The following is a 111,353-nucleotide window of genomic DNA, read 5'->3' as shown; positions in this document are numbered from 1 at the left end:
CTTGCCGTTGGAGACCGTCAGGTTGACGACGGAACCCTTCGTCAGCTGCGTGCTGCTGCCCGGGTCGCTGCTCATCACGGTGCCCTCGGGCACGTCGCTCGAGTAGTCGCTGTTGATCGCTCCGACCGCGAACCCGGCGTCCTTCAGGGCCTGTTCCGCCGCGTCCTGCGTCTGGTTGGCGACGTCCGGGACGGCGACCTGCTCCGGTCCCAGGGAGACGACGACGCGGATGCTCTGCTTGCGGGCGACGTTCGTGCCCTCCCCGGGCTCGGTGCGGATGACCGTGTCCTTGGCGACGTCGTCGGAGTTCTCGCCGACCTCGACGGCGCTGAGGTCTCGCTTCTCGAGTTCGGTCCGCGCCGAGTCCCACGTGGCGCCGACGACGTTCGGTACGGACACCGACGACGACACCGGTGCCTTGCCGGGCTGCAGGTTCGCGACGAAGAACACCACGCCCGCGATGACGGCGGCGGTGAGGATGATGCCGAGCCAGATCCAGGCGACCGGAGGGCGGTTCTGCGTGCGCTGGGGTCGGTGGTCAGCGGCGTCGTCGTCGAGCTCGCGGAACGCCACGGCAGGGTTCGAGGTCGTGCGGGGGTTCACGCCGAAGAGCATCGTGGACGCGTCGTGTGCCGCGTTCTGCTGGAGCGTGCGCGTGGACACCGGGACCTTGCCGGCGGCGGCCTGCTGCAGGTCGGTCCGGAAGTCCGCGGCGGTCTGGAACCGACGGGTGCGGTCCTTCACCAGGGCGTGCAGCGTCACCGCGTCGAGCGCCGGGGACACCTCGGGCACGAGCGTGGAGGGCGCGACCGGCTGCTCGCTCACGTGCTGGTAGGCCACGGCCACCGGGGAGTCGCCGACGAAGGGCGGGCGGCCGGTGAGCAGCTCGAAGAGCAGCACGCCGGTCGAGTACAGGTCGGTCCGGGCGTCGACGGTCTCACCGCGGGCCTGCTCCGGCGAGAAGTACGAGGCCGTCCCGAGGATCGAGGTCGTCTGCGCGACCGTCGCGGACGTGTCGGTGATGGCACGGGCGATGCCGAAGTCCATCACCTTGACCTGGCCGCTGTGCGTCACCATGACGTTCGCGGGCTTGATGTCGCGGTGCACCACGCCGGCGCGGTGCGAGTACTCCAGGGCGGTGAGGATCCCCTCGGTGATGCGGACCGCCTCGGCCGGGTCGAGCGGGCCGTCGTCGAGCACGTCGGAGAGTGCGCGACCGTCGACGTGCTCCATGACGATGTAGGGCACCTGGACCTGGGCGCCGGAGGGCTCGGTGACCGTCTCCTCGCCCGCGTCGTAGACGCGCACGATCGTCGGGTGCGCCATGCGGGCCGCCGCCTGGGCCTCCTGCCGGAAGCGGATCCGGAAGGTCGGGTCCGTGGCGAGGCTCGGCTTGAGGAGCTTCACCGCCACCTTGCGACCGAGTCGCGTGTCGGTGCCCACGTGCACCGTCGCCATGCCCCCACGACCGATGACGTCACCGATCTCGTAGCGGTCGGCGAGGAGCGTGATCCCCGCGGTCACACCTTCTGGCACGTACTCCTCCGAATGTTCGTCCGGGCAAGTGTACGGCAGGGGTCCCTGCCCGAACGCTGACGACGGGGGCTGCCGACGAACCGTTACACAACGGTGTCGACAGCCCCCGTTCGGGTGACGATCAGTTGGCGTCCTGCGGGCCCGTCGGGGTCGGGGTCGGGGTGCCCGAGGGCGTCGGGTCCTCGGCCTGTTCCCACGTCGCCGTCGCGGCGTCCGAGGACTCGGAGGCAGCGAGCGAGCCGCACGTGACCGTGTAGGTGAAGGACACCTCGTCGTTCACGGCGTCCGCCTGGATGGTGACGGCCGTCGAGCTGGTGTCCCCGGAGGTGGCTCCCGAGGCGTCCTTGCCGCCCGTGACCGTCCACGTGTACTTCGACACGTCGTAGCCGTCGGGGCACGTCGCGCCCGACCAACTGAAGGTGACCTGGCCGGACTCGGACACCGTCCCCGCGGTCGGGGTGTTCGGCTTGTTGGCCGTCGGCGGCGTCGTGTACTGGGTGAGCGTGACGAGGGTGCCCTCGACGACGCTGCCGGTCGGGGTGAGGTCCGCGACGGTGCCGGCCTGCTCCGCCGTCGGCGCGGGGCTGCCGTCCTGCACGGTGACCTCGAAGCCGCGGCTCTGGAGCTCGTTCCGGACCTCGTCGGCGCTGCGGCCGACGTAGTCGCTCTTGTTCAGGAACACCCGTGCCGTGGTCGGTGTCGGTGTCGGCGTCGACCTGGTCGGCGCGGCCGAGGCCGACGTCGGTGCGGGGTCCGGGTCGTCGGAGCCGCCGAGCGCGAAGGCCGCGATGACCCCACCGATGACGAGCACCGCGAGGACCCCGACGAGCCACCAGATCCAGGCGCGCTTCTTGGTCGGCTCCTCGTCCTCCGGCGCTGCCGGTGACCGCGGCGTGCCGGGAGGGCCGGCGACGGCTCCGGCCTGCGTGCCGATGAGCGCGGTCGCCGCGTCGTTGCCCGGACGCTGCGGCGGGTTGAACGCGACGGTGCCCGCGCCGCCGACTGCAGGCACGGCGACGGTCGCTGCGGCGACGTCCCCGCGCCGCAGCGCCTGGGACGCGCGGGCCAGGTTCGCCGCGGTCGCCGGACGGTCCGCCGGCTTCTTGGCGATGCAGGACAGCACGAGTGCCGAGACCGGCTCGGGCACGTCACCGGGCAGCGCGGGCGGCTGCTCGTTGATGTGCGCCATCGCGATCGCGACCTGGGACTCGCCGGTGAACGGACGACGCCCGGCCAGGCACTCGTACGCGACGATGCCGAGCGAATAGATGTCGGTCGACGGCGATGCCGGGTGGCCGCTCGCCTGCTCCGGGGACAGGTACTGGACGGTGCCCATCACCTGGCCCGTCGCGGTGAGCGGGACCTGGTCGGCGATGCGCGCGATGCCGAAGTCGGTGATCTTCACACGGCCGTCGGGCGTGATGAGCAGGTTCCCGGGCTTGATGTCACGGTGCACCAGGCCGACGGCGTGGGCGGCCTGCAGGGCGTTCGCCGTCTGGGCGACGATGTCGAGCACCTTGTCGACCGGCAGCGTGTGCTCCCGCTCGATCATGGTGGACAGGGCCTCGCCCGGGACGAGTTCCATCACCAGGTAGGCGCTGCCGTCCTCCTCGCCGTAGTCGAAGACGTTGGCGATCCCCTCGTGGTTGACGAGGGCAGCGTGGCGCGCCTCTGCGCGGAAGCGCTCGAGGAAGCCCGGGTCGCCGAGGTACTCGTCCTTGAGGATCTTGAGTGCGACGGTCCGGCCGATGACGAGGTCGGTCGCCTGCCACACCTCACCCATGCCGCCGATCGCGACCCGCGAGGAGAGCTGGTACCGCCCACCGAAGGTGAGTCCGCTGGTGGGTCTCATTTGTTCAGCACCGCCTCCATGACCTTCTTCGCGACCGGGGCCGCGACCGTGTTGCCGACGCCGGACTGCCCGAGTCCGCCGCCGTTCCCGACGACGACCGCGACGGCCACCTCCGGGTTCTTCGCCGGGGCGAACCCCGTGAACCACAGCGTGTACGGATCACCCGTACCGCCTTCCGCCGTACCCGTCTTGCCGGCGACGTCGACTCCGTCGATCTTGGCATTGGTGCCGGTCCCGCCGCTCACGACGCTCTGCATCGCCTCGGTCAGGTCGGCGGCCTCGGAGCCGGACAGCGGGTCGCTGTACTGCTTCGGCGAGAACGACTCGACGGTCTTCAGGTCGCTCGTGGTGATCGAGTCGACGAGCGAGGGCTGCATGACCTTGCCGCCGTTCGCGATGCCGGCCGACACCATCGCCATCTGCAGCGGCGAGACGCGCACGCTGGCCTGCCCGAACGCGCTCAGCATGAGCTGGGCGGTCGAGTCGACGTCGGGGTACTGGCTGGCGGTGGCGCGCATCGGGACCTCGATCGCGTCACCGAAGCCGTACTCGTCCGCGACGGACTTGATCGTGTCGTACCCGAGCTTCTGGCCGAGCTCGGCGAACGGGATGTTGCACGAGAACTGGATCGCCGTCCGGAGCTTCACCGTGTCGCCACCGCCGCAGGAGCCGCCCTCGGCGTTGTTGATGTACGAGCTGGTGCCCGGCAGCTGCAGGCGCGACGGGTTCGGGAACTCGGAGTCGAGTGAGTACTTGCCGTCCTTGAGCGCGGCGGAGGCCACGACGAGCTTGAAGACCGATCCCGGCGTGTACAGGTCACCGCCGATCGCCCGGTTCTGCAGCGGGGTCGGGGTCTGCTGCAGCAGGGCGTCGTACTGCTGCTTGACCTGCGCGGTGTCGTGCGAGGTCAGGGCGTTCGGGTCGTACGCCGGCTTCGACACCATCGCCAGGATCTTGCCCGTGCTGGGCTGGATCGCGACGACCGCACCGCTGTTCTCGCCGAGTGCGTCGTACGCGGCCTGCTGCACGTCCGGGTCGATGGTGAGGTTGACGTTGTCGCCCTGGACGTCCTGACCGGTGAGGATCGCGTTGAGGTTCTGGAAGAACGACGCGTCGGAGTTGCCGGAGAGCACGGCGTTCTCGGCGCTCTCGATGCCCGTGTTGCCCTGGCCGATCGTGAAGTAGCCGGTCACGGCGGAGTACAGCGCACCGTTCGTGTACTTGCGCTGGTACTGGTACTGGTCGTCCGAGGGGGTCGACTCGGCGATCGGGCTGCCGTCGACCAGGATCGCGCCGCGCTTGGTCGAGTAGCTGTCCAGGATCGTGCGGGAGTTCCGCGAGTCGGCACGCAGGGTGTCGGCGGCGAAGAACTGGATCGAGGTCGTCGACACGAAGAGCGCGACGAACATGAGCACGATGACGGTCGAGACGCCGCGGAGCTGTCGGTTCACCGGGTGCGCTCCTTCCTGGTCGTCGCACCGCGTCCGGAACGGCCACGGGCGGCGGGGACCGCGCCCTGCTGGACGCGCTGTTCTGCGGGGATCGAGTCGGTCAGTCGCAGCAGCATCGCCGCGATGATCCAGTTCGCGATGAGCGACGAGCCACCCGCGGCCATGAAGGGTGTGGTCAGACCGGTCACCGGGATGATCCGGGTGATGCCGCCGACGACGACGAACACCTGCAGGGCGATGATGAAGCCGAAGCCGACACCGAGCAGCTTGCCGAAGTCGTCCTGCGCCATGAAGGCCACGCGGAGGCCCCGCGACGCCAGCACGATGAACAGGGCGAGGATCGCGAAGACGCCGATCAGCCCGAGTTCCTCGCCGAGCGACGCGACGATGTAGTCCGCGTTGGCGACGGGCGTGATGTACGGGCGGCCCTGACCGAGGCCGGTACCGGTGATCCCGCCGTTCGCGAAGCCGAACAGGCCCTGGACGAGCTGGTAGCTGCCCTGGGTCTGTCGGTCGAAGATCGCCTGGTCGAACGGGTCGAGCCACTGCTCGAAGCGACCCCGCACGTAGACCAGGACCGACTGCGCGACGAGGGCACCGCCGACGAACAGCCCGAGCCCGATGACGACCCAGCCGAGCCGGGCGGTCGCGACGTAGATCATCACGAGGAACAGGCCGAAGTAGAGCAGCGCCGTGCCGAGGTCGCGCTGGAACACCAGGACGGCCATGGCCGACGCCCACATCACCAGGATCGGGCCGAGGTCACGGGCGCGCGGGAACGTCATGCCGGCGAACTTCTTGCCGACGATCGACAGCGAGTCCCGGGCGGTGACGAGGTACCCGGCGAAGAACAGCGCCATCGTGATCTTCGCGAGCTCACCGGGCTGGAACGAGAACGGGCCGACGCGGATCCACACGCGGGCGCCCCCGACGTTCTCCCCGATGCCGGGGAGCATCGGGAGGAGCAGCAGCGCGATCGTCGCGAACATGAAGATGTAGCGGTAGCGCTGCAGGAAGCGGTGGTTGCGGACCGCGACGACGGTGATCGTCGCCAGGACCATCGCGAGCATCGTCCAGACGATCTGCTTGACGCCGATCGCGTCCCAGCCGGTCAGGCCGTTGTGCACGTCGATGCGGTAGATCTCGGCGATGCCGATGCCGTTGAGCACCAGGGCGATGGGCAGCACGAACGGGTCCGCGTGCTTCGCGACGACGCGGAGCACCACGTGCATGACGAGCGCGAGGCCGAGGATCCCGCCGCCGACCCAGAGCACACCGGTGTCGAAGATGCGGCCCTTCGTGCCGAGCTGGACGAGCACCATCGCGCCGGCGCAGATGCCGCACGCGATGACGAGCAGCACGAGCTCGAGGTTCCGGGCCCGGGCCGGCTCCCGCAGCTTGATGGTGATCGCCTGCGTGAAGGACTGCGCGGTCGCGGTGCTCATCGGCCGTCCCCCGGGCTCTCGGACGGCGAGGCGCTGCCGGACGGCGAGGCGCTGCCCGACGGTGACCCCGACCGGGTCGGGGTGGGCGACGGCGACGAGTCCGCATCGCCGCCCGTGCCGGCCTGGTCCTGGCCGGTCTCGGCGGCCTTCCGCAGCCGGTCCACGATGTCGCGCGCGTCGGAGAGCGAGGTCGCGTTGATCGTCGACCGCACGTTCTCGCGCGTGTAGTCCGGGAGCGACGTGACCGAGATGTCGGTGTCCTCGTAGACGTCCGACAGCGCGATCGGCCCGATCGACTGCTGCACGCCCTGGTAGATGGCGACCGTGCCGCGGTCGGTGCCGACGTAGTAGTGCGCCTGGGTGATCCGCCAGCCCAGGAACACCGCCCCCACGAGGGCCGCGACGGCGACGACGAGCGCGATCGACCAGGCCACGCGGCGTCGGATGCGACGACGGCGGTCCTCGGCGATGAGCTCGGCGAAGTACTGGTCGGACTCGGGCTCGAAGTGGGAGTCCTCCGGCACGGCGCTCACCTTGAGCGGGTGGAGCAGGATCGTGGGGAGGCGGATCGGCTTGCGACCGGTCGACGCCTCGAAGGTCAGGGGTGCCGCGGCGGAACCGACCGTGGTGGCGGCGGCGTCGTCGTCCTCGGGTTCCGTGTCGGTGACGTCCATCACGACGACGGTCACGTTGTCCGGGGCACCGTGGTCGAGCGTCTCCTTGACCAGGCGCTGCGTCACCTGGTTCGCGTCCATGGTCGACGCGAGCGCGTGCCGGATCCGCTCCTCGGCCAGGTACGACGACAGACCGTCCGAGCAGAGCAGCCAGCGGTCGCCGGTCTGGATGTCCATGACGGCGGTGTCGACCTCGGGGGCGGCGTCGACGTCGCCGAGCACGCGCATGAGCACCGAGCGCCGGGGGTGGACGGCGGCTTCCTCCGGCGTGATGCGACCGCTGTCGACGAGGCGCTGCACGAAGGTGTGGTCTGAGGTGATCTGCTGCAGCTCGCCGTCGCGCAGGCGGTAGATGCGGGAGTCGCCGATGTGCGCGATGGCGATCTGCTCGCCGACCCGGATGAGTGCGGACACCGTGGTGCCCATGCCGGTGAGTTCCTGGTGCTCGAACACCGTCTCGGTGATGAGCTGGTTCGCGGCGATGAGCGCGGACTGCAGGGCGAACTCGGCGTCGTGCGCGGACGGGAACTCGCGGTCGACCTCGCGGATGCGGCGGATGGCGATCGCGGACGCGACGTCGCCGCCGGCGTGGCCGCCCATGCCGTCCGCAACGGCGAAGAGGTGCGTGCCGGCGTAGCCGGAGTCCTGGTTGTTGGCGCGGATGCGCCCCACGTGGGACACAGCGGCGCTCAGCGTGCGAGCCGTCATGTCCCGGTTACCGCCGCAGCTCGAACGTCGTCGTCCCGATCGTGATCGGCGTCCGTTCCGCGATGGTCACGGGGCCGGTCACCTTCTGACCATTGACGAACGTGCCGTTCGTGGACTCGAGGTCGGACAGGACCCAGCCCTCGCCGCGGAGGTCGAGGCGGGCGTGGTTGGTCGACGTGTAGTCGTCGCGGATGACGACGTTCGACTCGCTGGAGCGTCCGATGGTGATCGGACCGCCGCCGAGGGGCATCTCCATGCCCTCGCGGGAGCCCTCGGTGATGACGAGGCGCGTCGCGACGCCGCTCGGCGGTGCGGAGCCGGACTGCTGCTGTGTCGGGCCCGAGGGTTGGCCGATCAGCTCCGTGAACGCGCCGGGCGCTGCGGCGGCAGGAGCTGCGGCGGCGGGCACGGTCGGCGTCGTCGGTGCGGACGCCCCGGCCTTCGGGTCGGTCGGGATGGTGCGGACGCGTTGGCCGAACAGGTCGCTCCGCAGGGCGAAGACGATGACGAACACGAACAGCCACAGCACCGCGAGGAAGGCGAAGCGCAGGACGAGCAGGGTCAGGCCCGTGGTCATCGCGCACCTCCGTCGTTCTCCGGGATCACCCGGAACACCATACGGGTACGACCGATCTCGATGGTGGAGTCCGGCTCGACGATGGCCTGCTGGAAGCGTTCGCCGTTCAGCTTCGACCCGTTCGTGGACCCGAGGTCGTTGGCCTGCGCGTGCTTGCCGTCCCAGATGATCTCGACGTGCTTCCGACTCGTCCCGGTGTCGGCGACGGTGATGTCCGCGTCGGTGCCGCGCCCGATCACGGTGCGGCCGCGGTGCAGCCGGTGGCGCTGCGACCCGATGTCGAGCACAGCGACCCACGCCACGTCACGCTGCACCGTCGACGAGTCGACCTGCAGGATGCCGGTGGACAGCGTGCCGTCCTGCTGCAGCGTGATCGAGACCGGTCCGGAGAAGGAGTAGTTCTGTGCCACCGCGTGCTGCTGCACCATCTGCGACAGCTCGTCGATGAGCGGGCGCCCGATGTCGTTCATCCGCGTGTGGTCCGGCGGCGCGAGGCGCACCGTGAACTCGTTCGGGACGAGGATCCGCTCGCGGGAGACCACGGCGGCCTTCGTGTCGAGCTCCCGCCGCAGCGCGCTGGAGATCTCGACGGGCTGCACGCCGGAGCGGAAGGTCTTCGCGAAGGTGCCGTTGACGGCGCGCTCCAACCCTCGCTCGAAGCTGTCCAAGAGGCCCATGTGTCTCCGTGTTCGTCGGTCAGGGACCACTGCATGGTAGTGGGTGGCGCTCGTGCCCGTCTGTGCGTGGTCACGGGCACCCTCCGTCGCGTGCTAGTGTTGCCGGGCTGGCGCGAGTGGCGGAATTGGTAGACGCGCACGGTTCAGGTCCGTGTGCTGGAAACGGCGTGGGGGTTCAAGTCCCCCCTCGCGCACCAGGTGAGGAACGGCCCCCGGAGGAATCCGGGGGCCGTTCCGCGTTCCGGTGCCGATGCTCCCCACGACCGGCCTGGAGGCTCGTCCCACCTCCGTCCGTCGGCCGCGGCCGCGCAAGGATCGGGTCCGCCTCGGCGCGCCGACCGGGTCGGCCCACGACCCCGTGGCGACCGCCGGGTGCCCGTTCTGGGGGTTGCCCCTCCGCTGCCGCTCTCCGCACACTGATCGGCGTCGTACCGGGTCGTGCCGGTGCGCCTGCTCCTGGAGGACCCATGCGGACGTCGTCCGTGACCGCTGCCGTGGTCGCACTCGGGACCGCGCTCGTCGCGGTCGTCACCACCAGCGTCGGGGTCGCCCCCGCGCACGCCGCGTCGTCGTGCCGCGGTGACCGGATCACGGTCGCCGAGCTGTCCGGTGGCTGCGTCGTCGCGTCCGGCTCGGTCGTGCTCCCCGACGGTCGCGTCTTCGCGGTGCCCGACGCCGGCACGACGGTGACCGCGCTGCCCGTGGCGACGACGACCGGTGGCGATCCCGGGGACGCCTCGGTGACGAACACCGGCGCGGCAGGCATCGCCGTGGCGGTCGACGGGCGCTGGTCCGGCGCCCCTGCTGCCGTCCGGCGGGTGCTCGCACTGCGTGAGGGCCGCGTCGCCGCCGGGCACGACGCCGGTGCGGGTGCGGCCACGACCGGCACCGGATCGGACGCCTCGAGCTGCACGGACCGGTCGTACACGCTCCTGGCGTACCGCTGGACGAGGGACGTCCGGTGGTGGTCGAACCCGACGGGAGCGAAGGCGGCGGACCGCGTGGCGATCCGTGCGGGTGCGACGGCGTGGAGCGGACGGCTCGGGACCTGCGGGCGCTCGATCACGTCGAGTGCCGCGAACACCTGGGTCAGCACGACGGCGAGGACCCCCGCGGTCTCGAGCACCGGGGGCTGCGGCGACCCCGACCGTCGGAGCGTCACCGGCTGGGGCTCCCTGCCCGCGGGCACGCTCGCGACCACGTGCGTGTGGTCGCAGGACGGCGTCGCGGTCGAGGCGGACCAGCGCTACTCGACCCGGTACGCGTGGTCGTCGACGGCGACGTGCTCCGGGAACCGGTACGACCTGCGCGGCGTCGCGACGCACGAGTGGGGGCACGCGTACGGCCTCGGGCACACCGCAGCCTCGTCGGCCCTCGTCATGAAGCCCGCGGCCGCGCCGTGCGACGTCGCCCAGCGCAGCCTCGGGCTCGGGGACGCCCTGGGCATCGACGCCCGGTACTGACCATCGCCACCGGTGCCCGGCGCCGGCGCACACCGGCCACCGCCGCCGCCCGACGCGCAGGTCGCAGGACCCTGCACTCTCTAGGATCGACCGCATGACGAGCACGATGCCGGGCTTCGGCTCCGCGCGGATCACCCAGATCGGGTTGCGCGACCGCGTGTACGACCGGGTGCTCGAGGTGCTCATGGGGCACGACGTCGAGCCCGGGATGCGCCTGTCGATCGACGGTCTCGCCCGGACGCTCGGCGTCTCCCCGACCCCGGTGCGCGAGGCCCTCGTGCAGCTCGAGCGGACCGGCCTGGTCACGCGCGAGGCCAACAAGGGGTACCGCGTCGCGCCGCCGCTCGCCGGCGACCAGCTCGAGGCGCTGTTCGACGCGCGGCTCATCGTCGAGAGCGGGGCGGTCGAGCTCGCGGCACGCGGGGACGTGGCCGTGCTGCGGGAGCGGCTCGCTGCGGCGCTCGCCGAGCAGGAGGCCGTGGCCGCCGAGGTCGCCCGGGTCGGTGCCCGCCGTGCGTCCGAGGAGCTGATGGCCCGGTTCTTCCGCTCCGACTGGCGGTTCCACCAGCTCGTGTTCGACGCGACGAGGAACCCCTTCCTCGAGGAGATGTCGGCGATCATCACGACGCGGGTGCACCGCATGCGGCAGATCGTCGAGGGCGGGGACGACGACACCGAGCGGGCGGTCGCCGAGCACCGTGCGGTCCTCGATGCCCTCGCCGTGGACGCGCCCACCGCCGTGGCGGCGATGCGGCACCACATCGACGCGGTGCGGGTGCGCTCCCGGGCCGACGCGTCACACTCCGCCTGACGGATCGGGGTTGCGCTCTCGCTCAGCGTGGGTATCTTTCCTATAGGAAAGAGGTTCAAGGATGAACCACGTGATGCAAGGGAGCACTCCGTGAGCACACCGCAGGACTGGGTCGAGCAGGACTGGGACCCGGACAGCTGGACCGACCGGACGTGGCCGATCGCCGTCTGCCTGCACGGCTTCGACCGGGTCACGCGGGACGGCACCGCCTTCCACGACGCCCCCGTCGAGGTGTGGGACGACGTGTTCGCGCAGATCGCCGCAGCGGGCTTCTCGCTCGCCGAGCTGGCCGACAGCCACGTCCGCCCCGCGGACCTCGAACGGTACCGGCGCGACGAGCTCTTCGCGGTCGCGGCGGCCCACGGCGTGGGGATCCCGTCGGTGCACCTGCAGCGTCGGAGCGTGATCCAGCCCGGGCACGAGGAGGAGAACCTCGCCTACGCCCACCGCACGATCGACGCGGCGGCCGAGTGGGGCATGCAGGTGTTCTCGACCGGACTGCACCAGCCGTTCTCGGAGGCCCAGCAGCGCGCGCTCTGGTTCTGGACGGCTCCCGGGCCGAAGGACCCCGAGGACCCCGACGTGTGGGACGCGGCCGTCCGACGCCTCCGCGAACTCGGGGAGCACGCGGCGAGCGTCGGCCTGCCGATGGCCCTCGAACTGTACGAGGACACCTACCTCGGCACCGCGGACAGCGCGGTCCGGCTCGTCGAGGAGATCGGGCTCGACACCGTCGGTCTCAACGCCGACGTGGCGAACCTCGTCCGCCTGCACCGTCCGGTCGAGGACTGGCGGGAGCTCTTCGCGAAGACGATGCCCCACACGAACTACCTGCACGTGAAGAACTACACGCGCGACGAGGCGGGCGACGGCAGCTGGGCGACGAGTGCGCCGAGCACGATGGAGACCGGGCTCATCAACTACCGCCAGGTCCTCCGGGACGCGGTCGCCGACGGCTTCCGCGGGATCGTCATGACCGAGCAGTACGGCGGGGACAGCCTCGGCGTCTGCGCCATCAACCAGCAGTACATCCGGTCGGTGCTCGCCACGACGAGCATCGGCACGAAGCACGGAGGAGCAGTCCGATGAGCACCCTCGACATCGCCGTCGTCGGGTCCGGGTACATGGGCGGCGGGATCGCCCAGGTCCTCGCCCTCGCCGGTCACACCGTCCGCATCGCCGACGTCTCGGCCGAGATCGCGCAGCAGAACCTCGAGCGGCTGATCCGCGAGACGGGCCAGTTCGTCGCCGACGGCCTGTTCCCGGAGGACGCCGTCGAGCGGGTCACCGCGCACCTCAGTGCCGCCGAGTCGATCGAGGCCGCCGTCGCGGACGCCGACTTCATCGAGGAGGCGGTCCCCGAGAAGCTCGCGATCAAGCACGAGACCCTGCGTCGGATCAGCGCCGCCGCCCGACCCGACGCCGTCATCGGCTCGAACACGTCGACGATCCTCATCGAGAGCCTCGCCGAGGCCGTCACCGGTCCGGAGCGCTTCCTCGGCGTGCACTTCTCGAACCCGGCGCCGTTCATCCCCGGTGTCGAGCTCATCCCGCACCCCACCACCGGCGAGCACGCGGTCACCGTCGGCGAAGCAGTCGTCGCGGCGACCGGCAAGCAGTCTGCACGGGTGCAGGACTCGACGGGGTTCGTGCTGAACCGCCTGCAGTACGCCCTGTTCGAGGAAGCATCGAAGATCGCGGACGAGGGCATCGCCAGCCCCGACGACATCGACACGATCGTCCGGACGACCTTCGGGTTCCGCCTGCCCTTCTTCGGCCCGTTCGCGATCGCGGACATGGCGGGACTCGACGTCTACGCGTTCTGCTTCGAGTCGCTGCAGACCCGCTGGCCCGAGCGCTTCGCCACCCCGCCGACGCTGCAGCAGCACGTCGACGCCGGCGAGCTCGGCACGAAGACCGGATCGGGCTACCTCGACGTGCCCGCCGACCGCACGCCGGAGCTCGTCGCCTACCGGAACAGGGCCTACGTCGCCATGCAGGAGCTCCTCGACGAGCTCGGCCCGGCCCCGATCCACTGAAGGAGCACGCGATGCGCAACGAGCAGCAGACCGTCGTCCTCACCGGCGCGGCGTCCCCGCGCGGCATCGGCCGTGCGACCGCCCATCACCTGGCCGAGCAGGGCTGGAACGTGGGGATCGTCGACCTCGACCAGGCCGCGAGCGAGGCCGTCGCCGCCGAACTCCGCGAGCAGCACGGCGTGCAGGCCGTCGGCGCGGGCGCGGACGTCGCTGACGAGGCCGCCGTCCGGGCCGCCTTCGACACCATCGAGGCCGGGCTCCCGCCGATCGCGGCACTCGTGAACCTCGCGGGTGTCTCGTCGGCGCACGCCTACCTCGACCTGCCCGAGGGGGAGTGGCACCGGGTGCTGAGCATCAACCTCGACGGGGTGCACTTCGCCGGTCTCCGGGCAGCCGAGTCGATGGTGCGGAACGGGTACGGCCGCATCGTCAACCTGTCGTCGGTCTCCGCGCAGCGCGGCGGCGGGACGTTCAGCAAGACGCCGTACTCGGTCGCGAAGGCGGGCGTGATCGGCCTCACCCGCGGGATGGCCCGGGAGCTCGGGCAGCACGGCGTGACGGTGAACGCCATCGCGCCCGGCCCGATCGACACCGACATCATGGGCGGCACCCTCTCCGAGGAGCGCAAGGCCGAGATGGCTGCCGACGGTGTCCTGCCGCGCATCGGCACGCCGCGGGACGTCGCCGCCGCGGTCGCCTACCTCGTCAGCGCCGACGCCGGGTTCGTGACGGGTCAGACCCTGAACGTCGACGGCGGCCTCTACATGCACTGAACCCGACGGCACGCACCGGAGCCGACGGCTCCGACCACCAGAACGACCACTCATGATCGCGAAGGAGCGATTCGTGTCCGCAAGCAGCCCCGCCCTGGGGTCCACCCACGACCCGGCACTGAGGTCCGCGATCGCCAAGGCGACCAAGCACCTCATGCCGATGCTGGTCATCCTGTACTTCGTCGCCTTCCTCGACCGCACCAACGTCGGCTTCGCCGAGGAGGCCCTGAGCGTCGACCGGAACATCTCCGACGCGGCCTTCGCCCTCGGCGCCGGCATCTTCTTCGTCGGCTACGCGATCTTCGAGATCCCGTCCAACCTGCTGCTCAAGCGCTTCGGGGCGCGCTTCTGGCTCGCCCGGATCGCCGTCACGTGGGGCATCGTCGCCGCACTGTTCTCGTTCACGACGAACGACACGATGTTCATCGTCCTGCGCTTCCTGCTCGGTGTGACCGAGGCGGGGCTGTTCCCGGGCGTGATCATGTACCTGTCCGAGTGGTTCCCGAACAAGGTCCGCGTGCGGATGTTCGCGATCTTCTACCTCGCGCAGCCGTTCTCGCAGATGATCGGCGCACCGCTGTCCGGCGGGCTCATCAGCGTCGGTGACCAGGTCACGCCGTTCCACGGCTGGCAGGTCATGTTCTTCGGCGAGGGCATCCTCGCGGTGCTGGCCGGCGTCGCGGCGCTGTTCTTCCTGACGAACAGCCCGCAGCAGGCGAAGTGGCTGGAACCGGGGGAGAAGCAGTCGCTCACCGCGGCGATGGCCCGTGAGGACACCGCCCGCAACGAGGACGGCCCGAAGGGCATCTGGAAGGCGATGGCGAGCGGCCGCGTCTGGTACTTCACGATCATCTACTTCTGCCTGCAGGTCGCCGTGTACGGCACGACGTTCTACCTGCCGCAGCAGGTGTCGTCACTGCTCGGGCAGGACGTCGGCTGGCAGGTCGGCCTCGTCGCGGCGATCCCGTGGCTCGTCGGCCTGGTCGCCTGCTACCTCGTCGGGTCGAAGGCCGACACCGTGGGTCGTCGCCGCCGCTGGGGGACGATGTTCTACATCACGACCGGTCTGTCGATCCTCGGGTCGGCGTGGGCGGGTGCGAACGGCCAGCCGGTCCTCGGCATCCTGTTCATCACCCTCGCCGTCGCGAGCTTCCTGGCGGTCGGCCCGATCACCTGGGCCTACCCGACGGCGTTCCTCACCGGTGCGGCGGCGGCCGCGGGCATCGGCCTGATCAACTCGCTCGGCAACCTCGGCGGCTTCGTCGCCCCGATCATGCGCACTGCGATCAACGAGGCCGTGCCGACCGACAGCGGGGCGTTCGGCATTGTGTCGCTCGGCGTCCTGGCGTTCGTCGCCGCCGTGATGATCTCCTGCACCAGGTTCTTCCGCGGCGCGAAGGCCGACGAGCTGCTCGACACCTCGCACGTGGCCACCACCTCGACGAAGGGGACGACGCGATGACCCGGTTGTACAACGACCCGGCAGCCTTCGCCGACGAGGCCACCGACGGCTTCGTCGCGGCGAACGAGCGGTGGGTCCGCAGGGTGCACGGCGGTGTCGCCCGCGCGACCACCAGTCCGGACGGCACGGTCGCCGTCGTGATCGGCGGTGGTTCGGGCCACTACCCGGCGTTCGGCGGTCTCGTCGGGCACGGGCTGGCCGCCGGCGCGGCGATGGGGAACCTGTTCGCCAGCCCGTCCGCGCAGCAGGTCGCCGCGGTCTGCCGTGCCGCCGAGCACGGTGGCGGCGTGCTGCTCAGCTACGGCAACTACGCCGGCGACGTGCTGAACTTCGACGCCGCGGCCCGCACGCTCGAGGACGAGGGCATCCCCGTCCGCACGGTCCGGGTGACCGACGACGTCGTGTCCGCCCCCGCCGGTGCCGAGGCCGACCGGCGCGGCATCGCGGGCGACCTCTGCGTGTTCAAGGTCGCCGGGGCCGCGGCCGAGCAGGGGCGCCCGCTCGACGACGTCACCGCCGTGGCGGCCCGCGCGAACGACCGGACCCGGAGCTTCGGCGTCGCGTTCTCGGGCTGCTCGCTGCCCGGTGCCGAGGAGCCCCTGTTCGAGGTGCCCGAGGGACGGATGGCGATCGGCATGGGCATCCACGGTGAACGCGGCATCGACGAGACCGACGTGCCGAGCGCCGACGGTCTGGCGGCGCTGCTCGTCGAACGGCTGCTCGACGAGGTGCCCGCGGGCGTCACGGTCGAGGGCGCCCGGGTGGTCCCGGTGCTCAACGGGCTCGGCAGCGTGAAGTACGAGGAGCTCTTCGTCGTATACGGCTCGGTGCAGCGACGGCTCCGGGACGCCGGTGTCGCGATCGTGGAGCCGGAGGTGGGCGAGCTGGTCACGAGCTTCGACATGGCCGGGGTCTCGCTGACGCTGTTCTGGCTCGACGACGAGCTCGAGGAGCTGTGGTCGGCACCCGCGGACACGCCCGCCTTCCGCAAGGGCGGGGCGGTCCCGCAGGAGCGGGTGGCCGAGGACGTGGTCGCCGCCGACGAGGAGGGCATCGTGATCGGTCCGGCGAGCGACGACTCGCGTGCCGCGGCCGGTCGGATCGCAGCGGGCATCAGCGCCGTGCGCGCGGTGCTCGACGACCACGCGGACGAACTGGGCCGCATCGACCAGGTCGCTGGGGACGGCGACCACGGCATCGGGATGCAGCGCGGCTCGCACGCGGCGGACACCGCCGCCGCGGACGCGCTCGCCCGGGGTGCGGGGGCGGCGACGCTCCTGCGGGTGGCGGGTGACGCCTGGTCCGACCGGGCAGGCGGGACGTCCGGTGCGATCTGGGGTGCCGCCCTGGAGGCGCTGGGTCGCGTCGTCGGGGACGACGCGCGTCCGACGTCGGCGACGGTCGCGGACGCGGTGCGGGCCGCCACCGAGGCGGTGCTGGCCTTCGGGGCCGTGCCCGGCGACAAGACGATGGTGGACGCCCTCGTCCCCTTCGACGAGGAACTGCGGCGCCGGCTCGAGGCCGGCGATGCCCTGGGCGCCGCGTGGCGGACGGCGGTGGACGCCGCCCGCCGGGCAGCGGACGCGAGCGCGGACCTGCTGCCGCGGAAGGGCCGCGCGCGGACGCACGCGGAACAGGCCGTCGGGACCCCCGACCCGGGCGCGGTGTCCTTCGCGCTCGTCGTCGAGACCCTGGCGGCGACGATCGACGAGGAAGGAACGGGAGCATGACGCTACGACTGGTGGTGGGCTCGGACGACGCGGGCTTCGACTACAAGGAGGTCATCAAGCGGGACCTCGAGGCCGACGACCGCGTGGCCAGCGTGGTCGACGTGGGCGTGGACGCGGAGGGCCACACGGCGTACCCGCACGTCGCCGTCGAGGCCGCCCGGATGGTCGCGGACGGCGAGGCCGACCGGGCGATCCTGGTCTGCGGCACCGGGCTCGGCGTCGCGATCAGCGCGAACAAGGTGCCCGGAATCCGGGCCGTCACGGCGCACGACTCGTTCAGCGTCGAGCGGTCGGTGCTGTCGAACGACGCCCAGGTGCTCTGCATGGGCCAGCGGGTCGTCGGCATCGAGGTCGCCCGGCGCATGGCGAAGGAGTGGCTCGGGTACACGTTCGACCCGTCGAGCGCGAGCGCGGAGAAGGTCGCCGCGATCTGCGAGTACGACGGCTCAGCGCCCGTCGGCACCGACGCCCCCGAGGACGGGACGGACCCGGGCGCATGACGATCGTCGGGGTGTCGCTGAAGATGTACTTCTCGCACGCGCAGACGCTCTCGTGGGCGAGCGCGGTGGCGGACATCGCCCGGCGGCACCCCGCGGTCGCCGCCGGCGCGGTGGAGCTCTTCGTCGCGCCGACCTTCCCCGCGCTCGTCCCGGTGCGCGAGCTGCTCGCCGGGTCGGGCATCCGGCTCGCCGCGCAGGACCTGTCGGCGTCGGACGAGGGCGCGTCCACCGGCGAGGTGTCCGGCGCCGAGCTCCGCGAGATCGGCGTCGACCTCGTCGAGATCGGGCACGCCGAGCGGCGCTCCCGGTTCCACGAGACGGACGAGGTCGTCGCGCGCAAGGTGCACGCGGCCTTCCGGCACCACCTCGAACCGCTGGTGTGCGTCGGCGAAGCTGTCCGCGCCTCCCGTGCGGAGGCCGTGGCGGAGGTCACCGGGCAGCTCGACCGGGCGCTGGCGGCGGCCGCGGAGGCCGGGACGACCGGACGGGTCACCGTGGCGTACGAGCCCGTGTGGGCGATCGGCGCCGCCGAGCCGGCGCCGCACGAGCACGTCGTCGGGGTCCTCGAGGGGATCGAGCAGTCCCTGGCGGCCCGGCCGGCGTTCGCCGGGTCGCGGGTGGTCTACGGCGGCAGCGCCGGACCGGGGCTGCTCACCCGGGGACGCGGACGGATCGGCGGAGTGTTCCTCGGGCGCTTCGCGCACGAACCCGCGGCGGTCGGTGCGGTGCTCGACGAGGCGGCGGCCCTGGCCTCCTGACCGGGTCGCCGGTCACCCCTCCCGGGCGCCCGCCAGGCCGTGGTCGTGCGCGTAGACCACGAGCTGCACCCGGTCGCGGAGCTCGAGCTTGCCGAGGATGCTCGAGATCTGCGACTTGACGGTCGACTCGGTGACGAACTCCTTCGCCGCGATCTCGGCGTTCGAGAGCCCTCGGGACGCCCACCCGAAGACGATGCGCTCCCGGTCCGTCAGGGTCTGGAACGCCTCGGGCTGGGGAGCAGGGGCACGGTCGACGTCGGCGCCGAACAGCTGCGACAGGTCGTTCGGGGCGATCACCGAGCTGCCCTCGTGCACGGCCCGCACCGCGGCGAACAGGAACGGCGGTGTCGTGTCCTTGAGCAGGAACCCGCTCGCACCGAGCCGGATCGCGGTGGCGGCAGCGGGGTCGAGGCCGAACGTCGTGAGCACCACCACGCGGGGGAGCGGCCCCGGGACGGCGCCGGAGAACAGCTGGCGCACCGTCTCGACGCCGTCCATCCCGGCCATGCGCATGTCGAGCAGGACGACGTCGGGCCGCAGCTCCCGGACGCGGTCGAGGGCCTCGGCGCCGTCCGAGGCCTCGCCCACCACCTGCATGTCGGGCTGCGCGTCGAGCACCACGCGCAGGCCCGCCCGGAAGAGCGCCTGGTCGTCGGTGAGCAGGATGCGGATCGGGTCGGTCATCGGCTCGTCCCCCCTCGGACGTCGAACGGGATGCGGGCGCGCGCGACGAACACGGCGTCCAGCACGGCGGCGTCGAACGACCCGCCGATCGTGGTCAGTCGGGTCTGCATGCCGGTCAGGCCCCGGCCGGAGCCACGGGTCGACGAGACCATCGGCTGCTCGGCGGTCGCGGTCGGCTGTCCTGCGGTCGCGGTCGCGCGGACGGGGACGGCGCCGGTGGCCGCCGCGGCGAGTTCCTCGAGCCCGAGTCCGGGACCGACCGGCAGCGCGTCCGACGGGACGGCGTTCTCCACCTCGAGCACGAGGTCGGCGGACCGCCAGGTCTCCCGGACCTCGACGGCACCGCCCGGCGCCCCGTGCCGGAGGGCGTTCGTGAGCATCTCCTGCAGGACCCGGCGGGCAGCCGTGCCGTGCACCGCGCCGAGCGGTCGGGCGACACCGCGCACGGCGTGCTCGACGTCCACCCCGGCGTCGCGGATGCCGCGGACGATCTCCTCGAAGGACGTCGGGTCGCTCGCGGTGTCCGACCCGTCGATGTGCCCGAGGACCTGTCGCACCTCGACCAGGGAGCTCCGGGCGGTGCTGGCGATGGTGGCGCTGACCTCGCGGATCCGCGCCTCGTCGTCGAGGAAGGGCACCGAGTCCGCCTGCGCGATGATGACCGCGAGCGAGTGGCCGACGACGTCGTGCACGTCGCGGGCGATGTCCGCACGGATGCGTTCCGCCTCGGCCTCGTCGACCGCGCGCGTGGCCACGGCCTCGGCACGGTTGGCCACCGCCTCCGCCCGACTGGCGGCGGCCTCGGCGTCGGCGCGCCGGACGGCCTCGGCGTTCTGCGACCGGATCGCCCGACCGGCGAGACCAGCCGCCCAGAAGGAGAGCAGGACGAGTGCCGGGGCGGCCAGGACGAGGACGACCTGGTCACGCGGCCCGTTCAGCAGCAGTGCGTAGCGGTAACCGGTCGTGGAGAGGTACATCGACGCCGAAGCCCCGGCGACCACGGCGAGCAGACCGGCCAGCACGGCCTCGAACCGCGTCCCGACGACGGCGACGGTGCCGATGACGACGGCGATGGCGAGGTCGACCAACGACGGTCGCTCGCCGCCGGCCACCTGCACCGCGCCCAGAGCGACGGTCGCGGTCATCGCCGCGCTCGGCGAGAGGCGGCGGACGGCGATGGCGACGGTGGCGATCGCGACCGCGAGGGGGCTGGCGTGCTCGAGCTCGACGTCGATCGGGGCGGCGGACACCAGCGCGGCGAGGCCCGCCCAGAGGAGGTCGACGACGACCGACCGGGTCCGCATCGGCCGGAGGAACGTGCGCCGGTCCGTCACGGCTCGATCATCGCACGACGCGGGCTCACGGCACGGGGGACATCGCGACGAGGGCCACCGCGGTGACGACGATGATCGCCGCGCAGGTGGCGAGGGTGGCGATCACGTGCTTGGTCGAGCTCTCCATGCCACCGAGCCTGTCGGTCGACCAGGTCGTCGGGCATCGTGCGGAGGGACGAACGGGGTCGTCCTGCAGGACGAACCCGTCAGATCGTCAGTTGTCCCAGCACGCGGTGCCCGATCGACACCGACTCCCCGCTGACGACCGAGCGCGGGGACGACAGGAACGCGACGAGGTCGGCGATCTGCTGCGGGCTGGACTCGCCACCGGCCCCGGGCTGCACCGTCCTGGCGGGATCGTCCGTCACCGCACCGGGGTTCACCACGTTCACGGTGACCCCCGTGCCGACGGACTGGTCGGCCAGGTTCCCCGCGATGATGCTCGTTGCCGCGTTCCGGAGCGAGGTCGTGACGTTGCCGGACAGGTAGGCGTTCTGCCCGCTCACCACCACCACGCGGCCGAAGCCCGCCTCGCGCTGCACGGGCAGCACGGCGTTCGCGACCCGGAGGAAGCCCAGTGCCTTGCCGTCGATCGCCGCGGCGACCTGATCGGGGTCCGACGCACGCTCCGGGTCGAGGGTCCCGGCCGCGGGCGCGGCGGTGACGACGAGGACGTCGATGCGTCCGTGCTGGTCGAGGACGCGGGCGACCCCGGCGTCCACCGACTCCTGCGACGCGGTGTCCATCGCCACGGCGTCGTCCCCGTCGGCGTTCCGCGACGCGACGACGACCCGGGCGCCCTCGCGACGCAGGGTCTCGGCGACGACGGAGCCGATGTACCCCCGTCCGCCGACGACGAGGGCGACACGGCCGGTGAGTTCGAGGTCCATGCGCCACACGCTAGGCCGATCACCCGCGCTCGGACCGGGGGCAGCGGGACGTCGTCCGCGCGATCCGGCCAACGGACCCGCGCGATCCGTCCACCCCGAACGCCCGCCCAGTCATCCGAGCGGAGCGTCGGCCACGACGACGGACCCCGCCGCGCCGCCGTGCACCACGACGACGTGACGACCATCGAGACAGGAGAACGAGTTGTACTTCCACAAGCAGGAGCTCCAGTTCAAGGCCACCCCGGACAAGCCCGACGCGGTGTACGCGCGCAAGCTGCAGGAGGTGCTCGGCGGTCAGTACGGCGAGATCTCCGTCGCCCTGCAGTACCAGTTCCAGGCGTGGAACATGCACATCCCGGGCAAGTACCGCGACATGGTGTTCGGCATCGGGGCCGAGGAGATGGGCCACGTCGAGATGCTCGCGACGATGATCGCGCAGCTGCTCGAGAAGAGCCCGCTCGGCATCACCGAGGACGCGCTGCAGGACGACCCGACCGTGGCCGCGATCGTCGGCGGGACCGACGTGCAGCACGCCATCGTCGCGGGTGCAGGCGCCCGTCCGGTCGACAGCAACGGCAACCCCTGGCAGGGTTCCTACATCACCGCGTCGGGCAACCTGCTCGCGGACTTCACGGCCAACGAGAACGCCGAGATGCAGGGCCGTGTCCAGGCTGCCCGGCTCTACCACATGACCGACGACCACGGCGTGCGGGACCTGCTCTCGTTCCTCATCGCCCGCGACACCATGCACCAGAACATGTGGGCGACCGCCGCGGCCGAGCTCCGCGAGCAGGGCGTCGAGGGCTTCCCGGTGCCGAGCAACTTCCCGCAGTCGAAGGAGCACACCGAGTTCAGCTACCAGTACCTCAACTTCTCGGACGGCAAGGAGGCCGGCGACGGCCCCTGGGCGAGCGGCCCGTCGTTCGACGGCAAGGGCGAGTACTCCTACCACGACGGCCCCACGTCGTCGGTGCCGATGCCGCCGCCCACGCACCCGGACGTGCGGTTCTACGGCACGACGGAGCTGCCGAACGTCGTCGAGAAGACCGCGGGGCTCGTGCAGGACAAGCTCAACAAGGAGTGACGGTCCGCCGGTCGCGCGGCCTCACCACCCGACGCGGCCGGGAGACGGACGGGAGGCCCGGTGCCAGCTGGCACCGGGCCTCCCGTGCGTCACGTGGTCACGCCGTCACGACTCCACGCCCACCGTCGCCAGCGCGGCGGTGTCGTCGTCGCGCGGTGCGCGCGGTGGCTCGAAGATGCCGGACCAGAGGCGCGTCGCGCTCCAGAGTGCGATGAGCGCGACCGTGCCGGCAACCGCGGCGAGCCAGGGGAGGAGCGGGACCTGTGCCCACGCGCCGGGCGCGACCAGCCAGGTGAGGAAGTTCCCCGCCGTGCTGCCGGCCGCGCCGAGGAGCACGGCCACCCGACGGTCCAGGCTCGTCGCGACCAGCGCTCCCGTCACGACCGCGACGGCGAGGAAGGCGTTGATGATCGTCGTCACCGCACGCCCCCGGACTACTCGGCGGAACCGCTGCCGACCGCGAGCTGCTGCGCCCCGCCACCGGTGGTGACGTCGATCTTCCGGGGCTTCGCGGACTCCTTGACCGGGATCGTGACGCTCAGTACGCCGTTGTCGTAGGCGGCACTGATGCGCGCGGTGTCGAGGTGGTCACCGAGCGTCAGCTGCCGGACGAACGTGCCCGGCTGGCGCTCACGGGTGAGCCACTGCGAGCCCTCCGGGGCACCGAGCGTGCGCTCCGCGCGGATGGTGAGCACCGAGCCGTCGACGTCGACGTCGACCGAACCCGGGTCGATGCCCGGCAGGTCGACGTCGAGGACGTAGTGGTCGCCGGTCCGGTACAGGTCCATCGGCATCGAGCGGGGAGCACCGGCGCCGGCACCGAGCAGGGAGCCGGCGAGTCGGTCGAGCTCGCGGAACGGGTCGAACTGCATCGTCATCGAGATCAACTCCTTCGTCCTTGTTGAGTCCCTTCGACTCAACTGCAGAACGTTCTAGCACTCTCGCCTCAGGAGTGCCAAGAGAGCGCTCGGAGTCCGCTGAGAAGGTCGGCTGGTGACGCTCAGCGGTCGCCGCGGTGCGTGATCTCGTGGTGCAGGTGCTCGAGGGCAGGCAGCGCGGCGCTGAGTGCTGCGCGGTCCTCGGGCGGGAGTCGGTCGAGCGCCTCGACGAGCACGGCGGTCGACGCCTCGTCGTAGGCGGCGAGCCGTTCCTCGGCCAGGGGGGTCAGGCGGAGCTCGGTCCGGCGTCCGTCACCCGCTGCCAGTCGTCGCTCGACGAGCCCGGCGGTCTCCATCGCCGACACGAGGTTGCTCACCGTCGAGCGAGCGAGTCCGAGCCGACCGGCGAGGGCCGAGGGCGTGGTCGTGGTCCCCGTCAGGGCCCGCATCACCTCGACCTGGGCGTCGGGCAGGTCCGGCAGGTCGGCGACCTCGCGCGACGTCCGGAGGAGGGCGCGCCGGAACGGGCCGATGCGGTCGCTCAGCCTGCGCGCGACCTGCGTCGTGCCGCCCGGTCCGTCCGTACCCTGCACACACGGCAACCTAGCAGCGAGGTTTGTTTGCAACAAAACCAGTTCGGGAGCAAACTCGACGCATGACCACGCAGACCTCCGTCGAGCACCCCGAACCGCCCCAGGACCTCACCGGCATCGTCGGCCACCGGTTCGTCTACACGTACGCCAACGGCTGGCAGTACGAGATGTACGTCAAGAACGCGACGACCATCGACTACCGCATCCACACCGGCCACGTCGGCGGTCGCTGGGTGAAGGACCAGACCGTCGACCTCGTCGCCCTCGCCCCCGGCGTCTACAAGGTGTCCTGGAACGAGCCGACCGGCACCAGCGTCGTCGTCAACGTCGTTCCGGAGCAGCGCGTCCTGCACGGCACGATCTTCTTCCCGCGCTGGATCGAGCTCGACGGGCAGAAGACCGTGCTGTTCCAGAACGACCACCTGGACGACATGCAGCGCTTCCGCGACGAGGGTCCGACCTACCCGATCTACGTCGTGCCGGAGTTCGCGCACATCACGCTGTTCGAGCACGTCGGCGCGGACGACGAGACCGTGATCGACACCGCTCCCGGTGACCTGCCGGCCGGCTGGGCGGACCGGACGAACTGATGTCCGTCGTGCCGCTGCGGGGCGCCGATCCCCGCACCACCCCGACCACGCTCGACCACCACGGTCGGACGGTCCGCGGATGGCAGTGGGAGCCGCAGGACGGTGCGGCCGCGGATGCGCCCGTCGTGCTGCTCGTGCACGGCTTCAGCGACAGTGCGCTCGGCGGGCACCAGCTCTTCGTGCAGACCGCACGACACCTGGTCGCCCGAGGCGCGGTCGTCCGCAGTCACGACCGACTCGGACAGGGCGCCAGTGACGGGGAGTTCGCGGACATCACCATCCGTGACGAGGTGGAGCAGGTCGTCACGATGATCCGCGCCGCCGACCGTGGGCAGGGCGTGCACGTCGTCGCGCACAGTCTGGGGGCCGTCGAGTCGGCGCTCGCCGCGGCGCAGGAGCCCTCGCTCGTCCGGACGCTCACGCTGTGGTCACCCGCCGGCGTCGTCGTGGACGACATCACGGAGCACGACGTGATCCAGGGGCAGCCGCTCGCCCCGGTGCGCGAGCACGGATGGTTCGACTTCGGCGGGATGCCCCTCGGTGGCGCGTTCATCGCCGACGTGCAGGACGACCTCGACGTGTACGGGCCGGTGTCGGGCTACGGCGGACCGGCCGACGTGGTGCACGGCAGCGAGGACGCGATCGTGCCGGTGTCGTACGGTCGCCGGTACGCCGACCTCCTGCCGGGTGCGCGACTCACGGTCGTCGACGGTGCGGACCACGGCTGGTCCTCGGTGCCCTTCCGCGAGCGGCTCCTGGCGCTGCTGGACGAGCGGCTCGGCCTGCGCTGACGCCACCGTCCCGCACGACGCAACGTCGGCGGCAACTCGCAGCGGTACAGCGCTGCGAGCGACCGCCGACGTTGCGTTCCGCGACCCGGGCCGGGCCGGGCCGGGCGGACGGAGCCGGTCCGGGGTCAGCTCACCTGACCGGAACGGGCTCCCGACCACAGGTCGACGTCGAGCACGCCGACCGAGTGCTCGTCGATGCGGCGCAGCTCGTCGTCCGTGAAGGACAGGTTGCCGAGCGCCGCGACGTTCTGCTCGAGCTGCTCGACGCGCGACGCCCCGATGACGAGCGAGGTCACCCGCTCGTCGCGCAGTGCCCACGCGAGTGCGAGCTGCGCGAGGCTCTGCCCGCGGTCGGACGCGATGTCGTTCAACGCCCGCAGGTGTCCGACGACCTCGTCCGTCAGGGACCCGGCGTCGAGGGACTTCCCGGCGGCGGCGCGCGAGTCCTCCGGCACGCCGTCGAGGTACCGCCCGGTGAGCAGGCCCTGCGCGAGCGCGGTGAAGCCGATCACACCGAAGCCCAGGTCGCCCGCGGCGTCGAGCAGGCCCTCGTCCTCGATCCAGCGGTTGAGCATCGAGTACGAGGGCTGGTGGATGAGGAGCGGCGTGCCCAGGTCGCGGAGGATCTCGGCGGCCTGTCGGGAGCGCTCGGCGTCGTAGGACGAGATCCCGACGTAGAGCGCCTTGCCCTGCTGGACCGCGGTGTGGAGTGCGCCCATGGTCTCCTCGAGCGGGGTCGAGGCGTCGAGGCGGTGCGAGTAGAAGACGTCGACGTAGTCCAGGCCCATCCGCTCGAGCGACTGGTCGAGCGAGGCGAGCACGTACTTCCGCGAGCCGCCGCCCTGCCCGTACGGCCCGGGCCACATGTCCCAGCCCGCCTTCGTCGAGATCACCATCTCGTCGCGGTAGGGACGGAAGTCCTCCCGCATGAGCCGGCCGAAGTTCACCTCGGCGGCGCCGTAGGGCGGGCCGTAGTTGTTCGCGAGGTCGTGGTGCGTGATGCCGAGGTCGAACGCCCGGCGGCTGATCGCCCGCTGCGTCTCGAAGGGCTTGTCGTCGCCGAAGTTGTGCCAGTAGCCCAGCGAGAGCAGTGGCAGGTCGAGGCCGGAGCGGCCGGTCCGGCGGTAGGGCATGGAGTCGTAGCGGTCGTCCGCGGCGATGTAGGACATGGGACCCATCCTGGCCCCGCCCGGTCGAGTGCCGCGCGAACCGTACAGAACGCGAAAGGTTCGTTGCACTGATCGTTCGCGTCGTGAAACAGTTCACTCGTCCGACCAGGACGGCAACGACGCAGGAAGGCGGGATCAGTCATGCACAGCACGTACTCCGGGATGCCGCGCACCACACGGATGTCCGCGACCCACACACGGGTCGGCCTGACCGACCCCGCCGTGATCGACGCCTGGGTGTCCCGGCGCATCCAGGACCCGTCGCTCCTGTCGACGCGCAGCGAACCGTCGTACGCTGACTTCTTCACGGCGCCCACCGCGTAGCCACCCGCTCCGACCGGATCCGCCCGACAGAGAGACCCCACCAGCCGATGCCCCTGACCGTCGTCCGCCGTGAGCACGTCCACCTCTACGCCAGGGAGCCGCGGTCGAAGGCCGCGAAGGTCGCCGTCGACGCGCTCCTGCGTCTGCAGCACGTCGAGGAGCAGCAGCTGGAGCAGGCCCGCACCGAGAGCGGCCTGACGAAGAACGAGTTCCTGACGGTGCGGTACATGCTGCAGGCGCACCGGGACGGTCGGGCGATGGGCCCGAAGGACCTCGCCGTCATGCTCAACGTCTCGAACGCGTCGGTCACGAAGATCGTCGACGGGCTCGCGGCGAAGGGCGACATCGTCCGCGTCCCGCACCCCACCGACCGACGGGCGCAGGTGCTCGAGCCGACGGTGCAGGCCGCCGAGAAGATCGACTCGTCGTACGCCCGGTTCCACGAGGCCGTGGTCGGCGTGATGGACCACCTGTCGAGCGAGGACAACGAGGTGCTCGCGCGCTGCCTGTCGCAGATCACCGACGCCCTCGCCGTCGGGACCCCGACACCCGTCGACGAGTACACGGTCGACCCCGACGGCGCTGCGGAGCCGAACGACTCCTAGCGGCGACCGCAGGGTGGCGCGAAAACCTTCCAGCGGTAAGTTGGGGGGATGACGCACGAGGTCGACGACGACGGCGCGACCCCGCCCCGACGCGGCGGGTACCGCAAGGGCGCCGAACGCCGTGCGCAGATCCTCGACGAGATGATCCGCATGGTCGCGGCGCAGGGCGTCGACGCGTCGTCGCTCCGCTCGGTCGCCGACGCGCTCGGGATCACCCACGCGGCGCTCCGGCACTACTTCCCGAGCCGCGACGAACTGCTGCTCGCCGTCTACCGCGAGCACGAGGTGCGTGAGCAGGACGCCCCGGACCGCCTGCGGTCCGCGATCGGCGACATGCGCGAGAGCGCGTCGCGGAACCGCGCGGTCCCCGGGCTCGTGCAGCTCTACACGACGCTCGCGGCCGACGCCGTGCAGGAGGGGCACCCCGCCACGCGCGACTTCATGCGCGAGCGCTTCACCCGGCTCCGCGCCGACCTCGCCGAGCTGATCGCCGCGGACCAGGCCGCCGGACGGATCCGGGCCGACCTGGACCCGGTCGACCTCGCCAGCCTCGGCATCGCCGCGTCCGACGGCCTGCAGGTGCAGTGGCTGCTCGACCCGGAGGCGGTCGACGGTGAGCGGGTGCTCCGCCTGCTCGAGTCGATCATCCCCGCAACCGAGGACTGACGCCGGTCCCGGCGACGCGACCACGGCTCCGTCTCGACGCGTGGCGGACGGGAGGCGCGGCGCGGTGCCGCCACGAGCCTCCCGTCCGCCGCCCGGTCGCGACTACGGCGTCGACGCGCCGTTCGCGATGTTCGCGGTGACCGCGTCGATGTACGCGGCGCGCTCCGCACGCGTCTGGGGGCGACCCGGCACACCGGGCCGTTCCTCCCACGGGCGCGGGCCGGACTCGTGCCGGTACGCGACGCCGAGCGCGTCGAGCCGGGTGAGGTGGTGCGTCAACCGCTGCCGGAACTCCTCGACGTCGCGAGGGCGGGCGACGTCCGCCGACCAGAGCGCCTCGGACAGGGCGACCACGCGCGGGAACAGCTGGTAGTCGAGTCGGCCGACGGTGTCGACGTGCTCGGTCCACATGTTCGCCTGCCCACCGATGACGTGTGCCCGCTCCGCCTCGGTGAGCTCCGCGGGCACCGGGTCGAAGGCGTACACGTCGTCGACGGTGAGCACGATCGACACCGGGATCGGCTCGTTCGGCAGGTCGCTCTGCCGGTAGTCGAGGTAGACCTGGTCGTCCGGTGTCGAGATGACGTCGTGCCCACGCCGTGCGGCGGTGATCGCACCCTGCAACCCGCGCCACGAGACGACGGTCGCCGACGGGGACAGCGTGCCGCCCTCGAGGATCTCGTCCCACCCGAACGCCCGGCGTCCGTGCGACTCGAGGTGCGCCGCGAGCTGCCCGACGATCCAGGCCTGCAGCTGCTCCTCGTCCGCGAGGCCGAGCTCCCGGATGCGCTCCTGGGTGCGGGGATCGTCCTCCCACTGGTCCTTCGGGCACTCGTCGCCGCCGAGGCCGATGTACTCGGAGGGGAAGAGCGCGACGACCTCGTCGAGCACGTCCGTGAAGAACCGCACCGTGCTGTCCTCGGCGTTCATCACGTCGTGCGCGATGCCCCACTCGGTCCACACGTCGAGCTGCCGCTCCGGGTGCACGCCGAGCTCCGGGTACGCGGCCAGCGCGGCGCGGACGTGTCCGGGGGTCTCGATCTCCGGCACGACCGTGACGAACCGGTCGGCCGCGTAGGCCACGATCTCGCGGATGTCGTCCTGGGTGTAGGAGCCGCCGTGCGGGCGTCCGTCCTTCCCCGCGACCCGGAGGGTGCCGTCCGCGTCCGGCACGTGTGCGCCGACCTGCGACTCGGTGCGCCACGACCCGACCTCGGTGAGCCGCGGGTACTTCGTGATCTCGATGCGCCAGCCCTGGTCCTCGGTCAGGTGGAAGTGCAGGCGGTTGAGCCGGTGCACGGCGAGCTGGTCGACGAGGCGCAGGACCTCGGCCTTCGTGCGGAAGTGCCGGGCGACGTCGAGCATCACGCCGCGCCAGGCGAAGGCCGGGGCGTCCTCGACGACCGTCACCGGGAGCGTCCACCCCTCGGTCCGCACCTGGCCGCGGCGGAACACGTCGGCGGGGAGCAGCTGGAGGAGTGCCTGGACGCCGTAGAAGACGCCGGCGGGGCCACCGCCGGTGACGACGACGCCCTCGGTGGTGACCTCCAGCCGGAAGGCCTCCGAGCGGTCACCGCCGGGGCCCTCCGGCAGGTCACTCGGATCGGCGGCGATCCGGAGGGCGACCAGGGGGACGTCGGTCGCGCCGGCGGCGCCGAACAGGGGGAGACGGGTGGAGGCGCGCAGGACCTGCTGCAGGTACTGCGCGACCGGCTCGGCCGCGGGGTCGGCGGTGACGCGGGTCCGCTCGTCGAGGGTGAACGAGCCGGCGCCGTCGACGCGGGAGCGGGGGCGGGGGATGAGCATGCGGTGCTGTCCTTCCGGGGTGGTCGGGGACGGATCGGGATGGTCAGAGGCGGAACGGGTTCGTGCGGGTGACGGCGAGCAGGTACCAGGCCGTCGCACCGGTGTGCAGGCTCGAGTGGTAGAGGTCGCCGAACCCGGTGTCGAGTCCGTCGGACGACGCCGAGACGATGCCCTTCCCGTCGCCGTTCGCCTGCGTGCGCTGCGCGAGCTGGACGCTGTCGAGGACAGAGGCGGACCGGGTGCGGTCCGTTCGCGTGCCCCGCGCCTCCAGGGCGAGCGCCAGCTGACCGGACCCCTCGAACCAGACCTTGCTGACGTCCGTGTCCGAGAAGGACGGGCCGGTGTACGGACCGTCGTGGGCGATGAGGTGGTCGAGCACCCAGGTGACCGATGCGGAGTACCGGCGATCGAGCGTGGCGAGGTACGCCCAGACCTGCACGTCCTCGGGGATCGGCGTGCGGTTGATCGTCGTGCCGTCCGGGTCGGTGCCGGTCCAGAGGTGCCCGTCGGTCCGGTCCTGCATCGCGCGGACGAAGGTCTCCGCCAGGGTCGCTCGTCGGGACCAGGTGCGGTCGCCGGTGAGCCGGGCGAGCTGGGTGAAGAACGCCGTCACGTCGATGTTGTGCTCGGTCGACTTGTAGGTGATCGGCTGGTCGTCGGCGTTCCGTCCGCCCGTGTACCCGGCGGGCTGCCGTACGTCGTCGCGGGCGTTCGTCTCGATCCAGGCGCCGAGCCGGAGCGCCCCGTCGAGGAACCGACGTTCCCGGGTGACCACGAACAGGCGGCAGAACGCCATGCCGACCCACGACTGGTTCCCCGTGTAGGCGGCGGGGGAACCGATGTCGATCGGACGCGGGGGCGTCGCGACGGGGAAGGTGTCGGGTTGGTACGAGGCCCGGGTCCGACCGTCGCCGATCGGGTCCGCAGCCTGCAGCGCCAGCAGGGTGTCCCCGAGCACCGTGGCCCGCTGGACGTCGCGGTGCCGGCCCCGGCCGAGCCAGGCCAGCACCATGAGGGCATCGTCGTAGGCGAACGACGACACGAACTCGGTGGGCAGCGACGCGAAGTACCCACCGAAGTAGCTGCGGGGGAGGCGGAGCTCCGTGCCGGAGCCGTACTCGTCCATGCGGAGGTCGAGGTACTCGTAGGCGAGGTCGCGGGAACGGCCGCGCGACACCGGACCGGCCGGGGGTCGAGCACCCCCGCGCGGTACGGCCGGCGGCGTCGCGGCGGCGATGCCCGGGGCGCCGAGCGTGACCGCGGCGGACGCGACGGTCGCCGCGGCGCCGAGCACGATCCCTCGGCGCGTCAGCGTGCCGCTCGCTCGGGGGCTGTCGTGGTCGGAGGGACGGGATCTTCCGGTCATGGCGTGCTCACTTCCGCTGCGTCGGGACGCGATCGGTGGGTTCGAGGCTTCGGTGGTGCGGGCGGCCGGTCGACCGCGGTCAGGCGGTCGAGACGGCTGGCTCGACCGCGGTCAGGCGGTCGAGACGGCCGGCGCGGGTGCGAGGAACGCGGCCCCGAGTGCGGCGAGCGGACGGTCGACGGGGGCGATGTGGACCCTGGACGACAGGTCGAGCGAGGCGGCGAAGGGGGACGTGCGCGCGGCGCCGTCGAAGCCGGCGCGCACGAGGGCGAGCAGGCGTTCGCCGAGGGTGGCGAGCCCACCGCCGACGACGACCGACTCGACGTCGGCCGTGACGACGAGGATGCGCACGGCCGATGCGAGGCCCGAGACGAAGCGGTCGCGGACGGCGACGGCAGCGGGATCACCCGCGTCGGCCGAGTCGAAGAGGGCCGTCGCTGCGGAGCTGCCGTGGCCCGGCCACGCGACTGCCAGGGCGGACCCCGATGCGAGGGTCTCGAGGCAGCCGCGCTGACCGCACACGCAGGGCTGCCCGTCCGGCACGACCGGGATGTGCCCGACCTCGCCGGCGTTGCCCCGTGCTCCGCGCCACAGGCGCCGGTCGACGACGAGTCCGGCGGCGAGTCCCGTCCCGATGTTCAGGTACGCGTGCGGCCCGTCGAGCTGCATCGCCTGCGCGGCACCGAGCGCGGCGACGTTCACGTCGTTCTCGACCTGGACCGCCGCGCCCGTCGCAGCGGCCACCAGCGGACCGAGTGCGACCTCCGAGAGCCCGAGGTTGACAGCGTGTCGCACCCAGCCGGTCTCGTGGTCGACCAGACCGGGGACACCGATGCCGATCGTGTCCGCGGTCGAGCGCGTCCGGACCTCGAGCGATCGGACGACGGCGAGCGTCTCGGACACCACCGCGTCGGGCCCGAAGCCGGTCGGGACCCGGACCCGATCGACCACGTCGCCCGCCGGTGAGACGGCGACGGCGTCGATCTTCGTCCCGCCGATGTCGAGGCCGATCCTCATGGTGCTCCCGTCCTGGGGGTGCGCGGCCTCGTCAGCGAGGACGCGGCGTCAAGGCTGCGCATGCGGGTTAGTAAACACGCCTAACTCGACGCTGGCAAGAGCGTGTCGAGCAGTGTTTCCGCGAGATCACGGGGCTGTTACGGCTCTAGATCGGTGCTTGACATCGGATTAGGAACGGTCCTTTACTAAGGCAACCACTCGGAGGGAGGAACCCCATTGGCGAACGACACGGATGCTCCGGCACCCTTCGCGGCGCAGGTACGGCGTCAACGGAGCAAGGCCCTGCCGCAGCACAGCCGGGCGCTCAACCGCTCCCTGATCCTGCAGACGCTCTTCACCGACGGCGCGATGAGCCGAGCGGACCTCTCCCGGCACTCGGGGCTCACCCGGCCGACCGTCTCCGGTCTGGTCGCCGAACTCGAGGCCGATGCCCTCGTCACCGAACTCGGGCCCCGCGAGGACCTGCGCGTCGGGAAGCCCGCGACCCTGATCAACCTGAACGTCGACGCCTTCCACATCGTCGTCGTGGACCTCTCCGTCCCCGACCACTTCGTCGGGGCGGTCACGAACCTGCGTGGCGACGTCGTCGACAGCGCGAAGATCGAGGTCGACGGTGCCGTCGGGGACCAGGCCCTCAACCGCATCATCCGACTCGTCGAGCGCCTGGCGGCGACGACGTCGTGTCGCCTGCTCGGGATCGCCGTCGGGTGCCCCGGCGTCATCGACGAGACGGGCACGGTCCTCGACTCGGTCGCACTCGGGGGCGGCTTGCCCCTGCAGCGGCAGCTCGCCGAGCACTTCCGGCTCCCGGTGCACGTCCTCAACGACGCGAACGTCGCGGCGCTCGGCGTCCACGCCTTCGAGGTCGACCCGACCCGGGACGTGCTCGTCGTCGCGCTCGAGCACGGCGTGGGGACGGGGATGGTGCTCGGCGGACGACTCGTGCTCGGTGAGCGCTACGCGGCAGGTGAGATCGGCCACCTGACGATCGACGAGGACGGCGAGCCGTGCCCCTGCGGGCGCCGTGGGTGCCTCGAGGTGATCATCGGGGCCGACCACCTGGCTCGGCGGCTCGACGCTGCCCCCGTCGCCGACCGTGCCGGCCTCCTCCGGTCTGCGGGGGACACCCTCGGCCGGGTGCTCGCTCCGATCGTCAGTGCTGTGAACATCACCGAGATCGTCGTCACCGGGCCCGCCGACCTCGTCGAGGGTCCCCTCGTGCAAGCCGTGCACGACACCGTCTCGGCCCGCACGCTCGCGAGCGTGGGTGACGACCTCGCCGTGACGGCCACGTCCACCAACAGCGACCTGATCCTCCGGGGCGGGGCAGCGTTCCTGCTCGCCGCGGAGCTCGGGGTCAGCTGATCCGACACAGCAGAACGACCACCAAGGAGAAGCAATGCGTACGAAGAAGTTCGCGGCAGCAGCTGCCGTGGCCCTGACCGTCGCCCTCGGGGTGACCGCGTGCTCCAGCGCCGGCAACACCGGTGCTGGTGGCAGCGGTGGCACCAAGGAGATCGGGGACGTCAAGGGGGACGGCAAGACGCTGACCGTGTGGGCGATGACCGGGGACTACTCCGACAAGACCATCGCCGCGATCAACGACCAGTTCGAGAAGGAGACCGGCGCGAAGGTCAAGGTGCAGATCCAGCAGTGGGACGGCATCACGACCAAGGTCTCGACCGCGCTGGCCACGAACACGCCGCCGGACGTCCTCGACCTCGGCAACACGCAGGTCGCGAGCTACGCAGCGAACGGCGCGTTGCTGGACCTCACCCCGTACGAGTCGGACCTGGCACAGGGGCAGACCTGGCTCGACGGCCTGTCCGACCCGGCCACGGTGGAGGGCTCGCTCTACGGCGTCCCCGGTTTCGCCGGCGCCCGATCGGTCATCTACAACAAGCAGATGTGGAAGGACGCCGGCATCACGGAGGTCCCGACCACCTACGAGGAACTGACGGCCGACCTCGACAAGGTCAAGGCAGCGAACACCGCGAAGGACTTCTCCGCCTTCTACATGCCCGGTCAGTACTGGTACGCCGGGATGCAGTTCGTCTGGGACGCGGGCGGTGACATCGCGACCGAGGACGGCGGGACGTGGAAGGCCGGGTTCGGCGACGCGAAGGCGCAGCAGGGCCTCGAGGACTTCCGGGCGTTCGCGAACGCGTACTCGACGAAGGCCTCGGCCACCCTCAACACCGACAGCCCGGACATGAACCAGGTCTTCGCGGACGGCAAGACATCGGCCATCCTCAGCACCAGCGGCACGCTCGGCCTCATCGAGCAGGCGAACCCGGAGATGACGGCGGACACGATGGGCACCTTCCCGTTCCCGGGGAAGTCCGGGAAGACACAGCCGGTCATGCTCGGTGGATCGGACTGGGGCATCGCAGCGAAGTCCGGCAACACCGACCTGGCGCTCAAGTGGGTCGAGATCGCGTCGAGCCCGGACGTCCAGAGCAAGTACGTCTACGGCGACAACGGCTGGATCCCGAACAGCACCGAGGGCATCAAGGCCGCCGACTCCAGCCTGAGCGAGATCAACAAGGCCTTCTTCACCGCGGCGTTGAACTCGAAGGCGACCCCGGCCAACGCCCGGTGGGCCGACCTCGAGGGTGACCAGAGCATCAACACCCTGTTCTCGAGCATCGTCTCCGGTTCGAAGACGCCGGAGGAAGCCGCGGCGACCTTCGACAAGGCCGCCGACGACGTCCTGAACAAGCAGTAGGACGACCCACCAGGACGGTGCGGGTGCCGTCGTCACGCGACGGCTCCCGCACCGCCCGCCCCGACCGGAAAGGCCAGACGTGACCGTCTCAGCCACCCGCCCGAGCACGGAGCGCCGCAGCCGCCCCGACCGCTCGCCCGGGGATCGTCCCGGCGGCGCTCCGCAGCGCCGGGCAACCCGCTCGTTCGCCCCCCTCTGGCTCCTGACCCCAGCAGGGCTCGTGCTCGTCTTCGTGACGGTCGCCCCCATCGTCTTCCTGGTCTTCACGTCGTTCACCGACTACGACCAGCGATCGCTCTTCACCGGTGCGTACGACGCCGTCGGGCTGGCGCAGTACGGGCAGATCCTCTCCGACCCGGCCTTCTGGGCATCGCTCGTCCGCACCGTGCTGTTCACGGCGGCGATGGTCCTCGGGAGCATCCTGATCGGCGCGGGCGTCTCGCACCTGATGACCCGGCTGGGCGTGGTGCTCCGCTACGCCGTCACGATCGTCCTGATCTGTGCGTGGGGCATGCCGAACGTGGCGTCCTCGCTCGTGTGGAACTGGCTCTTCCAGCCGGGCTACGGGGTCGTGAACTGGGCGCTCACGCAGCTCCGGGTCTTCGGTGACATGACCGACACCGACTGGGGCAACAGCGCCGGCCTGGCGTACACGTCCATCTGGATGCTCGTCGTCTGGCAGGCGGTGCCCTTCATCGCGCTCACCCTGTACGCCGCCGAGACGCAGATCCCGATCGAGGTGAAGGAGGCCGTCCGGCTCGACGGCGGCTCCGAGTGGACGGTGTACCGCGTCGTCACGATCGAGTACCTCCGACCGACCCTGCTCCTCGTCACGATGCTCTCGATCATCTGGGACTTCAACGTCTTCAACCAGATCTGGCTCGTCTCGCAGGGCGGTCCGGACGGTGCGACGTCCACCCTCGGTGTCTTCACCTACGTCACCGCATTCGTCGGGCACGACATCGGGACCGGCTCGGCGGTCGCCGTGATCGCGGCGCTGATCCTCATGGCGCTCAGTGCCCTCTACATCCGGAACCTCGTCCGATCGGGAGAAGAGCTGTGACCACCGCGATGCCGACGGGCGTCCCCGTCCGAGCCGACGTCCCCGCAGCCGTCCCCACCCCCGAGGGCGTCGCGGCGACGAGACGCATCCGCCGTCGCCGGCGCCCCGTGCGCTGGATCAGCAGCTCCATCGCGATCGTGTTCTGCGTCGTCTGGATCTTCCCGGTCTACTGGATGATCAACACGGCCTTCAAGCCCCGCTCCGAGGCCCTGACCAGCACCCCGCTCTTCGCTCCGGCTCACCCCACGCTCGACAACTTCGTGACGGCCTTCACCCGAGCGGACTTCCTGGTCTACCTGGGCAACTCGACCATCGTCGTGGCAGGGGCCGTCGTGCTCTCGCTGGCCCTGGGCATCCTGGCGTCGGCGGCACTCTCGCGGTTCCGGTTCCGTGGCCGTCGCACGATCCTCGTCGCGATCCTGCTCGTCCAGATGCTGCCGGGGACCGCACTGCTCATCCCACAGTTCCTCATCTTCAACCAGGTCGGCCTCACCGGTACCTACGCGGGGCTGATCCTGGCCTACGTGGCTGCGGTGCTGCCGTTCTCGATCTGGGTCATGCGCGGCTTCTTCCTCGCGATCCCGATGGAGGTCGAGGAGGCAGCGCGCATCGACGGTGCCAGTACGTGGCAGGTCCTGACGAAGGTGCTCTTCCCCCTGGTGATGCCGGGCATGATCGCGACGAGCGTCTTCGCGTTCATCGCCGCGTGGAACGACTACATCGTCGCGTACACGTTCATGCAGGACCAGGCGCACTACACGCTGCCCGTGTGGCTCGCGTCGTTCACCACCCAGACGACCGGCACCGACTTCACCGGTCAGATGGCCGCGTCCGTGCTGTTCTCGCTGCCGGTCGTGGTGTTCTTCATGATCATCCAGCGCAACCTGGTCTCGGGGATGTCGGCGGGAGCGGTGAAGGGCTGACTCGACGGACGGGAGGCACGGTGCGGGCCCGCACCGTGCCTCCCGTCCGTGCGCGTCAGGTGCGCGGCGCCGGGTCGGGTTCCCCGAGCAGCCGGGTCGTCCAGTCGGCGAGGGCCGCGACCGCCGACCGCGAGACCGCCGCTCCCGGCACCATGCTCGTGAAGCCGTGGAACGCACCCGGCCACACGTGCAGCTCGGCGTCGACCCCGGCGGCCCACAGCGCGCTCGCGAACGCCACGGTCTCGTCGCGGAAGACCTCGGCGCTGCCGCAGTCGACGTAGGTGCGGGGGAGTCCGGACAGGTCCTCGGCGCGCGCCGGTGCCGCGTACGGGGAGACGTCGTCGGTGCCCCGGCGCTCGCCGAGGTACGCGCCCCAGCTGAAGTGCATCGCCTGGCGGTCGGCCACGCCGACGCCGTCGATCTGCCGGGTCGACACGGAGGCGTCGCGGTCGTCGAGCATCGGGGAGACCAGGACCTGCGCGAGGACCTCGGGGTCGCTGCGGTCCCGGGCAAGGAGGACGGTCCCCGCGGCGAGGCCCCCGCCGGCGCTCTGGCCGGCGACGACGATGCGCGCCCGGTCGATGCCGAGCTCGTCGGCGTGCTCCGCGACCCAGACGAGTCCGGCGTAGCAGTCCTCGACCGGGGTCGGGTCGGGGTGCTCCGGAGCGAGACGGTAGTCCACGCTGACCAGCACGACGTCGTGGTCGAGCAGCCAGTCGTCGTACGAGTCGAGGTTGCCGAGGTGGTGGCCCATCACCATGCCCCCGCCGTGGATCGTGTAGACGCCCGTGGTCGGACCGGTCCGGCCGGCGCGCTGGATGACCGCGAGGTCGATCGGGTCACCGCCGTGTCCGGGGACGGTGATGCGCCGCCGCTCGAGCCCGCGGGCGCGCAGGCGGTCGTCGAGCTCCTGCTCGGTGATCTCGAGCGCACGCATGCGGGGGAGGGCTGCGGCGTCGATCGTGAAGGGACCGCGAGCCTCGAGTGCGGTGAGGAAGACGCCGAGTTCGGGGTCGAAGGGCGGGCGGGGCGAGGTGGTGTCAGGCACGGGAGGGCTCCTGGTGGTGGTCGGCGGAAGTGGACGAGGAAGAGGAAGAGGACGTGGACGGCATCGGCGGGGTCGGGGTCGGCGTCGGTTCCGGCGTGCCCGCGCCGCGTCGCGCGCGGAGCACCCCGACGGCGACGAACAGCGCCGCGACCACGGTGATCACGGCCCCGGCGACCTGCAGCGCACCGACGACGGCGGCAGCGTGCGCTGCCGTGGTCCGGGCGACGGTCACGCTGCCGGGGACGAGCGCGGCGAGCACCGTCCCGGTCGCGGCGATCCCCACCGCCGTGGCGAGTTCGCTCGCGGTGTCGACGAGTGCCGCCCCGATCGACGTGCGGTCCGTCGGGAGCCCGGACAGGACACTCGCGCCGGCGACCGCTCCGACGACACGCATCCCGGCCGCGACGAGCACGAGGGCGACCGCGACGGCCGGGTACCCGGTGCGCCCGGACAAGGTGAACACGGCGAGCCCGACGACGACGGCCGTGGCGCTCGTCCACGCGGCCCGATCGAGCCCGACCCGCCGGACGAAGGGCCCGACGAAGCGGCCGCTCGCGAGGAGCACCACGACCTGGGGCAGGGTGCCGAGCGCGGCGAGGGCCGGCGGCCACCCCCACGCAGCCTGCAGCTGCAGGGTCACCGCGTAGGACAGCCCGGCGGTGGCGAGCCCGGCGGCGGCCTTGTACGCCAGACCGCTCGCGACGAGGGGCCGTGCCACCAGGGTGAGGTCGAGCAGCGGGTGCGGGGCCGTCCGCTCCCGCACGACGAAGCCCGCGACGGCGGCGACGGTGGCGGTCGCCGCGGCCCAGGTCGGCCAGCCGGTGGTGGACACGGCGAGCGTCGGGGTCACCAGGACGCCGACGACGGCGGCCGTGCCGAGCACGGCGCCGACGAGGTCGAGCGGGTGCCGGTGCAGGTCCGCCGGCCGATCGGCCACGATCCCGGAGCGGATGCCGACGAGCGCGACGAGGGCGATCGGTACGTTCGCCACCAGGAGCACCTGCCACGGCGCCACCGCGAGCACGAACCCGCCGATCGTCGGGCCGACCGCCAGCCCGACGAGCCCGGCGGTCGACACCACGGTCAGCGCCCGGACGCGCAGGTCGTCGGCGGAGAAGAGCCGGAAGGTCAGGGCCATCGAGCCGGGCGTGGTCATCGCGGCGGCGAGGCCCGTGAGGACCCGGACGACGACGAGCTGCTCCACGCTGGTCACCAGGACGGTCGCGGCGCTCGCCGCGGCGAGCAGCACCAGCCCGACGAGCATCGTGCGGCGGCGGCCGAACCGGTCGGCGACCGCCCCGAACAGGAGCATGAGCCCGCCGAACGCGACCGAGTACGCGCTCGAGACCCACTGGAGCGAGGCAGTGGACGCGGCGAGGTCCCGACCGATCGTCGGCAGGGCGACGGTGAGGACCGAGTTGTCGAGCATCTCGAACAGGAACACGGCGGACAGCCCGGACAGGGCGATCCACGTGTCACGGAGACGGGCGGGTGGGGTGTGTGCAGACACGGGTGCACTCCTTCGATGAAGAAGTGGCGACTCCCGTGAGACGCGTGCACGCTCCCGGCCGGTGAGCGGCGCGGGATTTTTCCCTCTGCGAGGAACAGTAGCCGATCGGCGGCACGTGCAGAAGAGCGGCTGGGGACCTGCCGAGCGTGATGACTTCCGCGCCCTGCTACAAAAGCAGAACCCCGGCCGTCTGATCTGGCCGATGAGGGCCTACAGGGACGGTTCCGGGGTGTTGACATCGATCTTACGTCAGTGGGGGGATCTTGAGCAACGAGACGTGGGACTCCGTCGAGCACCACATCGGTCGCGAGCGGTTGCAGCACTACCTCGCCGCCGCGTCCGGCGACACGTCCGTCGCGAGAGCGTTGTACGACTGGAACGTCGAGGCATCGTCTGCGTTCTGGGGCTCCTTGGGGCACCTCGAAGTCGCCCTGCGCAACACCGTCGATGCGCGGATGACCGCTCGGCACGAGCGACTCGGGCGCGAAGGCCACTGGATCTTCGACGACCAGTACGAGTTCGGCCGGCGCGAGCCGCCGGCTGCGCACCAGTACCCCTACGTGGACGTCGTCAGGGCGAAGCGCCGCGTCATGAAGAACGGGAAGCCGGTGACGCCAGGGCAGTTGATCTCAGAGGTCTCGTTCGGGTTCTGGCACCAGATGGTCTCCCGGGCGCAGATGCGGTTCTGGCCCGACGTCGCAACGGGGTTCCCCGGCGCTCCCGATCGAGCGCAGACGACCGTTCGTGCACCGGTCAGCCGCCTCCGCGACCTCCGGAACCGCATCGGCCACCACCACCGCATCTGGAACCAGGACCTCCGAGGACGGTACGACGACGTCCTGTTGGTCACCGGGTACATCGATCCGGTGCTCAGTGCCTGGGTCGATGCTCGGTCAGCAGTCCCCGCGGTCCTGCGTCGTCGTCCCCAGCTCTCCTGACGCCGTCCGGGTCGATCCCGCCACCACCGGGTGTACGCAGGACCCATGAGCCGTCCCCGCAGCCCCTTCCGTGGCCTCCGCGCCCTCGTCACCGGCGCCAGTGGGGGGATCGGCGAGGCGGTCGCCCTCGGGCTCGCCGCAGCCGGCGCCGACGTCGTGCTGGTCGCCCGGTCCGAGGGCCGGCTCGACGCGCTCGCCGAGCGCATCCGCCGCGACCACGGCGTGACGGCGACGGTGCTCCCCGCGGACCTCGCCACGGCGGACGGCGTCGACGGGGTCGTCGCACGTCTCGGGGGCACCCGGGTGGACATCCTCGTCGCGAACGCCGGCGTCGGCGACCACGGGCCGTTCGCCGCCTCGACGGACGAGCGGCTCCGGACCCAGGTCGACCTCAACTGCACCGCGGTCGTCCGCCTCGTCCACGCGTTCCTGCCCGGCATGCTGGAGCGTCGGATCGGCGGGGTGATGACCGTCGCGTCGACGGCCGCGTTCCAGCCGACGCCGCAGATGGCCGTCTACGGCGCGACGAAGGCGTTCGTGCTGTCGTTCACCGAGGCGGTCTGGCAGGAGAACCGGGGGAGCGGGGTGCGGTTCCTCGCCCTCTGCCCCGGCCCCACCGCGACGGGCTTCTTCGACGAGGCCGCCCGGGGATCGGGGTCGGCGGGCGTCATGGAACGCGGTCGGCAGTCGGCGGAGCAGGTCGCGGCCGTGGGGCTCCGGGCGTTCGCGCGGCAGGGCGGTCCGACGGTGGTGTCCGGCCTCGGCAACGCCGTGACGGCGAACGCCCACCGGTTCGTCCCGCGCGGACTGATGGCACGGATGTCGGCGCTCGTCACGGGCGGTGAGTGACCGTCCGGGCCGGCTGGTCACCGGGAGGGGCTGCTCACCCGTAGCCCTCGCTGTACAGCCGCCACCCGTCGGCGGTGTGGCGGAAGCAGAACTGCCACCCCTCGAGCGTCCCGGGGTCGTCGCCGTTCATGTTCGTCTGCTTGACGTCCACCGGGATGCACTGCACCGCGACCCCGCCGTTCTCGTCCGCGGGCCGTCGCTCGACGGTGCCGACGTTCCGGTGGGCGAGCAGGTCCGGGTGCTCGTCGAACCAGGACGTCGGCTGCCGCTGCCCGCACCACGCCTGGTCGGGTGACGACGGCGCGTGCGCAGCCGTGAGGGCTTCGGTCACCGCGCAGTCGTGGGCCTCGGCGGCGCGGAGGTAGACGCGGAGGACCTGCTCCGACGAGGCGCTCGCCGGAGGGAGGCGTCGCGCGGTCTCGGCAGCGTGCTCGAGGTGCACGCCGATGCCGACCCCCGTGGCGACGACGGCCAGCGCGGCAGCGGACACGAGGACCGGCAGGACCCGTCGTCGTGGCGCTCGGTCGTGCGTCGTGTCCGTGGCGCCTCCTTCGACAGCGGTCGGATCCCCCTTGCTCGACCCTGACACGACAGCGCTCCCATCGGCATCCCCCTGCGGGACGAAGCCGACCGGCCGGTCGGCCGATCGGCTCGTCGTGTCACCCACGAGCGGGCAGGACACGCCGCTCGTCCTCCGCCCGGAGGGCGGAGGACGTCGGTGTGCGGCTCCGGACGTGACGGATCTGGCCCGCTCGGTGGGCCGGACGCACCCACGACGCGGACGGACGGGAGGCGCGGTGCCAGCTGGCACCGCGCCTCCCGTCCGTCACGTGGCTGGCTAGGCGTTCGCGCCCTCCGCCAGCACCGCAGCAGCCGGGTCGAAGTCCTCCGGCAGCGGCTCCGGCTTCGTGATGCGCGAGGTGATGTCGACGGGCTGGCCGGACTCGGCGGCGTCCCGGATGCCGAGCATGACGTCGAGCGCGTGGGACGCGACGGCACCGGAGGCGCGCTCCGGGCGGCCCTCGGCGATCGCACGTGCCATCTCGACGACGCCCGTGCCGCGACCCCAGGTCGAGCCCTTGTGCTCGAGGGTCGTCGGTTCGTCCTTGCCGAGCGTCCACAGCGTGCTGTCACCGTCGAAGACGTTCGGGTCCGGCAGCACGATCGTGCCCTCGGAGCCGTTGATCTCGACGAAGCCGTTGCGGGGCAGGGCGTGCTGGAACGACAGCGTCGTCTGCGCGGACTGCCCGTCGGCGAACGAGATGAGCGCGGCGTGGTGCGTGGGCACCTCGACCGCGAACTCGGTGCCGGCGCGGGGGCCCGAGCCGATCACGCGGGTCTCACGGGACTTCGACGACACGGCCTGCACGCGCGAGGCCGAGCCGAACGCGTGGAGCAGGGTCGTCACGTAGTACGGGCCGATGTCGAACAGCGGACCGGCGCCCTCGGCGTAGAGGAACTCGGGGTCCGGGTGCCACTGGTCCGGGCCGGGCACGTGGAACATCGTCGTCGCGGTGAGCGGCGTGCCGATGTCACCGCGGGCGATGGCACGGATCGCGGTCTGGATGCCGGCACCGAGCACGGTGTCGGGGGCGGTCGCGTACCGCACGCCGGCGGCCGATGCGGCGGCCAGGAGGGCCTGAGCGTCCTCGGCGGTGGTGGCGACCGGCTTCTCGCTCCAGGTGTGCTTGCCGGCGGCGATGATCTGCTGGCCGACCTTCGCGTGCTCGGCCGGGATCGTGATGTTGACGACGATCGAGATGTCGTCGCGGGCGAGGAGCTCCTCGACCGTGCCCGACGACGGCACGCCGTACTTCTCGGCCTGCGATGCCGCGCGCTCGAGGATGAGGTCGGCGACCATCAGGACCTCGACGTCGGCGAACTGCGTCAGGTTGGTCAGGTACTGGTCCGAGATGTTGCCGGCACCGATGATGCCGACTCCGACGCGGCTCACTTGTCGTTGCCCTTCAGCCACTCGAGCGACTCGGCGATGCCCTGGAAGACGTCGCCCGAGTACGCGTCGAACTCGACGACGCGGATGGCCTGCGGTGCGGCGGCGAGGATGCCCCGCACGTCGACGTCGCCCTGGCCGGCCGGGGTCTGGTTCTCGAAGGCGCGCTGCAGTGCCTCCGGCACGACGAGGGCGCTCTCGGACGAGGGCAGCGCGGTGAGGATGTCACCGTCGACCTTGCCGTCCTTGACGTGGATGGCGACGACGCGGTCGCCGAGCGACTGCAGGACGGCCGGGGCGTCGGCGCCACCGACGGTGGCCCAGAAGGTGTCGACCTCGAGGACGGTCTCCGGCGAGAGCTGCGACACGAAGAGCTCGTAGACGGTCTTGCCGTCGACCTTGTTCGTGAACTCCCACTGGTGGTTGTGGTACCCGAACTTCAGGCCGCGCGCGGTGGCCTCGGCGGTGAGCTCGTTGACGCGCTCGGCGATCTTCGCGACGTCGTCGGCGGTCTGCCAGCGGTCGGTCGGGATGAACGGGTCGATGACGGTCTGGATGCCGAGGCGCTCCGCGGCGTCCCAGATCGGCGCGGTGTCCTCGGCGTCGATCACGGCGACGTGGCCGGACGGAGCCTTCAGGCCCGTGGCGGCGAAGGCCTTCTCGAGGTCGGCGGCGCGCTCGACGAACGCGTACGGCTCGACGTTCTCGTAGCCGATCTCGCGCACCCGGGCGATGGCCTTGTCGAGGTCTTCGGCGATGGCGTCGCGCAGCGAGTACAGCTGCACAGAGGTGGTGGGCATGGCAGAGGGCTCCTTCGGTCCTGTCAGGTTGTCGGGGCCCGTCGAGGATCGATGCTCCCCGGCGAGATCGAGACCGACGCTACCCCAAAAACCACCCGCTGTGTAGTTTTTGTCGCGCGTCGTCGGTGGCGCACTCGCGCGCCGCCTGGACGACACGTGTCGATCACCCCTCGGGAGATGTATGCTCGCCGACGGAAAACCTTGCAGTACAAGGTTTCCGATCGACTCAAGGAGGCGTCATGAGCACACCCGAACCCGGCAGCCCCGCACTGCTGGACCCGGAAGCGGGCATCACCCAGCCCGTCAGCACCGTCAAGGTGGGGATCGGCTACCAGGTCGCCCTGTTCCTCGGACAGTTCGGCCTGTTCGTGGCGCTCATGGCCCCGGTCTACGTCAGCATGCAGATCAAGGCACAGGCCCTGGTCGGCGACGACGCGGCGAACGTCATCGGCTCCGTGCTGCCGATCGGCGCGTTCGGTGCGCTCATCATGAACCCGCTGGCCGGCGCGCTGTCCGACCGGACCCGCACGCGCTGGGGCCGCCGACGCCCGTGGCTGCTCGGCGGTGTCGTCGTCTTCGCGATCGCGCTCGCCTGGATCGCCTACGCGCCCGACGTCCTCAACCTGACGCTCGGCTGGCTGCTCGCGCAGCTCGCCGCGAACGCCACGCTCGCCACCCTGCTCGCGAGCTTCGCCGACAACGTGCCGCAGCTCCAACGCGGCCGGGCGTCGAGCATCATCGCCCTGGCGCAGAACACCGCAGTGCTCGCCGGCACCTACCTGTCGGTGTTCTTCGTCGCGAACCTGCCGGTGCTGTTCATCGCTCCCGGCATCCTGGCGATCGTCCTGGTCGTCGTGTACGCCCTGGTCGCCCGTGACGACCTGCCCACCTACAAGCTCAAGCCGTTCACCTGGATCAACCTCATCTCGTCGTTCTGGACGAACCCGATCAAGAACCCCGACTTCGCGTTCGCGTGGTGGTCGCGCTTCCTGATCATCCTGGCGACGTTCATGTTCACGACCTACCGCCTGCTCTACATGCAGGAGCACCTCGGGATCGCGGACCTGAAGGAGGCCACCGAGGCCGTCGCGTTCGGCGTGCTCCTCTACACGCTCGCGCTGCTCGTCAGCGCGGCACTCTCCGGCTGGGCGTCGGACCGGATCGGCCGCCGCAAGGTCTTCGTCGGCGGATCGACGGCGCTGTTCGCGGTCGGCCTGGTGATCCTCGCCCACGCCGACACCGTGACGGGCTTCTACGTCGCCGAGGTCGTCATGGGCTTCGCCTACGGCATCTACTCGGCCATCGACACGGCCCTGGTCGTGGACGTCCTGCCGAACGCCGACCGCCCGGGCAAGGACCTCGGTGTGATCAACATCGCGAACGCGCTGCCGCAGTCGCTCGCACCCGCGATCTCGCTCTTCTTCCTGAAGATCGGCAGCAGCCACCCGGACAACTACGAGCTCATGTGCTGGGCCGCCGGCATCGTCGCCCTGCTCGGTGCGCTGGTGGTCATCCCGATCAAGCGGGTCCGCTGACGCCCGTCGCACCGACGGACTGGCGCGCCCCGCTCAGCGGCAACGCGAAGCGTTGTGCGGTGCGCGCCGACCGAGCCTGCGAGGGAGGACGGTGCCAGCTGGCACCGCGCCTCCAGTCCGTTCGTCTGGCGTCCGCCGTCGGTCCGCAGGTCGCGTCGTTACCGTGGGTCGGTGCGCTCCACCGACACCCGTTCCTTCGACTCCCCGGCCGGCACGATCGAGGCGGTCGTCGACGGCGACGTGACCCGCGCCCTCGGGATCCCCTACGCCCAGGCCGAGCGCTTCGCGCCGCCGTCGCCGCAACCGCCGTTCAGCGGGCCGTTCCGCGCGGACACCCCGGCGCCCGTCCCACCGCAGCCGAGCGCGCAGTTCGTCGACCAGCTCCTGCCGTCGATGGACCACCTGCAGGTCGACGAGCACTGCCAGCGACTCAGCATCACGGTGCCCTCGGACGTCCGACCCGACGAGCTCCTGCCCGTGGTGGTCTGGGTGCACGGCGGGTCCTACGTGCTCGGCGGCGGTGACCTGCCGATCCACGACGCCCACGACCTGGTGACCGAGCAGCGCGTGGTCGTCGTCACGGTGACCTACCGGCTCGGGGTGCTCGGGTTCCTCGGTGACGGCGAGACGGTGCCGGCCAACCTCGGACTGCTCGACCTGGTCGAGGCGTTCCGGTGGGTGCAGCGGAACATCGCGGCGTTCGGCGGGGACCCCGACTCCGTCACCGCGTCCGGGCAGTCCGCCGGAGCCGACGCGATCGCGCACCTCATGATCAGCGAGGGCGCCCGCGGCCTGTTCCGCCGCGCGATCGTGCAGAGCGCGCCGCTCGGGCTCTCGCGCGGGCGGGCGCGGATGAACCGGGCGATGGTCCGGGCCGTCGGGGCGGTCGCGGCGGACACGTCGCTCGACGAGGTCCTCGAGCGGCAGGCCCTCGCGACGAAGGCCGGCGGCCGGTACGGCCTGGCCGGCGGCATGCCGTTCGGCACGCAGTACGGGTTCGCACCGTTGCCCGCCGAGCGCGACGCCGACCGGGCCTGGCGGTCGGTCGCACCGGAGGTCGACGTGCTCATCGGGTCCGGCTCGGACGAGGCGGGAATGTACGTGCCGCTCGTCCCGGGGCTCCGGACGGCCGCGCGGTCCCGCCTGGTGCGACCCCTGCTGCGCTGGCTGCTCGTGCGGCCCCTGTCCGAGGTGATCTACGGCCGCGATGCGCGGCGCTTCGCCGATCGTCACCGGGCCGCCGGTGGACGGGCGACGGTCTACCGGTTGCTGCGGCACCCGTCCGTGGCGCCGGTCGGTGCGGTGCACATGAGCGACCTGCCGTTGCTGCTCGGCGGTCGGTCGGCGTGGGTGGGCAGTCGCTTCGTGCCGGAGCGGGACTGGCCGGAGGTCGAACGGCGCGGGCGGGCGTTCCGGGCGATCTGGGCGGAGTTCGCGCGGACCGGACGGGTGACGGCGGCGGACGACGAGACGCTGGTGTTCGACCGGGGGTGACCGCCACGGGAGCACGCAGGCGGTGTCGCGGGGGTGGCCGTCCAGCCGCGCACTCCCCGGGCGCTCGCCCCCGGACGGGGAGGTCGCGCCGGGAGCGCGCGGTCGGCAGGATCGACCACATGCCCGACGCCGACCTCCGCGCCCGCATCGTCTCCGGTGCCGCCGATGCCTTCCGTGACGGCGACTTCCACACGGTCGGCCCGGACGACGTCGCCCGTGCCGCCGACGTCACGGTGGCCGAGGTGCACCGCGTGTTCCCGTCGTGGGAGCTGCTCGTCGTGGCCGTCGTCGACCGGTGGACCAAGGACGGCCGCGATGCGCTCCGCGGGGTCGCCGAGCAGGAGGGGGCCGTCGCGTACCTCCGAGCCCGGCTCGACCGCGGACACCGACACCCCGCGGTCGTGCGGGTCCGCGTCGCGCTGCTCAGCGCGACCTCGACCCCGGGCCACCCGGCGTCCGGGTGGTTCCGGCAGCAGTACACGATGCTCTTCGAGGACGTGACCCTCGCCCTCGTGCGGGACGTCGTCGCCGGTCGTGAGTCCCGCGGGGCCTCACCGCGGCACGCCGCCGAGCAGCTCGTCGCACTCTTCGAGGGGCTGCAGCTGCAGGCGATGCTCCGCGACGACGCCGACCTGCTCGCCGGGTGGGACCGGGCGGTCGCACGCATGCGGGCCGGCTGGGCCGCCGCCGCCGTCGCAGCCTGAGGGGAGCCGGCAGCGCGGGCACCGGACGTTCGCGCAGCGCCCTGCCGGTACCCGCGGGCACCCGGACGTTCTCGCGACGCCCTGCCGGTGCCGGGTCCTAGGACCCGCGTGTCCCGTGCCCGCGGAGTCCACGGCCGACGAGCAGCACGACGGCACCCACGACCAGGGCGACCGCGACGAGTGTCGGCACCCGGAACGCCAGCGCGGTGACCACGCCACCGATCCCGCCGCCGGCGAGGAACGACCGCACCCCGACGGCCAGCGCCAGGACGACGACCACTGCCAGGGCTGCGACCGGGACGAACCGCTCGACGGGGGGCAGGGGCCCGACCGGCCGGACGTCGGCGCGTCGCCACCACACCGCGGCGACGACGAGCAGGGCGAGCAGCCCGAGCACGCTCGACAGGTCCTGCAGCAGGAAGGGCAGCGGGTACCCGCCGACGGCGCCGTCCCGCAGTGCGGGCCAGGCCCGGACCACGAAGCCGTGCTCGTGGGTGAAGCCGTCCCACACGACGTGCGTGACGCTGCCGAGCAGGCAGCCCACGACCACCGGCAGCACGTCGCGCGCACCGAGTGCCGGCCGGCGACCCCAGCCCCGCGGCAGACGCCGACGCAGCCCCGGGACGACCGGTGACCATGCCGGCCGTACGAGGAACCACCACGTGGCGAGCACCACGAGGGAGACGGCGAGGTCGATGGTCGGGACGCCCCACCACGAGTGCGCGTCCTCGTAGGGCGGCAGGAACGGCGCGAACAGCACCGTGTCCGGCGCCATCGAACCGATCGCGACGGCGGCGACCGGCACGGGCAGGCGACGTGCTGCCAGGGCGACGACCGCGTGGCTGACGGTGAAGGGCACGGTCACGTCCTCGTCATCGGGCCAGGTGCGTGCGGTGCACGAACCACTCGACGCCCTCGGCCAGGGCGACACCGGCGGTGTGCCAGTCGTGGCCACCGTCCTCGATGATGCGCTCCGTCACCGTGACGCCGGCTGCACGTGCGGCCGCCACGACCCGCGGGACGACCGGTCCGTACCGGCTGTCGTCCGCACCGGCCGCGACGAACGCGGCGGAGTCGCGGTACGGCGCCCGTTCGGCGAGCACTCGGAGCGGCTGCGCGGCCTCGTACGCCGCCCGGTCACCGCGGAAACCCCTCGAGACGGTGTCGTCGCGACCCTGCAGGACCGGCCCGATCTGTCCCGAGACGTCGATCCACGAACCGAACCGGTCGGGTCGGCCGGCCCCGAGCTGCAGGGCGCAGGTACCTCCCTGCGAGAAACCCGCGATGGCCCAGTCCGCCCCGCCGGCAGCGGCGTGCAGGTGCTCGCGCACCCAGGTCGGGACGTCGTGCGTCAGGTAGGTGGCGCTGTTCCCGAGCGGACCGTCGACGCACATCGGGTTGTTCGATGCCCGGGCGAGCTGGTCTGGCATCACGACGATCGGCGCGAGTCCGCGGTGCCGGTGGGCGATCGCGTCGAGCCGGGTCGCCATGCGGCCGGCCTCGACGATGTTCGCCGGAGCGGCGCCGGGTCCCTGCCCGGAGAGCATCACGACGACGGGCAGCTCCGGGGCGTGCTCGACGAGGGCGGCCGGGGGGAGCCAGACGATCGCGGGTCGGGCGTGGAAGTGCGACACGGTGCCCGGGATCCGCACCGAACCGTAGCGGCCGTGGGCCGGCATGTCGCGCGGGGGTCGCCAGCTCGCGGCGTCGACCGGGGCCGATCCCGGGGCCGGGTCGTCCGGCAGGCGGAGGGGCGGCACGTGCGACTGCCCCAGGGCGTCGGCGATCGTGGGGAAGAGCCCGGCGTCCCGGTTCACCGCCAGTCCGCCGGACACCAGGGCGAGGGGGACCAGCAGCGCGGCGACCACCCGGGTCAGCACCCGGCCCCGCCGTGCCCGGCCACCGCGGACGAGTCCGACGACCGCGACCCCGAGCAGTGCGCACACCACACCCGTCCAGACCCGGTCGACCCAGGTCGGCGGGACGCCGAGCACGTCGAGGACGTCGCCGAGGAACCAGGAGAGCAGGGTCCCGACCAGCGCTCCCGCGACGATCGCGACGGCTGCCCAGCGCCAGGAGCGGCGGACGGCGGTGAGGACGAGGACGGCGGCGACCAGGGTCAGGGCGTAGAGGGGCAGCAGCACGTGGGCGGACAGGAGCGGCAGGGTGGTCACGGGCGGGTCCGACGGTCGGGACGCTCTCGGACACCCGGCGGGTGACGGGACAGGAGCGGCGTGGTCCAGCGACGGTAGCGAGCCGAGGTGTCCGGACCGGCAGCGGGGAGCCCGTCCCCGGCGGTCTCCCGGCTGATCCTGAGCGATCCTGCACAGGGGGTGGCCGGCCGACGGTCCGGAGCTGTCCGAGCGGCCAGGCCCGGGTGGTCCGTCGACCGTGCGGAGGACCGCACCGTCCCCGCACCGGACGGTGGCGGGCGGCGCGTCTGGGTGTGCCCTCCAGGGGATCCTGGCAAGGTCGGCGGATGGAGTACACGGACTACGACACCCGGCTCGCCGCCTACGGCGTGATCACCGAGGGCGACCGTGTGCTCCTGGCCCGACTGCGGGTCCCCGAGGCCGGCACGTGGACGCTGCCGGGCGGCGGGGTCGAGTTCGACGAGACCGTCGAGCAGGCCGTCGTGCGCGAGGTCCTCGAGGAGACCGGGTACGAGGCGACGTGCGGTCCGCTCCTCGGCGTCCGGCACCACATCGTGCCGAAGGAGCGCCGGATGCACGACAACGGGCGGCCGATGAAGGCGGTGCAGGTCGTGTTCCGCGTGACCGTCACCGGCGGCGAGCTGCGCAGCGAGACGGACGGCTCGACCGACGAGGCCGCGTGGGTCCCGGTCGCCGAGCTGCCCCACCGACGGCACGGGCTGCTCGTGCCGATCGCCCTCGGCTGGGCTCGACGACCGTGAGCGGCGAGGCCACCGACCTGTCCGCCCGGCTCTGGGACGAGCGGGCGCTGCTCGGCGACCTGGTCACCGCTGCGGCCGACCCCGACCGCGTCCGCCGGCTCCTCGACCGGTTGCGCGAGCTGCGCCTGGAGCAGGACGTCCTCGTGCACGCCCTCGCCGAGCAGTGGGGCACCGGTCCCGACACCGCCACGCTCCGGTCGCTCGAGCGTGTCGCACCCCCGCCGTGGGACCTGCTCCTGCCCGAGCACCTGACAGCCCTGGCGAGCCTGACCGCCGAGGTCGCCGCGGTGCTGCCACCCGGCCCCGTGCGCGACGCGTGGGACCGGATCAGCCCTCGAGCACGCTGAGCACGTTGCCCGACGGGTCGGTGAACCACGCGATGAGCGGACCGCCGTGCCGGTTCACCCCGCGCTCGTCGGTCACGCCCTCGTAGCGCAGGAACGTGACGCCCTTCGCCGACAGCTCGTCCACGGCTGCGTCGACGTCCGGCACCGGGAAGTTCAGCACCGTGAACGACGCCGGCTCGTGCGCGGGCCCCTTCGGGTAGACGAGCACCCCGGTGCCGGAGCCGACGTGCAGCACGAGCATGCCGTGGTCCTCGCTCACCGGCAGCCCGAGGACGCCCTCGTAGAACGCCCGCGCCCCGGGGAGGTCACGCACCGAGAACCCGCTGAACGCCGTCGTCGCATCGACCATGCGGCCAGTGAACCACCGCTCCTGTCAGGATGGGACGGTGACCCCGACCGAGCTGTCCGTCGACGCCGCCGTCGAGCGGGCGGTGGCGCTCGCCGCGGGTCCCGGCCGCGCGGTGCTCGGCATCGCAGGGGCGCCCGGGGCGGGCAAGTCGACGCTGGCACGCCGGATCGTCGTCGCCGTCGACGCCGCGCACGGGCCCGGCACCGCGGTGCAGGTCCCGATGGACGGCTTCCACCTGGCGAACGCGGCACTCGACGCCCTCGGCCGGCACGACCGCAAGGGCGCGATCGACACCTTCGACGCGGCCGGCTACGTCGCCCTCGTCCGTCGTCTGGTCGTCGCGGACGACGACGTCGTCTGGGCGCCGGACTTCGACCGCCGCGTCGACGAGCCCGTCGCCGGCAGCATCGCCGTGCCGCGGAGCACCCGGCTCGTCGTCTCCGAGGGCAACTACCTGCTCGACACCGACGCGCCGTGGTCCGCGCTGCCCGACCTCTTCACCGAGACGTGGGCGTGCGTCGTGGACGATCGTGTCCGCGTCGACCGTCTGGTGGGCCGGCACGTGCGGCACGGACGCGACCACGAGGCGGCCCGGACCTGGGCGCTCGAGGTCGACGGCGTGAACGCGGCGAGGGTCGCGACCACGGTGACCCGTGCCTCCCGGACGGTCCGGACCTGACCGGAGCCGGACGACCAGGGCGACCCGACCCGAGCCACCCGACCAGCAGCACCGAAGGACAGGAGCGACCATGACCATCGCCATCACCGGAGCCACCGGCAACATCGGCGGGGCCGTCGCCCGCGCGCTCGCCCGGGCGGGCACGCCGATCCGCATGCTCGTCCGTGACGCGGCCCGGGCACCCGAGCTGCCGGGAGCGGAGGTCGCGGTCGCCTCGTACGCCGACGCGACCGCGTCCCGCGCCGCGCTCGAGGGCGTCGACATGCTGCTCATGGTCTCCGGCGCCGAGGCGCAGGACCGCCTCGACCAGCACCGCGCCTTCGTGGCAGCGGCCGCGGACGCGGGCGTCGCCCACGTCGTCTACACGTCGTTCGTGGGTGCGGCACCGGACGCCACCTTCACCCTCGGCCGCGACCACTGGGCGACCGAGCGGGCGATCGAGGAGACCTCGATGCGGCACACGTTCCTGCGGGACTCGTTCTACCTGGACTTCGTCGAGGACCTGGTCGGCGAGGACGGCGTGATCCGCGGACCGGCCGGTGTCGGCGCGATGGCCGCGGTCGCGCGGGCGGACGTCGCGCGCGTCGCGACCGAGGTGCTGCTGCACCCGTCGGACCACGCCGACCGGACGTACGAGCTCACCGGACCGGAGGCGATCACCCTCGCCCAGGCGGCCGCCACCGTGTCCGAGGTGCGCGGCCGCGCCGTGACGTACCAGCCGGAGACGGTGGCGGAGGCGTACGCCTCGCGTGCGCGATGGAACCCGGAACCGTGGCAGGCCGACGCGTGGGTGAGCACCTACACGGCGATCGCCGAGGGTGCGCTGGCGCACGTCTCGACGGACGTCGAGCGGGTGACCGGCCGTCGGCCGCTGTCGCTGCGCGAGGTGCTGCAGGCGGACTGACCCGGCCGGGAGGCGCGGGGCGCGTCCGCCGTGTCGGCCGCGGGTACTGCTGCAGGTGCTGCGGTGGGCGCTGCGGCGGGTGCCGGTGCCGCTGCTGCGGGTAGCGGCGCTGCGGGTGCTGCTGCACGACGGGAGGCACGTCGCACCACGTCCTTCCGTGGTGCGACGTGCCGTCGGTTGTTCGCGAGCGCGTCGAACCACGTCCTCGAGTACGGGCCGATCGCCGCGCTTCGCCGCCGCGGCGCGCCGCGCCGCTGCGCCGCGTCAGCGCACGCGGCGGGCCGCGAGCGTCCCCGCGACGCCGAGCGTCAGCACCGCCACGAGCACGACGAGCAGCGGGGCCGTCCAGCTCCCGGTCGCGCCGTGCAGGGCCCCGGCGACGAGGGGTCCCGCCGAGCCGATCAGGTACCCGCCGCCCTGCACGAACGCGGACATCCGCCGGGCGTCGTCGTCGCTCGTGACGATCCGCACGACGATGATGAAGACGACCGTGATCCCGCCGCCCTGCGCCGCTCCGCCGAGCACCGACCAGAGCAGCCAGAGCTGCGGCGCGAACAGCAGCCCGAGGGGCATCGCGAGCCAGAGGAAGGCGACGAGGGCGATGATCGCGCGGGGCGCCCAGCGGGTCGCGAGCACCGGGACGCCGAGCGCGCCGACCACCGCCAGGATCTGGAACACGGACGAACTCGCGCCCGAGGACTCCGCCGAGAAGCCGATCTCGTCGTGCAGCAGCGTCGGGATCCACGCGGTCAGGGCGTAGTACGAGAACGCCTGCCCGCCGAAGGCCAGCGTCAGCCCCCACGTGATGAGCCGGCGCGCGGGTCGGACGGGCTCCGACGCTGCCGACACCGTGCGGATCGACCCGGTCTCGGTCAGGAGCTCGACCGGACCCGTCGCGACCACGGGCTCGACCCGGGCCGGCCGGAGCCACGCCGCGCGCGCCCCGACCGCGTACGTCCACGCGGCCCCGGCGACGACGGCGAACACCGCCCACACGGCGATGGCGACCGGCCACCCCCACGCGGCAGCGATCGGGGCGGTGCCGAGCGAGGTGATCATCGACCCGACGTTGAGCGCCGACGTGTACACGCCGGTCACCAGCCCGACGCGCTCGGGCGAGGTGTCCCGTCGGATGACCACCGGGATCACGACGTTGCCGATCGTGATGCCGATGCCGATGATCGCGGTGCCGACCAGGAGCGCCGCCGCCGACGGGGTCGACCGGACGACCGTGCCCGCGAGCACGATCACGAGCGCCAGCGACACCGCACGCTCCGGGTCGGCCTTCGCGATCACCCAGCTGGCGAACGGTGTCGCCAGCGAGAAGCACAGGACCGGGATCGTCGTCAGGAGCCCGGCGATCGTCGCGGTCAGCCCGAGGTCCACGCGCAGGTCGCCGATGACCGGCGCCGAGGCCACGATCGGCCCGCGCAGGTTGAGGGCGATGAGGACGATCGCCGCCGGCAGCAGCCAGGCCGCACCGCGGAGTCCGCGACGGGCGACGGTGTTCACCGGTCCCTGCTCACGCCGCCGCGTCCGGCAGCAGGATCGGCAGCAGGTCGAGCGGGGTGGCGGCACGGGCGACGGTGCCCTCGGCCTCGGCGGGGGAGCCGTAGCCCCACTCGGCGAAGACGACCGGCACGCCGTGCACGTGGGCGCCCTCGACGTCGTGCAGCCGGTCGCCGACGAGCACCGGGCGGCTGACGTCGTGGCCGGCCGCCTCGAGTCGTCGCAGGGCCTCGGCGACGACGTCGGCCTTGGCGCTCCGGACCTCGTCGTCGCTCGCACCGGTGACGAAGTCGAAGTACCCGGTCAGGCCGTAGTGGTCGAGGATCACCGTGGCCGGTGTCTCGGGCTTGCTCGTCGCGGTGGACAGCGGCAGTCCGGCCTCGTGCAGGGTGCGGAGCACGACGTCCATGCCCCTGAACATCGCCGAGTCGAGAGCCCCGTGCGACAGGTAGTGCTCGCGGTACACGGCGAGTGTCCGCTCCGCACCGACGTCGTCCATGCCCATCGCCGTCCGGAAGGTGTCCATGATCGGCGGGCCGACGAACGACATCAGCGTCGCGTGGTCCGGCACGGGCACGCCGACCGTGCGGAAGGTGTGCGTCATGCTCTCGAGGATCCCCGGGGCGGAGTCGCTGATGGTCCCGTCGAGGTCGAACAGGATGGCGGAGTAGGGGCGCGTCATGTCCTGACCAGCCTAGTCGCGGCGGTGGGGCCGGCCACGGGGCGGGCCGGTGGGCGCGCAGGGCGGTGGGGCGAGCCTCCCGGCTCGGTGCCGGTCCTGCGACATCGCACGCGTCGATCGACGGGTGCGGTGTCGCAGAACGCGTGCCGAGCGCGCCACGCGACCGTCAGAACAGGCGGGTGTGCCCGCCCTCGATGCCGCGCATCGCGTCGTAGTCGAGCACGAGGACGCGGATGCCGCGGTCCTCGGCGAGCGTGCGTGCCTGCGGTGCGACCGTCTGCGCGGCCAGGACGCCCTGCACCGGCCGCAGGTGCGGGTCGCGGTTCATGAGCTCGAGGTACCGCGTGAGCTGCTCGACGGCGTCGATGTTGGCGTTGCGCTTCATCTCGACCGCGACGCTCGCCCCCGCGTCGTCGCGCGCCAGGATGTCGACCGGACCGATCGCCGTCATGTACTCACGTCGGACGAGCGTGTGCCCGTCGCCGAGGAGCTCGATCTGCTCGGCGAGCAGCTGCTGCAGGTGCGCCTCGACGCCGTCCTTCACCAGACCGGGGTCGACGCCGAGGTCGTGGCTCTCGTCCGCGACGACCTCGTACAGGCTGACGATGAGCTTGTCCTGCGTCTTCTTCTGCGTGACGGTCCAGACCTGGGCGATGCCGGCGCTCGCCTGCTCCTCGTCCGGCTCGGTCATCTCGATCGAGCACGGCGGGCTCATCCAGTTCAGCGGCTTGTAGCTGCCGCCGTCCGAGTGGACGAGCAGCGAGCCGTCCGCCTTGAGCATGAGGAGACGGGTCGCGAGCGGCAGGTGGGCCGACAGGCGTCCGGCGTAGTCGACGGAGCAGCGGGCGATGACGAGACGCACCCGGCGATCCTAACGGTCGGTGCGCGTCCCACCGGACGCGGCGGGGTCCACCGTCGTGTCGTCCGTCCCGTGGTGCGGGCGGTCGGTCTGGAGGCGCGGCTCGCCCCCGCCGTGCTGCGCCGCGTCCGGCTGCTGGTCGCGTGCCGCCCCGTGGCCACCGTCGTCGCGTCCGCGCCGCTTCCGCAGCGTCTCGGCCGCCGCGCCGGTCTCGCGCGCCGCTCCCGATGCCAGGCCGGCGGCGATGATGAACACGAACACCACGAGCAGCGCGCCGAGCAGGCCGATGTGCTCGCCGAGGAAGCCGATCAGCGGCGGACCGGCGAGGAACGCCACGTAGCCGATCGTCGCCACGGCGCTGACCTTGAGCGCTGCCGAGCGGGGGTCGTCGGCGGCGGCGGACATGCCCATCGGGAAGCCGAGGCTCGCACCGAGGCCCCAGAGGACGACACCGACGATCGCGATCGGGATCACGTCCACGAAGATGAGCAGCCCGAGGCCGACCACGGCGACGGCGGCGCTCACGCGGAGCACGGGCACCCGGCCGAACCGGTCGATGAGCGGGCTGCCCGCGATGCGTCCGGCGGTCATCGCGGCGAGGAACACCGTGAGCACGGCGGAGCCGGCGGCGTTGTCGAGTCCGTGCCCGTCGATCATGGCGAGGGGCAGCCAGTCGTTGGCGGAGCCCTCGGCCAGCGCCATGCCGAGCACGATCACACCGATGAGCAGCGTCGACGGTTGTGCCCAGACCTGCCAGCGTGTGAGCTGCACCGGGGTCGGGCTGGTCGCGGTGGACTCGTGCTCCTCGTACCGGTGCTCGTCCCCGAAGCGCGACGCCGCCGCGAGCATGACCAGGCAGACCACGACGCCGAGCACCGCGAAGTGCAGCACGACGGGGACGTCGAGCGCCTCGGTCAGGGCGCCGAGCCCGGCACCGGCGAGCGTGCCGACGCTGAACGCAGCGTGGAAGAGCGGCATGATCGTGCGACCACCGGCCTTCTCGGCGGCGGCGCCGGAGACGTTCATCGACACGTCGACCAGGCCGTTGCCGAAGCCGAACGCGATGAGACCGATCCAGATCGCGGCGAAGCCCCAGCCGGCGGTGACGGCGACGCCCGCGAAGACGAGGCCGACCGCCAGGCAAGCCGAGGCCACCTGCACGCCCCGGCGGGCGCCGACCTTCGCGACGATGTGGCCGGCGAAGGTCAGGCCGCCGATCGAGCCGACCGCCATGCCGAGCACCAGCAGACCCATCTCGAAGGTGGTGGCACCGAGGGAGTCGCGCACGCTGGGGATGCGTCCGAGCCAGGTGGCGATGGCCAGACCGGACAGCGTGAAGGCCACGAAGACCGCGATGATCCAGGTGCGGGTCGTCGGGGCGGTTCGGGTGGACGTCGTCGTCATGCGGAGCTTCCGGTCTCGTGCTGGTCGTGTCGTGGGCCGCCGGCGAGGCCGTCCCTGATCGGGTTCCTGCCTGCGGCTGTCCGGTCGAATCGATTCGACCGGTTCGTGTGACTACGCTAACGGGCGATGGACCACCCGGCAACAGCACCCGGCGCGTCCGGGGCGACGAACCCCCGCGACCACGCCGACGGTCCCGTGCGCCGTGGGCCCAGACCGACGCTGGCCGCGGTCGCCCGCGCAGCGGGGGTCGCGCCGTCGACCGCCTCCCTCGCCTTCAGCGGTGCCGGCCCGGTGTCCGAGGACGCGAGGGCCCGGGTGCTCGCCGCTGCTGCCGACCTCGGCTACGGGGGCCCGGACCCGCGGGCGCGCTCGCTCCGCCGGGGTCGGTCCGGGGTGATCGGCGTCGTGATGGACGAGCGGCTGAGCGATGCGTTCCGCGACCCGGTCAACGTCCTGACGCTCGACGGCATCGCCGAGGTCGCGGGCGAGGCGGGCGCCTCCCTGCTCCTCGTGCGCAGCCCCCTCGACGACGAGCACGGCGCCGGGCCGATCGTCGACGCCCCGATGGACGCCGTCGTCCTGGTCGGGTGCAACGTGCGGATCGACCCTGCGGTCGCCGTGCTCCGCCGACGACAGATCCCCGTCGTCGCGATCGAGGCCGACGACATCGAGGGCGCGGTCCCCGTCCAGCTCGACAACCGCGAGGCCTCCGGTCGTGCCGCCGACTACCTGCGCGAGCTCGGGCACACCGCGGTCACCGTCGTCACCCTCCCGCTCGATGCCGAGCGCCGCCGCGGCCCCGTCGACGCAGCGCGCGAGGCGGAGGGGGTCGCCCACACCACCCTGGAGCGTCTCCGTGGTGTGCGCAGCGTCTACCCCGACGCCGTCGCGGTCGAGGCCGCCGCCAGCTCTGTCGAGGAGGGCCGGATCGCCGGACAGTCACTGTTCACCGGCGACGGACCGGTCCCGAGCGCGGTGATCGCGCAGAGCGACCTGCTCGCCGTCGGGGTGGTCTCGGCAGCGCTCGACGCGGGACTCCGGGTGCCCGAGGACGTCAGCGTCGTCGGCTTCGACGGCATCACGGTCGACGACAGCCTGCTCCACCGCTCGCCGATCCGGCAGCTCACGACGCTGGTGCAGCCGTTCGAGCAGAAGGGTCGGGCCGCCGCACGCGCCGCGCTCGCGATGCTCGAGGGCGACGAGCCGCAGCCGGCGGCCTTCCGGTCGGAACTGCGCGTGGGCGACACGACGGGGCCGGTGCGCCGGGCGGTCGGCGACTGAGCGCCCGGGTCCGCGACCCGCGCGCCTCCTGCCGGAGCGCTGGGGGCTAGGCGCCCGAGGTGCCGCTGGTGGCGATGCCCGCTGCGCCGATGCCGATCACGAAGATGACGAGCAGCGCCCACCCCACGACGAAGAGCCCGTTCAGGATCAGACCGGTGACCGCCATCCCGCGACCGGCGGGTTCCTTCCGGAGGCCGACGATGCCGAGGACGAACCCGACCAGCGGCACGAGGAAGGTGAACCCCAGGACGATCGACACCAGGCCGAGCACCATGCTCGCGATGCTCAGACCACGCGGCGGAGCGGGCTGGTAGCCGACCGTCACGTGCGTCGGCTGCCCGTACTGCGGCGCCGGCGCGTACTGCGGCTGCTGCTGCGCGTACTGCGGCTGGTGGTGGCCCTGGTTCCCCTGGCCCGGGTACTGGTCGTCACTCATCGGTTCCCCCTCGTCGAGTCCGCTGTCGCGTGCCCCAACGGTAGCGGATGGCAGAGCGCGGCCCCGGCTGGGTGTCGGTTGGGGGTTTCCTCAGCGCCGCAGGCCTCCGCCACCGACTGCTCACGAGGAGCGCTCCCTACGCTCCGTCACGTGCAGCCGATCGATCGTTCCCGGGACCTGGTGTGGCTCGTCGTGGTCCTGGTGGTCGCGTTCGTCTCGGTCGCGCTCACCGTCGTCGTCGTGCGATCGGTGGGGTCGTCCGACCAGGCGACTGCTGCTCCGGCACCGAGCGCGACGCTGATCGCGCCGCAGCGCACCCGCAGTGTGCCGACGAGTTCCCGCGGCATCCCCGCCACCGAGCGCCCGACGTCGCGCGAACCGTCGAGCGTCGACCTCGCGACGACGTGGACCCCGCCCGCCGACCTCCCGCAGCAGGGGCGCCTGCTGCACGTCGCCATCCCGGGCACCCGGTCGCACTTCGTCGCGCGGGACGCCCTGCTCTGGCTCCCACCGGCGGCACTGGTCGCCGATCCGCCACCACTCCCCGTCACCGTCCTCATGTCGGGGCAGTCACGGGGCGCGGGCCCCGACGACGTCGAGACCGGCGGGCACATCGCACACACCATGGATGCGATCGCCGGCCTGCACCGCGGCCTCGCGCCGATCGTCGTCGTGCCCGATCAGCTCGGCCCACGATCGGGCAACCCGATGTGCGTCGACGGGCCGCTCGGCAACAGCCGGACGTACCTCGAGCAGGACGTCCCCGCGTGGATCACGAGTCACCTGCGCGTGCAGACCGGTGCCACGGCGTGGACCGTCGGCGGGTTCTCGCAGGGCGGCACCTGCGCGATCCAGCTCGGGGCGGGCGATCCACAGCGCTTCGGCAACGTGATCGACGTCTCCGGTGAGCTCGGCCCGACCGAGCTGACCCGCGCCGAGACCCTGCACGGGTTCGGCGGCAGCGTCGCGGCCTGGCGTGCGGCGCAACCGATCGCGGTGATGGCCCAGCACGGCCCCTACACGGGTACGTCCGCGTTCTTCACCGCTGCGCAGCTGGACCGGCACTACGGTCCGGCGATGCCCGTGGTCGCCGCGCACGCTGCTGCGGCGGGCATGCACGTGACGCGGTGGGTCGTGCCGGGAGGCGGGCACGACTGGGCGATGGCACGCGCGGCCATCGCTGCCGGGATGGCGTGGCTGGAGCCGCACGTGGGACTCGCGGCGTCCTGACGGCTCGCTCGCCACTCGAGGGCTCCGGCCGCCGGTCCCTCAGGAGTACTCGGAACGGATGAAGGCGGCGAACCCGGGGATCGTGAACTGGAGCATCCCCCGGTCGGCTGGTTGCACGAGTCCCTTGTCGATGAGCCGCGCCCGCGGCGTGGAGAGCTGGTTCGTCCCGGTCCCCAGCGCCTCCGCGATCGACGCCCGCGAAGTCGGACCGTCGCCGAGCCGTGCCATCGCCGTCAGCAGACGCCGTTCCGAGGTCGAGCACGCCGACCACCTCGCCCGGAAGAGCGCCTCCAGGTCGGCCTGCATGGAACGGTGTCCGGTCTCGACCGAACCGACGTCGATCACCGCTCCCGGATCGGGCCGCCCTGCAGCCGCCCACGCGGAGTCGGCGATGAGCTGGACGGAGTACGGGTAGCCCTGCGCGATCGACAACGCGCGGTCGACGGCTTCCGGCGTCCACTGCACTCCGAGGAGGCGAGCCGGTCCGACCAGTGCGATCTCCTCGGCATCACGATGCAGGGGGCCGAGCGGTCGGTACGCGAGGCGTTCGCTGAAGGTGACGATCTCGGCGATGGTCTCCGGCGCGTTCGGCAGTCCAGCGGCGAAGACCGCGGCGGGGACGTCCGTACCCTCCGCCTGGAGGTGTTGCCAGGCGTAGACCAGCGTGCGGAGGCCTGCCGCGTCCGCTGACTGGATCTCGTCGACGAAGATGACAAGCGGCCGCTCCGTCGTGGCGGCGCGGATGACGTCCTCGAGGCCGCGGGCGCCCGCACGAGCGCGCTCGTCGTCCGGAGCCGTCGAGCGGAAGGTCCCCGTCGCGGTGGCGATGCCCGGCACCCCGAGCGAGAGCCGGAGTGACTCGACCTTCTCGCGGAGAGCCCTGCCGTGCGGGGCGCCGGCAGCCCCGACGGTCCGCCGCAACTCGTCGAGGATCTGCTCGACGAGCCCTTGCGGTTCACCTGCCGTCACCCACACGGTGGCCGCGCCGCGCGCAGAAGCCCGGCGTTGGTACTCGCGGAGCAGTGATGTCTTCCCGAAGCCTCGCGCGGCGTGGTCCACCCGGATCCGACCCACCAGACGGTGGAGGTCGACCAGGACTGACAGGCGCTCGTCCAGATCGGCGAGTTGGAGGGCGCGCCCGGGAACGGCGCGGGCGATCTCACCCGGTGTGTAGGGGCTCGGCTGCATGGGCCTCCGATGATCTGTTATGAAAGACGTCTTTCATAACAATCTATCGCACTCCTCCCGCCCGCGGCCCGCGCAGCCCGAGCACCACCACGGCGACGAGGTTCACCGCGCTCCCGACCAGGAACCCCGTGCTGCCCCCGGCCACGCCCCACGTCGGAGCGAGCACCGCCATGAGCACCACCCCGACGACGAACCCGGCGACCGACGCCAGCGCCACCTGCCGCGACCGCCCGGACGCGAGCAGCAGCGCCGCGGGCACGAGCCCGACCGTGAACACCCACACGCCGACCATCAGGTACCGCAGGTCCGACACGGCCTCGGCCCCCTCGGCGGGGTAGACGAGCGGCAGGAACCAGCCGGCGAGCCACGCCACGAGCCCGAACACCACGGCGGTCCCGCCGGTGAAGCCGCCGACGAGCAGGAGCACCCCGCGTGAGCGCAGCGACCCGCCGTCCGAGCGGTGGGCGAACGCCGGCACGAGGACCTGGCCCAGCGCCTGGCCGACCATCGACGCCGGGGTCGCCAGGGTGAACGCCGCCGCGTAGACACCGGCCTCGTGCGCCGAGACGGAGACCTGCGCCGAGATCATCGTCAGCTGCAGCAGCCCGTTCGAGGTCACGACCGCGAGCACGTTCCAGGCCGCGAAGGCGAGCACCCCTGCGGTCGGTTCCGGTGCGCCGGGAGCACGGTTCCCTCGCGGCCAGCAGGCGACGGCGAACACGGTGTACCCGACCGCCAGCGGCAGCAGTACGAGGGGCTCGAGCCGGGCGACGCACGCTGCGACGAGCAATCCGAGGGCGAGCAGGCTCGTGACCGTGTCCCACAGTGCGACGCGTGGCGCCCGGTCGTACCCGAGTTGCGCTCCGCGGGCGTAGCAGTACAGTCCGTACCCGACGACGACCCCGACCCCGCCGACGAGCATGCCCGGGCTCGCTCCCCAGGCGAGCGCGACCGGCACCGTCACGGCGGCGAGCACGGCGCTCGACACCGCCATCGAGGCCCCGAGCAGCCGGTTCACCGCGGCGTCCGAGCGACGTCCGCGCAGTGCGATCGCCAGCACCCTCGACGCGGTGTTCCCCGCGGCGTTCGGCCAGAGCAGCGCGGTGAAGACCGACAGGGAGAGCAGGGCGGTGGTCTGCCCGAGGGTCTCGGTGCCGAACACCCGGCCGACGACGACGGTGACGAGCAGCTTCGCGAGCCCCTGCACGCCGATGCCGACGGTGGCGAGCAGCGCCGACGACGCGACGCGCCCGTGCCCGTCCGCACGCCCGCCCGTGTGCCCGCTCACCGCGCCAGCGCCTGTTCGACCCAGCCCCGACGGTGCGCCCGCACCCCGAGGGTCACCGCCCGGACGCCGATGTAACCGAGCGCGAAGGCCGCCCAGAGCCCGGTGAGCGTCCCGCCGACCCACCAGAGCAGCGGCAGGTACACGACCAGGTTCACGAGCCCGGCGACGGCGAGGTAGCGCGCGTCCCCGGCACCGATGAGCACGCCGTCGAGCACGAACACGTAGCCGGCGACGGGCATCCCGACGGCGATGAGGACGAGCACGAGCGGCAGGGCCGAGCGCACCGCGGCGGAGTCGGAGAAGACCGGTCCGAGCAGTCCGCTCACCGCGAGGGTCAGCACCCCGAGCAGTGCCCCGCCGACGATGCCGAGCAGCACGAGCCGGCTCGTGACCAGCCGCACCCGGTCGGGGTCGCGCGCGCCGAGCCCGTGGCCGACGAGCGCCTGCCCGGCGATCGCCAGGGCATCGAGTGCGAAGGCCAGGGTCGAGAACACCGTGAGACCGACCTGGGTCGTCGCCAGGCCGGTCGTGCCCAGGCCCGAGGCGGTCGCCACGGTCGCGAGCATCGCCACGCGCAACGACGCCGTGCGCAGGAACAGCCACGCCCCGGACCGGAGCGCCCGCACGACGCCGGACGCGCCCGGTCGCAGCGGTGCACCCGATGCCCGGGCCGCACGCACGGCGATCACGACGTACACGGCGGCCATCGCCCACTGCACGATCACGGTGCCGGCGGCGGACCCCTCGACGCCCCAGCCGGCGCCGTAGATGAGCACGGCGTTGAGCAGCCCGTTCGCCACGAAGCCGATCGTCGCCACGACGAGGGGTGTCCGCGTGTCCTGCAGGCCCCGCAGCAGTCCGGTCGACGCCGTCACGACCAGGATCCCGGGGAGCCCGATCAGCGACACCGTCAGGTACGCGGTCGCCGCGGTCGAGACCGCCGCCGAGGCGCCGAACAGCTCGACGAGCGGTCCGGCGAGCGGCCAGCCGACGAGTGCGAGCACGACACCGAGCCCGAGCGCGAGCCACATCCCGTCGATGCCGGCGTGCACCGCTCCGCGACGGTCGCCGCCGCCCAGCGCCCGGGCCACCGCGGGGGTCGTCGAGTACGCCAGGAATACGAGCAGTCCGGTCACCGTCTGCAGCACGACGCTCGCCAGGCCCACGGCAGCCAGCGCCGTCGCCCCGAGGTGTCCGACGAGCGCCGTGTCGGTCAGCAGGAAGAGCGGCTCGACGACGAGCGCGCCGAGGGCCGGCAGCGCGAGCCGGACGATGTCCCCGTCGACCGACCGACGCTCGGTCGTCGCGGCGGGCGAGGTCGGTCGTGGCACCGGACCATCCTGCCGGAGTCGGAGCAGCACCGGTCCGTCCCGCCGTCGGTACGCTGCGCGCGTGGACCTCCTCGCGCTCGCGCCCGGCGCCGTCGGCATCGCCCTGAGCCCGCTGCCCGTCGCGTCCGTGGTCGTCCTGCTCGGGCACCGTCGCGGCTCCGCCCCCGCCGTCGCCTGCACCGCCGGGTGGACCGTGGCCGTCGCCGCGGCGCTCGTCCTGGCGGTCGCGGTGGGGGAGCGGCTCCCCGTGCAGACGGCCGGTGGCTCGTCCGTCCAGGCGATCGTCGCCGTGGTCGCCGGGGTGGTGCTCGCCGCGCTCGCGGTCTGGCAGTGGACGGTCCGCCGGCTGCCGGACGGCTCCCCGTCGAGCACCCGCTGGGCGGACGTGGTCGAGCGGGTCGGTCCGGTGCACGGCTTCGGGCTCGGGATGCTGCTGTTCTGCAACCCGAAGGCGGTCGTGCTCGCCCTGACCGCGGGGCTCGCGTTCGGGGACGCCGAGCCCGACCCCGGCGAGGCACTGCTCGCCGGCGCGGCCTTCGTCGTGGTCGCCGCGTCGACGACGGTGCTGCCCGTGGTCCTCGTGCTCGCGGCCGGTCGTCGCGCTCGCCGTCCCCTCGCTGCGATGCGCGCGGGCATCGCCCGGTGGGGCTCTGTCGGACTGGTCGCGGTGCTCGCCGTCCTGGCGGTGGTCCAGCTCACCGTCGGCGTGGTCGGTCTCCGCTGACGCTGGCCGACAGGGCGGGTGCGCGCACGACCGGACCGCGGACGGAACGGACGGGAGGCCCGTGGCGGGGTCGCCACGGGCCTCCCGTCCGGTGGTCCCGGCGTCAGTCGGCGCGCGGCTCTGCCGGGATCGCCCCGGTGGCGGCGCGCGCCTCGTCCGACGCGCGGAGCGTCGCCGGGTCCGTCCCGCGGGCCCGTCCGACCAGGTCCATCAGGTGGTAGACGACGATCGCGGCGACCGTGCCGACGATGATGCCGCCGAAGGTCGCGCCGCCGAACGAGAACGTGAAGTCGGCGATGCCCATGATCAGCGCGATGCCGGCGGTCAGCTGGTTCTTCGGCTTGGCGAAGTCGACGCGGTTCTCGACCCAGATGCGGATGCCGATGACGCCGATCAGTCCGTACAGGGCGGTGGTCGCACCGCCGAGCACCCCGGCCGGCACCGAGGAGATGACCATGCCGACCTTCGGCGACAGCCCCAGCAGGATCGCGACGATCGCGGCGACCCAGTACGCGGCCGTCGAGAAGACGCGGGTCGCGGCCATCACGCCGATGTTCTCGCCGTAGGTCGTGGTGGCGGAACCGCCGCCGGCACCGGCGAGCACGGTCGAGACGCCGTCGGCGAAGAGCGCGCGACCCGTCAGCGGGGTGAGGTCACGGCCCGTGAGCTGTCCGACGCCCTTGACGTGACCGACGTTCTCGGCGACCAGGGCGAGCACGACCGGCACGAAGCCGAGGTAGATCGCGAGCTGGCCCGGGTCGAAGGCCGGGGCGGTGAAGGTCGGCAGGCCGATCCACGGGGCGGCGCTGACCGTCGACAGGTCGACCTGGCCGGAGAGCAGGGCGGCGACGTAGCCGACGAGGACACCGATGACGATGGACAGGCGACCGAGCAGTCCCTTGAACAGCACCGTGACCAGGATGATCGCCGCGAGGGTGATCAGCGCGACGACCGGGGCCTTCGCGAAGTTGTCGCGGGCGGCCGGCGCGAGGTTGAAGCCGATCAGGGCGACGATCGCTCCCGACACCACCGGGGGCATCAGGCGGTCGATCCACCCGGCCCCGGCGAGGTGCACGAGCGCGCCGACCAGGGCGAGCAGCACGCCGACCACGATGATCCCGGACAGCGCGAGCGGGATGCCGCCGATCTTCGTCGCGGCGCCGATCGGGGCGAGGAAGGCGAACGACGAGCCGAGGTAGCTCGGCAGCCGGTTGCCGGTGATCAGCAGGAAGAGGATCGTGCCGACGCCGCTGAAGAGCAGGGTCGTCGAGGGCGGGAAGCCCGTGATGAGCGGCACGAGGAAGGTGGCACCGAACATCGCGACGACGTGCTGGACGCCGAGCCCGATGGTGCGACCCCAGGAGAGGCGCTCGTCCGGCGCCACGATGGTCGAGGAGGAGACGGTCGCGCCGTCACCGTGCAGCTTCCAGCCGAGTCCCATGGCAGCACCGTAGCGGCTGCGCGGCTGCTGGCTCCGTCCCGACGCGGACCCGGTGGCTATCGTGGAGCGCATGACCGACGTCGCACGCACCTCAGGGATCCACACCGACGAGCTCGACCCGGCCGTCCGCCCGCAGGACGACCTCTACCGGCACGTGAACGGGACGTGGATCGCGCAGACGCCGATCCCCGACGACAAGGCGCGGTACGGCTCGTTCACCGTGCTCGCCGAGGACGCCGAGGTCGCCGTGCGCGAGATCGTCGAGCGCTCCCAGCAGGCCGCACCCGGCACCGAGGAGCGCAAGGTCGGTGACCTGTACACGTCCTTCACCGACGAGGAGCGGCTCGAGGCCCTCGGCACCGGACCGATCGACCCGCTGCTCGGCGAGATCGACGCCGTCGAGACCACCGACGACGTCATCGCGATGGTCGGACGCTTCGAGCGCCTGGGCCTGCCCGGCTTCGTCCAGCTCTTCGTCGACAACGACCCGGGTGACCCGGAGTCGTACGTCGTCTTCCTCGAGCAGTCCGGCCTGGGCCTGCCCGACGAGTCGTACTACCGCGAGGAGCGCTTCGCCGACATCCGGTCGAAGTACCGCGAGTTCGTCGCGTCGATGTTCCCGCTCGCGGGCTTCGCCGACGCCGGACGGAGCACCGAGGCCGTCATCGCGCTGGAGACGGCGCTCGCCGCGGCGCACTGGGACAACGTGACGACCCGCGACAGCCAGAAGACCTACAACAAGATGACCTGGGACGAGGTCGCCGCGCTCGCGAACGGCGCCGACCTGCACCTGTGGTGGCAGGCGATCGGTGCCCCTGCCGGCGCCTTCGAGACCGTGGTCGTGCGCGAGCCGTCGTTCATCACCGGCCTGGCCGAGCTCCTGCGCTCCCAGCCGCTGGACGCGTGGAAGGACTGGCTGCGCTGGCAGGTCATCCGCGGCTCCGCGGCGTACCTGACGAGCGCGATGTCCGCCACGAACTTCTCGTTCTACGGCACGGCGCTCACCGGTGCGCCGAAGCAGCGCGAGCGCTGGAAGCGCGGCGTCTCGCTGGTCGAGGGCGCGATGGGCGAGGCCGTCGGTCGCATCTACGTGCAGGAGCACTTCGACGAGACGTCCAAGGCCGAGATGGACGACCTCGTCGCCAACCTGGTCGAGGCGTACCGGCAGAGCATCACCGCGCTCGACTGGATGACCGACGAGACCCGCGCCCGTGCCCTCGACAAGCTCGACAAGTTCACGCCGAAGATCGGCTACCCGGTGACGTGGCGCGACTACTCGGCCCTGTCGGTCAGCCCCGACGACCTGATCGGCAACGTCCGGGCCGTCGCGAGCTTCGCGGTCGACCGCGAGCTGGGCAAGATCGGGAAGCCGATCGACCGCGACGAGTGGTTCATGACCCCGCAGACGATCAACGCGTACTACAACCCGGGGTTCAACGAGATCGTCTTCCCGGCGGCGATCCTGCAGTTCCCGTTCTTCGAGGCGTCGCGCGACGCCGCCGCGAACTACGGCGCGATCGGTGCCGTCATCGGGCACGAGATCGGACACGGCTTCGACGACCAGGGCTCGCAGTACGACGGGGACGGCCGACTGCAGAACTGGTGGACCGAGGCCGACCGCACGGCGTTCGAGGAGCGCACGAAGGCCCTCATCGCCCAGTACGACGCGCTCGTACCGACCGAGGTGCCGGACGGCCACGTCAACGGCGCGCTGACCATCGGCGAGAACATCGGTGACCTCGGCGGGCTGTCGATCGCGTGGAAGGCGTACCTGCTGTCCCTCGACGGCCAGGAGCCCCCGGTCGTGGACGGACTGTCCGGCGCCGAGCGCTTCTTCCTCAGCTGGGCCCAGGCCTGGCGGATGGCGATCCGTCCGGAGGAGGCAGCGCGTCTGCTGAGCATCGACCCGCACTCGCCGAACGAGTTCCGCTGCAACCAGATCGTGCGGAACATCGACGGCTTCTACGAGGCCTTCGGCGTCACCGAGTCGGACACGATGTACCTCGACCCGGCCGAGCGCGTCGCGATCTGGTGATGACCGAGCCGGACGCGGCTCCGTCGTCCGAGCCGAGCGCTGACCACAGCGGGACACCCAGCGCTGCGCCGGGCGAGACGCCGGGCGCCGACACCGGTGCCTCCCGCCGTCCCCGCCGCCGACACCAGGTCGGCGGCGGGAACGGCGCTCGTGCGCGCGGACGCCACCGTGGCGGGGCCGACGAGCGGTTCGGCGCGACGGTCGACGCCCTCGGTTCGATCGCCCGTGACGGTGCCGCCGTCAGCGCGTCGATCATCGACACGTCGACCGGCAAGGCCCTGCTCGCCGTCGACGACACCCTGGTGCAGCCGGTCGCGAGCCTCGGTCGCGTGCTCCTGCTCATCGAGGTCGCCGCGCAGCTCGAGGACGGCCGGCTGCACGGCGACCGGCTCCAGCGGATGGCACGGGACACCGCCACCGGTGCCGGGCTGTGGCAGTTCCTGCAGGAACCGACGATGCAGGTGCCGGACCTGGCGACCCTGGTCGGGGCGACGGCGGACGCGTGGGCGATGAACGCACTGCTGTCGACCGTCGGCATCGACGCGGTGCGGCAGCGGGCCGAGGCGCTCGGCATCGACCGCACGGCACTCATCGACCGCGTGCGGGACCGGCGCGGTCCCGACGACGCCCCCGACGCCTCCGTGGCGCCGGCAGGCGAGCTCGCCTGGCTGATGCGCGGCCTGGCCCTCGGCGAGGTCGTCGACGAGGCGGTGTCGAACCGGGTGCTCGGCTGGCTGAGCCTGGCGAGCGACACCGCGCTCGTGGCGGGCTCGTTCGGCCTCGACCCCCTGGCGCACCGTGCGCTGGACCACGGGTTGCAGGCCGTGGTCGTCACCGGCTCGTCGACCGGCGTCCGCGCCGAGGCCGGCATCCTCCGGGGACCCGGCTCGTCGGTGAGCTACGCGGTCACGGTGACCTTCGACGACGCGACACTGCAGCGGCGGCTCGCGGTCGTCGAGGCCCTGCGCACGATGGGCACCGAGGTGCTCGAGGCCGTGCACACCCCCGCCCGCCGCTGACCAGCACGGACGAGCACGGACGGGCGGGCGCAGACGGGCGCCGGCGGGCGCGACGGGCGCCGGCGGGCGCGACGGCTCAGTCGGCCGCCTGCCCCTCGGGCACCAGGCCCTGCACGCTGAGCAGCCCCGCGTCGGTCGACCGGCACGCCGTGATGCCGGAGTCCCGCACGAACAGTGACTCGGTCGACCCGGGCGGGTACACGCGGAACCCGTCCGCGGACACCGGGTCGCACGTCGCCGTCGGGTAGTTCTCCGCCTGGGTGATCTTCAGCGGTGCGACGGCCACCGCGCCGGGCGCCAGCGTCACGGTCGGGTGCGCCGATGCCTCGTCACGGGTGGCCGGGGCGCCGATCTGCTCACCCGAGCCGCCGCCGACGAAGGAGACCCCGGGCCACCCCTGCAGCGTGCAGGTCGTGGAGCCGGTGTTGCGGAGCGCGAGGTGCACGTACGTGCTGCCGGCGGCCCCACCGCTGCCGGACTCGACGCTGCCCGACAGCGATCCGGTGGTGCACCGGCCACCGTCGCCGCCGGACCCGCCACCCGCCGAGCCGCCCGACGACGACGACGCCGCCGACGACGAGGACGGAGCCGACGTCGCGGTGGAGGGTGACGAGCCCCCGGCCGACGCGGTCACGGTCTCGGTGGCCGTCGGCGCCGTGTCCGTACCGCCCGACGAACAGCCGGTGAGCGCGAGGGCGAGCACCACCCCGGTGCTCGCGAGGACGATGGGTGTGCGGGTGCTGCGGTGCATGCCTCGACGCAACACCGGCCCCCACCCACGGGACTCGGTGAGCGTCCAGTCGTCACGGGCACACTCGCGTCACAGCCAGGAACACGAGCGACGGAGGTCGGAACATGGCAGGCAAGCACGAGCAGGCACGCGGCGAGGACGGTCGGGCGGACGGCGTCGACACCCGCGCCGGCGCCTTCACCGACAGCGAGATCCCGGGCGAGCAGCACGTCGAGTCGCACGAGCCCGCGGGAGAGTTCGTCTCCAGCGACATCCCCGGCGAGACGCGGCCCCAGGGCGCAGGCGGCGCGGACGAGGGTGAGTACGTCGAGTCGGACATCCCCGGCGAGGCCGAGCCCACGCCGGACGGCGAGGCCGGGCACTACGTCGACAAGGACGAGTGAGGCGCCGAGGGGCACCGGTCGGAGCTGACCGGATCCTCAGGCGTCAGGACCTCAGTCGACCAGATCGGCGGCGACCAGCCGGCGGAGCGTCTCGACGCCCGCCGGCGGGCACCGGTCCGCGTCCGACGAGGTGACCCACTCCACCTCGTCCACCTCTGCGGAGGCGACGGGCGAGGCGCCATCGGCGGTGCCTCCCGGCCGGACCCGGAACAGGGCCATGGCGACCATCGTCTCCTCGCCCTGGCCGTGCGCGGCCTCGGTCACCGTGCCGAACGGCTCGAGGTCCGCCTCGGTCAGGTGCAGCCCGGTCTCCTCGCGCGCCTCGCGGATCGCGGCTTCGACGTCGGTCTCGTGCGGCTCCGCCTTGCCGCCGGGCAGGTAGAGCACGTCGCGTCCGCGGGCGCGCACCATCAGGACCTGCCGGTCACGGACCAGCAGCAGCGCGCTGACGCGCAACGTGCGGGGGACTGCCGGGAGGCTCAGCTCGCGTCCGCCTCGCCGGTGCGGTCCGTCGAGACGGGGCACTCGGGCGCGGTGCGCTCCGCGAGCGGTACGATCGGCGACGGCAGCTCCGCCTCGGGCTCCGGGTGCACGCCGAACAGGGCGTCGAGCGCCCCGACGAACTCCTCGCCGCGACCGGCGCGACCGAGCTCGCGCGCGCGCACCGAGGGGCGGTGCAGCAGGACCCCGACCAGGTGCCGGAGGGCCCGTTCGGTCTGCTCGACGGACTCCGGGTCGCCGTCGCGACGCTTCGCGCGGTCGATCTCGTCGTCGAGGATGTCGAAGACGTGCTTGCGGAAGGCCACGAGCGCCGGCGTGGTCGACTGCTCGAGCGCCTGCGCACGGAAGCGCGACACGGCGTCGTCGACCATCTGACGCGCCTCGGACTCGGCGTTCAGCTCGGCGATCGGCGCGTGGATGCTGATCGTCTCGAGGTCGAGCAGCTCGACGCCCTCGACGTGGGCCGCGTCGGGGTCGACGTTGCGGGGCAGCCCGAGGTCGATGACGATGCGGCGCTGGCCGTCGGCGAGGTCGGCCGGTTCGACGACCGGGACCTCGCTCGAGGTGCAGGTGATGACGACGTCGCTCGTGCCGATCGCCTGGCGCAGGTCGGTCGCGGCGACCAGGTCGTGCTTCGCGGCGAACCAGGGCGCGCGGCCGGACGGCGAGAAGACCTGGATGTTCGCGGCACCGCGGTCGCGCAGCGCGGCGATGGTGGTGGCCGCGTAGCTGCCGGTGCCGACGAGCAGCACGCGGGTCCGGGCCCAGTCGGTGATGCGCGACGAGGCGAGCTCGAGCCCGAGACGGACCAGCGACCGGCCGGCGGCACCGATGCGGGTGCGGGTCTTGACGCCGCGGGAGGTGTGCGCTGCCTCCTGGAACAGGCGCTCGAGGTCGGACGTCGTGGTGCCGTTGGCGCGGGCGTCCTCGAGTGCCCGGCGGACCTGGCCGGAGATCTCGGTCTCGCCGACGACGACGGACTCGAGTCCGCTGGACACGGCGAACAGGTGCTGCACGACGTCCCCGCCGCCGAGCACGCTGACGGAGTCGAGGACCTCGGCGGGCACGAGGTCGCTGGCGGTGGCGACGGCGTCGACGGTGGCCGACACGGCGGAGTCACGATCGTCGCCCGCGATGTCGAGGTAGGCCTCGAAGCGGTTGCAGGTGGCGAGGACGACGGCTCCGTCGAGCACGTCGGAGTCCGTCACCAGACGGCTCGCGGCGGTCGGTGCGCCGATGCTCAGTCGCTCCAGGAGGTCGAAGCTGGCGTTGCGGTGCGACGCCGTGAGACAGATGAGCACGTCTTCCATCGTAACTCGCGCTCGGGCCACCGGCTGTTCGCCCTCCGCGTGCACAGCAGACTGTGCGGTGGCGCCCGTGTCCGGGGCGGGTCGTGCCCGGCCGCGGATGGAACAATCGGTGGGTGACCTCCGCCGCACCCGCCGCCCTGCCCGACAGCCACCCGCTCGTGACCGGCAGGACCTCGGGGTCGCCGCTCGTCCGGGCGCTCCGTGGGGACCGTCCGGAGACGCTGCCCTTGTGGTTCATGCGGCAGGCCGGCCGGTCGCTGCCAGAGTACCGGGAGCTGCGGGTCGGCACCGCGATGCTCGACGCCTGCCTCGACCCGGCGCTGGCGTCCGAGATCACCCTGCAGCCGGTCCGTCGGCACGGGGTCGATGCCGGCATCTTCTTCAGCGACATCGTCGTGCCGATCAAGCTCGCGGGCGTGGACGTCGAGATCGTCCCCGGTCGTGGCCCGGTGCTCGGGTCCCCGATCCGCACGGCGGCCGACGTGGACGCGCTCGCCCCGCTCGACCCGGGTGCCCTGGCGCCGATCACCGAGGCCGTGCAGCGCACCGTCGCCGAGCTCGGGGACACCCCGCTCATCGGCTTCGCGGGCGCACCGTTCACGCTCGCCGCCTACCTGGTCGAGGGCGGCCCCTCGAAGGACCACATCCGCGCGCGCACGCTCATGCACAGCGACCCGGAAACCTGGGCACGGCTGCTCGACTGGGCCGCCGGCGTCTCGGGCGCCTTCCTCCGTGCGCAGGTGACGGCCGGTGCCTCGGCCGCGCAGCTCTTCGACTCGTGGGTCGGCTCGCTCTCCCGCCGGGACTACGTCGCCTCGGTGGCCCCGCACTCGGCGACGGCGCTGTCGCACGTGGCGGACCTCGGTGTCCCGCGCATCCACTTCGGCGTCGGCAGCGGCGAGGTCCTGCACGAGATGACGACGCTCGGCGACCCGTCGGACGCCGTCGCGGTCGACGCCGTGGGTGTCGACTGGCGTGTCCCGCTCGACGACGCCGTCCGTCGCGTCGGCACCGGCGTCACCGTGCAGGGCAACATCGACCCCGCGATGCTCGCCGCCCCGTGGGAGGTGCTCGAGGCCCACGTGCGCGACGTCGTCCGCCGTGGCGGCACTGCCCGTGCGCACGTGGTCAACCTGGGCCACGGTGTCCCGCCGGAGACCGACCCGACCGTGCTCACCCGCGTGGTCGAACTGGTCCACGGGCTGGGCGACGGCCGGGGCGACGGGACCGGAGCCGCGGCGTGACCGACGTCGTCGTGGTCGGCGGTGGGGTCGCCGGCCTGGTCGCCGCCCGTGACCTGGCCGAGGGCGGCGCGCACGTCGTGCTCGTCGAGGCCGGGGAGCGCCTGGGCGGGATGATCCGCCGGCACACCGTCGCCGGGCTCGACCTCGACATGGGCGCGGAGTCCTTCGCGACCCGCACCGACGCCGTCGAGCGGCTCGCGATCGAGCTCGGCCTCGGGAACGACGTCGTGTCGCCCGACCCCCGCGGTGCGTGGCTGATGACGCGCGACGGCCGGACGGCCCCGATCCCGCAGACCGGCTTCCTCGGGATCCCGGGCAGCCCGATGGCCGCCGACGTCCTCGCGGTGGTCGGCCAGGGCGGTGGCCTCCGCGCACAGATGGACTCGCTGCTGCCGTCACCCGTCGGTGCCCGGGCACAGTCGCTCGGTGCCCTCGTGCGGAAGCGCATGGGGGAGCGCGTGCTCGACGACCTGGTCGTCCCGGTCGCGGGCGGCGTGTACTCCACGCACCCCGACCAGCTCGACCCCGACCGCGTGGCCCCGGGGCTCCGTGCGGCCCTGCAGCGTGAGGGCTCCCTCGCCCGCGCCGTGCTCGCCCTGCGCTCCCGGTCCGCCGCGGGCTCGGCGGTGCAGGGCATCCGCGGCGGCATCGCCCGGCTCGTGGACGAGCTCGTGGCCGACCTCGAGACCCACCGCGTCGACGTCCGGACGGGCACCCGCGCCACCGCGGTCGAGCGCTTCGCCGTCGAGACCGTGGCAGCGGACGGCACCCGCGAGCGCCTGCCCGCACAGCACGTCCTCGCGTCGACGGCCGACCCGGGCCGGACCGCGGCGGCCGACCGCACCGGCATCGAGCTCGTCACCCTGGTCGTCGACCAGCCCGAGCTCGACGCCGGGCCGCGCGGGACCGGGATGCTCGTGCACCCGGAGGCCGCCGGGGTCGGGGCGAAGGCCCTGACGCACGCGACGGTGAAGTGGCCCTGGCTGGCCGAGGCGGCCGCGGGCCGCCACGTCCTGCGGCTCAGCTACGCGACCGCACCCCACGATCCGGTGACCGGTGACGACGGGGTGGGGACGAGCCTCCCGGTCGACCCGGAGGACACCGTCGGCGCCCGCGCCGTCCGGGACGCGACCGCGCTCCTGGGCGTCCCCGTGACCGCGGACCGTGTGCAGGGCGCCGCCCGCGTCCGCTGGTACGGGCCGGACCTGACCGCAGCCGGCTTGGCCGAGGGGGTCGTCGGCATCGGCGAGACCTCCTCCGGCCGCGGCCTGGCGGGCATCGTCGCCGCGGCCCGGGCGTCCGCTGCACGCATCCTGGGATCCTGAGCGGACCGAGGAGCACCCGAGGGCTACTGTGGACCAACGCCGGACGTATTCCGTTCGGCGCATGACCACCGCACACCCTCAACAACGGAGGATCGCACATGCGAGGCAAGCTCCTGTTCGTCGCCGGCGCCGCACTCGGGTACGTCCTGGGATCGCGAGCCGGACGGGCGCGGTACGAGCAGATCAAGACCGTCAGCGGCAAGATCTGGAACAACGGCAACGTCCAGAAGGGCGTGCACCAGGCCGAGGAGTTCATCCAGGACAAGGGCCCGGACGTCGCCGAGTTCGTCGGTGAGCAGACCAAGAAGGTCGTCCGCAAGGTCAGCCAGAAGAAGGACTCGACCACCTCATGACCGACACCCGCGACCGCAAGTCGCGATCGTTGTTCGGTCTGGTCGGGGACATCCCGAAGCTGGTCAAGAACCTCGTCAAGGGCGAGATCGACCTGCTGAAGGCCGAGATGATCGCCAAGGCGAAGGTGTTCGGCCTCGCCGCCGGGCTCCTCATCGGCGCGCTCGTCATCGTGCTGTACGCGATCGGCGTGCTGCTGACCGCTGCCGTGATGGGCCTCGCGACCGTGATGCCGGCGTGGCTCGCAGCCCTGCTGCTCGCCGTCGTCATGCTCATCGTGGCCGGCATCCTCGGCTTCGTCGGCTGGAAGCGCTTCAAGAAGGGCCTGCCCCTCACCCCGAAGCGCACGATCGACAGCGTCAAGGACGACATCAACGCCGTGAAGGGCATGGGCAACAAGCCCGGCCAGCACGACCGGATCACCCGCTCCTGAGCGGGACGACCGACACCCCCACCGGAGGACCCCTGTGACCGATCAGCACGACGACCTGGCGAACCGCGTCGCGGCGACCCGCACGCAGCTGTTCGAGACCCTCGACGCCATCGAGGACAAGCTCAACGTCCCGAAGCAGCTCGGCATCGCGGCGTCCAGGGTCAAGCAGGGGATCGACGAGAAGCCGGTGCCGTACCTGGCCGGCCTCGCAGCCGGTGTGGCGGTGGTCGGGAGTATCGTCGTAGCGGTGCTCCGACGGCGGTAGACCGCCTCTGATCGGTGGTCTCCCGGACGCGGCGCGCAGCCACGACCCAGGCAACCGACAAGACGAGGAACCATGAGCTCCGACGTGCACGCAGCCACGCACGAGAACGTCCCCGACAACGCCGCCGCGCACGGCGGCATCCCGGCGCACGAGACCGACCCGGCGAGCGGGATCGACCCGAACCTCCTCACGGCATACGCGCTGTGGGCCGTGTTCCGGCGTCCGCTCGGGCCGATCCACCGCGTCGGTGACGACGCCGTCGCCGAGCTCGACGCCGCGGTCGCCCGCGCCGCCGACCAGGGCGTGACGATCCGCGGTTTCTACGACGTCTCCGGCTTCCGGGCCGACGCCGACGTCATGATCTGGCTGCACGGCGACGACGCACAGGCGATCCAGGCCGCGCTCCGCGACCTCCGTCGCACGGCGTTGTTCCAGGACGCCGAGCCGGTCTGGCACGCGATGGCCATGCACCGCGAGGCCGAGTTCAACAAGCGCCACACCCCGGCGTTCCTGCGCGGCAAGGACCCCGAGGCCTGGATCACGGTGTACCCGTTCGTCCGGTCCTTCGAGTGGTACCTGCTGCCGGAGGAGGAGCGCTCGAAGATGCTCCGCGACCACGGCATCGCCGGCGCGAAGTACCGCCGCGTGCTCACCAACACGATCGCGACCTTCGCCCTCAGCGACTACGAGTGGATCCTGCCGCTCGAGAGCCCCGAGCTGGTCGACCTCGTCGACCTCATGCGCGACCTGCGCTACACCGAGGCGCGCCTGCACGTGCGCGAGGAGGTCCCCTTCTTCACCGGTCGTCGGGTGACGACCGCCGAACTGCCGGAGGTGCTGTCGTGACCGACACCAGCCAGATCACCAACGGGAAGGTCCTCGCCGCGACCCCCGCCGCGGCGGACGGCCCCGAGCACGTCGAGGTCCCGACCGCGTACGACGCGATCCTGCTCGCCGGCTTCGGCGGCCCCGAGGGCCAGGACGACGTCATCCCCTTCCTCCGCAACGTCACCCGCGGCCGCGGGATCCCGGACGAGCGTCTGGAGGAGGTGGCGCACCACTACCGCCACTTCGGCGGCGTGAGTCCGATCAACGCGCAGAACCGCGCGCTCAAGGCGGCGCTCGAGGGCGAACTCGCGAAGCGCGGCATCGACATGCCCGTGCTCTGGGGCAACCGGAACTGGGCGCCCTACCTCGAGGAGGCCTTCACCGAGGCCGCCGACAAGGGCTACACCAAGCTCATCGCCATCGCGACGAGCGCCTACTCGTCGTTCTCGAGCTGCCGCCAGTACCGCGAGGACTACGCCCGCGTGCTCACCGAGACCGGCCTGATCGACACGATCCAGGTCGACAAGGTCCGCCAGTTCTTCGACCACCCGGGCTTCGTGCGCCCGTTCGTCGACGGCGTGCGCGACGGCATGGCCCGCGCGATCCGCGAGAACGAGGGCCTCGACGTCGCGACCGAGCTGCACATCCTCTTCTCGACGCACTCGATCCCGTCCACCGACGCGGCGAAGTCGGGCCCCGACTACCGGGGCTTCGACGAGCACGGCGCGTACGAGGCCCAGCACCTCGCCGTCGGCGAGGTCGTCCTCGAGCAGGCCTGGAACGAGCTGCTCGAGCAGCCGGAGTTCGCGCACCTGCAGGGCACGTCGAAGCCCGCGTGGAAGCTCGTCTACCAGTCGCGGTCGGGCCCCCCGACGCAGCCGTGGCTCGAGCCCGACATCAACGACTACATGAACGAGGAGCTGAAGGGCGGCCCGACCCGCGCGGTGCTCATCGTCCCGCTCGGCTTCGTGAGCGACCACATGGAGGTCATGTGGGACCTCGACGAAGAGGCCACCGAGACCGCGGGTGAGCTCGGCTTCTGGTCGCTCCGCACGCAGACGCCCGGCGTGGACCCGGCGTACGTCGCCGGCCTCGTCGACCTGGTGCTCGAGCGCGTCAACGGCACGCCGACGACCGAGCGTCCGCACCTGACCGACATCGGCCCCTGGTACGACGTGTGCCGTCCGGGCTGCTGCGAGAACGTGCGCGCCGGGTTCAAGCCGGCCGCGGCCGGGGTCGCCCCGTGACGGACGCCGACAGCGCGACGCCTTCCGACGGCCCGGCCCCGATCCGGCTCGGCACCCGTGCCAGCCGACTCGCGGTCGCGCAGTCGCAGGACGTCGCCGACCGTCTGGCCAGGGCGGCGGGGCGTCCGGTCGAGCTCGTCACGGTGACGAGCGAGGGCGACACGAACCGCGCCTCGCTGGCGAGCCTCGGCGGCACGGGCGTCTTCGCCAGCGCCCTGCGCGAGGCCCTGGTCGCGGGCGAGGTCGACGTGCTCGTGCACTCGCTGAAGGACCTGCCGACCGCTCCGTACGAGGGGCTCACGATCGCGTCGGTCCCGAAGCGCGCGGACGCCCGTGACGTCCTGGTCGCCCGGAACGGCGCAACGGTGGAGACCCTGCCCGAGGGCGCGAAGGTCGGCACGGGCTCACCCCGCCGCGTCGCGCAGCTCAGGGCGAAGCGTCCCGACCTCGACGTCATCGACATCCGCGGGAACATCGACACCCGGCTCGGCCGCGTTGACGACGACCTCGACGCCGTGGTGCTGGCCGCCGCCGGCCTCGGCCGGATCGACCGGCTGGACGCGGCGACCGAGCTCCTCGACCTCGGCTTCTGGCCGAGCGCTCCCGGCCAGGGAGCACTCGCGGTCGAGATCCGGGCGGACGAGACCGACAAGGGCCTGCTCGCTGCGCTCCGCAAGCTCGACCACGCCCCGACGCGCCTCACGGTGACGGCCGAGCGCGAGGTCCTCGCGAAGCTCGAGGCCGGCTGCTCCGCCCCGATCGGTGCCACGGCGGTCGTCGATGCCGAGCTGCTGCTCGTGTCCGCGACGGTCTACCGCCCGGACGGTTCCGAGTACCGCACGGCGTCGCACGCGGCACACCTCGACGGGTCCGCGCAGGACCGTCTCGACGAGGCGCTCGAGGTCGCCGGTCGCGTGGCCGCCGAGCTCCTCGAGAACGGTGCCGCCGAGCTGGCGGACCTGGCGTCGACGGTGACCGGTGCCCCTGCCGAGGGCGACCACTCCGCCGGGCCCGGTCTCGCCACCCCCGCCGCCGAGCAGCCGGCGGACGACAGCTCCACGACGACGGCCTAGGCGGTCACCACGGACGACACCGCTCGCGTCGCGGACGAGGCACGGCCCCCGGTCGTCCTCGTCCCGCGCGGCGGTGCGTGGGGGGACGCGGTCGCCGCCGCGGCACGGGAGCGCGGGCTCGTGCCCGTCGTCGTCCCGCTCATCACGGACGCTCCGCCCGCCGACCCGGCGGACCTCGACGCGGCGCTCGTCCGGTTCGCAGATGCCGCGCTCGCCCCGTCCGTCGACCGCGCGTCGGGACCGTCCGTCGTCGACGCCCCGGCCGGGAGGCACGACACACCACCCGCGGTCGGCACGCGTCCCGGGGGAGTCGGCTCCGGAGCCCCCTGGCTCGTCGTGACCAGTGCGACGGCCGTGCGCGTGGTCGCCGGGCGCGTGCCGCGCCTCCCGGCCGGCGTCCGCGTGGCCTGCGTCGGCGACGCGACCGCGCGTGCTGCCCGGCAGGCCGGGTGGCCGGTCGACCTGGTGCCGGACGAGGAGTCCGCCGCCGGGCTCGCCGCGGCCCTGCCGACGGACGCCGGACCCGTGCTGTTCCCCCGATCCGAGATCGCCGCGACCACCCTGGTCGACGCACTGCGCGCCCGCGGCATCGCCGTGTCGGAGGTGGTGGCGTACCGTACCGTGGGGACGGGCCTCGATCCGATCGTCCTCGACCCCCCACCGGACGCCGTGCTCGTGACGAGCGGGAGCGTCGCCCGACAGGTCGCAGCGCGGATGACCCCGCTCGACCCGAGCACGCACGTCGCGTGCATCGGACCGTCCACCGCCGACGCCGCCCGTGCCGCGGGACTCCCCGTGCACGTGGTCGCCGCCGCTCGGTCCGCCGAAGCCCTGCTCGACGCCGTCGTCGAGACCCTCCACCCGAACCCCAGAACAGGAAGGTCATCGTGACCGGACGCTTCCCCCAGGTCCGCCCCCGTCGACTGCGGGCCACCCCCGCCATGCGACGACTCGTCGCCGAGACGCGGATCCACCCCGCCGAGCTCGTGCTGCCGATGTTCATCCGCGAGGGCGCCACCGATGCGATCGACATCTCGAGCATGCCGGGCGTGCAGCAGCACTCGCTCGATTCGTTCCGCCGGGCGCTGAACGAGGCCGCGGCGCAGGGCGTCGGCGGTGTGAACCTGTTCGGCGTGCCGACGTCGAAGGACGCCGAGGGCTCCGGTGCGACCGACCCCGACGGCATCCTGAACGTCGCGATCCGCGTGGCGAAGGAGGAGGTCGGTGACGCACTCGTCGTGCAGTCCGACCTGTGCCTCGACGAGTTCACCGACCACGGCCACTGCGGCGTGCTGGCCGCGGACGGCTCGGTCGACAACGACGCGACGCTCCTGCGGTACCGCGACATGGCGGTGGCCCAGGCCGAGGCGGGCGCGGAGCTCGTCTGCATGAGCGGCATGATGGACGGCCAGATCGCCGCCGCGCGCGACGCGCTCGACACCGCCGGCCACAGCGGCACGGCGCTGCTCGCGTACTCGGCGAAGTACGCGTCCGCGTTCTACGGTCCCTTCCGCGAGGCCGTCGCCTCGACCCTGCAGGGCGACCGACGGACGTACCAGATCGACGCCGCCGACGGCCGGCAGGGCCTGCGCGAGGTCCTGCTCGACATCGAGGAGGGCGCCGACATCGTCATGGTGAAGCCTGCGATGAGCTACCTCGACGTCCTCGCCCGCACCGCCGACGTCTCCGAGGTCCCCGTCTGGGCGTACCAGATCTCCGGCGAGTACGCGATGATCACGGCCGCCGCCCAGAACGGGTGGATCGACCGTGACGCCGCCGCGATGGAGGCCCTCGTCGGCATCAAGCGCGCCGGTGCGGACGCGATCCTGACGTACTTCGCCGTGGACATCGCACGGAAGCTCAACCAGGAGGCCGGCCTGCGCACGTCCGGCAGCACCGCGGCGGTGTCCGGCGTCGCCTCGACCGGGAAGGCCCCCGAATGACCACCACCGCTTCCACCGGCACCGCTCCGGTGTCGAACGACGAGCTGTTCGGCCGCGCGAAGGACAGCATCCCCGGCGGGGTGAACTCGCCCGTCCGCGCGTACGGCTCGGTCGGCGGCACGCCCCGGTTCCTGACCGCGGCGAACGGCCCCTACGTCACCGACGCCGAGGGGCGGCAGTACGTCGACCTCGTCGCGTCCTGGGGCCCCGCGATCCTCGGGCACGCGCACGCCGGCACGGTCGAGGCCGTGCAGCAGGCGGCATCCCGCGGCCTGTCCTTCGGGGCGTCGACCCCGGGGGAGACCGAGCTCGCCGAGCTCGTGAAGCAGCGCGTGCAGGTCGACGGCGACGGGCCGATCGAGAAGCTCCGCATGGTGTCGACCGGCACCGAGGCGACGATGACCGCCATCCGCCTGGCCCGCGGGTACACCGGCCGCGACCTCCTCGTGAAGTTCGCCGGGCACTACCACGGCCACTCGGACTCGCTGCTGGCCGAGGCCGGATCGGGTGTCGCGACGCTCGCGCTCCCGGGCAGTGCGGGCATCACCGCCGAGACCGCCGCGCAGACCCTGGTGCTGCCGTACAACGACCTCGACGCCGTCCGCGCCGCGTTCGACGAGCACTCCGAGCGCATCGCCGCCGTGATCGTCGAGTCCGCCGCCGCGAACATGGGCGTCCTCGCGCCGGAGCCCGGGTTCAACCGGGCGCTCGCGGAGATCACGCGGGCGCAGGGTGCGCTGCTCATCGTCGACGAGGTCCTGACCGGCTTCCGCGTCGGCCCGGCCGGCTGGTGGGGCCTCGAGGCCGACGGCACCGTCCCGGAGGGCACCGGGTGGAAGCCCGACCTCGTCACGTTCGGCAAGGTCATCGGCGGCGGCATGCCCCTCGCCGCGCTCGGTGGTCGTCGGGAGGTCATGGACTTCCTCGCACCGCTCGGGCCGGTCTACCAGGCGGGCACGCTGTCCGGGAACCCGCTCGCGGTCGCGGCCGGCACCGCCACGCTCCGGGCCGCGACGCCCGACGTGTACGCGCACCTGGACCGCACCGCGGCGAGGATCGCCGACGCCACGAGCGCCGCGCTCTCGGCCGAGGGGGTCGCGCACACCGTGCAGCACGCCGGCAACCTGTTCTCGTTCGCGTTCGTGGAGCAGGCACCGCGGAACTACGACGACGTCCGCGCGCAGGAGGCCTTCCGCTACGCACCGTTCTTCCACAGCATGCTCGACCAGGGCGTGACCCTGCCGCCGAGCGTGTTCGAGGCGTGGTTCGTCACGGCGGCGCACGACGACGAGGCCGTCGGCCGCGTGCTCGACGCGCTCCCCGCGGCCGCTCGCGCGGCTGCTGCCGCGACCGCGTAGGAGTCCCCTCGCAAGACGCCACGTCGGCGGTTCCGCGCAGCGACATCCCGCTGCGCGGAACCGCCGACGTTGCGTTCCGCGGTCGGGGTGCGGTCGAGCTCGCGCTGGTGCGGAAACCGAGTGACATGTAGTGTTCCAGTGTGCTGAACACGACGCTGTCTTCGTACTTCCGCTCCGCGCGCGCTCGCCGACTCCTCGTCGACCTGGCCGTGACCGTCGCCTTCGCGTGCGTCATCTGGACGTACTCGCTCACCTACGACGGGTCGGTCGACAAGGGGGACCGGGTCGTCCAGACCTGGACCGGTTGGCACCTGGCGATCCCCGCCGTGACCGTCGCCCTGGTCGGGATCCGTCGGTTCGTGCCGTGGGTCGTGCTCCCCGCGCTGCTCGCAGTGGACTGGTACGACCGCTGGAAGTCCATCGGGAGCGAGCCCTTCGGTGTCGCGATGGGGCTGTTCGCCATCGCCAGCGAGCGTCCCTGGCGCCACACCCTCGTCGCGGGCGGTGTGGCGCTCACCGTGCTCGTGGCGTCGACACAGCTCATCGGCCGGACGACACGAGGGTTCTGGACGTGCCTGATCGTCTACACGTTCGGCATCGTCGCGGGATTGGCGGTGCGCCGTGCACAGGCCGCCCGATGGCGGGTGCTCCGGCTCCTCGCACAGTCGCGCATCGAGCGCAGGACGACCCAGCGCGCCGAGGAGCGAGCGGCGCTGGCCCTCGAGGTCCACGACGTCTGCTCCAACTCCCTCGCGGTCGTCAGTCGACTCAGCGAGGTCGCGCGCAGCCGTGTCACGACCGAGCCCGCCGAGGCGATGCGCCTCCTGGACGACGTCGCGCGCGTCGCACGGGACGGCATGACCGAGGTCCGACGGTTCGTCCGACTCGCCGAGAGCGACCCGGTCGACGGCGATGTCCACGCCATGATCGCGCGCGTCCGGGCGGTCGGCGTCCCGTTGAGGGCGACGATCTCGGGGGAGCCGCGGGACGAGCGGGTCGCAGCGACGGTGTACCGGGTGGTGCAGGAGGCCCTGACGAACGTGCTGCGCCACGCACGTCCCGCACGGGTCGACCTCGAGGTCCACCACGACCAGGACGGCGGGGTCTCCCTGCGGGTCCTGAACGACGGGGTCGTCGCCACCACGCGCGGCTCCGGCCGTGGGACGCGCGGGATGGCCGAGCGTGTGGCGACCCTCGGCGGGAGCCTCCGGGCGGGGCCTGGACCGACGGACGGCACCTGGTGCGTCGAAGCGACCGTCCCGCCGCCTGGTCGCTCGGTCACGGGCGCTCACCCTCGAGCCGCGGCGGTGGCACGGTGATCCGCGTCCTCGTCGTCGACGACCAGCACCTGCTCCGCACCGGGACCGCGATGGTGATCGGGACGGCGGACGACCTCGTCGTCGTGGGGGAGGCGCAGGACGGTCTCCAGGCCCTGGAACGGGTCGGTGTCCTCCGGCCGGACGTCGTCGTGACGGACGTCCGGATGCCGGGGATCGACGGCATCGAGACCACCAGGCGGATCACGGAGCGCTTCCCGGCCGTCAAGGTCCTCGTGCTCACGCAGTTCGACCTCGACGAGCACGTGTTCGGCGCCCTCGCCGCCGGCGCGAGCGGCTACCTGCTCAAGGAGAGTTCCGCCGCGGAGCTCTGCACTGCGGTCCGGACGGTGGCCGCGGGCGATGCGATCGTGGCACCTCGAGCGTGCCGACGCCTGGTCGAGACGGTGAAGCCGGCGTTGCTCACGGCCCGCCCGCAGCAGGCTCCGGCCTCGCCCTTCGACGCCCTCAGCGCTCGGGAGCTCGACGTCGTCCGGGCCCTGGCGGACGGGTCGTCGAACGCCGAGGTGGCCCGGTCCCTCTTCATCTCCGAGGCGACCGTGAAGAGCCACGTCGCGAGCATCCTGCGGAAGCTCGGGGTCCGTGACCGCGTGCACATCGTCATCGAGGCGTTCCGCTGCGGGGTGGTCCAGGACTGATCGTCAGGGCAGGACGACGATCGGCGTCCCCAGCGGCAGTGCGTCGAGCTGCGCGACGGCATCCGGTCGGACCCGGATGCACCCGTGCGACACGCGGCCGCGGGGGTCCGGGTTGGCGTGGATCGCGATGAGCCCGCCGTCGGTGCCGGTGTACGGCTCGTCGGCTGCGGTCGCGTGCAGCGAGGTGAGCTGGATCGCCCCGGGCGCCAGCGCCTGCGCGGGGTCCACGTAGCGGGCCTGGAGGTAGCCGCTCACACCCGTCGGCGTCGGGGTGGAGTCCTGTCCGACTCCGACCTCGTGCCGGTGCGATCCCTGCGCTGTCGTGATCGTCATCGACTGCTCCGCCACACGGACCGTGACCGAGGCGGTGGCTGGCTGCATCGCGGGCAGCTCGTCGGTCCGCGCCCACGCCGCCGTCTGCGCGGGTGCCCCCGACGCACCCGCCGCCGAGGGCAGCGTCTGCCGGGCGGGCGTCAGGACGAGCGTCCAGTCGCCGGTCGTGGTCACCGCGGCGACCACGGTCGGTCCCCGCAGGAAGTTGCGCCCGGGGAGCACGGCGACCGGTTCTCCGTCGCGGGCCGCGTACAGCACGAGGTCGTGATCGAGGAGCCCGGCGTGTGACGCCACAGCGTCGGGCCCGGGCAGGAGTGCGCCGATGACGGCGTCGTGCACGGCGACCGGCAGGTCCTCGGTGGGCGGACCGGTCGGTGCGGTGCTCGCCTCCGGGGAACGGTTCGGTGTGGGGCTCGGCGGGGACTGGCCCTGCGCGGGTGACGTCGGACGTGACGGACGCGGGTCCGTGGAGGTGGTGCTGCATGCCGACGCACCTGCCACGAGGGCAGCACCCACCGTGAGTCCGAGGCAGCGGAGCGCCGCACGGCGGTCGAGGGTCATGGATCGGTCCTTTCGACGGTCCGGGGATCAGCGGTGGGGGGACGGCGGGGCCGCGGCGACGTGGCGCCGCGGCCCCGAGCCGGATCACCCCGCGACGCGCGGGAGCTTGGTCGGGGGCTGGGTGACGCCCTGCTTCCCGACCGGGGCCTTCGGCTTCGAGCTGCCAGATCCGGGGGTGCTCTTCCCCGAGTGACGGTCAGGGTTCGCCGCCTCCTCCAGCTCCGATCCGTCGTTCGCGCTGCACCCGGCCGCGAGGAGCTGCCGAGCGCTCTCCGGCGTGATGTGTCCGTCCTTGCCGTACACCGGTGTCGGCTTCGTGCCCTTCGTGCAGGTGAAGCGGTCACCCGCCGGCTGCTGCTGGCGCTGCTGCTCGGACTGCGGCTGCTTCTTCTTCTCCGCGGGCGTCGTCGATCCGTCGTTCCCGCCCGACCCCCGCGCGCCGGACCCGGTCGAGCCCGACTTCCCGCCGGACCCCTTCGTGTCCGGCGTCCGAGGGTCCTTCCGGTCCTGTCCCTGGTTGCCGGTCTGCTGCTGCGAGGTGGTCGGCCGACCGGTCTCCGACCGGTCCGGTTCCCCGTGCGCCGTGAGCGGCGCGAGGACGACCCCACCCACGAGGGCGAGCCCGGCCGACGTGGCGAGGATGGTCTTCTTGATGGTGTTCACGATGTGCTCCGTTCGGTCGTGTCGGCGGTCTCTCCGTCGACATGAACAGTGAAGCGCTGGAACACCACATGTCACACCGTCCGGACGGACGGTTGCGCGCCCCGCCGTCCGGACGACGCGGCGCACGGTTCCCCGACCAGGGGTGGTTCCGAACGGGAGGCGCGGTGCGGCTACTCCGCGCGGCGCGCGTGCCAGCGGCCAGCGGTCCGCTCGATGGCCAGCGGGAAGGCGAAGGCGTGCGACACCGCCTCGGACGTGACGACCTCGTCGGCCGGGCCCTGGGCCACCACGGCGCCGTCGCGCAGCAGCATCGCGTGCGAGGTCGACGCGGGCAGGTCCTCGAGGTGGTGGGTCACCATCACGCTGCCGAGGTCCGGCTGGCGCTGGCGCAGGGCGTCGACCGTCTCGAGCAGGTGCTCGCGCGCGGCGACGTCGAGTCCGGTGGCCGGCTCGTCGAGCAGCAGCAGGCGCGGTTCGCTCATCAACGCCCGGGCGATGAGGGTCCGCCCGCGTTCGCCCTGCGACAGCACCGGCCACCGGGCGTCGGCCCGTGCCGCGAGGCCGACGTCCGCGACGTGCCGTCGGGCGGTCTCGAGCTGGTCCGGCGTCGGCTCCCACCGCATCATGAGGTCCGTCGTGCCGGTCAGCCCGGTCAGGACGGTCTCGGTGACCGTCAGCGGCGACAGCATGCGGTGTCGCGGATCGACGTGCCCGATGTGCTCGCGGAGCTCCCGCACGTCGACGCGGCCGAGCCGACGCCCGAGCAGCTCGACGGTGCCCGCGGTCGGGTGCCCGTTCGCACCGAGGACGGCGAGCAGGGTCGACTTGCCCGCGCCGTTCGGACCGAGCAGCGCCCAGTGGTCGCCGCTGCGGACGGTCAGCGCCACGTCGTGCAGCAGGTCCCGCCCGGCGCGGGTGACACGGAGGGCTTCGGTTCTGAGCAGGACGTCGGTCACCCGGCCAGTCTGCCCGGTCGGGTGCCCCGGCCAGCCCGTCTCAGGCGGTCGCGTCGGCGTCGGCGTGCGCGTTCGCGGCGCGGATCTCCGCCATGTGCTCGGCCATCGCGCGGGACATGCTGCGGATGACGGCACCGGCGGCCTCGCCGTCGCGGGCCTTCGCCGCCGCGCGGAACGAGTCGAGCCCGTGCTTGACGTCCCAGAACACGAACTCCGGCTGCCCGATGCGCACGAACTTCGCGCGGTTGACGATGCCCTCGGCGGTCTTGACGAGCAGGTCGTTGCCCGAGTGCGCGACGAGGAACGCGATGAGTGCATCGACGTCGTCGTTCAGGGCGCGGTCCTCGGCGTCGGCGTGCTTGCGGGCCTGGTCGAGGAGCTTGCCGAGCTGCTTCACGGCGGCGTCGTCGAGCTTCGGCACGGCCCAGCGGGCGGCGAGCTCGGCGAACCCGAAGAGCAGCTGGAACGCGTCGTCGTACTGCTCGCGGGTCGGGGACGCGACGCGCGTGTACCGGTTCGCCTCCATCTCGACGAGCCCGAAGTCGACGAGCTTCGCGATGGCCTCGCGGATCGGGGTCCGACTGACGCCGAGCCACGCGACGAGCTCGTCGTCGTTGAGGCGTTCACCGGCCTGCAGCGTGCCGTCCTGGATCGCGGCGAGCATCTTCTCGAGCACGACGTCCCGCAGGAGCTTCCGGGGGGACGACTCCACCGACGACTTGGGTACCGGCATGGCTGCTCCTCACAGGTTCGGGTGTTCCGTGTGCCAAACCTAGCGTGTCAGTTGGCAAGCGTTCGGGAAATCACCTGAGAGGGAAAAGCGTCAGCGTCGCAGGTCGACCACCGTCCGGCCGTGCACCCGTCCGGCGACCACCTCGGCGCCGACCGCGACGGCGTGCTCGAGGTCGACCGTGCGGGTGACGTCGGCGAGCAGTGCCGGGTCGAGGTCGGTCGCGAGCCGCTCCCAGGCCCGCTGTCGCAGCGGCAGGGGTGCCTCGACCGAGTTGATGCCGAGCAACGACACCGCGCGCAGGATGAACGGCATCACCGACGTCGGCAACGCGGAGTCCTGCGCCAGGCCGCACGCCGTCACCGCGCCACCCCACCTCGTCGCGGCGAGGACGTTCGCGAGCGTGGCGCCGCCGACGCTGTCCACGGCGCCGGCCCAGGTCGCGCGCTGCAGCGGCTTGCCGAGCTCGGCGATCGCTGCGCGGTCGACCACGTCCGACGCGCCGAGGGCACGGAGCGAGGCCTCGTTCGCCCGCCGCCCGGTCGAGGCGGTCACGCGGTACCCGCGGGCGGCGAGCAGGGCGATCGCCACCGTGCCGACGCCGCCGGACGCCCCCGTCACGAGCACCGGCCCGTCCTCGGGCGAGACCGTTCGCTCGAGGGCGAGGACGGAGAGCATCGCGGTGAAGCCGGCGGTGCCGATCGCCGCCGCGAACGAGTCCTCGACCGTGTCCGGCAGCACGACGAGGGACCCGCTGGGCACGATGGCGTGCTCCGCCCACCCGCCGTACCGCGTCTCGCCCAGGCCGGCGCCGTTGCACACCACGCGGTCACCGATCGCGACGTCGTGGACCCCGGGGCCGAGCGCCGACACGGTGCCGACGACGTCGATGCCCGGGACCAGCGGGTCGATCCGGGCGACGCCGGGGTTGCCCGCCAGGGCGAGCCCGTCCTTGTAGTTCACGCTCGAGTACGTGACGTCGACGCACGCCTCGCCCTCGGTGGGGTCGGGGAGGTCGACCTGCGTGATCGCGGGTGGGGTGGAACGGGAGACGAGGACTGCGCGCGTCATGGACCGGACGCTACCCCGTGCCTCCCGGCCCGATGCCCGTTCGTTCCCAGAACGGGTGCGGTACCTGGCGCAACCGGGCGTACCTGGTGGCTCCGACGGACCAGGTACGCCCGTTCCGACCAGGTAGGCCCGGATCGACCCGGCGCCGGCAGCCGGCCCCCGGCCCCCGGCCGCCAGCCCCCGGCCCTGGCGCGCCCGCCGCCGCGCCGCTCAGCCGAACATGATGGCGGCCTCGTCGTACCGCGCCTGCGGGACCGTCTTGAGCTCACCCAGGGCGTCCTCGAACGACACGTGCACGATCTCCGTGCCCTGGAGCGCAACCATCCGGCCCCACCGCCCCTCGACCACGGAGTCGATCGCCGCGAGCCCGAGCCGTGTCGACAGCACCCGGTCGTACGCGGTCGGGGTCCCACCGCGCTGGATGTGCCCGAGCGTCGTGGCGCGGGTCTCGATGCCCGTCATCTCCTCGATCATCGGCGCGAGACGCTCGCCGATCCCGCCCAGCCGCGGCCGCCCGAACGCGTCGAGGCCGCGCTCCGTGTGCGCGTTGTCCTCGTGGTCCGGCACGAAGCCCTCGGCGACGACCACGAGCGGCGCGCGCCCTCGGTCGTAGGCGGCACGCACCCACGCCGCGATCTGCTCCATGCTCGTCTTCTGCTCCGGGATGAGGATCGCGTGCGCACCCGCGGCCATGCCGGAGTGCAGCGCGATCCAGCCCACGTGCCGGCCCATGACCTCGGCGACCATGCAGCGCGAGTGGGACTCGCCCGTGGTGCGGAGGCGGTCCATGGCCTCGGTCGCGATGGCGACGGCGGTGTCGAAGCCGAACGTGTAGTCGGTGGCACCGAGGTCGTTGTCGACGGTCTTCGGGACGCCGACGATCCGCAGGCCGGCGTCGGTGAGGCGCTTCGCCGCGGCCAGGGTGCCCTCGCCGCCGATCGCCACGATGGCGTCGATGCCGTGCCGTCCGAGGGTCTTCGTGATGTTCTCGACGCCGCCGTTCGGCCCCTCGAAGGGGTTCGTGCGGCTGGTTCCGAGGATCGTGCCGCCCTGCTTGGCGATGCCCTGGATGTCCTTGCGACCGAGGGGCACGATGTCCCCGTCGACGACGCCCCGCCAGCCGTCGCGGAACCCGACGAACTCGTGGCCGTGGATCGCGATGCCCTTGAGCACGATGGCGCGGATGACCGCGTTGAGGCCGGGGCAGTCGCCTCCGGAGGTGAGGATGCCGATGCGCACGGAGACTCCAACGTCGTCGGGTTGCGGGGACCTCCCCATCATGTCTGACGGTGGTGTGGCATTACCATCCCCGTGTGTCCCTGCCGTCCTCCGTCGCCTCCGGTCCGTCCGGAGCGCCCGGTCGGCGGCCGGGTGGGTCCGGCCGGGGCGTCGGGTCCGGCCAGACCTCCGCTGCGGCCGTCCGGGTCGACACCGTGTACCGGCCTGGAGGCGCGGTGGACGTCCGCGCGACCCTCCGGCCCCTGCAGCGCGGTTCCGGTGACCCCGCCTTCCAGGTGGTCGGGTCCGACACGTGGCTCGCGCTGCGCACGCCGGCGGGGGCTGCCTCGGTGCTCGTGCGCCGTGCGGGCAGCGATGCCGTCGCGGTCTCCGCGTGGGGTGCCGGTGCCGCCTGGGCGGTCGAGCACGCACCTGACCTGCTCGGGCGCGGGGACGACTGGTCCGACCTCGACGTCAGCGCGCACGCCTTCCTGGCCGAGGCGCGACACCGTCAGCCGGGGTTACGGCTGCTCCGGACGAACACCGTCGTGGCGATGCTGGTGCCGGCGATCATGGAGCAGAAGGTGACCTCGCGACAGGCCTGGCGCGCGTGGCGGTACCTGCTCCGGCGCTTCGGCGAGCCGGCACCCGGTCCGGCGCCCGCGGAGATGTTCGTCCCGCCGGCCCCCGAGCAGTGGGCGCGGATCCCGAGCTGGGAGTGGCACAGGGCGGGCATCGAGCCCGGTCGCTCGGCGACGGTGATGCGGGCGGTCAAGGTCGCGCCCGCGCTCGAGCGGACGCTGGGGCTCGGTCGCGGTGGCGCGGTCGTGTCGCAGCGGCTGCAGTCGGTCCCGGGCATCGGGCAGTGGACCGCTGCCGAGACGGCGCAGCGGGCGCACGGGGACCCGGACTCGCCGAGCGTGGGCGACTACCACGTGCCGGCCCTCGTCGGGTGGGCACTGACGGGCGGCCCCGTCGACGACGACGGGATGCTCGAGCTCCTCGAGCCCTGGCGCGGGCACCGCGAGCGCATCGTCCGACTGATCGGGGGCTCGGGCTTCCGGAAGCCGACGTTCGGTCCGCGGATGACGATCCAGGACCACCGCTGGCACTGAGCCGGATCGCTCGCTCGCGGACCGGCGCCACCGGTGCGGTCCTGCCGGGCTCCGTGTCATGATCGGGGAGTGGGGAACGTCGTCGTCGTGCAGGTGGGAGACCCGCGCCGTGCGCGCCTCGAACGCGAGGGGTGGTCGGTCACCGCTCGGTCGTTCGGCGCGCAGCTCGACGCCGATGGGATGGACCTCGATCGCATGACGGCGCTCGTGTCCCGAGCTGGCGCGGGAGTCGCGTTCCGGTCGATCGGCCCGGACGACGTCGACGACGTGCTCGCCCTGGATCGCCTGACGGCGGACGACTACCCGGGCAGTGTGGCGACGCGGCACGAACAGATGGACCGGCGCGCCGCGACACCGACCGCGGAGCGCTGCGCTGCCGGGGCGTTCCTCGAGGACGGGTCCCTCGTCGCCGTGACCTACGTCGAACTCGACGGGGCCGTCGCCGAGACCGACTTCACGGTGGTGCACCCGTCACACCGCGGCCGAGGGATCGGCACGGCGCTCAAGGCGTGGTCGGTCGTGGCGCTCCGACGCGAGGGTGTCCGGCGTTTCCGTACCGGTGGCTCGGCCGAGAACGCTGCGATCCTCCGCGCGAACGCCGCTCTCGGCTACGAGCGGGACGAAGAGTGGGTGACGCTGACCGCCCCGGACAGGGCCGGAGCTGCGACGTAGGCTCCTTGTGAGAACCGATCTCACGAAGGAGGAACCATGTCGGACCCGAACACCACCCCCGCCGCCGAGGCCGAGGAGCACCGCGTCGCCGAGCACGACGTCGCCGACCACGACCACGAGCAGGACGGCGGCGAGCACGAGACCGTCGAGCACGGCGACCACGTCGACTTCGTGCACGACGGCCACCGGCACGCCCGTCACGAGGACCACTACGACGAGCACTGAGCGGCACTGACGTGACCGGCGGCGGCCGGGAGGGGCGTGGCGGAGCCGCCACGTGCCTCCCGGCCGTCGTCCGTGCGGCCTCGGGCCTCCTACGCTGGCCGCATGACGACATCCATCCGCTCCGCTCGGCCGAGTGACGCGGACGCCGTCGAGCGGATCGAGAACGACGCCGACCTGCCGTTGGTCGACCGCCTCCGCGCCGACGTCCGGGCTCCGGCTCCACACGGCGATGCGCGGCTCGCAGAGCCCGGCTTCCTGCTCGTCGCCGAGGTCGACGGCGAGGTCGCCGGGTTCGCGCACGTCCTCGAGGTGGACGGTGTCTGCCATCTCGAACAGCTGTCGGTCCACCCGCTGCTGTCGCGGCGGGGCCTCGGCCGAGCGCTCGTGGAGGCCGCGAAGGACGGAGCCCGCGAGCGTGGGTACGCACGCATCTCCCTCCGCACCTACGCGGACGTGCCGTGGAACGCGCCCTTCTACGCGACGGTCGGCTTCCTCGAGGAGGAGCCGGCCACGTCCTTCCACCGGTCGCTGCTCGAGGTCGAGGCACAGCACGGTCTCGATCGGTACGGGCGACGGGTGCAGATGAGCGCGCCCCTCGGAGACCCACGTCCGTAGGAGCGGTGTCGGCGCCGGCGACGCCTACGGGTGCCGGGTGCCCTCGCCGGCGAGCACGGCCCGGTAGCCCTCGCGGAACGTCGGGTACCGCGGCTCCCAGCCGGTCGAGCGCAGCAGGGCGTTCGCGAGCCGCTTGTCGCCGCCAGCCTGCCGCCCCTCGGGCTCGGCGCTCGGCAGCTGCTCGACGCCGAGTTCGCACGCCAGGAACGTCAGGACGTCGTCGAGTCGGACCGGTTCGTCGTCGGTACCGAGGTACGTCGGTGCGGGGTCGTCCACCCCCGCCAGGTGGACGAGTGCCGCGGCGGCGTCGTCCCGGTGGATGCGGTTCGTGTGGGGCGACGTGCCGGACGACAGCCGGGCCTGCCCGGACCGCACCTGGTCGATCAGTCGCTCGCGGCCGGGTCCGTAGATGCCCGAGAGCCGGACGAGCACGGCCTCGGGTGCCCGCTCCCGCAGCAGCGCCTCGGCCTCGAGCAGGACGCCGGCGGTCGGGGTGCTCGCCCGCGCCGGGGTCTCCTCGGTCACCTCGCTGCCGTCGTCGACGTCGTACACCGCGGTCGAGGACACGACGAGCAGCCGGGGTGAGGCGCCGGACGCGTCGATGCCGTCGAGCACGTTGCGCAGGCCGTCGAGGTAGGTCGCGCGGTACTCGTCCACGGCACGGGAGCCGGCGGCGAAGGCGACGACGACCACGCCCGTCTCCGGGTCGATCGTCGGGACCTCCTGACGGAGGTCGACGCTGCGGCCGGTGATCGGCGCGGGGATGCGCTCGGCGCGACGGCGGAGCCCGGTGACCGGGTGGCCGAGCGCTGCGAAGCGCAGGCCGGCTTCGGTACCGAGGTCGCCGCAGCCGGCGATGACGACGGGGGAGCGGTGCTGCATGCCCTGAGCTTGTCAGGTGTGCGTCGGAGCGGCCCGAGCGCGAGGGCCCGGGCTGTCGGTCGTCAGACCTGCTCGTTGTCCGGCGACTCGGGCTCGCCGCCCGAGTCGACGTCGCTGTCCTGCTGCGGGTCCTCGGTCGCGTTGCCGGTGGATGAACCGTCGGGCAGGTCCTCGGTGCGCTGGAACTCGCTCTCGGGGGCGTCCGTGGAGCCGTCGGTCGGGGTGTTCTCGTGCTGCTGGTCGCTCATGCGGCGCACGCTACGCGGGAGCGCCTCCACCGCTGTCCGGGCAGGAGTGTCCCCCGGGAGGCGACTCGGGCGCGGTGCTCGTGCGACCCGTACGGGCGCTGCGTCCCCCGGGTTTGTAACGGAGAGATAACGACTCAGAACTCGTCCAAACCCTTCGGCGGAGGGTCCCGAATCACCTGCATCAACCGGGAAACACCCGGAGCGCTCACCAGCCGCAGGTAGCTGGTTCTCCACCCCTTTCCGGGGTGTGTTCGGCGCACACACAGTGTCCGCGCCGAGCGCGACGACGAAAGGAACGCATCTCATGCGCAAGTCCCTCAAGACCTCGATCACCCTCGCCACCACCGGCGCCCTCGTCCTCGGTGGTGCCGCGTTCGGCATCAGCTCGGCGAACGCCGCGACCCCGAACGTGCAGACGGTCTCCTCCTCGTCCGAGGCCTCGAAGATCCCCGCCCCGGTCGCATCCGTGCCGGACGTCCTCGGCGGCGACACCTCCGTCGCGCTCGACAGCAGCTTCACCGACGCGCTGACCTCGCTGGGTCTGACCCCGGGCGTCTCGGGCGACGCGAAGCTCGAGAACGGCGCCGTGTCGTTCCCGATCACCGCCGGCTCGGTCACCTACTGGAGCCCGGACGGCAACTACCGCCCCTACGTGCAGGGCCTGCTGAACCACAACGGTTCGGGTCTGACCCTGAAGGCCGGCGACACCACGGTCACGCTCGAGAACTTCGTCGTGAACCCGGGCTCGTCCAAGCTCTACGGTGACGTCCTCGTCAACGGCGAGGTCGCCGCGTCGAACGCCTACCTGTTCGAGCTCTGGGGTGGTTCGCTCAAGCCGCTGCAGCTCGAGGGTGACAACGCGGTCCTGACCGGCACCACCGTCCACATCTCCGAGGACGCTGCTGGCCTGCTGAACAAGACCTTCAGCACCGACGCCGTCAAGCGCGGCATGCTCGTCGGCACCGCCACGATCACCGCGCAGATCAAGTAACGCCCCGCGGCACAACCGCCGCACCGGCACCACCACGAGAAGGCGCCGCTCCCGACCACGGGAGCGGCGCCTTCCGCACGTCCGGGTGAACGATCCGGCCGGCTGTCTCGTCGTCAGGGCATGGGACTCCGCACACGTACGAAGGTCGTCATCGGCATCGCCACCGGTGTCGTCGTCATCGGCGCCGCAGCCGTCATCGCCGGCCCGGTCATCTACGCGAACACCGTCAACGGCCAGGCCGCCGCCGCCCCCTCGCTGAGCGCCGCTCCGTCCGGCTCCGGTGCGACGCTCGATGCCCAGCAGGCCGACGGCACCTGGACGAGCAGGAGCAGTTCGTACGCCGGGTACCGCGTGCACGAGGTCCTGCAGGGGAATGATGTGGACGTGGTCGGTCGGACGAAGGACGTGGAGGGCACCGCGACGGTCGACGGCGGCTCGCTCACGAAGGCGACCGTCACGGTGCAGGTCGCGACGATCTCCACACCCGAGGCCGCGCGCGACGAGTACTTCCGGAGCAAGGCCCTGCAGACCGACCGGTACCCGACGGCGACGTTCGCGCTCACCGAGCCCGTCGACGTCTCGAAGGCGCTCGACGGCAGCACCCAGGACGTCACGCTCACCGGCACGATGGACCTGCACGGCGTCGAGAAGCCGGTCACGGCCGATGCGCAGGTCGCCGTGACGAAGAACGGGGCCGTCCAGGTCGTCGGCTCGGTCCCGATCACCTTCGCCGACTACGGGGTCGAGGCCCCGTCGCTCGGCTTCGTCACCGTGGACGGGAAGGGCTCGGTCGAGTTCTCCCTCGACCTGGCGAAGTGACCGTGACGAGCCGTTCCGCCGACGAGCTGCTGGCGACGCTGTACCGCGAGCACGGCGACGCGCTCACCCGGTACGTCCGGCACCTGACGCGGGACGGCTCGACCGTCGAGGACGTCGTGCAGGAGACCATGGTCCGCGCCTGGCAGCGTCCGGCGGTGCTCGAGCGGGCGCCCGACAGCGCACGGGCCTGGCTGTTCACGGTCGCCCGGAACCTGGTCGTCGACGACGCCCGCTCCGCACGCAACCGGCGTGAGCAGGGCTCCGAGCACCCGGTCGACCGTGCCGAGGCCGACCGGACGGACGCGGTGCTCGACCGCATCGTCGTGGCGGACGCACTCGCGTCGCTCAGCCCGGACCACCGCCGCGTGGTTGTCGACGCCTACTGGCTCGGCCACACCGTGCCGGAGATCGCACGACGACACGACATCCCCGAGGGCACCGCGAAGTCGCGGTTGCACTACGGGCTCCGGGCCCTCCGGCTCGCACTGCAGGAACGAGGAGTGACCCGATGAGCGAGGACCGGTACGCGGAGTGGGACGCGGCGTACGTCCTCGGCTCGCTCACGCCCGACGAGCGGCTCGAGTACGAGCGGCACCTCGAGACGTGCGACCGCTGCACGGCGGCCGTCGCCGAGCTCGTCGGCCTGCCCGGTCTGCTCGCGAAGCTCCCGGCCGACCAGGCGGTCGAGATCGCGGCACCGGACGGGAGGCCCGACACGCGTCCCGAGAGCACCCTCGCCGCCGTCGCGCACCGCGTCCGACACCGTCGTCGCCGCCGTCGGGCATGGGTGGCCGTGACCGCGGGGCTGGCGGTCGTCGCCGCCGTGCTCGGCGGGCTCGCCGTCGGCACGGCCGGTGGACGAGGTGCGACGGTGCAGGCCGGTGGCGCGCCCACGACGTCCGCACCGACGACCGCGGGCGACCGCTACACGATGACCGGGTCGCAGGGTCTCGACGTCGACCTGGCCGTGAGCGGCGAGCAGTGGGGCACGCGCTTCGACTGGGGGTGCTCGTACGGCGGCAGGGAGTGGTCGGCGGACGGCTCGGTGATGTACGACCTCGTGGTGGTCCGGAAGGACGGCTCCGTGCAGACCGTGGCCTCGTGGTCGGCAGCCGGGGCCGAGGCCCGCGGGCTGTCGGCGTCGACGGACGTCCCGCGCGACGACATCGCCGAGGTGCAGGTCCGACTGCGCGGCGAACGCGGGTCCCTGGTGAGCACCGACCTCGCTCGACACACGGGATGATGGCGGGGTGGACCGCGCCGCACCAGTGCTCGACGACGTCGTCCGCGCGGTCGCGCGGACGGGCTTCCGCGCCCACGGCCTGCACGTGCTGGTCGGCGACGACACCGCCGAGCACCACTGGTCCGCCGACGTCCGCCGTGACGTGCACTCCGTCGCGAAGGGCGTGGTCGTCCTGGCCGTCGGGACCGCCGCGGACGACGGGCTGCTCGCGCTCGACGAGTCCGTCGGCACGCTGCTGCCCGACGTCGTGCTCGGACCGGGTGTGCAGGACGTCACGCTCCGACACCTGCTGACCATGACGAGCGGCATCGACATGCCGTGGTCGCCGACGCAGACCACCGACTGGCCGGACCTGGCACGGGAGTTCCTGGGACGCCCGACCGTCGGACGATCGTTCCGGTACGCGAACGCCAGCACCTACACGGCCGCGAGGGCCCTGGCCGCACGGGTCGGCGACGTCGGCGCGTACGCGCAGGACCGCATCTTCACCCCGCTCGGCATCGACGACGTCCGCTGGGACCGCTGCCCGCTCGGTCACGTCGTCGCGGGCGGCGGCCTGTGGCTCCGCACCGCCGAGGTCGCGCGCATCGGCCGGTTGCTGCGGGACCGCGGCGCGGCGGACGGGCGTCAGCTCGTGCCCGCGGCGGTCGTCGACGCGATGCACACCGACTGGGTCGCGGCGGGGTCGTCACCGTCGTACGACCGCTACGCCCTCGCGGGCTGGGGCGGCCCGGGACGGACCTGGCGACTGCACGGGGCGTACGGGCAGCTCGTGCTCCTGGACCCGGTCGCCGACGCCGTCGTCACCCTCACCGCGGACGACCACGAGCGTGCCGACGTGACGGCCGCGGCCGTCGCGGAGGTGCTCGCAGGCTCCAGCTGAGCCGGTCCCGCCGAGCGGGCTCTCCTCAGGCCTCCGGCTCGACCGGACCGAGTGCGTCGAGGACGCGGTGGGAGACGGACCGCAGGGTGTCCGCATCCGCAGCCACGGGCCTCCAGAACAGCTCCTCGAGTGCCGCGGTGTGCGCGCGGATGCCGGCGAGCACCGCGCGCCGACCCTCGGTCGTCATCGTCACCCAGCTGCCACGCCCGTCCGCCGGGCAGTCCGCGCGGGCGACGAGCCCGCGCCCGACCATCCGCGTGACCTGGTGGCTCACGCGCGACTTCTCCCACCCGATGCCCGCGGCGACGTCACGGACCCGCAACCGGTGGTCGGGAGCGCGGTGCAGGCCGATCAGGATCTCGAACTCGGGGATCGAGATGCCGGCACCCTGCTGGACGGCCTGGTCGAGCGCCCGGTCGAGCCGACGCCAGACGTCGTGGAACGCGTCCCAGGTCGCCCAGTCGTGCCCCTCGCCGCCCTGCTCCGCCATGACCGCCAGCGTAACCAGCGGGCGTGCCGCGGGACCGAGGATCATCCGTTCGGCTGACTCCGGGGCGGCACTCGGCGCGCTCAGAGGTCACGTCGGACGCCCGGAATACGATCACTCCATGCCGACCCCGCACCTCCGAGACTGCACCGACGACGCGGTCACGCGGGCACAGGGGTGGATCGAGGCCGCCCGCGGGGTGAAGCCGGAGCCCGCGGCCGCACGTCTGGCCGAGATGCTCGCCGACCCCCGTGGCGCCGAGTTCGCCCGCGCGTTCGTCGACGTCGTGGTCCGGCCGGAGGACCCGAAGGTCGTCGCCCGGAACCTCGAGCGTGCGAGCCGGGCGGTACCGGACGACCTCGCCTGGTACCTCCGCGGCGCGGTGACGGTGGGCGGTGGCTTCGCGACCATGGCGCCGTGGGCGGTCGTCCCCTCCGCGCGGAAGGTGCTCCGGCGACTCGCAGGACACCTCGTCGTCGACGCCACGCCCGCCCGGACCCCCGCGGCACTCGCGAAGGTCGGCGGACCGGACACCCGACTCGACGTCGACCTGCTCGGCCCCGCCGTGCTCGGACCGGCCGGCCGCGACCGACGGCTCGCGGCACTCGACGACCTGCTGCACCAGGACGTCGCCGCCGTCACCGTCGACCTCGACGCTGTGCTGCCGCCGGTGTCCCCGTGGGACCTCGACGACGCCGTCGCCGACGCGGTCCGGCACCTCACACCGCTCCTGCACACCGCGGCGAGCCGGCCGACACCGCCCGTGGTCACCCTGCAGTCCGGCCGCGCCCGAGGTGTCGAACGGGCCGTCGCGGTCCTGAGCGCGCTGCTCGAGCAGGACGGCACGCGGGAGCTCACCCTCGGGGTGACCCTGCCCGCCGAACTCCCCGAGTCGCTCGACCTGCTCGACCGGGTGACGACCGCAGCACGGGAGCGTCGGGCATCCGGCGGGGCACCCGTGCGCGTCCGCTTCACCAAGGGCACGCTCCTCGCCACCGAAGGGGTCGACGCCGTGCTCGAGAGCCGGCCGCTCGCCGTGACCGCGGACACCCGCACGACGGACACCGCGTTCCTGCGCCTGCTCGACACGGCGATCGACCCCGAGCGGACGGACGCCGTGCACGTCGGTGTCGCCACCGACGACCCGTTCGCCCTCGCGACCGCGCACGTGCTCGCCGAGCGCCGCGGCGTGCTCGACGTCGTCGGACCCGAGCTGCTCCTCGGCACGACGCGGTACGCCGAGGTGCTGCGCACGGCGTTCGGCCACGTGGTCCTCGGTGTGCCACTGGTGCGGCCCGACGAGTTCGACGCTGCCGTCCCGTACCTCGCTCGTCGACTGCGCGAGGTCGCCGGCCACCGCCCGGTGGGCGGCTCGACCACGGCCGGGTCGACGGCGGCGGACACGACCGGCTCGACCGACGACACCGCTGCCGTCGAACGTGCCACCGCCGAGCACGTCGACGCCGTGGCCGCGCTCCTCCGTCCCGCGCCGCCCACGCGCCGCACCCAGGACCGCCGACGGCCGCCGGGTGACCCGGTGCTGCGCTCGGCTGCCGAGAACACGCAGGACACCGACCCCTCCACACCGGGCAACCGCGCATGGGCCGCCGAGGTGCTCGCCCGGGTACCGGAGTCGCAGCGCGGCACCCGGACGATCCGTGCCGCCCGCATCACCGACCGCGGACGCCTCGAGCGTCTCGTCGCCCGCACCGCCCAGGCCGGTGTGAACTGGGGCCGCCAGGACCCGGAGGACCGTGCCGAGCTGTTCGACCTGATCGGCCACGCGCTCGAGACCCACCGCGGGGCACTCGTCGAGACGATGATCGGCGAGCTCGGGCTCACCCTGACCGACGCCGACGGCGAGGTCAGCCGGGCCGTCGACGCCGCCACGCACGCCGCGGACCGCACGCGACACCTCGAGGACATCAACGGGGCGGTCCCGGTCCCGCCGCGCCTGACGGTCGTCGTGCCCTCGTGGAACGCCCCGCTCCTCGATGCCGCCGACGGTGTGCTCACCGCGCTCGCCGCGGGCAGCGGGGTCGTGCTCCAGCCCGCCACCGCCGCCCGACGCACCGGTGCCGTCTTCGCCGACGTGCTCTGGGACGCCGGGGTCCCGCACTCCCTGCTCCAGCTCGTCGACCTCGACGGCAGCGACCTCGCACGCGACCTCGTGGCGCACCCCGCCGTCGACCGCGTCGTCCTGACCGGCACCCCGGAGACCGCTCGGTCCTACCGCTGGTGGCGCGCGGACCTGCCCCTCGTGGCGGAGCTCACCGGGGTCGTCACCGCGGTCGTCACCCCCTCGGCCGACCTCGACCAGGCGGTGCGCGACGTCGTCGCCTCCGCCTTCGTCCGCTCCGGACAGGCGTCGTCGGCGGTGTCGCTGCTCGTGCTCGTCGGGTCCGTGGGGGAGAGCCCGCGCTTCCGCGAGCAGCTCGCCGATGCCGTCCGTGGCCTGCGCACCGCGTGGCCGACGGACGCGACCGCCCAGGTCGGGCCGCTCGTCGCCGAGCCGACCGGCGCCGTCCGGACCGCACTCACCGAGCTGCGCCCGGGGGAGTCCTGGCTCGTCGAACCGGTCGCGCTGGACGACACCGGTCGGCTCTGGTCGCCGGGTGTGCGGGAGGGCGTCCGCGCCACGGGCGACCTCGCGCGGACGGCCGTGCCGGCACCCGTCCTCGACGTCGTCCGCGTGGAGACCCTCGACGAGGCGATCGCCCTGCAGCACTCCGTCGACGGCGGCTCCGTCGCGGCGCTCCACACCCTCGACCCCGACGAGGTCGCGACCTGGTCCGACCGGACCCTGGCCGGCGTGCTCGTGGTCGACCGCCCGACCACCGGGGCCCGGCCGGGACGCCAGCCCGTCGGCGGGTGGCGCGGGACCGCGGTCGGTCCGACCGTGCACCGCGGCGGGCCGCTGGCCGTGATCGGGGCGGACCGGTGGGACCCGACCCGACGTCAGCCGCACCGGAACATCCAGCTGCAGGGACTCGGCAACCGCGTCACCGCCGTCATCGAGGCGGCCCGGGCCGGACTGTCCTTCGAGGAGTTCGACCGCGTCCGTGCGGGAGCCGAGAGCGATGCCGCTGCCCGGGCATCGTTGTACGGACGATCGCGGGACACGGCCGACCTGGTCGTCGAGCGGAACGTCATCCGGTTCCGCCCGCAGTCGGTCGTGGTCCGGCAGTCCTCGGGGGTCGGCGCCGGCGACCTCGTCCGCGTGCTCGTCGCCGCGACCGCAGCGCGCGCGCACGTGCTCCTCAGCACCGCCCGTCCGCTGCCCGCCGAGCTCCTGCCGCTGTTCTCGACGGCGCGCTCGCCCCTCGACGTGGTCGACCAGGTCGTCGAGGACGACGCCACGTTCCTGGGACGGGCTGCGGCGGGCACCCTGCTGCAGGACGGGTGGTCGGACGGCGCTGAGCCGGAGGTCGACCCGATCGACCTGGTGCTCGCGCAGGGAGCGGAGCCCCGACGGCACGCGGCCTTCGGCGGCCCCGGGTCACGCGTCCGGCTGCTCGGCGGTGACGCCCGTGCCCTCGAGGAGGCCCTGGGCGCCGGCACCGAGACGACCATCCACGACGACCCCGTGGTGGAGTCCGGCATCGTCGAGATGCTGCACTTCCTGCGGGAGCAGACGGTGTCCGTCACCGCGCACCGTCACGGTGACGTCTCCCGGGTCTTCAGCCGCCTCCGCCTCTGAGGTACCGGACCGGATGCGGGCGTAGCGTCCGGACCATGAACGCACGAGCGAACGACGACGAGGTCCAGACCGCCCCCGTGATGGACGGTGCCACCGAGGCCACCAACGAGGAGAAGCTCGCCGGCCTGGTCGAGCAGGTCGATCACGACCACGGACACGAGGGTGCCGGGGCCATGGCCGACCACCTGCGCGACCGGATGGACGAGACGGGTGTCGAGGAGGAGCAGCCGAACGACGAGGTCGAGTAGGCAGCGGCGGTCAGCGTCGGCCGGGGCGACCGTGTCCCGTGCCGACGAGGCCGACCTCGAGCACGGTGAGGACCACGGCGACGACGAGCTGTCGTGCCGCGAACCCCCGTGTCTGCCGGTCGAGGGCGATGAGCGGCACCATCGAGACGCCGTGCGTGGCGTCGACCGCTGCGCCGAGGACGTGCGCTTCCGGTGACGCTGCGCGCGTGAGCAGTGCGGCCTGCACGAGTTGCCGGGCGCCGAGCACCCGACCGAACACGGCCACCCGGCCCGTCGACCCACGCGAGGCGAGCAGGTGTGCGACGCCGATGCCAGCGCGGAGCCCCTCGACCCACCGCGCCCGCTGCCGGCGGTCCCTGCGGGAGCGGCGGCTCATCGGCGCTTCCCCGCGGCCAGGGCGATCGCGCCCGCGACGCCGACGGCGGCTCCGATGATCCCGTTGCCGAGCCTGCGGTGCTCCACCCACCACGTCTGCGGTGACCAGGCGTGCGCGGAGTCGTCGAAGACCCCGTGCGCACCGTGGTCGCCCGGGACGGGCTCGTGCAGGTTCGTCGGCAGCGACTGTCCGTCCTTCTGCTCGGCCTGCTGTCCGCTGACCAGGGTCTTCGCGGCGTACCAGTCGGCGAAGCGTCCACTGATCCGGTTGCCCAGGATCGTGTAGACCGTCGATTCGCCCACCCACGTGCGGCGGCGCGGCCGCTCTGCAGTGACGGCGATCGCGCGGGCGCCGACCTCGGGCTGGTAGATCGGTGCGACGGGCTGCGGGTGGTGCGGCAGGAGCGACTTCACCCAGTTGAACTGCACCGTGTTGAGCGCCGGCATGTCGACGCGGCTCACGGCCACCCTGCTGCCCTGTTCCGTGAGCTCGGACACCACCGACTCGGTGAACCCGACGATGGCGTGCTTCGCGCTGCAGTAGGCGGCCTGCAGGGGGATGCCCCGGAAGCCCAGTGCGGAACCGACCTGGATGACGTGCCCACGGTCACGGGGGACCATCCGGGCCAGCGCCGCGCGGGTGCCGTTGACGAAGCCGAGGAAGTTGACGTCGACAGCGCGCTCGAAGTCGTCGGGGCCGGTGTCCGTGAAGCGCCCGAAGACCCCGACCATCACGCAGTTCACCCAGAGGTCGATCGGTCCGAGCTCCTGCTCGGTGCGCTCGGCGGCGGCCTCGACGGCCTGTCGGTCGGCCACGTCGGCGATCAGCGCGAGGCCTCGGCGTCCCGCGGCCTCGACCTCGGCGACCGCGGCGTCGACACCGTCGCGTCCACGGGCCAGGACGGCGACGTCCCACCCCCGGGCCGCGAGTTCGCGGACGGTCGCACGTCCGAGCCCTGCCGAACCACCGGTCACCACTGCCACGCGCGTCATGCTGTCCGTTGTACGCGGGCTCGTGTCCGCACCGGTCCAGCCGCTGTCCCCCGGCCGCCGGACGGCGTGGGGCAGGATGGCGCGGTGGAGACGGACGACCAGGAGCAGACCGAGGAGGCACCTCCCGGCTGGGTGTTGCGGACCCCGACCCGGTACCGGGAGGTCCTGGGGTCACCGGTCCTCGCACTCGTGCTGGCGGTCGTCGCCGTCCTGGTCGGGAGGGCGTTCGGCGATGCACTCGCCCTCGTCACCGGGACCGTCGCCGGTGTGCTCGGGATCGCGTGCGCGGTGGTGCTCCTCGTCGCGGCGCTGCGGGCGTACCGGGAGCAGACGCGTGGCGCGTCGTGGGACCTGCACCGCGTGCGCGTCGTGGTCGGTGTCACCGCCGGAGCGGCGGTGATGGTCGCGAGTCTCGTCGTCGGGTTCCCGATCGCGGCGACGATCGGGGTCGTCGGTGGCTTCTCGCAGCTCAGTCGGTACGCCCGATCCGTGCCACGCTTCGACCTCTCGGCCGTGGCCTGGGCGTTCCTCGGCGTGGTCCTGAGCTGCGCGGTCCTCGTCGTCCTGGGACTCGTGCTCCCCGAGGGCCCGGTGCTCCCCGCCTGGCGCGCGGCGGTCTGGGTCGGTGGCGGCATCGCGGCAGCCGTGTTCGCCGCGGTGCTCGCCCTCGTGCACGCACAGCGGGCAGGCCGAGCCCCGTCGCGGTGACGGGAGGCGGTAGCCGACCGTTCGCGGAGCCGACGTCGACCGCTTCCGTCAGTCGGACGACCGCCGCAGCGCCGTCGCCAGGTGCGACCGCACCGGCAGGACCGCCGATTCCTCCTCCGGCGCCTGCGGCAGCGCTCCCAGCGAGAACGACTCGACGACGTCCGGCCCGAACAGCACGCACACCGACGACCCGCCGAACTGGAAGTACCCGAGCTCGTCGCCCTTGCCGACGTGCGCACCGTCCGAGATCCCCTCGCCGATCACGCACGAGGATACGTCGGACATCCCGATGAACACGACCGCGATCGTCCCGATCGCGGGGTCGTCGGCGTCGATGAGCACGATCGCGCGGGTGGCGACGTGTGCCAGGTAGCCCTGTGACAGCTGCGGCTCGGCGGCGTCGGTGCCCTGCGACGAGGCCTCGGAGTAGTAGGTCCCCGGTTCGACCCAGGCGCGCAGGACCGTCCCGGCGACCGGGCTGTGCCAGCGGTGGTACTCGAGCGCGCTGAGGAACGCCTGCCACACGGTGCCGTCGACGAACAGGTCGGCGGTCTCGTCGCCGGCGAGCAGCTCCTCGACCGAGTACGGCTCCGCCTTCGCCCAGAACGCGTCGAGCCGGTGGACGCGGCTGGCGATCCGGTACGGGGTGGCTTCGCAGGGGCTCACCACGACCGCGTCGTCGTCGGGCGCGGCGACCGGGCGCTCGCCGTCCCGGAAGCGCCGCGTGAAGAAGTCGTTCCACGACCCGAAGCCCCAGTGCTCGGCGTCGGCATCGTGCTCGAACCGGTCCATGCCGACCGCCCGACGAGCGGCATCGCTGCACCACCCCGAGGGTGCGTCCACGAGCACCTCGAGGGACTTGTCGCTCGACAGGAAGTCGCACCACCCCTGCAGGATCGTCCGGAGCGCGTCGTTCACGCGCGGGTCCCGGTAGAAGGCGAAGCCCGCCGGGGTCGCCTTCGTCCAGTCGAGCACCCCGTCGAGCGGCGTCATCACCATCTGCTCGTCGCTGTACTCGGGCGCGGTCGTGATGACCTCGTCGACGAGCTCGAGCAGCTCCCCGAACGACTCGAGGTGCCGGTCCTGGTACTCGCGACCAGCGGGGACCTGCTCGATCATCTGGTGCGCGTGCATCCGCAGCACGGGGTCGCCCTCGACGAGGTCGCGGAGGGCCGAGACCGCCGGGTGCAGGGCCCGGTCGGGGTCGCGCTCCTGGTGGCGTTCGCGACGCCCGCGGAGCCAGGCCTCGAGCCCGCTCTGGTCCTGCGGGAGCCATCCCGCGCGGCGTCGGACGTCCTGCTGCTGCGCTCCACCGGTCACGACCCCGACGGTACTCACGCGCGGAGGGAGCGGTCGCAGTTCCGAGGACGACGGACCCCGCCGATCCGTGGATCGGCGGGGTCCGTCAGGCCGCGACCGGGTCAGCGTTCGACGGTGACCTCGGTGGTCGTGAGCCGGTCCCACATGCTGGCTTCCGGGTTCGTCTTGGCGAGGAAGGTCAGCTTGTACCGGCCGGGCGCCTGGTAGACCTTCGCCGCGAAGCGGCCGTCGCGGACGGTGTACTCACCGACCGGCTTCCCGTTGGCGAGGACCAGGACCGTCTTGCCCGGGGCTGTGCCCGTGTAGGTGACGAAGCCCTCCGAGTCGAGCTGCACCGCCCCCGACTGGTCGACCGCGAGCTCGGCGGGCGACTGCTCGCCGCCGCCGTTGCCGTCACCGGGCGTCTCGCCGCCGCCGTTGCCGTCGCCGGGCTGTTCGCCGGTCTCGCGGACGAGGTAGCTCAGTCGTTCGTTGGTGACGGGTGCGCCGTGTTCGGTGGCGGAGAGCGCGACGATCGCGATCTGGGGGCCGGTGGTCGCGGGGATGTCGGCGGACCAGCGGCCGTCCTTGACCTGGGTGGTGGCGAGGACCTGTTCGCCGCTGCCGTAGACGGTGATCCAGCCGGCGGAGGCGCGGCCGGAGAGGGTGATCTTGCCGTCCTTCGGGGTGAGCTCGGCGCCCTGCTGCTGGTCGAGACGCAGCGACCGGGGGTCGACCTGCTCGCCGCCGCCGTTGCCGTCGCCGGGCTGTTCGCCGCCGTTGCCGCCGCCGTTGCCGTCGCCGGGCTGCTCACCACCGCCGGAGCCGCCGCCGTTGCCGTCACCGGGCGTCTCGCCGCCGCCGCTCGACCCGCCGCCGAACGTGTAGTGGTCGTCGGACTCGAGCGACTCCTTCTCCCCGAGCGCCTGCTTCGCCCGCACCTGGTTGTCACCCGCGCGGAACTCGACGGGGACCGTCGCGACACCGTCACCCGAGGCCGTGACGACCTCCGAGCGGCCGTTGGCCACGACCGTCACCTCGGCGCCCGGGAGCGCGTCGTACCGCATCTCGTGGACGAACTGGCCGTGTGCGACCGCACGGGCGATCTCCTCCAGGCGGCGCTCCGAGCTGAGGTCGAGCGGCGCGGACAGGGGGAGGCCGCGGAAGTCGAGGTCGACGACGCGGACGGCCGAGGACTGCCCGGTGTCCACCGCGTAGCGCGCGGTGTCCTGACCGGTGGGCTTCACCTGGAACACGACCTGCTTCCGAGGATCGCCGCTCTTCGCGGCGACGGGCTCACCCGACGGGTCGAGGAGGCGCACGACCGTCGGCGCGTCGACGGTGACGCGCACCTCGACCCACTGCTGGTCGCCGACCCGCTGCGGGGTCTGCTGGACGTCGGTGATGGCGGATCGGGCCGTCGTCGCGGACGATGCCGCCGACCGAGCGTGCTGCTCGGGCGCGGCGAACGCGCCGGAGTTCGCAGCGCCGACGGTGATGCAGCTCGCGAGGACCACGGCGGATCCGACGGTGAGTGGGCGGAGGTTCATGCTGTTCCCTTTCGGAGACTCAATGGACTCCGAAAGGCTATGTATGTGGAATACTGGATGCTGTCATCATGCCGAGTGTGATGCTCAGCGTCCCCGCCCGAACCGCGTGGTCACCCCCGGCGAGTACAGCACCGAGTCCGGCTCCAGTCCGGACAGTCCGAAGGGCAGCCCCGCAGCCGCCACCAGGTCGTCCCGCAGCGACACGAGGGACGCCCGGTGCAGCGGCCACGACTCGTGCTCGTTCGGCCAGTAGCGCGTCGCACCGACCCGCCGCACGTGCATGCCCCACCGTGCCGTCAGGAACGTCTCGAGGGGCGTCGGCTCGTCGACCGCGTCGCCCACCCGGACGTCGAAGGTCGACCGCAGGTGCGTCCCGTGCCGACGCATCGCGTAGCCCACCCGGCCGTCGGTCTTCCGGATCGCCGCGTGCGCCCACCAGTACGGCAGGCCCGTCGCGACCCGTGCGCCGATCGTCGGCAGGAGCTTCCCGGCGTCCAGTGACAGGAACGCGACGCCCCGACGGCCCTGGTCGTCGCACGTGTAGACGCGCACGTTGACCTCGACGAAGTCGCCGACGCTGCCGGCCCGTCCGAGCCCGCCGAGCGGCGGGAAGCGCGTGTCCGTGAAGCGGAACCCGATGAGGCCCACCCAGGTGGTCGCGCCGTCGTCCGTCCCGTCCGGCGCCATCGTGTCCGGGTGCGCTCCGGCGGGCAGCAGCGGTGCCACCGCCGACACGTCGACGCGCCAGTGCACGAAGACCACGTCGAGCCAGTCCTGCGAGATCCACGGCGTCCCGCGCAGGGGCGGTGCCTCCGGCGAGACGGCCGGGAGGCCCGGCTCGCCCCCGCCCCGCTGTCCGGCGGTCACGAGACGGTCCCGTCGGTCGCGCGGGCAGCGTCCGGCGCGTCGTCCCACCCCTGCTGCGGGGTGGCGCAGGTCCCGCGGAACACGTACTGCGACGGGCGCTTCCGCTCGTTCGACACCCAGTCGATGGCGGGACGTCGACGCTCCGGCGGCAGGTAGCCGATGCGGTAGACGGCCATCAGCTCGAGCTCCGGCGGCACCGCGAGGAGCCGCTCGACCTCGGCCCAGGCCTCCTCGACCTCCATCGGGAAGGACACGAACTGGATCCCGAGGCCGAGCTCGGTCGTCGCGAGCCAGACGTTCTCCATCGCCGCGCCCATGCTGAACACGGAGTAGAAGGCGTTGCGCGCCTCCTTCCGGTACTCGTCGCGGTCGAGCATCACCCCGAGCAGGAGCGGCGACCCGGCGACGAGCTTCCGGTTCTCCTCGCCGAGGGTCTGCGGTACCCGGAGCGTGTTCATGAGGAGCTGCCCGCGCTTGGTGAACACCTGCTTCGTGAAGGGCTTGAGCGGTCCCGGCAGCTTGTCGAACAGCATCCCGTCCCGACGTTCGTCCATCTCGGCCTGCGAGAACCGGAAGTACGGACGGTAGCGCGTGAAGAACGACCCCTCGGCCATCGTCTGCGTCATCGACCGGCCGCTGATGTCGGCGATGCGGTCGATGGTGTCGCGCTCCTCGACGATGACGAAGCGCCACGGTTGGCTGTTCAACTGCGAGGGTGCACGTCCTGCGAGCTCCATCAGCAGCCGCTGGTGCTCCTCGGACACCGGGTCGGGCAGGAACGCGCCGTTGGTCGTGCGCCGGCGTCGGATGGCCTCGAAGAGCTCCACTGCATCCCTCGTGTCTCGTCGTCGCGGTCAGCGCCGTGCGAGCAACGCCCCCAGGTAGGACGGTGCGGCGGCGACCGCGACTCTCCAGTGTGCTCCGGAGCGGGGGTTCGTGCGTGGAGCGAGGGCGAGGGGGACGAGCGCCGGCAGCAGGAACAGTGCGGAGCGGTCCCGTGTCCAGGCCGGGGTGGTCGCGGCGACCCCGGTCAGCGTCGCGGTCACGACGAAGAGGCCGTGGTGCACGACGCGGAGCTTCTCCGTGCGGATGACCCGGACCGCGACCGAGGTGCCCCAGAGGCAGTTCGCGACGTACGCGGCGGCGGCTGCGGCGACCAGGCGCCGGGCCGCCGGCGGACGCGTGGGAGTGGCGCCGCGCCTCCCGGCCGTCCTCCCGATCCCCACGACCGCGACCCTACGCGCGGGACGCTCGCAAGACGCAACGTGGGCGCTCCCTCGGACCGCTGTGCCGCTGCGCACCGTCGCCGACGTTGCGTTCCGCGGAGGAGACGGGGGCTACGCGGACTCGCGGGAGACGAGCTTCGACAGGACGATGGCGCTGCGGGTGTGGTCGACCTGCGGGGCCAGGCGCACCCGGTCGAGTGCGAGCTCGAGCGCCGGCAGGTCACGGGAGCGCATGTGCACGACGGCGTCGGCGCTGCCGGTGACGGTCCCGGCGTCCACGACCTCGGGCACGGTGTCGAGCAGCGTGCGGAGCTCGTCGGGGGAGACGGTGCCGCGGCAGTACAGCTCGACCCAGGCCTCGGTCCCGCGGTCCTCGACCGCGGGGTCGACCTTGATCGTGAAGCCCTGGATGACCCCGTCGGCGACCAGGCGATCGACCCGACGCTTGACCGCCGACGCGGAGAGGCCGACCACCGACCCGATGTCGCCGTAGCCGGCTCGGGCGTTCTCCCGGAGCTGGTCCAGGATGCGGTGGTCGAGCGTGTCCATGTTCGTCGATCGTACGCGGGGTTCTTGCGAGCCAGGTGCGTCCGACGCAGGAATCGTGCGTCACCCGAACGGGTGCCATGCGCTCGTGGACGGGGTACTGCACCGATCAGACCGTTCGTGTCAGACTGCTGCTGGCGTCGACCTGGTCCGCTGCGGTGAGTGAGCCTGCATCTCATCGGAGTGCTTCACCCGTGGTGGTTCCTGGCAGGCTCGGGCCCCGGTCCCAGGAGGACTGATGTCGAACACCGCAACCGAACCGCAGGCCGCACCGGCCCGTGTCGCCACGAAGCGCACGATCCTGATGTGCAAGCCGACGCACTACACGGTGAGCTACCGGATCAACCCGTGGATGCACCCCGAGGAGCCGACCGACACGTCGAAGGCCGTCGAGCAGTGGCAGTCGCTCGTCGACGTCTACGAGCAGCTCGGCTTCGACATCTCGTACATCGAGCCGATCGAGGGCCTGCCGGACATGGTCTACGCGGCCAACGGCGGCTTCGTGCTCGACGGCGTCGCGTACGGCGCGAAGTTCCAGTACCCCGAGCGCCAGCCCGAGGGACCCGCGTACATGGACTGGTTCCGCAGCGCCGGCCTCACCGTCGCGGAGCCCGAGGAGACCAACGAGGGCGAGGGCGACTTCCTGCTCATCGGCGACACGATCTTCGCCGGCACGGGCTTCCGCTCCGACAGCACCTCGCACGAGGAGCTCGCCCGCATCTACGGCCGCGAGGTCGTCACCCTCAAGCTCATCAACCCGAGCTTCTACCACCTCGACACCGCCATCGCCGTGCTCGATCCGGAGCCCGACGCGACCGGCCGTTCGAACATCGCCTACCTGGAGAGCGCCTTCGACGAGCCCTCGCTGGCGATCCTGCGCGAGCGCTTCCCCGACGCGGTCATCGCGACCGAGGAGGACGCCGCGATCCTCGGCCTCAACTCGTACTCCGACGGCTACAACGTCGTGATCGCATCGCGTGCGACGACCTTCGCCGAGCAGCTGCGTGAGAAGGGCTACAACCCGATCGGTGTCGACCTGTCCGAGCTGCTGCTCGGCGGCGGCGGCGTGAAGTGCTGCACGCTCGACCTGCACCCCGTCGGCACCGGCACCTCGGTCGCGCGGTAACCGTGAGCACCGCGACCGGAGCCGGCACCCACGCGGGTGCCGGCGCGTCCGGCGACGCCACCGTAGCCGGTGGTGCCACCGTCGCCGCGCTCGCCGTCGAGGACCGCTCCCTCGCCCACAACTACAGCCCGCTGCCGGTCGTCATCGCGTCCGGCCAGGGTGCGTGGGTGACCGACGTCGACGGCAAGCGCTACCTGGACGGACTCGCCGCGTACTCCGCGGTGAACTTCGGCCACGGCAACCCCCGGCTGCTCGACGCCGCCCGGGCCCAGCTCGACCGGGTGACCCTGACGAGCCGCGCGTTCGTGAACGACCGGCTCGGACCCTTCGCCGCCGCTCTGGCATCGCTGACCGACACCGAACTCGTGCTCCCGATGAACACCGGGGCCGAGGCCGTCGAGTCCGCGATCAAGGTGTCGCGCGCCTGGGGCTACCGCGTCAAGGGCGTGCCGGCCGGGCAGGCCACGATCATCGTCGCGTCCGGGAACTTCCACGGGCGCACCACCACGATCGTGTCGTTCTCGGACGACCCCTCGGCCCGCGAGGACTTCGGCCCGTACACGCCGGGCTTCCGCACGGTGCCGTACGGCGATGCAGCGG

115 protein-coding genes and 1 tRNA gene (2 of these 116 cut by a window edge) are annotated in these 111,353 nt (G+C 72.6%); 62 read left to right on the top strand and 54 right to left on the bottom strand.

All coding sequences use genetic code 11. The annotated features are described in order from the left end of the window. The 7 genes from pknB to JOD95_RS09360 form a co-directional block, all read right to left on the bottom strand. Positions 1–1,536, bottom strand: partial view of a Stk1 family PASTA domain-containing Ser/Thr kinase gene (gene pknB, locus JOD95_RS09390; protein ID WP_307810413.1) — the 5' portion only. 297 nt of this gene lie to the left of the window's left edge; 1,536 of the gene's 1,833 nt are visible here — the first part of the coding sequence; its start codon is at positions 1,534–1,536; the stop codon falls past the left edge of the window. Positions 1,537–1,657: 121 nt separating this feature from the next. Next, entirely contained in the window at positions 1,658–3,388 is a 1,731-nt protein-coding gene (locus JOD95_RS09385) for a protein kinase (RefSeq protein WP_209684759.1), read from the bottom strand. Further along, positions 3,385–4,839 carry a penicillin-binding protein 2 gene (locus JOD95_RS09380; protein WP_066651145.1) on the bottom strand — a complete coding sequence of 485 codons (1,455 nt, stop codon included), beginning with the start codon at positions 4,837–4,839 and terminating at the stop codon, positions 3,385–3,387. Before JOD95_RS09380 ends, JOD95_RS09385 begins: the two co-directional genes overlap by 4 nt. After that, positions 4,836–6,284 (bottom strand): FtsW/RodA/SpoVE family cell cycle protein, encoded by a 1,449-nt coding sequence (locus JOD95_RS09375; RefSeq protein WP_066651157.1) that lies wholly within the window; start codon positions 6,282–6,284, stop codon positions 4,836–4,838. The genes JOD95_RS09380 and JOD95_RS09375 overlap by 4 nt, the downstream gene beginning before the upstream one ends. Beyond that, positions 6,281–7,666, bottom strand: coding sequence for a Stp1/IreP family PP2C-type Ser/Thr phosphatase (locus tag JOD95_RS09370; RefSeq protein WP_066651160.1), 1,386 nt, complete (start codon positions 7,664–7,666; stop codon positions 6,281–6,283). The genes JOD95_RS09375 and JOD95_RS09370 overlap by 4 nt, the downstream gene beginning before the upstream one ends. Before the next feature lie 7 nt (positions 7,667–7,673). Beyond that, positions 7,674–8,243: an FHA domain-containing protein gene (locus JOD95_RS09365; RefSeq protein WP_209684757.1), complete on the bottom strand. Its 570-nt coding sequence runs from the start codon at positions 8,241–8,243 to the stop codon at positions 7,674–7,676. Beyond that, positions 8,240–8,920 (bottom strand): DUF3662 and FHA domain-containing protein, encoded by a 681-nt coding sequence (locus JOD95_RS09360; protein WP_066651163.1) that lies wholly within the window; start codon positions 8,918–8,920, stop codon positions 8,240–8,242. Before JOD95_RS09360 ends, JOD95_RS09365 begins: the two co-directional genes overlap by 4 nt. A 110-nt stretch (positions 8,921–9,030) precedes the next feature. On the opposite strand from JOD95_RS09360, the gene JOD95_RS09355 reads away from it, so the two are divergent. The 10 genes from JOD95_RS09355 (at position 9,031) to JOD95_RS09310 (ending at position 18,456) form a co-directional block, all read left to right on the top strand. Next, positions 9,031–9,117, top strand: a tRNA-Leu gene (locus JOD95_RS09355). Between the two features lie 270 nt (positions 9,118–9,387). Further along, positions 9,388–10,383, top strand: coding sequence for a matrixin family metalloprotease (locus tag JOD95_RS09350; RefSeq protein ID WP_209684755.1), 996 nt, complete (start codon positions 9,388–9,390; stop codon positions 10,381–10,383). Between the two features lie 94 nt (positions 10,384–10,477). Beyond that, positions 10,478–11,194: a GntR family transcriptional regulator gene (locus JOD95_RS09345; RefSeq protein ID WP_209684753.1), complete on the top strand. Its 717-nt coding sequence runs from the start codon at positions 10,478–10,480 to the stop codon at positions 11,192–11,194. Positions 11,195–11,284: 90 nt separating this feature from the next. After that, positions 11,285–12,283, top strand: a complete 999-nt coding sequence (locus JOD95_RS09340; protein ID WP_209684751.1) for a sugar phosphate isomerase/epimerase — start codon at positions 11,285–11,287, stop codon at positions 12,281–12,283. Beyond that, on the top strand, positions 12,280–13,233 hold the full coding sequence (locus tag JOD95_RS09335; RefSeq protein WP_209684749.1) for a 3-hydroxyacyl-CoA dehydrogenase family protein: 954 nt from the start codon (positions 12,280–12,282) through the stop codon (positions 13,231–13,233). Before JOD95_RS09340 ends, JOD95_RS09335 begins: the two co-directional genes overlap by 4 nt. Positions 13,234–13,244: 11 nt before the next feature. Next, on the top strand, positions 13,245–14,006 hold the full coding sequence (locus JOD95_RS09330) for an SDR family NAD(P)-dependent oxidoreductase (protein WP_209684746.1): 762 nt from the start codon (positions 13,245–13,247) through the stop codon (positions 14,004–14,006). Between the two features lie 73 nt (positions 14,007–14,079). Then, entirely contained in the window at positions 14,080–15,468 is a 1,389-nt protein-coding gene (locus JOD95_RS09325; protein ID WP_307810412.1) for an MFS transporter, read from the top strand. Next, complete coding sequence (locus JOD95_RS09320) at positions 15,465–17,198, top strand: dihydroxyacetone kinase family protein (RefSeq protein ID WP_209684742.1); 1,734 nt, start codon at positions 15,465–15,467, stop codon at positions 17,196–17,198. The genes JOD95_RS09325 and JOD95_RS09320 overlap by 4 nt, the downstream gene beginning before the upstream one ends. Continuing rightward, positions 17,195–17,698, top strand: coding sequence for a ribose-5-phosphate isomerase (locus JOD95_RS09315; RefSeq protein WP_209684740.1), 504 nt, complete (start codon positions 17,195–17,197; stop codon positions 17,696–17,698). Before JOD95_RS09320 ends, JOD95_RS09315 begins: the two co-directional genes overlap by 4 nt. Further along, positions 17,695–18,456 (top strand): triose-phosphate isomerase family protein, encoded by a 762-nt coding sequence (locus tag JOD95_RS09310; protein ID WP_209684738.1) that lies wholly within the window; start codon positions 17,695–17,697, stop codon positions 18,454–18,456. The genes JOD95_RS09315 and JOD95_RS09310 overlap by 4 nt, the downstream gene beginning before the upstream one ends. A gap of 12 nt (positions 18,457–18,468) precedes the next feature. Here JOD95_RS09310 and JOD95_RS09305 read toward each other — a convergent pair whose 3' ends face one another. The 3 genes from JOD95_RS09305 to JOD95_RS09295 all read right to left on the bottom strand — a co-directional run bounded on the left by JOD95_RS09305 (position 18,469) and on the right by JOD95_RS09295 (position 21,364). Continuing rightward, on the bottom strand, positions 18,469–19,140 hold the full coding sequence (locus JOD95_RS09305; protein WP_066651190.1) for a response regulator transcription factor: 672 nt from the start codon (positions 19,138–19,140) through the stop codon (positions 18,469–18,471). Continuing rightward, positions 19,137–20,474, bottom strand: a complete 1,338-nt coding sequence (locus tag JOD95_RS09300; RefSeq protein WP_209684736.1) for a sensor histidine kinase — start codon at positions 20,472–20,474, stop codon at positions 19,137–19,139. The genes JOD95_RS09305 and JOD95_RS09300 overlap by 4 nt, the downstream gene beginning before the upstream one ends. Positions 20,475–20,680: 206 nt before the next feature. Continuing rightward, positions 20,681–21,364 carry an SDR family oxidoreductase gene (locus JOD95_RS09295; RefSeq protein WP_209684734.1) on the bottom strand — a complete coding sequence of 228 codons (684 nt, stop codon included), beginning with the start codon at positions 21,362–21,364 and terminating at the stop codon, positions 20,681–20,683. Between the two features lie 202 nt (positions 21,365–21,566). Between JOD95_RS09295 and JOD95_RS09290 the strand changes: the two genes are divergently transcribed. Further along, positions 21,567–22,448, top strand: coding sequence for a manganese catalase family protein (locus JOD95_RS09290; RefSeq protein ID WP_209684732.1), 882 nt, complete (start codon positions 21,567–21,569; stop codon positions 22,446–22,448). 105 nt (positions 22,449–22,553) lie between these two features. Here the strand turns inward: JOD95_RS09290 and JOD95_RS09285 are convergent, their stop codons facing one another. From JOD95_RS09285 to JOD95_RS09275, 3 genes are all read right to left on the bottom strand, one after another. After that, positions 22,554–22,868 carry a hypothetical protein gene (locus JOD95_RS09285; RefSeq protein ID WP_209684730.1) on the bottom strand — a complete coding sequence of 105 codons (315 nt, stop codon included), beginning with the start codon at positions 22,866–22,868 and terminating at the stop codon, positions 22,554–22,556. A 14-nt stretch (positions 22,869–22,882) separates the two neighbouring features. Continuing rightward, positions 22,883–23,326 carry an Hsp20/alpha crystallin family protein gene (locus JOD95_RS09280; RefSeq protein WP_111228184.1) on the bottom strand — a complete coding sequence of 148 codons (444 nt, stop codon included), beginning with the start codon at positions 23,324–23,326 and terminating at the stop codon, positions 22,883–22,885. 122 nt (positions 23,327–23,448) lie between these two features. After that, positions 23,449–23,919: a MarR family winged helix-turn-helix transcriptional regulator gene (locus JOD95_RS09275; protein WP_209684728.1), complete on the bottom strand. Its 471-nt coding sequence runs from the start codon at positions 23,917–23,919 to the stop codon at positions 23,449–23,451. Between the two features lie 62 nt (positions 23,920–23,981). Here JOD95_RS09275 and JOD95_RS09270 point away from each other — a divergent pair, with 62 nt between their 5' ends. Next, positions 23,982–24,509, top strand: a complete 528-nt coding sequence (locus JOD95_RS09270; protein WP_209684726.1) for a phenolic acid decarboxylase — start codon at positions 23,982–23,984, stop codon at positions 24,507–24,509. After that, positions 24,509–25,300, top strand: coding sequence for an alpha/beta hydrolase (locus JOD95_RS09265; protein WP_066651209.1), 792 nt, complete (start codon positions 24,509–24,511; stop codon positions 25,298–25,300). The genes JOD95_RS09270 and JOD95_RS09265 overlap by 1 nt, the downstream gene beginning before the upstream one ends. A gap of 125 nt (positions 25,301–25,425) precedes the next feature. Here the strand turns inward: JOD95_RS09265 and mgrA are convergent, their stop codons facing one another. Beyond that, positions 25,426–26,469, bottom strand: coding sequence for an L-glyceraldehyde 3-phosphate reductase (mgrA, locus tag JOD95_RS09260; RefSeq protein ID WP_066651210.1), 1,044 nt, complete (start codon positions 26,467–26,469; stop codon positions 25,426–25,428). Positions 26,470–26,610: 141 nt separating this feature from the next. On the opposite strand from mgrA, the gene JOD95_RS09255 reads away from it, so the two are divergent. The 3 genes from JOD95_RS09255 to JOD95_RS09245 are packed head-to-tail and all read left to right on the top strand — an operon-like array spanning position 26,611 to position 28,064. Next, entirely contained in the window at positions 26,611–26,793 is a 183-nt protein-coding gene (locus JOD95_RS09255; protein WP_066651213.1) for a hypothetical protein, read from the top strand. 47 nt (positions 26,794–26,840) lie between these two features. Then, positions 26,841–27,398 (top strand): MarR family winged helix-turn-helix transcriptional regulator, encoded by a 558-nt coding sequence (locus tag JOD95_RS09250; protein WP_066651217.1) that lies wholly within the window; start codon positions 26,841–26,843, stop codon positions 27,396–27,398. 48 nt (positions 27,399–27,446) lie between these two features. Then, positions 27,447–28,064, top strand: a complete 618-nt coding sequence (locus JOD95_RS09245) for a TetR/AcrR family transcriptional regulator (RefSeq protein WP_209684724.1) — start codon at positions 27,447–27,449, stop codon at positions 28,062–28,064. 102 nt (positions 28,065–28,166) lie between these two features. Here JOD95_RS09245 and JOD95_RS09240 read toward each other — a convergent pair whose 3' ends face one another. From JOD95_RS09240 to JOD95_RS09230, 3 genes are all read right to left on the bottom strand, one after another. After that, positions 28,167–29,870 carry a beta-N-acetylhexosaminidase gene (locus JOD95_RS09240; RefSeq protein WP_209684722.1) on the bottom strand — a complete coding sequence of 568 codons (1,704 nt, stop codon included), beginning with the start codon at positions 29,868–29,870 and terminating at the stop codon, positions 28,167–28,169. A 43-nt stretch (positions 29,871–29,913) separates the two neighbouring features. Beyond that, complete coding sequence (locus tag JOD95_RS09235) at positions 29,914–31,236, bottom strand: hypothetical protein (RefSeq protein WP_209684720.1); 1,323 nt, start codon at positions 31,234–31,236, stop codon at positions 29,914–29,916. Positions 31,237–31,347: 111 nt separating this feature from the next. Then, on the bottom strand, positions 31,348–32,253 hold the full coding sequence (locus JOD95_RS09230; RefSeq protein ID WP_209684718.1) for an ROK family protein: 906 nt from the start codon (positions 32,251–32,253) through the stop codon (positions 31,348–31,350). Between the two features lie 216 nt (positions 32,254–32,469). Here JOD95_RS09230 and JOD95_RS09225 point away from each other — a divergent pair, with 216 nt between their 5' ends. The 4 genes from JOD95_RS09225 (at position 32,470) to JOD95_RS09210 (ending at position 36,967) form a co-directional block, all read left to right on the top strand. Then, positions 32,470–33,618 carry an ROK family transcriptional regulator gene (locus tag JOD95_RS09225; protein ID WP_209684716.1) on the top strand — a complete coding sequence of 383 codons (1,149 nt, stop codon included), beginning with the start codon at positions 32,470–32,472 and terminating at the stop codon, positions 33,616–33,618. A 34-nt stretch (positions 33,619–33,652) separates the two neighbouring features. Further along, positions 33,653–34,981, top strand: a complete 1,329-nt coding sequence (locus tag JOD95_RS09220; protein ID WP_066651228.1) for a sugar ABC transporter substrate-binding protein — start codon at positions 33,653–33,655, stop codon at positions 34,979–34,981. Between the two features lie 79 nt (positions 34,982–35,060). Further along, entirely contained in the window at positions 35,061–36,044 is a 984-nt protein-coding gene (locus JOD95_RS16940) for a carbohydrate ABC transporter permease (protein ID WP_066651231.1), read from the top strand. After that, positions 36,041–36,967, top strand: coding sequence for a carbohydrate ABC transporter permease (locus JOD95_RS09210; protein ID WP_209684714.1), 927 nt, complete (start codon positions 36,041–36,043; stop codon positions 36,965–36,967). Before JOD95_RS16940 ends, JOD95_RS09210 begins: the two co-directional genes overlap by 4 nt. A gap of 55 nt (positions 36,968–37,022) precedes the next feature. Here JOD95_RS09210 and JOD95_RS09205 read toward each other — a convergent pair whose 3' ends face one another. Beyond that, positions 37,023–38,015, bottom strand: a complete 993-nt coding sequence (locus tag JOD95_RS09205; RefSeq protein ID WP_209684713.1) for an alpha/beta hydrolase — start codon at positions 38,013–38,015, stop codon at positions 37,023–37,025. Next, complete coding sequence (locus JOD95_RS09200) at positions 38,008–39,525, bottom strand: MFS transporter (protein WP_307810411.1); 1,518 nt, start codon at positions 39,523–39,525, stop codon at positions 38,008–38,010. Before JOD95_RS09200 ends, JOD95_RS09205 begins: the two co-directional genes overlap by 8 nt. 263 nt (positions 39,526–39,788) lie before the next feature. Here JOD95_RS09200 and JOD95_RS09195 point away from each other — a divergent pair, with 263 nt between their 5' ends. Further along, positions 39,789–40,463: a hypothetical protein gene (locus tag JOD95_RS09195; protein ID WP_209684711.1), complete on the top strand. Its 675-nt coding sequence runs from the start codon at positions 39,789–39,791 to the stop codon at positions 40,461–40,463. Between the two features lie 45 nt (positions 40,464–40,508). Continuing rightward, on the top strand, positions 40,509–41,312 hold the full coding sequence (locus tag JOD95_RS09190) for an SDR family oxidoreductase (protein ID WP_209684709.1): 804 nt from the start codon (positions 40,509–40,511) through the stop codon (positions 41,310–41,312). A gap of 34 nt (positions 41,313–41,346) precedes the next feature. On the opposite strand, the gene JOD95_RS09185 is transcribed toward JOD95_RS09190, so the two are convergent. From JOD95_RS09185 to JOD95_RS09175, 3 genes are all read right to left on the bottom strand, one after another. Then, positions 41,347–41,901: a hypothetical protein gene (locus JOD95_RS09185; protein WP_209684707.1), complete on the bottom strand. Its 555-nt coding sequence runs from the start codon at positions 41,899–41,901 to the stop codon at positions 41,347–41,349. A gap of 249 nt (positions 41,902–42,150) precedes the next feature. Then, positions 42,151–43,266, bottom strand: coding sequence for a Gfo/Idh/MocA family protein (locus JOD95_RS09180; RefSeq protein ID WP_209684705.1), 1,116 nt, complete (start codon positions 43,264–43,266; stop codon positions 42,151–42,153). Further along, positions 43,263–44,063, bottom strand: coding sequence for a sugar phosphate isomerase/epimerase (locus tag JOD95_RS09175; protein ID WP_209684703.1), 801 nt, complete (start codon positions 44,061–44,063; stop codon positions 43,263–43,265). Before JOD95_RS09175 ends, JOD95_RS09180 begins: the two co-directional genes overlap by 4 nt. A gap of 239 nt (positions 44,064–44,302) precedes the next feature. On the opposite strand from JOD95_RS09175, the gene JOD95_RS09170 reads away from it, so the two are divergent. The 3 genes from JOD95_RS09170 (at position 44,303) to JOD95_RS09160 (ending at position 47,796) form a co-directional block, all read left to right on the top strand. Continuing rightward, positions 44,303–45,598 (top strand): MFS transporter, encoded by a 1,296-nt coding sequence (locus tag JOD95_RS09170; protein WP_209684702.1) that lies wholly within the window; start codon positions 44,303–44,305, stop codon positions 45,596–45,598. 171 nt (positions 45,599–45,769) lie between these two features. After that, the gene (locus JOD95_RS09165) at positions 45,770–47,092 is read left to right on the top strand and encodes a carboxylesterase family protein (RefSeq protein WP_209684701.1); all 1,323 of its coding nucleotides are present in this window, start codon (positions 45,770–45,772) and stop codon (positions 47,090–47,092) included. 119 nt (positions 47,093–47,211) lie between these two features. Then, positions 47,212–47,796, top strand: coding sequence for a TetR/AcrR family transcriptional regulator (locus tag JOD95_RS09160; protein WP_209684700.1), 585 nt, complete (start codon positions 47,212–47,214; stop codon positions 47,794–47,796). A gap of 97 nt (positions 47,797–47,893) precedes the next feature. On the opposite strand, the gene JOD95_RS09155 is transcribed toward JOD95_RS09160, so the two are convergent. Beyond that, on the bottom strand, positions 47,894–48,655 hold the full coding sequence (locus JOD95_RS09155) for a DUF4184 family protein (protein WP_209684699.1): 762 nt from the start codon (positions 48,653–48,655) through the stop codon (positions 47,894–47,896). 13 nt (positions 48,656–48,668) lie between these two features. Then, the gene (locus tag JOD95_RS09150; protein ID WP_066651262.1) at positions 48,669–49,970 is read right to left on the bottom strand and encodes an esterase family protein; all 1,302 of its coding nucleotides are present in this window, start codon (positions 49,968–49,970) and stop codon (positions 48,669–48,671) included. 305 nt (positions 49,971–50,275) lie between these two features. Here JOD95_RS09150 and JOD95_RS09145 point away from each other — a divergent pair, with 305 nt between their 5' ends. Continuing rightward, a complete protein-coding gene (locus tag JOD95_RS09145; protein WP_066651264.1) occupies positions 50,276–50,710 on the top strand; it encodes an NUDIX hydrolase in 435 nt (144 codons plus the stop codon). Then, positions 50,707–51,057 carry a hypothetical protein gene (locus tag JOD95_RS09140; protein ID WP_066651271.1) on the top strand — a complete coding sequence of 117 codons (351 nt, stop codon included), beginning with the start codon at positions 50,707–50,709 and terminating at the stop codon, positions 51,055–51,057. The genes JOD95_RS09145 and JOD95_RS09140 overlap by 4 nt, the downstream gene beginning before the upstream one ends. On the opposite strand, the gene JOD95_RS09135 is transcribed toward JOD95_RS09140, so the two are convergent. Continuing rightward, positions 51,038–51,406, bottom strand: a complete 369-nt coding sequence (locus JOD95_RS09135; protein WP_209684698.1) for a VOC family protein — start codon at positions 51,404–51,406, stop codon at positions 51,038–51,040. The genes JOD95_RS09140 and JOD95_RS09135 overlap by 20 nt on opposite strands. Positions 51,407–51,443: 37 nt before the next feature. On the opposite strand from JOD95_RS09135, the gene JOD95_RS09130 reads away from it, so the two are divergent. Next, positions 51,444–52,085 carry a nucleoside/nucleotide kinase family protein gene (locus JOD95_RS09130; protein ID WP_081984515.1) on the top strand — a complete coding sequence of 214 codons (642 nt, stop codon included), beginning with the start codon at positions 51,444–51,446 and terminating at the stop codon, positions 52,083–52,085. A 70-nt stretch (positions 52,086–52,155) separates the two neighbouring features. Beyond that, positions 52,156–52,989, top strand: a complete 834-nt coding sequence (locus JOD95_RS09125) for an NmrA family NAD(P)-binding protein (RefSeq protein ID WP_209684697.1) — start codon at positions 52,156–52,158, stop codon at positions 52,987–52,989. Between the two features lie 264 nt (positions 52,990–53,253). Here the strand turns inward: JOD95_RS09125 and JOD95_RS09120 are convergent, their stop codons facing one another. From JOD95_RS09120 to JOD95_RS09105, 4 genes are all read right to left on the bottom strand, one after another. Next, complete coding sequence (locus JOD95_RS09120) at positions 53,254–54,501, bottom strand: CynX/NimT family MFS transporter (RefSeq protein ID WP_209684696.1); 1,248 nt, start codon at positions 54,499–54,501, stop codon at positions 53,254–53,256. A 10-nt stretch (positions 54,502–54,511) separates the two neighbouring features. Next, positions 54,512–55,180, bottom strand: a complete 669-nt coding sequence (locus tag JOD95_RS09115) for an HAD hydrolase-like protein (protein WP_209684693.1) — start codon at positions 55,178–55,180, stop codon at positions 54,512–54,514. Between the two features lie 166 nt (positions 55,181–55,346). Then, positions 55,347–56,042 (bottom strand): endonuclease NucS, encoded by a 696-nt coding sequence (nucS, locus tag JOD95_RS09110; protein WP_209684691.1) that lies wholly within the window; start codon positions 56,040–56,042, stop codon positions 55,347–55,349. A 9-nt stretch (positions 56,043–56,051) separates the two neighbouring features. Further along, entirely contained in the window at positions 56,052–57,443 is a 1,392-nt protein-coding gene (locus JOD95_RS09105; protein ID WP_245172032.1) for an MFS transporter, read from the bottom strand. 126 nt (positions 57,444–57,569) lie between these two features. Between JOD95_RS09105 and JOD95_RS09100 the strand changes: the two genes are divergently transcribed. Further along, a complete protein-coding gene (locus JOD95_RS09100) occupies positions 57,570–58,724 on the top strand; it encodes a substrate-binding domain-containing protein (RefSeq protein ID WP_209684689.1) in 1,155 nt (384 codons plus the stop codon). A gap of 46 nt (positions 58,725–58,770) precedes the next feature. Here JOD95_RS09100 and JOD95_RS09095 read toward each other — a convergent pair whose 3' ends face one another. Continuing rightward, positions 58,771–59,160 carry a DUF4190 domain-containing protein gene (locus JOD95_RS09095; protein ID WP_209684686.1) on the bottom strand — a complete coding sequence of 130 codons (390 nt, stop codon included), beginning with the start codon at positions 59,158–59,160 and terminating at the stop codon, positions 58,771–58,773. A gap of 150 nt (positions 59,161–59,310) precedes the next feature. Between JOD95_RS09095 and JOD95_RS16935 the strand changes: the two genes are divergently transcribed. After that, the gene (locus tag JOD95_RS16935) at positions 59,311–60,390 is read left to right on the top strand and encodes an esterase family protein (protein ID WP_209684684.1); all 1,080 of its coding nucleotides are present in this window, start codon (positions 59,311–59,313) and stop codon (positions 60,388–60,390) included. A gap of 39 nt (positions 60,391–60,429) precedes the next feature. Here JOD95_RS16935 and JOD95_RS09085 read toward each other — a convergent pair whose 3' ends face one another. From JOD95_RS09085 to JOD95_RS09075, 3 genes are read right to left on the bottom strand one after another with little or no spacing between them, the layout of a single operon-like run. Beyond that, positions 60,430–61,578, bottom strand: a complete 1,149-nt coding sequence (locus JOD95_RS09085) for an ATP-binding protein (protein ID WP_081984522.1) — start codon at positions 61,576–61,578, stop codon at positions 60,430–60,432. A 43-nt stretch (positions 61,579–61,621) separates the two neighbouring features. Then, positions 61,622–62,866: a lipopolysaccharide biosynthesis protein gene (locus JOD95_RS09080; RefSeq protein WP_209684682.1), complete on the bottom strand. Its 1,245-nt coding sequence runs from the start codon at positions 62,864–62,866 to the stop codon at positions 61,622–61,624. Then, on the bottom strand, positions 62,863–64,197 hold the full coding sequence (locus JOD95_RS09075) for an MATE family efflux transporter (protein ID WP_209684680.1): 1,335 nt from the start codon (positions 64,195–64,197) through the stop codon (positions 62,863–62,865). The genes JOD95_RS09080 and JOD95_RS09075 overlap by 4 nt, the downstream gene beginning before the upstream one ends. Before the next feature lie 61 nt (positions 64,198–64,258). On the opposite strand from JOD95_RS09075, the gene JOD95_RS09070 reads away from it, so the two are divergent. Further along, positions 64,259–64,921: a GAP family protein gene (locus tag JOD95_RS09070; RefSeq protein ID WP_209684678.1), complete on the top strand. Its 663-nt coding sequence runs from the start codon at positions 64,259–64,261 to the stop codon at positions 64,919–64,921. Between the two features lie 103 nt (positions 64,922–65,024). Here JOD95_RS09070 and JOD95_RS09065 read toward each other — a convergent pair whose 3' ends face one another. After that, positions 65,025–66,362 carry a uracil-xanthine permease family protein gene (locus JOD95_RS09065; RefSeq protein WP_209684676.1) on the bottom strand — a complete coding sequence of 446 codons (1,338 nt, stop codon included), beginning with the start codon at positions 66,360–66,362 and terminating at the stop codon, positions 65,025–65,027. Positions 66,363–66,432: 70 nt separating this feature from the next. Here JOD95_RS09065 and JOD95_RS09060 point away from each other — a divergent pair, with 70 nt between their 5' ends. Together JOD95_RS09060 and JOD95_RS09055 are read left to right on the top strand one after the other, a co-directional pair. Further along, the gene (locus JOD95_RS09060; RefSeq protein ID WP_209684674.1) at positions 66,433–68,397 is read left to right on the top strand and encodes a M13 family metallopeptidase; all 1,965 of its coding nucleotides are present in this window, start codon (positions 66,433–66,435) and stop codon (positions 68,395–68,397) included. Further along, a complete protein-coding gene (locus tag JOD95_RS09055) occupies positions 68,397–69,416 on the top strand; it encodes a serine hydrolase (protein WP_209684672.1) in 1,020 nt (339 codons plus the stop codon). Before JOD95_RS09060 ends, JOD95_RS09055 begins: the two co-directional genes overlap by 1 nt. A gap of 76 nt (positions 69,417–69,492) precedes the next feature. On the opposite strand, the gene JOD95_RS09050 is transcribed toward JOD95_RS09055, so the two are convergent. Then, complete coding sequence (locus JOD95_RS09050) at positions 69,493–70,167, bottom strand: DUF4232 domain-containing protein (protein ID WP_209684670.1); 675 nt, start codon at positions 70,165–70,167, stop codon at positions 69,493–69,495. A gap of 104 nt (positions 70,168–70,271) precedes the next feature. Here JOD95_RS09050 and JOD95_RS09045 point away from each other — a divergent pair, with 104 nt between their 5' ends. Further along, on the top strand, positions 70,272–70,550 hold the full coding sequence (locus tag JOD95_RS09045) for a hypothetical protein (RefSeq protein WP_209684668.1): 279 nt from the start codon (positions 70,272–70,274) through the stop codon (positions 70,548–70,550). Between the two features lie 51 nt (positions 70,551–70,601). On the opposite strand, the gene JOD95_RS09040 is transcribed toward JOD95_RS09045, so the two are convergent. Together JOD95_RS09040 and JOD95_RS09035 are read right to left on the bottom strand one after the other, a co-directional pair. Continuing rightward, complete coding sequence (locus JOD95_RS09040) at positions 70,602–71,006, bottom strand: NUDIX domain-containing protein (RefSeq protein WP_245172030.1); 405 nt, start codon at positions 71,004–71,006, stop codon at positions 70,602–70,604. Between the two features lie 23 nt (positions 71,007–71,029). Next, positions 71,030–72,352: a glutamyl-tRNA reductase gene (locus JOD95_RS09035; protein WP_066657578.1), complete on the bottom strand. Its 1,323-nt coding sequence runs from the start codon at positions 72,350–72,352 to the stop codon at positions 71,030–71,032. Between the two features lie 122 nt (positions 72,353–72,474). Between JOD95_RS09035 and hemE the strand changes: the two genes are divergently transcribed. The 13 genes from hemE (at position 72,475) to JOD95_RS08970 (ending at position 84,403) form a co-directional block, all read left to right on the top strand. Next, positions 72,475–73,605 carry a uroporphyrinogen decarboxylase gene (hemE, locus tag JOD95_RS09030; RefSeq protein ID WP_209684666.1) on the top strand — a complete coding sequence of 377 codons (1,131 nt, stop codon included), beginning with the start codon at positions 72,475–72,477 and terminating at the stop codon, positions 73,603–73,605. After that, positions 73,602–74,930 (top strand): FAD-dependent oxidoreductase, encoded by a 1,329-nt coding sequence (locus JOD95_RS09025; protein WP_209684664.1) that lies wholly within the window; start codon positions 73,602–73,604, stop codon positions 74,928–74,930. Before hemE ends, JOD95_RS09025 begins: the two co-directional genes overlap by 4 nt. Before the next feature lie 98 nt (positions 74,931–75,028). Continuing rightward, positions 75,029–75,283 (top strand): hypothetical protein, encoded by a 255-nt coding sequence (locus JOD95_RS09020; protein WP_066651317.1) that lies wholly within the window; start codon positions 75,029–75,031, stop codon positions 75,281–75,283. Then, positions 75,280–75,714, top strand: coding sequence for a phage holin family protein (locus JOD95_RS09015; protein WP_066651323.1), 435 nt, complete (start codon positions 75,280–75,282; stop codon positions 75,712–75,714). The genes JOD95_RS09020 and JOD95_RS09015 overlap by 4 nt, the downstream gene beginning before the upstream one ends. A gap of 34 nt (positions 75,715–75,748) precedes the next feature. Beyond that, positions 75,749–75,979: a DUF3618 domain-containing protein gene (locus JOD95_RS09010; protein ID WP_066651325.1), complete on the top strand. Its 231-nt coding sequence runs from the start codon at positions 75,749–75,751 to the stop codon at positions 75,977–75,979. A gap of 72 nt (positions 75,980–76,051) precedes the next feature. Further along, positions 76,052–76,825, top strand: coding sequence for a hydrogen peroxide-dependent heme synthase (gene hemQ, locus JOD95_RS09005; RefSeq protein ID WP_245172028.1), 774 nt, complete (start codon positions 76,052–76,054; stop codon positions 76,823–76,825). Further along, the gene (locus JOD95_RS09000; protein ID WP_209684662.1) at positions 76,822–78,054 is read left to right on the top strand and encodes a ferrochelatase; all 1,233 of its coding nucleotides are present in this window, start codon (positions 76,822–76,824) and stop codon (positions 78,052–78,054) included. The genes hemQ and JOD95_RS09000 overlap by 4 nt, the downstream gene beginning before the upstream one ends. Further along, on the top strand, positions 78,051–79,127 hold the full coding sequence (gene hemC, locus JOD95_RS08995) for a hydroxymethylbilane synthase (protein WP_209684660.1): 1,077 nt from the start codon (positions 78,051–78,053) through the stop codon (positions 79,125–79,127). The genes JOD95_RS09000 and hemC overlap by 4 nt, the downstream gene beginning before the upstream one ends. 120 nt (positions 79,128–79,247) lie before the next feature. Continuing rightward, entirely contained in the window at positions 79,248–80,018 is a 771-nt protein-coding gene (locus JOD95_RS08990) for a uroporphyrinogen-III synthase (protein WP_209684658.1), read from the top strand. After that, the gene (hemB, locus tag JOD95_RS08985) at positions 80,015–81,070 is read left to right on the top strand and encodes a porphobilinogen synthase (protein WP_271825934.1); all 1,056 of its coding nucleotides are present in this window, start codon (positions 80,015–80,017) and stop codon (positions 81,068–81,070) included. Before JOD95_RS08990 ends, hemB begins: the two co-directional genes overlap by 4 nt. Continuing rightward, positions 81,067–82,428, top strand: coding sequence for a glutamate-1-semialdehyde 2,1-aminomutase (gene hemL / locus JOD95_RS08980; RefSeq protein WP_066651335.1), 1,362 nt, complete (start codon positions 81,067–81,069; stop codon positions 82,426–82,428). Before hemB ends, hemL begins: the two co-directional genes overlap by 4 nt. Before the next feature lie 140 nt (positions 82,429–82,568). Further along, on the top strand, positions 82,569–83,747 hold the full coding sequence (locus JOD95_RS08975; protein ID WP_209684656.1) for a sensor histidine kinase: 1,179 nt from the start codon (positions 82,569–82,571) through the stop codon (positions 83,745–83,747). Beyond that, entirely contained in the window at positions 83,744–84,403 is a 660-nt protein-coding gene (locus JOD95_RS08970; RefSeq protein ID WP_209684654.1) for a response regulator transcription factor, read from the top strand. Before JOD95_RS08975 ends, JOD95_RS08970 begins: the two co-directional genes overlap by 4 nt. 3 nt (positions 84,404–84,406) lie before the next feature. Here the strand turns inward: JOD95_RS08970 and JOD95_RS08965 are convergent, their stop codons facing one another. From JOD95_RS08965 to JOD95_RS08940, 6 genes are all read right to left on the bottom strand, one after another. Beyond that, positions 84,407–85,297, bottom strand: a complete 891-nt coding sequence (locus JOD95_RS08965; RefSeq protein WP_209684652.1) for a L,D-transpeptidase — start codon at positions 85,295–85,297, stop codon at positions 84,407–84,409. A gap of 84 nt (positions 85,298–85,381) precedes the next feature. After that, positions 85,382–85,960, bottom strand: coding sequence for a hypothetical protein (locus JOD95_RS08960; protein ID WP_066651342.1), 579 nt, complete (start codon positions 85,958–85,960; stop codon positions 85,382–85,384). 170 nt (positions 85,961–86,130) lie between these two features. Continuing rightward, positions 86,131–86,916 carry an ABC transporter ATP-binding protein gene (locus JOD95_RS08955; RefSeq protein ID WP_209684650.1) on the bottom strand — a complete coding sequence of 262 codons (786 nt, stop codon included), beginning with the start codon at positions 86,914–86,916 and terminating at the stop codon, positions 86,131–86,133. A 40-nt stretch (positions 86,917–86,956) separates the two neighbouring features. Next, complete coding sequence (locus JOD95_RS08950; RefSeq protein ID WP_209684648.1) at positions 86,957–87,649, bottom strand: GntR family transcriptional regulator; 693 nt, start codon at positions 87,647–87,649, stop codon at positions 86,957–86,959. Between the two features lie 90 nt (positions 87,650–87,739). Beyond that, the gene (locus JOD95_RS08945; RefSeq protein WP_209684646.1) at positions 87,740–88,717 is read right to left on the bottom strand and encodes an acryloyl-CoA reductase; all 978 of its coding nucleotides are present in this window, start codon (positions 88,715–88,717) and stop codon (positions 87,740–87,742) included. A gap of 210 nt (positions 88,718–88,927) precedes the next feature. Beyond that, positions 88,928–89,956 carry a 6-phosphofructokinase gene (locus JOD95_RS08940; protein ID WP_066651350.1) on the bottom strand — a complete coding sequence of 343 codons (1,029 nt, stop codon included), beginning with the start codon at positions 89,954–89,956 and terminating at the stop codon, positions 88,928–88,930. A gap of 194 nt (positions 89,957–90,150) precedes the next feature. Between JOD95_RS08940 and JOD95_RS08935 the strand changes: the two genes are divergently transcribed. The 4 genes from JOD95_RS08935 (at position 90,151) to JOD95_RS08920 (ending at position 92,562) form a co-directional block, all read left to right on the top strand. Then, positions 90,151–91,050, top strand: a complete 900-nt coding sequence (locus tag JOD95_RS08935; RefSeq protein WP_209684925.1) for a DNA-3-methyladenine glycosylase 2 family protein — start codon at positions 90,151–90,153, stop codon at positions 91,048–91,050. A 69-nt stretch (positions 91,051–91,119) separates the two neighbouring features. Further along, positions 91,120–91,722 carry a GNAT family N-acetyltransferase gene (locus tag JOD95_RS16930; protein ID WP_209684644.1) on the top strand — a complete coding sequence of 201 codons (603 nt, stop codon included), beginning with the start codon at positions 91,120–91,122 and terminating at the stop codon, positions 91,720–91,722. Positions 91,723–91,758: 36 nt separating this feature from the next. Continuing rightward, a complete protein-coding gene (locus JOD95_RS08925; RefSeq protein ID WP_058750533.1) occupies positions 91,759–91,947 on the top strand; it encodes a hypothetical protein in 189 nt (62 codons plus the stop codon). Between the two features lie 102 nt (positions 91,948–92,049). Beyond that, on the top strand, positions 92,050–92,562 hold the full coding sequence (locus JOD95_RS08920) for a GNAT family N-acetyltransferase (protein WP_209684642.1): 513 nt from the start codon (positions 92,050–92,052) through the stop codon (positions 92,560–92,562). Positions 92,563–92,586: 24 nt separating this feature from the next. On the opposite strand, the gene JOD95_RS08915 is transcribed toward JOD95_RS08920, so the two are convergent. Continuing rightward, positions 92,587–93,444: an NAD-dependent epimerase/dehydratase family protein gene (locus tag JOD95_RS08915; RefSeq protein WP_209684640.1), complete on the bottom strand. Its 858-nt coding sequence runs from the start codon at positions 93,442–93,444 to the stop codon at positions 92,587–92,589. Between the two features lie 62 nt (positions 93,445–93,506). Then, on the bottom strand, positions 93,507–93,692 hold the full coding sequence (locus JOD95_RS08910) for a hypothetical protein (RefSeq protein ID WP_058729353.1): 186 nt from the start codon (positions 93,690–93,692) through the stop codon (positions 93,507–93,509). A gap of 304 nt (positions 93,693–93,996) precedes the next feature. Here JOD95_RS08910 and JOD95_RS08905 point away from each other — a divergent pair, with 304 nt between their 5' ends. The 5 genes from JOD95_RS08905 (at position 93,997) to JOD95_RS08885 (ending at position 97,628) form a co-directional block, all read left to right on the top strand. After that, positions 93,997–94,683 carry a hypothetical protein gene (locus JOD95_RS08905; protein WP_209684638.1) on the top strand — a complete coding sequence of 229 codons (687 nt, stop codon included), beginning with the start codon at positions 93,997–93,999 and terminating at the stop codon, positions 94,681–94,683. Between the two features lie 120 nt (positions 94,684–94,803). Beyond that, entirely contained in the window at positions 94,804–95,502 is a 699-nt protein-coding gene (locus tag JOD95_RS08900) for a YceI family protein (RefSeq protein ID WP_209684636.1), read from the top strand. Continuing rightward, positions 95,499–96,014, top strand: coding sequence for a sigma-70 family RNA polymerase sigma factor (locus JOD95_RS08895; RefSeq protein WP_066651360.1), 516 nt, complete (start codon positions 95,499–95,501; stop codon positions 96,012–96,014). The genes JOD95_RS08900 and JOD95_RS08895 overlap by 4 nt, the downstream gene beginning before the upstream one ends. After that, positions 96,011–96,745, top strand: coding sequence for an anti-sigma factor (locus JOD95_RS08890; protein WP_066651362.1), 735 nt, complete (start codon positions 96,011–96,013; stop codon positions 96,743–96,745). The genes JOD95_RS08895 and JOD95_RS08890 overlap by 4 nt, the downstream gene beginning before the upstream one ends. A gap of 7 nt (positions 96,746–96,752) precedes the next feature. Further along, a complete protein-coding gene (locus JOD95_RS08885; RefSeq protein ID WP_209684634.1) occupies positions 96,753–97,628 on the top strand; it encodes a serine hydrolase in 876 nt (291 codons plus the stop codon). Positions 97,629–97,653: 25 nt separating this feature from the next. Here JOD95_RS08885 and JOD95_RS08880 read toward each other — a convergent pair whose 3' ends face one another. Continuing rightward, complete coding sequence (locus JOD95_RS08880) at positions 97,654–98,118, bottom strand: MarR family winged helix-turn-helix transcriptional regulator (RefSeq protein ID WP_158407717.1); 465 nt, start codon at positions 98,116–98,118, stop codon at positions 97,654–97,656. Between the two features lie 118 nt (positions 98,119–98,236). Between JOD95_RS08880 and JOD95_RS08875 the strand changes: the two genes are divergently transcribed. Beyond that, a complete protein-coding gene (locus tag JOD95_RS08875; protein WP_209684632.1) occupies positions 98,237–101,815 on the top strand; it encodes a proline dehydrogenase family protein in 3,579 nt (1,192 codons plus the stop codon). 35 nt (positions 101,816–101,850) lie between these two features. Continuing rightward, positions 101,851–102,063: a hypothetical protein gene (locus tag JOD95_RS08870; RefSeq protein ID WP_066651373.1), complete on the top strand. Its 213-nt coding sequence runs from the start codon at positions 101,851–101,853 to the stop codon at positions 102,061–102,063. Positions 102,064–102,073: 10 nt separating this feature from the next. Here the strand turns inward: JOD95_RS08870 and JOD95_RS08865 are convergent, their stop codons facing one another. Beyond that, positions 102,074–102,439 carry a hypothetical protein gene (locus tag JOD95_RS08865; RefSeq protein ID WP_066651376.1) on the bottom strand — a complete coding sequence of 122 codons (366 nt, stop codon included), beginning with the start codon at positions 102,437–102,439 and terminating at the stop codon, positions 102,074–102,076. Further along, positions 102,436–103,431, bottom strand: coding sequence for an SDR family oxidoreductase (locus tag JOD95_RS08860; protein ID WP_209684630.1), 996 nt, complete (start codon positions 103,429–103,431; stop codon positions 102,436–102,438). The genes JOD95_RS08865 and JOD95_RS08860 overlap by 4 nt, the downstream gene beginning before the upstream one ends. Before the next feature lie 84 nt (positions 103,432–103,515). On the opposite strand from JOD95_RS08860, the gene JOD95_RS08855 reads away from it, so the two are divergent. Further along, positions 103,516–104,139 carry a hypothetical protein gene (locus JOD95_RS08855; RefSeq protein WP_209684628.1) on the top strand — a complete coding sequence of 208 codons (624 nt, stop codon included), beginning with the start codon at positions 103,516–103,518 and terminating at the stop codon, positions 104,137–104,139. Positions 104,140–104,187: 48 nt separating this feature from the next. Here the strand turns inward: JOD95_RS08855 and JOD95_RS08850 are convergent, their stop codons facing one another. The 6 genes from JOD95_RS08850 to JOD95_RS08825 all read right to left on the bottom strand — a co-directional run bounded on the left by JOD95_RS08850 (position 104,188) and on the right by JOD95_RS08825 (position 109,630). Then, entirely contained in the window at positions 104,188–105,459 is a 1,272-nt protein-coding gene (locus JOD95_RS08850) for a phosphatidylserine decarboxylase family protein (RefSeq protein ID WP_209684626.1), read from the bottom strand. 101 nt (positions 105,460–105,560) lie between these two features. Then, positions 105,561–106,988: a hypothetical protein gene (locus JOD95_RS08845; RefSeq protein WP_209684624.1), complete on the bottom strand. Its 1,428-nt coding sequence runs from the start codon at positions 106,986–106,988 to the stop codon at positions 105,561–105,563. An 84-nt stretch (positions 106,989–107,072) separates the two neighbouring features. Beyond that, positions 107,073–107,855, bottom strand: a complete 783-nt coding sequence (locus tag JOD95_RS08840) for a YqjF family protein (protein ID WP_271827066.1) — start codon at positions 107,853–107,855, stop codon at positions 107,073–107,075. After that, complete coding sequence (locus tag JOD95_RS08835) at positions 107,852–108,682, bottom strand: nitroreductase family protein (RefSeq protein ID WP_066651387.1); 831 nt, start codon at positions 108,680–108,682, stop codon at positions 107,852–107,854. Before JOD95_RS08835 ends, JOD95_RS08840 begins: the two co-directional genes overlap by 4 nt. A 27-nt stretch (positions 108,683–108,709) precedes the next feature. Further along, complete coding sequence (locus tag JOD95_RS08830; RefSeq protein ID WP_209684622.1) at positions 108,710–109,081, bottom strand: hypothetical protein; 372 nt, start codon at positions 109,079–109,081, stop codon at positions 108,710–108,712. Positions 109,082–109,192: 111 nt separating this feature from the next. After that, entirely contained in the window at positions 109,193–109,630 is a 438-nt protein-coding gene (locus tag JOD95_RS08825) for an Lrp/AsnC family transcriptional regulator (RefSeq protein WP_058729711.1), read from the bottom strand. Positions 109,631–109,865: 235 nt separating this feature from the next. On the opposite strand from JOD95_RS08825, the gene ddaH reads away from it, so the two are divergent. Next, positions 109,866–110,753, top strand: a complete 888-nt coding sequence (ddaH, locus tag JOD95_RS08820; protein ID WP_209684620.1) for a dimethylargininase — start codon at positions 109,866–109,868, stop codon at positions 110,751–110,753. A gap of 2 nt (positions 110,754–110,755) precedes the next feature. Beyond that, a protein-coding gene (rocD, locus tag JOD95_RS08815) for an ornithine--oxo-acid transaminase (protein WP_307810410.1) crosses the window boundary here: on the top strand, positions 110,756–111,353 show its start. The gene runs 674 nt beyond the window's last position; only the first 598 of its 1,272 coding nucleotides appear in the window; it begins with the start codon at positions 110,756–110,758; the stop codon falls past the right edge of the window.

This window comes from Curtobacterium sp. 1310 (assembly GCF_017834105.1).
In the GTDB taxonomy this organism is placed as follows: Bacteria; Actinomycetota; Actinomycetes; order Actinomycetales; family Microbacteriaceae; genus Curtobacterium.
The sequence above is the reverse complement of the archived record's forward strand: the minus strand, read 5'-3'. Positions and strand labels throughout refer to the sequence as shown.

What these genes read in the sequence shown, in the direction of transcription:
- JOD95_RS08865 (WP_066651376.1), bottom strand. Translation starts at nt 102,439, where the DNA reads ATGAGCCGCCGCTCCCGCAGGGACCGCCGGCAGCGGGCGCGGTGGGTC.
- JOD95_RS09360 (WP_066651163.1), bottom strand. Translation starts at nt 8,920, where the DNA reads ATGGGCCTCTTGGACAGCTTCGAGCGAGGGTTGGAGCGCGCCGTCAAC.
- JOD95_RS09145 (WP_066651264.1), top strand. Translation starts at nt 50,276, where the DNA reads ATGGAGTACACGGACTACGACACCCGGCTCGCCGCCTACGGCGTGATC.
- JOD95_RS09190 (WP_209684709.1), top strand. Translation starts at nt 40,509, where the DNA reads ATGAGCCGTCCCCGCAGCCCCTTCCGTGGCCTCCGCGCCCTCGTCACC.
- JOD95_RS09220 (WP_066651228.1), top strand. Translation starts at nt 33,653, where the DNA reads ATGCGTACGAAGAAGTTCGCGGCAGCAGCTGCCGTGGCCCTGACCGTC.
- JOD95_RS09105 (WP_245172032.1), bottom strand. Translation starts at nt 57,443, where the DNA reads ATGACGACGACGTCCACCCGAACCGCCCCGACGACCCGCACCTGGATC.
- JOD95_RS09175 (WP_209684703.1), bottom strand. Translation starts at nt 44,063, where the DNA reads ATGCCCACCACCTCTGTGCAGCTGTACTCGCTGCGCGACGCCATCGCC.
- JOD95_RS09170 (WP_209684702.1), top strand. Translation starts at nt 44,303, where the DNA reads ATGAGCACACCCGAACCCGGCAGCCCCGCACTGCTGGACCCGGAAGCG.
- JOD95_RS09240 (WP_209684722.1), bottom strand. Translation starts at nt 29,870, where the DNA reads ATGCTCATCCCCCGCCCCCGCTCCCGCGTCGACGGCGCCGGCTCGTTC.
- mgrA (WP_066651210.1), bottom strand. Translation starts at nt 26,469, where the DNA reads ATGTCCTACATCGCCGCGGACGACCGCTACGACTCCATGCCCTACCGC.
- JOD95_RS08875 (WP_209684632.1), top strand. Translation starts at nt 98,237, where the DNA reads ATGCCGACCCCGCACCTCCGAGACTGCACCGACGACGCGGTCACGCGG.
- JOD95_RS08915 (WP_209684640.1), bottom strand. Translation starts at nt 93,444, where the DNA reads ATGCAGCACCGCTCCCCCGTCGTCATCGCCGGCTGCGGCGACCTCGGT.
- JOD95_RS09270 (WP_209684726.1), top strand. Translation starts at nt 23,982, where the DNA reads ATGACCACGCAGACCTCCGTCGAGCACCCCGAACCGCCCCAGGACCTC.
- JOD95_RS08900 (WP_209684636.1), top strand. Translation starts at nt 94,804, where the DNA reads ATGGGACTCCGCACACGTACGAAGGTCGTCATCGGCATCGCCACCGGT.
- ddaH (WP_209684620.1), top strand. Translation starts at nt 109,866, where the DNA reads ATGTCGAACACCGCAACCGAACCGCAGGCCGCACCGGCCCGTGTCGCC.
- JOD95_RS09370 (WP_066651160.1), bottom strand. Translation starts at nt 7,666, where the DNA reads ATGACGGCTCGCACGCTGAGCGCCGCTGTGTCCCACGTGGGGCGCATC.
- JOD95_RS09310 (WP_209684738.1), top strand. Translation starts at nt 17,695, where the DNA reads ATGACGATCGTCGGGGTGTCGCTGAAGATGTACTTCTCGCACGCGCAG.
- JOD95_RS09050 (WP_209684670.1), bottom strand. Translation starts at nt 70,167, where the DNA reads ATGCACCGCAGCACCCGCACACCCATCGTCCTCGCGAGCACCGGGGTG.
- JOD95_RS08845 (WP_209684624.1), bottom strand. Translation starts at nt 106,988, where the DNA reads ATGAACCTCCGCCCACTCACCGTCGGATCCGCCGTGGTCCTCGCGAGC.
- JOD95_RS08945 (WP_209684646.1), bottom strand. Translation starts at nt 88,717, where the DNA reads ATGACGCGCGCAGTCCTCGTCTCCCGTTCCACCCCACCCGCGATCACG.
- JOD95_RS08965 (WP_209684652.1), bottom strand. Translation starts at nt 85,297, where the DNA reads ATGACCCTCGACCGCCGTGCGGCGCTCCGCTGCCTCGGACTCACGGTG.
- JOD95_RS09160 (WP_209684700.1), top strand. Translation starts at nt 47,212, where the DNA reads ATGCCCGACGCCGACCTCCGCGCCCGCATCGTCTCCGGTGCCGCCGAT.
- hemL (WP_066651335.1), top strand. Translation starts at nt 81,067, where the DNA reads ATGACCACCACCGCTTCCACCGGCACCGCTCCGGTGTCGAACGACGAG.
- JOD95_RS09335 (WP_209684749.1), top strand. Translation starts at nt 12,280, where the DNA reads ATGAGCACCCTCGACATCGCCGTCGTCGGGTCCGGGTACATGGGCGGC.
- JOD95_RS09015 (WP_066651323.1), top strand. Translation starts at nt 75,280, where the DNA reads ATGACCGACACCCGCGACCGCAAGTCGCGATCGTTGTTCGGTCTGGTC.
- JOD95_RS08870 (WP_066651373.1), top strand. Translation starts at nt 101,851, where the DNA reads ATGAACGCACGAGCGAACGACGACGAGGTCCAGACCGCCCCCGTGATG.
- JOD95_RS09350 (WP_209684755.1), top strand. Translation starts at nt 9,388, where the DNA reads ATGCGGACGTCGTCCGTGACCGCTGCCGTGGTCGCACTCGGGACCGCG.
- JOD95_RS09060 (WP_209684674.1), top strand. Translation starts at nt 66,433, where the DNA reads ATGACCGACGTCGCACGCACCTCAGGGATCCACACCGACGAGCTCGAC.
- JOD95_RS08920 (WP_209684642.1), top strand. Translation starts at nt 92,050, where the DNA reads ATGACGACATCCATCCGCTCCGCTCGGCCGAGTGACGCGGACGCCGTC.
- JOD95_RS08880 (WP_158407717.1), bottom strand. Translation starts at nt 98,118, where the DNA reads ATGGCGGAGCAGGGCGGCGAGGGGCACGACTGGGCGACCTGGGACGCG.
- JOD95_RS09305 (WP_066651190.1), bottom strand. Translation starts at nt 19,140, where the DNA reads ATGACCGACCCGATCCGCATCCTGCTCACCGACGACCAGGCGCTCTTC.
- JOD95_RS09135 (WP_209684698.1), bottom strand. Translation starts at nt 51,406, where the DNA reads ATGGTCGATGCGACGACGGCGTTCAGCGGGTTCTCGGTGCGTGACCTC.
- JOD95_RS08910 (WP_058729353.1), bottom strand. Translation starts at nt 93,692, where the DNA reads ATGAGCGACCAGCAGCACGAGAACACCCCGACCGACGGCTCCACGGAC.
- JOD95_RS09345 (WP_209684753.1), top strand. Translation starts at nt 10,478, where the DNA reads ATGACGAGCACGATGCCGGGCTTCGGCTCCGCGCGGATCACCCAGATC.
- JOD95_RS08950 (WP_209684648.1), bottom strand. Translation starts at nt 87,649, where the DNA reads ATGCCGGTACCCAAGTCGTCGGTGGAGTCGTCCCCCCGGAAGCTCCTG.
- JOD95_RS09230 (WP_209684718.1), bottom strand. Translation starts at nt 32,253, where the DNA reads ATGAGGATCGGCCTCGACATCGGCGGGACGAAGATCGACGCCGTCGCC.
- JOD95_RS09280 (WP_111228184.1), bottom strand. Translation starts at nt 23,326, where the DNA reads ATGACGATGCAGTTCGACCCGTTCCGCGAGCTCGACCGACTCGCCGGC.
- JOD95_RS09085 (WP_081984522.1), bottom strand. Translation starts at nt 61,578, where the DNA reads ATGCAGCCGAGCCCCTACACACCGGGTGAGATCGCCCGCGCCGTTCCC.
- JOD95_RS09315 (WP_209684740.1), top strand. Translation starts at nt 17,195, where the DNA reads ATGACGCTACGACTGGTGGTGGGCTCGGACGACGCGGGCTTCGACTAC.
- JOD95_RS08925 (WP_058750533.1), top strand. Translation starts at nt 91,759, where the DNA reads ATGTCGGACCCGAACACCACCCCCGCCGCCGAGGCCGAGGAGCACCGC.
- JOD95_RS09365 (WP_209684757.1), bottom strand. Translation starts at nt 8,243, where the DNA reads ATGACCACGGGCCTGACCCTGCTCGTCCTGCGCTTCGCCTTCCTCGCG.
- JOD95_RS09295 (WP_209684734.1), bottom strand. Translation starts at nt 21,364, where the DNA reads ATGGACCTCGAACTCACCGGCCGTGTCGCCCTCGTCGTCGGCGGACGG.
- JOD95_RS09255 (WP_066651213.1), top strand. Translation starts at nt 26,611, where the DNA reads ATGCACAGCACGTACTCCGGGATGCCGCGCACCACACGGATGTCCGCG.
- hemQ (WP_245172028.1), top strand. Translation starts at nt 76,052, where the DNA reads ATGAGCTCCGACGTGCACGCAGCCACGCACGAGAACGTCCCCGACAAC.
- JOD95_RS09235 (WP_209684720.1), bottom strand. Translation starts at nt 31,236, where the DNA reads ATGACCGGAAGATCCCGTCCCTCCGACCACGACAGCCCCCGAGCGAGC.
- JOD95_RS09320 (WP_209684742.1), top strand. Translation starts at nt 15,465, where the DNA reads ATGACCCGGTTGTACAACGACCCGGCAGCCTTCGCCGACGAGGCCACC.
- JOD95_RS09020 (WP_066651317.1), top strand. Translation starts at nt 75,029, where the DNA reads ATGCGAGGCAAGCTCCTGTTCGTCGCCGGCGCCGCACTCGGGTACGTC.
- JOD95_RS09375 (WP_066651157.1), bottom strand. Translation starts at nt 6,284, where the DNA reads ATGAGCACCGCGACCGCGCAGTCCTTCACGCAGGCGATCACCATCAAG.
- JOD95_RS08890 (WP_066651362.1), top strand. Translation starts at nt 96,011, where the DNA reads ATGAGCGAGGACCGGTACGCGGAGTGGGACGCGGCGTACGTCCTCGGC.
- JOD95_RS09095 (WP_209684686.1), bottom strand. Translation starts at nt 59,160, where the DNA reads ATGAGTGACGACCAGTACCCGGGCCAGGGGAACCAGGGCCACCACCAG.
- JOD95_RS09265 (WP_066651209.1), top strand. Translation starts at nt 24,509, where the DNA reads ATGTCCGTCGTGCCGCTGCGGGGCGCCGATCCCCGCACCACCCCGACC.
- JOD95_RS09100 (WP_209684689.1), top strand. Translation starts at nt 57,570, where the DNA reads ATGGACCACCCGGCAACAGCACCCGGCGCGTCCGGGGCGACGAACCCC.
- JOD95_RS09385 (WP_209684759.1), bottom strand. Translation starts at nt 3,388, where the DNA reads ATGAGACCCACCAGCGGACTCACCTTCGGTGGGCGGTACCAGCTCTCC.
- JOD95_RS09115 (WP_209684693.1), bottom strand. Translation starts at nt 55,180, where the DNA reads ATGACGCGCCCCTACTCCGCCATCCTGTTCGACCTCGACGGGACCATC.
- JOD95_RS09250 (WP_066651217.1), top strand. Translation starts at nt 26,841, where the DNA reads ATGCCCCTGACCGTCGTCCGCCGTGAGCACGTCCACCTCTACGCCAGG.
- JOD95_RS08905 (WP_209684638.1), top strand. Translation starts at nt 93,997, where the DNA reads ATGCGCAAGTCCCTCAAGACCTCGATCACCCTCGCCACCACCGGCGCC.
- JOD95_RS09055 (WP_209684672.1), top strand. Translation starts at nt 68,397, where the DNA reads ATGACCGAGCCGGACGCGGCTCCGTCGTCCGAGCCGAGCGCTGACCAC.
- JOD95_RS08825 (WP_058729711.1), bottom strand. Translation starts at nt 109,630, where the DNA reads ATGGACACGCTCGACCACCGCATCCTGGACCAGCTCCGGGAGAACGCC.
- JOD95_RS08860 (WP_209684630.1), bottom strand. Translation starts at nt 103,431, where the DNA reads ATGACGCGCGTGGCAGTGGTGACCGGTGGTTCGGCAGGGCTCGGACGT.
- JOD95_RS09045 (WP_209684668.1), top strand. Translation starts at nt 70,272, where the DNA reads ATGGCAGGCAAGCACGAGCAGGCACGCGGCGAGGACGGTCGGGCGGAC.
- JOD95_RS09065 (WP_209684676.1), bottom strand. Translation starts at nt 66,362, where the DNA reads ATGGGACTCGGCTGGAAGCTGCACGGTGACGGCGCGACCGTCTCCTCC.
- JOD95_RS09245 (WP_209684724.1), top strand. Translation starts at nt 27,447, where the DNA reads ATGACGCACGAGGTCGACGACGACGGCGCGACCCCGCCCCGACGCGGC.
- JOD95_RS09125 (WP_209684697.1), top strand. Translation starts at nt 52,156, where the DNA reads ATGACCATCGCCATCACCGGAGCCACCGGCAACATCGGCGGGGCCGTC.
- JOD95_RS09330 (WP_209684746.1), top strand. Translation starts at nt 13,245, where the DNA reads ATGCGCAACGAGCAGCAGACCGTCGTCCTCACCGGCGCGGCGTCCCCG.